This is a genomic window from Serratia bockelmannii, assembly GCF_051803255.1.
Classification (GTDB): Bacteria; Pseudomonadota; Gammaproteobacteria; order Enterobacterales; family Enterobacteriaceae; genus Serratia; species Serratia bockelmannii.
The window spans coordinates 5,120,423-5,216,793 of sequence record NZ_CP196512.1 but is presented as its reverse complement, the minus strand read 5'-3'; the positions used below and the strand labels follow the sequence as shown (position 1 = coordinate 5,216,793).

General features: G+C 58.1%; 89 protein-coding genes, 1 tRNA gene and 3 rRNA genes (1 of these 93 cut by a window edge). 44 read left to right on the top strand and 49 right to left on the bottom strand.

Features of this window, described 5'->3' with window-relative positions; translation table 11 throughout:
- The first annotated feature begins 682 nt into the window (after nt 1-682).
- The 9 genes from rpmH to ACSJLU_RS24690 all read left to right on the top strand — a co-directional run bounded on the left by rpmH (nt 683) and on the right by ACSJLU_RS24690 (nt 8,626).
- Nucleotides 683-823, top strand: coding sequence for a 50S ribosomal protein L34 (gene rpmH / locus ACSJLU_RS24730; RefSeq protein WP_000831330.1), 141 nt, complete (start codon nt 683-685; stop codon nt 821-823).
- Nucleotides 824-840: 17 nt separating this feature from the next.
- Complete coding sequence (gene rnpA, locus ACSJLU_RS24725; protein WP_004933883.1) at nt 841-1,200, top strand: ribonuclease P protein component; 360 nt, start codon at nt 841-843, stop codon at nt 1,198-1,200.
- Nucleotides 1,164-1,421: a membrane protein insertion efficiency factor YidD gene (gene yidD / locus ACSJLU_RS24720; protein WP_004933881.1), complete on the top strand. Its 258-nt coding sequence runs from the start codon at nt 1,164-1,166 to the stop codon at nt 1,419-1,421. Before rnpA ends, yidD begins: the two co-directional genes overlap by 37 nt.
- Before the next feature lie 2 nt (nt 1,422-1,423).
- Nucleotides 1,424-3,061 carry a membrane protein insertase YidC gene (gene yidC / locus ACSJLU_RS24715; protein WP_025304756.1) on the top strand — a complete coding sequence of 546 codons (1,638 nt, stop codon included), beginning with the start codon at nt 1,424-1,426 and terminating at the stop codon, nt 3,059-3,061.
- Nucleotides 3,062-3,157: 96 nt separating this feature from the next.
- On the top strand, nt 3,158-4,522 hold the full coding sequence (mnmE, locus tag ACSJLU_RS24710; protein ID WP_141999195.1) for a tRNA uridine-5-carboxymethylaminomethyl(34) synthesis GTPase MnmE: 1,365 nt from the start codon (nt 3,158-3,160) through the stop codon (nt 4,520-4,522).
- A gap of 111 nt (nt 4,523-4,633) precedes the next feature.
- A complete protein-coding gene (locus ACSJLU_RS24705) occupies nt 4,634-5,947 on the top strand; it encodes a lysine N(6)-hydroxylase/L-ornithine N(5)-oxygenase family protein (RefSeq protein WP_049204652.1) in 1,314 nt (437 codons plus the stop codon).
- 95 nt (nt 5,948-6,042) lie between these two features.
- Nucleotides 6,043-6,768 (top strand): 4'-phosphopantetheinyl transferase family protein, encoded by a 726-nt coding sequence (locus ACSJLU_RS24700; protein ID WP_060434921.1) that lies wholly within the window; start codon nt 6,043-6,045, stop codon nt 6,766-6,768.
- Nucleotides 6,769-6,929: 161 nt separating this feature from the next.
- Nucleotides 6,930-7,496, top strand: a complete 567-nt coding sequence (locus ACSJLU_RS24695; RefSeq protein ID WP_025304752.1) for an NADPH-dependent FMN reductase — start codon at nt 6,930-6,932, stop codon at nt 7,494-7,496.
- Between the two features lie 77 nt (nt 7,497-7,573).
- A complete protein-coding gene (locus ACSJLU_RS24690) occupies nt 7,574-8,626 on the top strand; it encodes a hypothetical protein (protein WP_025304751.1) in 1,053 nt (350 codons plus the stop codon).
- 34 nt (nt 8,627-8,660) lie between these two features.
- Here the strand turns inward: ACSJLU_RS24690 and ACSJLU_RS24685 are convergent, their stop codons facing one another.
- Nucleotides 8,661-9,998, bottom strand: coding sequence for an NCS2 family permease (locus ACSJLU_RS24685; protein WP_004933851.1), 1,338 nt, complete (start codon nt 9,996-9,998; stop codon nt 8,661-8,663).
- A gap of 232 nt (nt 9,999-10,230) precedes the next feature.
- Between ACSJLU_RS24685 and ACSJLU_RS24680 the strand changes: the two genes are divergently transcribed.
- Both ACSJLU_RS24680 and yieH read left to right on the top strand, forming a co-directional pair.
- The gene (locus ACSJLU_RS24680; protein WP_016929609.1) at nt 10,231-10,635 is read left to right on the top strand and encodes an NUDIX hydrolase; all 405 of its coding nucleotides are present in this window, start codon (nt 10,231-10,233) and stop codon (nt 10,633-10,635) included.
- Between the two features lie 46 nt (nt 10,636-10,681).
- Nucleotides 10,682-11,350, top strand: a complete 669-nt coding sequence (yieH, locus tag ACSJLU_RS24675; RefSeq protein ID WP_025304749.1) for a 6-phosphogluconate phosphatase — start codon at nt 10,682-10,684, stop codon at nt 11,348-11,350.
- Here the strand turns inward: yieH and ACSJLU_RS24670 are convergent.
- From ACSJLU_RS24670 to asnC, 23 genes are all read right to left on the bottom strand, one after another.
- Nucleotides 11,347-12,087, bottom strand: coding sequence for an amino acid ABC transporter permease (locus ACSJLU_RS24670; protein ID WP_004933841.1), 741 nt, complete (start codon nt 12,085-12,087; stop codon nt 11,347-11,349). The two genes, yieH and ACSJLU_RS24670, sit on opposite strands and share 4 nt — an antisense overlap.
- Before the next feature lies 1 nt (nt 12,088).
- Nucleotides 12,089-12,802, bottom strand: a complete 714-nt coding sequence (locus tag ACSJLU_RS24665; RefSeq protein WP_025304748.1) for an amino acid ABC transporter permease — start codon at nt 12,800-12,802, stop codon at nt 12,089-12,091.
- Nucleotides 12,803-12,883: 81 nt separating this feature from the next.
- Complete coding sequence (locus ACSJLU_RS24660) at nt 12,884-13,723, bottom strand: ABC transporter substrate-binding protein (RefSeq protein WP_380827230.1); 840 nt, start codon at nt 13,721-13,723, stop codon at nt 12,884-12,886.
- Nucleotides 13,724-13,891: 168 nt separating this feature from the next.
- On the bottom strand, nt 13,892-14,626 hold the full coding sequence (phoU, locus tag ACSJLU_RS24655; RefSeq protein ID WP_033636521.1) for a phosphate signaling complex protein PhoU: 735 nt from the start codon (nt 14,624-14,626) through the stop codon (nt 13,892-13,894).
- An 11-nt stretch (nt 14,627-14,637) separates the two neighbouring features.
- Nucleotides 14,638-15,408, bottom strand: coding sequence for a phosphate ABC transporter ATP-binding protein PstB (gene pstB / locus ACSJLU_RS24650; protein ID WP_016929614.1), 771 nt, complete (start codon nt 15,406-15,408; stop codon nt 14,638-14,640).
- A 54-nt stretch (nt 15,409-15,462) separates the two neighbouring features.
- Nucleotides 15,463-16,353 carry a phosphate ABC transporter permease PstA gene (gene pstA, locus ACSJLU_RS24645; RefSeq protein ID WP_025304746.1) on the bottom strand — a complete coding sequence of 297 codons (891 nt, stop codon included), beginning with the start codon at nt 16,351-16,353 and terminating at the stop codon, nt 15,463-15,465.
- A gap of 1 nt (nt 16,354) precedes the next feature.
- The gene (pstC, locus tag ACSJLU_RS24640) at nt 16,355-17,311 is read right to left on the bottom strand and encodes a phosphate ABC transporter permease PstC (RefSeq protein WP_016929615.1); all 957 of its coding nucleotides are present in this window, start codon (nt 17,309-17,311) and stop codon (nt 16,355-16,357) included.
- A gap of 91 nt (nt 17,312-17,402) precedes the next feature.
- Nucleotides 17,403-18,443: a phosphate ABC transporter substrate-binding protein PstS gene (gene pstS, locus ACSJLU_RS24635; protein WP_043140725.1), complete on the bottom strand. Its 1,041-nt coding sequence runs from the start codon at nt 18,441-18,443 to the stop codon at nt 17,403-17,405.
- Between the two features lie 336 nt (nt 18,444-18,779).
- Nucleotides 18,780-20,609 carry a glutamine--fructose-6-phosphate transaminase (isomerizing) gene (gene glmS, locus ACSJLU_RS24630; RefSeq protein WP_043140722.1) on the bottom strand — a complete coding sequence of 610 codons (1,830 nt, stop codon included), beginning with the start codon at nt 20,607-20,609 and terminating at the stop codon, nt 18,780-18,782.
- Between the two features lie 152 nt (nt 20,610-20,761).
- Nucleotides 20,762-22,135 carry a bifunctional UDP-N-acetylglucosamine diphosphorylase/glucosamine-1-phosphate N-acetyltransferase GlmU gene (glmU, locus tag ACSJLU_RS24625; protein WP_043140716.1) on the bottom strand — a complete coding sequence of 458 codons (1,374 nt, stop codon included), beginning with the start codon at nt 22,133-22,135 and terminating at the stop codon, nt 20,762-20,764.
- Between the two features lie 289 nt (nt 22,136-22,424).
- A complete protein-coding gene (locus tag ACSJLU_RS24620; RefSeq protein WP_004933814.1) occupies nt 22,425-22,844 on the bottom strand; it encodes a F0F1 ATP synthase subunit epsilon in 420 nt (139 codons plus the stop codon).
- A 20-nt stretch (nt 22,845-22,864) separates the two neighbouring features.
- A complete protein-coding gene (gene atpD, locus ACSJLU_RS24615) occupies nt 22,865-24,247 on the bottom strand; it encodes a F0F1 ATP synthase subunit beta (RefSeq protein ID WP_004933813.1) in 1,383 nt (460 codons plus the stop codon).
- A 32-nt stretch (nt 24,248-24,279) separates the two neighbouring features.
- The gene (atpG, locus tag ACSJLU_RS24610) at nt 24,280-25,143 is read right to left on the bottom strand and encodes a F0F1 ATP synthase subunit gamma (protein WP_004933811.1); all 864 of its coding nucleotides are present in this window, start codon (nt 25,141-25,143) and stop codon (nt 24,280-24,282) included.
- A gap of 59 nt (nt 25,144-25,202) precedes the next feature.
- Nucleotides 25,203-26,744: a F0F1 ATP synthase subunit alpha gene (gene atpA, locus ACSJLU_RS24605; RefSeq protein ID WP_025304742.1), complete on the bottom strand. Its 1,542-nt coding sequence runs from the start codon at nt 26,742-26,744 to the stop codon at nt 25,203-25,205.
- Between the two features lie 12 nt (nt 26,745-26,756).
- Nucleotides 26,757-27,290 (bottom strand): F0F1 ATP synthase subunit delta, encoded by a 534-nt coding sequence (gene atpH / locus ACSJLU_RS24600; protein WP_025304741.1) that lies wholly within the window; start codon nt 27,288-27,290, stop codon nt 26,757-26,759.
- A 14-nt stretch (nt 27,291-27,304) separates the two neighbouring features.
- Nucleotides 27,305-27,775 (bottom strand): F0F1 ATP synthase subunit B, encoded by a 471-nt coding sequence (atpF, locus tag ACSJLU_RS24595; RefSeq protein WP_004933804.1) that lies wholly within the window; start codon nt 27,773-27,775, stop codon nt 27,305-27,307.
- Between the two features lie 57 nt (nt 27,776-27,832).
- Nucleotides 27,833-28,072: a F0F1 ATP synthase subunit C gene (gene atpE, locus ACSJLU_RS24590; RefSeq protein ID WP_004093904.1), complete on the bottom strand. Its 240-nt coding sequence runs from the start codon at nt 28,070-28,072 to the stop codon at nt 27,833-27,835.
- A gap of 49 nt (nt 28,073-28,121) precedes the next feature.
- Nucleotides 28,122-28,898 carry a F0F1 ATP synthase subunit A gene (atpB, locus tag ACSJLU_RS24585; RefSeq protein WP_025304740.1) on the bottom strand — a complete coding sequence of 259 codons (777 nt, stop codon included), beginning with the start codon at nt 28,896-28,898 and terminating at the stop codon, nt 28,122-28,124.
- Between the two features lie 22 nt (nt 28,899-28,920).
- Nucleotides 28,921-29,304 carry a F0F1 ATP synthase subunit I gene (gene atpI / locus ACSJLU_RS24580; RefSeq protein ID WP_025304739.1) on the bottom strand — a complete coding sequence of 128 codons (384 nt, stop codon included), beginning with the start codon at nt 29,302-29,304 and terminating at the stop codon, nt 28,921-28,923.
- A gap of 640 nt (nt 29,305-29,944) precedes the next feature.
- Nucleotides 29,945-30,565, bottom strand: a complete 621-nt coding sequence (rsmG, locus tag ACSJLU_RS24575) for a 16S rRNA (guanine(527)-N(7))-methyltransferase RsmG (RefSeq protein ID WP_308370032.1) — start codon at nt 30,563-30,565, stop codon at nt 29,945-29,947.
- 138 nt (nt 30,566-30,703) lie between these two features.
- Nucleotides 30,704-32,593, bottom strand: a complete 1,890-nt coding sequence (gene mnmG / locus ACSJLU_RS24570) for a tRNA uridine-5-carboxymethylaminomethyl(34) synthesis enzyme MnmG (protein ID WP_060434926.1) — start codon at nt 32,591-32,593, stop codon at nt 30,704-30,706.
- Nucleotides 32,594-32,973: 380 nt separating this feature from the next.
- Nucleotides 32,974-33,414: an FMN-binding protein MioC gene (gene mioC, locus ACSJLU_RS24565; RefSeq protein WP_060434928.1), complete on the bottom strand. Its 441-nt coding sequence runs from the start codon at nt 33,412-33,414 to the stop codon at nt 32,974-32,976.
- A 100-nt stretch (nt 33,415-33,514) separates the two neighbouring features.
- The gene (gene asnC, locus ACSJLU_RS24560) at nt 33,515-33,976 is read right to left on the bottom strand and encodes a transcriptional regulator AsnC (protein ID WP_004933786.1); all 462 of its coding nucleotides are present in this window, start codon (nt 33,974-33,976) and stop codon (nt 33,515-33,517) included.
- A 155-nt stretch (nt 33,977-34,131) separates the two neighbouring features.
- Between asnC and asnA the strand changes: the two genes are divergently transcribed.
- Entirely contained in the window at nt 34,132-35,124 is a 993-nt protein-coding gene (asnA, locus tag ACSJLU_RS24555; RefSeq protein WP_049207099.1) for an aspartate--ammonia ligase, read from the top strand.
- Between the two features lie 4 nt (nt 35,125-35,128).
- Here asnA and viaA read toward each other — a convergent pair whose 3' ends face one another.
- Both viaA and ravA read right to left on the bottom strand, forming a co-directional pair.
- On the bottom strand, nt 35,129-36,592 hold the full coding sequence (gene viaA, locus ACSJLU_RS24550) for an ATPase RavA stimulator ViaA (protein WP_025304734.1): 1,464 nt from the start codon (nt 36,590-36,592) through the stop codon (nt 35,129-35,131).
- Between the two features lie 2 nt (nt 36,593-36,594).
- Nucleotides 36,595-38,103 (bottom strand): ATPase RavA, encoded by a 1,509-nt coding sequence (gene ravA, locus ACSJLU_RS24545; RefSeq protein WP_025304733.1) that lies wholly within the window; start codon nt 38,101-38,103, stop codon nt 36,595-36,597.
- A 283-nt stretch (nt 38,104-38,386) separates the two neighbouring features.
- On the opposite strand from ravA, the gene kup reads away from it, so the two are divergent.
- From kup to rbsR, 7 genes are all read left to right on the top strand, one after another.
- Nucleotides 38,387-40,255, top strand: a complete 1,869-nt coding sequence (kup, locus tag ACSJLU_RS24540) for a low affinity potassium transporter Kup (protein WP_015379467.1) — start codon at nt 38,387-38,389, stop codon at nt 40,253-40,255.
- A 171-nt stretch (nt 40,256-40,426) separates the two neighbouring features.
- Nucleotides 40,427-40,846 carry a D-ribose pyranase gene (gene rbsD / locus ACSJLU_RS24535; RefSeq protein ID WP_033645162.1) on the top strand — a complete coding sequence of 140 codons (420 nt, stop codon included), beginning with the start codon at nt 40,427-40,429 and terminating at the stop codon, nt 40,844-40,846.
- 7 nt (nt 40,847-40,853) lie between these two features.
- Nucleotides 40,854-42,359, top strand: a complete 1,506-nt coding sequence (rbsA, locus tag ACSJLU_RS24530) for a ribose ABC transporter ATP-binding protein RbsA (protein WP_025304731.1) — start codon at nt 40,854-40,856, stop codon at nt 42,357-42,359.
- A gap of 6 nt (nt 42,360-42,365) precedes the next feature.
- Nucleotides 42,366-43,334 carry a ribose ABC transporter permease gene (gene rbsC, locus ACSJLU_RS24525; protein ID WP_025304730.1) on the top strand — a complete coding sequence of 323 codons (969 nt, stop codon included), beginning with the start codon at nt 42,366-42,368 and terminating at the stop codon, nt 43,332-43,334.
- 24 nt (nt 43,335-43,358) lie between these two features.
- Entirely contained in the window at nt 43,359-44,246 is an 888-nt protein-coding gene (gene rbsB / locus ACSJLU_RS24520; RefSeq protein WP_025304729.1) for a ribose ABC transporter substrate-binding protein RbsB, read from the top strand.
- A 61-nt stretch (nt 44,247-44,307) separates the two neighbouring features.
- Nucleotides 44,308-45,234, top strand: coding sequence for a ribokinase (gene rbsK, locus ACSJLU_RS24515; protein WP_025304728.1), 927 nt, complete (start codon nt 44,308-44,310; stop codon nt 45,232-45,234).
- A 4-nt stretch (nt 45,235-45,238) separates the two neighbouring features.
- Complete coding sequence (gene rbsR, locus ACSJLU_RS24510; RefSeq protein WP_025304727.1) at nt 45,239-46,240, top strand: ribose operon transcriptional repressor RbsR; 1,002 nt, start codon at nt 45,239-45,241, stop codon at nt 46,238-46,240.
- On the opposite strand, the gene mdtD is transcribed toward rbsR, so the two are convergent.
- Complete coding sequence (mdtD, locus tag ACSJLU_RS24505; RefSeq protein WP_099816895.1) at nt 46,237-47,652, bottom strand: multidrug transporter subunit MdtD; 1,416 nt, start codon at nt 47,650-47,652, stop codon at nt 46,237-46,239. The genes rbsR and mdtD overlap by 4 nt on opposite strands.
- A gap of 67 nt (nt 47,653-47,719) precedes the next feature.
- Nucleotides 47,720-48,409 carry a FadR/GntR family transcriptional regulator gene (locus ACSJLU_RS24500; protein WP_033636503.1) on the bottom strand — a complete coding sequence of 230 codons (690 nt, stop codon included), beginning with the start codon at nt 48,407-48,409 and terminating at the stop codon, nt 47,720-47,722.
- A gap of 483 nt (nt 48,410-48,892) precedes the next feature.
- Between ACSJLU_RS24500 and ACSJLU_RS24495 the strand changes: the two genes are divergently transcribed.
- From ACSJLU_RS24495 to rrf, 4 genes are all read left to right on the top strand, one after another.
- Nucleotides 48,893-50,434 (top strand): 16S ribosomal RNA (locus tag ACSJLU_RS24495).
- Nucleotides 50,435-50,573: 139 nt separating this feature from the next.
- Nucleotides 50,574-50,649 (top strand) — tRNA-Glu (locus tag ACSJLU_RS24490).
- 234 nt (nt 50,650-50,883) lie between these two features.
- A 23S ribosomal RNA gene (locus tag ACSJLU_RS24485) occupies nt 50,884-53,791 on the top strand.
- Between the two features lie 99 nt (nt 53,792-53,890).
- Nucleotides 53,891-54,006: ribosomal RNA gene (gene rrf / locus ACSJLU_RS24480) — 5S ribosomal RNA — on the top strand.
- The 16S, 23S and 5S rRNA genes sit together here with 1 tRNA gene alongside, the layout of an rRNA operon.
- Nucleotides 54,007-54,078: 72 nt before the next feature.
- Here rrf and mobB read toward each other — a convergent pair.
- Together mobB and mobA are read right to left on the bottom strand one after the other, a co-directional pair.
- A complete protein-coding gene (gene mobB / locus ACSJLU_RS24475; protein ID WP_439041049.1) occupies nt 54,079-54,597 on the bottom strand; it encodes a molybdopterin-guanine dinucleotide biosynthesis protein MobB in 519 nt (172 codons plus the stop codon).
- Nucleotides 54,597-55,184 (bottom strand): molybdenum cofactor guanylyltransferase MobA, encoded by a 588-nt coding sequence (mobA, locus tag ACSJLU_RS24470; protein ID WP_025304724.1) that lies wholly within the window; start codon nt 55,182-55,184, stop codon nt 54,597-54,599. The genes mobB and mobA overlap by 1 nt, the downstream gene beginning before the upstream one ends.
- 148 nt (nt 55,185-55,332) lie before the next feature.
- Between mobA and ACSJLU_RS24465 the strand changes: the two genes are divergently transcribed.
- The 3 genes from ACSJLU_RS24465 (at nt 55,333) to dsbA (ending at nt 57,340) form a co-directional block, all read left to right on the top strand.
- The gene (locus ACSJLU_RS24465; RefSeq protein WP_004931268.1) at nt 55,333-55,602 is read left to right on the top strand and encodes a YihD family protein; all 270 of its coding nucleotides are present in this window, start codon (nt 55,333-55,335) and stop codon (nt 55,600-55,602) included.
- Between the two features lie 98 nt (nt 55,603-55,700).
- Nucleotides 55,701-56,687: a serine/threonine protein kinase gene (locus ACSJLU_RS24460; protein WP_049209084.1), complete on the top strand. Its 987-nt coding sequence runs from the start codon at nt 55,701-55,703 to the stop codon at nt 56,685-56,687.
- Nucleotides 56,688-56,716: 29 nt separating this feature from the next.
- Nucleotides 56,717-57,340 carry a thiol:disulfide interchange protein DsbA gene (dsbA, locus tag ACSJLU_RS24455; protein WP_025304721.1) on the top strand — a complete coding sequence of 208 codons (624 nt, stop codon included), beginning with the start codon at nt 56,717-56,719 and terminating at the stop codon, nt 57,338-57,340.
- A 43-nt stretch (nt 57,341-57,383) separates the two neighbouring features.
- Here dsbA and ACSJLU_RS24450 read toward each other — a convergent pair whose 3' ends face one another.
- A complete protein-coding gene (locus tag ACSJLU_RS24450) occupies nt 57,384-58,280 on the bottom strand; it encodes an acyltransferase (protein WP_025304720.1) in 897 nt (298 codons plus the stop codon).
- Between the two features lie 497 nt (nt 58,281-58,777).
- Here ACSJLU_RS24450 and polA point away from each other — a divergent pair, with 497 nt between their 5' ends.
- Nucleotides 58,778-61,576, top strand: a complete 2,799-nt coding sequence (gene polA / locus ACSJLU_RS24445; protein WP_038630023.1) for a DNA polymerase I — start codon at nt 58,778-58,780, stop codon at nt 61,574-61,576.
- A gap of 191 nt (nt 61,577-61,767) precedes the next feature.
- Entirely contained in the window at nt 61,768-61,815 is a 48-nt protein-coding gene (locus ACSJLU_RS24440; RefSeq protein ID WP_071892919.1) for a spot 42 RNA, inhibition of DNA synthesis, read from the top strand.
- A 278-nt stretch (nt 61,816-62,093) separates the two neighbouring features.
- Here the strand turns inward: ACSJLU_RS24440 and yihA are convergent, their stop codons facing one another.
- Nucleotides 62,094-62,738, bottom strand: coding sequence for a ribosome biogenesis GTP-binding protein YihA/YsxC (gene yihA, locus ACSJLU_RS24435; protein ID WP_025304719.1), 645 nt, complete (start codon nt 62,736-62,738; stop codon nt 62,094-62,096).
- Between the two features lie 734 nt (nt 62,739-63,472).
- On the opposite strand from yihA, the gene yihI reads away from it, so the two are divergent.
- Nucleotides 63,473-64,012 (top strand): Der GTPase-activating protein YihI, encoded by a 540-nt coding sequence (gene yihI / locus ACSJLU_RS24430; protein ID WP_072008264.1) that lies wholly within the window; start codon nt 63,473-63,475, stop codon nt 64,010-64,012.
- Between the two features lie 182 nt (nt 64,013-64,194).
- Nucleotides 64,195-65,568 carry an oxygen-independent coproporphyrinogen III oxidase gene (gene hemN / locus ACSJLU_RS24425; RefSeq protein WP_049209085.1) on the top strand — a complete coding sequence of 458 codons (1,374 nt, stop codon included), beginning with the start codon at nt 64,195-64,197 and terminating at the stop codon, nt 65,566-65,568.
- 34 nt (nt 65,569-65,602) lie between these two features.
- Here the strand turns inward: hemN and ACSJLU_RS24420 are convergent, their stop codons facing one another.
- From ACSJLU_RS24420 to glnA, 4 genes are all read right to left on the bottom strand, one after another.
- The gene (locus ACSJLU_RS24420; RefSeq protein ID WP_015379453.1) at nt 65,603-65,725 is read right to left on the bottom strand and encodes a YshB family small membrane protein; all 123 of its coding nucleotides are present in this window, start codon (nt 65,723-65,725) and stop codon (nt 65,603-65,605) included.
- Between the two features lie 113 nt (nt 65,726-65,838).
- Nucleotides 65,839-67,251 carry a nitrogen regulation protein NR(I) gene (gene glnG / locus ACSJLU_RS24415; RefSeq protein WP_025304716.1) on the bottom strand — a complete coding sequence of 471 codons (1,413 nt, stop codon included), beginning with the start codon at nt 67,249-67,251 and terminating at the stop codon, nt 65,839-65,841.
- 8 nt (nt 67,252-67,259) lie between these two features.
- Entirely contained in the window at nt 67,260-68,309 is a 1,050-nt protein-coding gene (gene glnL, locus ACSJLU_RS24410) for a nitrogen regulation protein NR(II) (protein WP_004931246.1), read from the bottom strand.
- Between the two features lie 193 nt (nt 68,310-68,502).
- A complete protein-coding gene (gene glnA, locus ACSJLU_RS24405) occupies nt 68,503-69,912 on the bottom strand; it encodes a glutamate--ammonia ligase (protein ID WP_025304715.1) in 1,410 nt (469 codons plus the stop codon).
- A 370-nt stretch (nt 69,913-70,282) separates the two neighbouring features.
- Here glnA and typA point away from each other — a divergent pair, with 370 nt between their 5' ends.
- From typA to fabY, 5 genes are all read left to right on the top strand, one after another.
- Nucleotides 70,283-72,106: a ribosome-dependent GTPase TypA gene (gene typA / locus ACSJLU_RS24400; RefSeq protein WP_004931243.1), complete on the top strand. Its 1,824-nt coding sequence runs from the start codon at nt 70,283-70,285 to the stop codon at nt 72,104-72,106.
- Between the two features lie 165 nt (nt 72,107-72,271).
- Nucleotides 72,272-72,862, top strand: coding sequence for a glucose-1-phosphatase (gene yihX / locus ACSJLU_RS24395; RefSeq protein WP_025304714.1), 591 nt, complete (start codon nt 72,272-72,274; stop codon nt 72,860-72,862).
- Between the two features lie 51 nt (nt 72,863-72,913).
- Nucleotides 72,914-73,807 (top strand): virulence factor BrkB family protein, encoded by an 894-nt coding sequence (locus tag ACSJLU_RS24390; protein ID WP_025304713.1) that lies wholly within the window; start codon nt 72,914-72,916, stop codon nt 73,805-73,807.
- The gene (gene dtd, locus ACSJLU_RS24385; protein WP_342096793.1) at nt 73,804-74,241 is read left to right on the top strand and encodes a D-aminoacyl-tRNA deacylase; all 438 of its coding nucleotides are present in this window, start codon (nt 73,804-73,806) and stop codon (nt 74,239-74,241) included. Before ACSJLU_RS24390 ends, dtd begins: the two co-directional genes overlap by 4 nt.
- 21 nt (nt 74,242-74,262) lie before the next feature.
- The gene (fabY, locus tag ACSJLU_RS24380) at nt 74,263-75,210 is read left to right on the top strand and encodes a fatty acid biosynthesis protein FabY (protein WP_025304711.1); all 948 of its coding nucleotides are present in this window, start codon (nt 74,263-74,265) and stop codon (nt 75,208-75,210) included.
- A gap of 38 nt (nt 75,211-75,248) precedes the next feature.
- On the opposite strand, the gene ACSJLU_RS24375 is transcribed toward fabY, so the two are convergent.
- Nucleotides 75,249-76,910: an AsmA family protein gene (locus ACSJLU_RS24375; RefSeq protein WP_439041048.1), complete on the bottom strand. Its 1,662-nt coding sequence runs from the start codon at nt 76,908-76,910 to the stop codon at nt 75,249-75,251.
- 128 nt (nt 76,911-77,038) lie between these two features.
- Nucleotides 77,039-78,439 carry a nucleobase:cation symporter-2 family protein gene (locus ACSJLU_RS24370; RefSeq protein ID WP_025304709.1) on the bottom strand — a complete coding sequence of 467 codons (1,401 nt, stop codon included), beginning with the start codon at nt 78,437-78,439 and terminating at the stop codon, nt 77,039-77,041.
- A gap of 240 nt (nt 78,440-78,679) precedes the next feature.
- Here ACSJLU_RS24370 and gltS point away from each other — a divergent pair, with 240 nt between their 5' ends.
- Nucleotides 78,680-79,891: a sodium/glutamate symporter gene (gene gltS / locus ACSJLU_RS24365; RefSeq protein WP_025304708.1), complete on the top strand. Its 1,212-nt coding sequence runs from the start codon at nt 78,680-78,682 to the stop codon at nt 79,889-79,891.
- 42 nt (nt 79,892-79,933) lie between these two features.
- Here the strand turns inward: gltS and recG are convergent, their stop codons facing one another.
- The 6 genes from recG to ACSJLU_RS24335 all read right to left on the bottom strand — a co-directional run bounded on the left by recG (nt 79,934) and on the right by ACSJLU_RS24335 (nt 86,625).
- Nucleotides 79,934-82,015, bottom strand: coding sequence for an ATP-dependent DNA helicase RecG (recG, locus tag ACSJLU_RS24360; RefSeq protein ID WP_164068501.1), 2,082 nt, complete (start codon nt 82,013-82,015; stop codon nt 79,934-79,936).
- The gene (gene trmH / locus ACSJLU_RS24355; protein WP_033639122.1) at nt 82,012-82,707 is read right to left on the bottom strand and encodes a tRNA (guanosine(18)-2'-O)-methyltransferase TrmH; all 696 of its coding nucleotides are present in this window, start codon (nt 82,705-82,707) and stop codon (nt 82,012-82,014) included. The genes recG and trmH overlap by 4 nt, the downstream gene beginning before the upstream one ends.
- Nucleotides 82,708-82,712: 5 nt before the next feature.
- On the bottom strand, nt 82,713-84,824 hold the full coding sequence (gene spoT / locus ACSJLU_RS24350; protein ID WP_004931224.1) for a bifunctional GTP diphosphokinase/guanosine-3',5'-bis pyrophosphate 3'-pyrophosphohydrolase: 2,112 nt from the start codon (nt 84,822-84,824) through the stop codon (nt 82,713-82,715).
- Nucleotides 84,825-84,842: 18 nt separating this feature from the next.
- The gene (gene rpoZ, locus ACSJLU_RS24345) at nt 84,843-85,118 is read right to left on the bottom strand and encodes a DNA-directed RNA polymerase subunit omega (RefSeq protein WP_004931221.1); all 276 of its coding nucleotides are present in this window, start codon (nt 85,116-85,118) and stop codon (nt 84,843-84,845) included.
- 54 nt (nt 85,119-85,172) lie between these two features.
- Nucleotides 85,173-85,796 (bottom strand): guanylate kinase, encoded by a 624-nt coding sequence (gmk, locus tag ACSJLU_RS24340; protein WP_060435251.1) that lies wholly within the window; start codon nt 85,794-85,796, stop codon nt 85,173-85,175.
- A 211-nt stretch (nt 85,797-86,007) separates the two neighbouring features.
- Nucleotides 86,008-86,625: a trimeric intracellular cation channel family protein gene (locus tag ACSJLU_RS24335; protein ID WP_025304704.1), complete on the bottom strand. Its 618-nt coding sequence runs from the start codon at nt 86,623-86,625 to the stop codon at nt 86,008-86,010.
- A gap of 253 nt (nt 86,626-86,878) precedes the next feature.
- Between ACSJLU_RS24335 and ACSJLU_RS24330 the strand changes: the two genes are divergently transcribed.
- Entirely contained in the window at nt 86,879-87,313 is a 435-nt protein-coding gene (locus ACSJLU_RS24330) for a DUF3574 domain-containing protein (protein ID WP_142591868.1), read from the top strand.
- A gap of 34 nt (nt 87,314-87,347) precedes the next feature.
- Here the strand turns inward: ACSJLU_RS24330 and ACSJLU_RS24325 are convergent, their stop codons facing one another.
- Nucleotides 87,348-88,532, bottom strand: coding sequence for a nucleoside transporter C-terminal domain-containing protein (locus ACSJLU_RS24325; protein WP_197813083.1), 1,185 nt, complete (start codon nt 88,530-88,532; stop codon nt 87,348-87,350).
- 362 nt (nt 88,533-88,894) lie between these two features.
- Between ACSJLU_RS24325 and ACSJLU_RS24320 the strand changes: the two genes are divergently transcribed.
- Nucleotides 88,895-89,284, top strand: a complete 390-nt coding sequence (locus tag ACSJLU_RS24320; RefSeq protein WP_099817566.1) for a hypothetical protein — start codon at nt 88,895-88,897, stop codon at nt 89,282-89,284.
- A gap of 55 nt (nt 89,285-89,339) precedes the next feature.
- Here ACSJLU_RS24320 and ACSJLU_RS24315 read toward each other — a convergent pair whose 3' ends face one another.
- Nucleotides 89,340-90,203, bottom strand: a complete 864-nt coding sequence (locus ACSJLU_RS24315; RefSeq protein ID WP_025304701.1) for a YicC/YloC family endoribonuclease — start codon at nt 90,201-90,203, stop codon at nt 89,340-89,342.
- A gap of 126 nt (nt 90,204-90,329) precedes the next feature.
- Between ACSJLU_RS24315 and rph the strand changes: the two genes are divergently transcribed.
- Both rph and pyrE read left to right on the top strand, forming a co-directional pair.
- Nucleotides 90,330-91,046 (top strand): ribonuclease PH, encoded by a 717-nt coding sequence (rph, locus tag ACSJLU_RS24310; protein WP_025160305.1) that lies wholly within the window; start codon nt 90,330-90,332, stop codon nt 91,044-91,046.
- 96 nt (nt 91,047-91,142) lie between these two features.
- Complete coding sequence (gene pyrE / locus ACSJLU_RS24305; protein ID WP_049205345.1) at nt 91,143-91,784, top strand: orotate phosphoribosyltransferase; 642 nt, start codon at nt 91,143-91,145, stop codon at nt 91,782-91,784.
- Nucleotides 91,785-91,815: 31 nt separating this feature from the next.
- Here the strand turns inward: pyrE and slmA are convergent, their stop codons facing one another.
- The 3 genes from slmA to coaBC form a co-directional block, all read right to left on the bottom strand.
- Complete coding sequence (slmA, locus tag ACSJLU_RS24300; protein WP_025304700.1) at nt 91,816-92,412, bottom strand: nucleoid occlusion factor SlmA; 597 nt, start codon at nt 92,410-92,412, stop codon at nt 91,816-91,818.
- A 251-nt stretch (nt 92,413-92,663) separates the two neighbouring features.
- Nucleotides 92,664-93,122, bottom strand: coding sequence for a dUTP diphosphatase (gene dut / locus ACSJLU_RS24295; RefSeq protein WP_016929680.1), 459 nt, complete (start codon nt 93,120-93,122; stop codon nt 92,664-92,666).
- Entirely contained in the window at nt 93,100-94,317 is a 1,218-nt protein-coding gene (gene coaBC / locus ACSJLU_RS24290) for a bifunctional phosphopantothenoylcysteine decarboxylase/phosphopantothenate--cysteine ligase CoaBC (RefSeq protein ID WP_038630299.1), read from the bottom strand. The genes dut and coaBC overlap by 23 nt, the downstream gene beginning before the upstream one ends.
- Before the next feature lie 183 nt (nt 94,318-94,500).
- On the opposite strand from coaBC, the gene radC reads away from it, so the two are divergent.
- The 4 genes from radC to mutM all read left to right on the top strand — a co-directional run.
- Complete coding sequence (radC, locus tag ACSJLU_RS24285; protein ID WP_025304698.1) at nt 94,501-95,184, top strand: RadC family protein; 684 nt, start codon at nt 94,501-94,503, stop codon at nt 95,182-95,184.
- Nucleotides 95,185-95,446: 262 nt separating this feature from the next.
- Nucleotides 95,447-95,683, top strand: coding sequence for a 50S ribosomal protein L28 (gene rpmB / locus ACSJLU_RS24280; RefSeq protein WP_004931195.1), 237 nt, complete (start codon nt 95,447-95,449; stop codon nt 95,681-95,683).
- Between the two features lie 11 nt (nt 95,684-95,694).
- Nucleotides 95,695-95,862 carry a 50S ribosomal protein L33 gene (rpmG, locus tag ACSJLU_RS24275; RefSeq protein WP_002442576.1) on the top strand — a complete coding sequence of 56 codons (168 nt, stop codon included), beginning with the start codon at nt 95,695-95,697 and terminating at the stop codon, nt 95,860-95,862.
- Between the two features lie 81 nt (nt 95,863-95,943).
- On the top strand, nt 95,944-96,371 hold the 5' portion of the coding sequence (mutM, locus tag ACSJLU_RS24270) for a bifunctional DNA-formamidopyrimidine glycosylase/DNA-(apurinic or apyrimidinic site) lyase (RefSeq protein ID WP_025304697.1). 388 nt of this gene lie beyond the right edge of the window; only the first 428 of its 816 coding nucleotides appear in the window; its start codon is at nt 95,944-95,946; its stop codon lies off the right edge, out of view.

Here is a 96,371-nt window from a genome sequence, read left to right as displayed (position 1 = left end):
GGCGGACTCCACTCGAACAAGATCAATAAAGAAAAGAAACGGGCAACTTTTTTATAACTCATGATTTTTGACACATACCCGGCATCGGCTGTTTGCCTGTGGGGGATGCGAACCGCCTTTCACGGTTTGTGTCCCTCACGATCCCGGCATGAGGGATCGCGATCGGAATGACGGATCATAGCGCAATCCGAGCAAGAGATCCTCCCCTTCCTCACAGATTAGATCCATTTTATCCACAGGCCGCGGCCGGCGGCGATCTTTTCACCGCCAACACCGAATGACCGCGCAGATCCCGGCCGCTGCGCCGCGTTTTTTACATTGTCAACCGGTTATACCCTGTTATCCACGTCGGATCCTGGGATCGCGCGCAAAGGATCTCACGGGGATCCTTGCGATTTCACCCCGAGTCCGTATAATCTTCGCCCTACGTGTGATACCTGGTTCCTTATGGTGCGTCATTAGCCAGACAGGATTCTGCGGTGACCACGGGCCAAGACCGGATTTTGTTCCGTTATTGGCAGACAACCAGGTAGGCTGGCGCGATGCGAATTGACTCAGGACTGTACAATTATTACAATCCCGCTTCTTTATGTATTGCGATTGAGGCGTCGGTCATCTTCACGCCGAGTAGCCAAACGCGTTTACTGATCAGTAATTATTTTAAGTTTAGGTAGAAATCGCTATGAAACGCACTTTCCAACCGTCCGTATTGAAGCGCAACCGTAGCCACGGTTTCCGTGCTCGTATGGCCACCAAAAATGGTCGTCAAGTTCTGGCCCGCCGTCGTGCGAAAGGCCGTGCTCGTCTGACTGTTTCTAAGTAATAAAGCTAACCCGCTGAGTGGTTAAGCTCGCTTTTCCCAGGGAGTTACGTTTGTTAACTCCCACTCATTTCACTTTCGTCTTCCAGCAGCCACAACGGGCTGGCACGCCGCAAATCACCATCCTCGGCCGCCTGAACCAGCTGGGGCATCCCCGCATCGGTCTTACCGTCGCCAAAAAACACGTCAAACGCGCGCACGAGCGTAATCGGATCAAACGCCTAACCCGCGAAAGCTTCCGCTTGCGTCAGCACGAATTACCGGCGATGGATTTTGTCGTGGTGGCCAAAAAGGGGATAGCGGATTTGGATAACCGCGCGCTGACGGAAGCTTTGGATAAATTATGGCGTCGCCACTGTCGCCAGGCTCCCGCATCCTGATCGGGCTGGTGCGGGCCTATCAGCTCGTCATCAGTCCGCTGCTAGGGCCTCGTTGTCGCTTCCAGCCGACATGCTCTCATTACGCAATTGAGGCATTAAGCAGGTTTGGCATGATAAAAGGCAGTTGGTTAGCATTGAAACGCGTATTAAAATGCCACCCTTTGAACCCAGGTGGCGATGATCCGGTGCCGCCAAAAACCGACGATAACAGAGAACACTAACGATGGATTCGCAACGCAATCTTCTCCTCATCGCTCTGCTGTTCGTGTCTTTCATGATCTGGCAGGCATGGCAAACGGACAATGCTCCGCAGCCGGCCGCACAGACCACGCAACAGACTTCGAACGCAGTAGCCGGTGATGCCGCCAGCCAGGCCGTGCCAGCCAGTGGTCAGGGTAAGCTGATTACCGTGAACACCGACGTGCTGTCACTGACCATCAACACCCGTGGTGGCGATATCGAGCAGGCTAAACTGTTGGCCTACCCGGATACCCTGGGTTCATCGACTCCGTTCCAACTGCTGGAAACCACTCCGTCGTTCGTCTATCAGGCACAAAGCGGCCTGACCGGTAAAAACGGCCCGGACAACCCGGCCAACGGCGAGCGCCCGCTGTATCAGGCGGCGCAGGACAGCTACACCCTGCCGGAAGGCCAGGACGAGCTGCGCATCCCGCTGACCTACACCGATAAAGACGGCGCGATCTACACCAAGACCTTCGTGCTCAAACGCAATCACTATGCGGTCGGCGTGGATTACAGCATCGACAACAAAGGCGCGACGCCGCTGGAGCTGACCCTGTTCGGCCAGCTGAAGCAGACCACCGAATTGCCTAAGCACCGCGACACCGGCAGCAGCAACTTCGCGCTGCACACCTTCCGCGGCGCGGCGTACTCGTCCAGCGAGGACAAGTACCAGAAATACGCGTTCGACAAAGACGAAAACCTGAGCGTCACCACCAAAGACGGTTGGGTCGCCATGCTGCAGCAGTACTTCGCCACCGCGTGGGTACCGGCGACCAAAGGTGACAACACCTTCTACACCGCCAAACCGGGTGACAACCTGTCCACCATCGGCTTCAAATCTACCCCGGTCGTGGTGCAGCCTGGCGCTCAGCAGCAGCTGAACGCGACCCTGTGGGTCGGCCCGGAGCTGCAGGACCAGATGGCCCAGTTGGCGCCGCACCTGGACCTGACCGTGGATTACGGCTGGCTGTGGTTCATCTCCCAGCCGCTGTTCAAACTGCTGAAGTTCATCCACGGCTTTATCGGTAACTGGGGCTTCTCCATCATCATCATCACCTTCATCGTGCGCGGCATCATGTACCCGCTGACCAAGGCGCAGTACACCTCGATGGCGAAAATGCGCATGCTGCAGCCGAAGCTGCAGGCGATGCGCGAGCGCATCGGCGATGACAAACAGCGCATGAGCCAAGAGATGATGGCGCTGTACAAGTCGGAGAAAGTGAACCCGCTCGGCGGCTGCCTGCCGCTGATCATTCAGATGCCGATCTTCCTGGCGCTGTACTACATGCTGATGGGCTCGGTCGAGCTGCGCCACGCGCCGTTCGCCCTGTGGATCCATGACCTGTCGGCGCAAGACCCGTACTACATCCTGCCAATCCTGATGGGCGTGACGATGTTCTTCATTCAGAAGATGTCGCCAACCACCGTGACTGACCCGATGCAGCAGAAAATCATGACCTTCATGCCGGTGATCTTCACAGTGTTCTTCCTGTGGTTCCCGTCCGGTCTGGTGCTGTATTACATCGTCAGTAACCTGGTGACCATCCTGCAGCAGCAGCTGATTTACCGTGGTCTGGAAAAACGCGGTCTGCACAGCCGCGACAAGAAAAAAAGCTAAGCGTATTGTAGGGGTTCGGCGCGCCGACCCTTGCAGTCACCCCAAAGGCGGTCATTAGACCGCCTTTTTGCATCTTAATCGTCAGAGAGAACCGTTATGAGCACCACCGATACCATCGTTGCCCAAGCCACCCCGCCGGGACGCGGCGGCGTCGGCATTCTGCGCATTTCCGGAAGCAAGGCCAAAGACGTCGCCCAGGCGTTGCTCGGCAAGCTGCCGAAGCCGCGCTACGCTGACTATCTGCCGTTCCGCGACGCCACGGGCGCCACCCTCGATCAGGGCATCGCGCTGTGGTTCCCGGGGCCGAACTCCTTTACCGGCGAAGACGTGCTGGAACTGCAGGGCCACGGCGGGCCGGTGATCCTCGATCTGTTGCTCAAGCGCGTGCTGGCGCTCCCTGACGTGCGCATCGCACGGCCCGGCGAGTTCTCCGAGCGCGCATTTCTCAACGACAAACTCGATTTGGCGCAGGCCGAAGCGATTGCCGATTTGATCGACGCCAGCTCCGAGCAGGCGGCACGTTCGGCGATGAACTCGCTGCAAGGCGCGTTTTCCACCCGCATCCACCAGCTCGTGGAAGCGCTCACTCACCTGCGAATCTACGTGGAAGCGGCAATCGACTTCCCGGACGAAGAAATCGACTTCCTGTCCGACGGTAAAATCGAGGCGCAGCTCAACGACGTAATGGCGGATCTGGACAACGTGCGCGGCGAAGCGCGCCAGGGCAGCCTGCTGCGCGAAGGGATGAAGGTGGTGATCGCCGGGCGCCCCAACGCAGGTAAATCGAGCCTGCTCAATGCGTTGGCCGGGCGCGAGGCGGCGATCGTGACCGATATCGCCGGCACCACTCGCGACGTCTTGCGCGAACATATCCATATCGACGGCATGCCGCTGCACATCATCGACACCGCCGGCCTGCGCGACGCCAGCGACGAAGTGGAACGCATCGGCATCGAACGTGCGTGGAACGAGATTGAACAGGCCGACAGAGTGCTGTTTATGGTTGACGGCACCACCACCGCCGCCACCGAGCCGGCGGCGATCTGGCCGGAGTTTATGGCGCGCCTGCCAGGCACGCTACCTATCACCGTGGTGCGCAACAAGGCCGACATCACCGGTGAAGCGCTGGGTCTGACGGAAGTGAACAACCACTCACTTATTCGCCTGTCGGCCCGCACCGGCGAAGGCGTCGATGTGCTGCGCGATCATCTTAAACAGAGCATGGGCTTCACCAGCAATATGGAAGGCGGCTTCCTGGCGCGCCGTCGCCACCTGCAGGCACTGGAACTGGCGGCACAGCATCTGGTGCAGGGTAAAGAACAGTTAGTGAGCGCTTACGCGGGGGAGCTGCTGGCCGAGGAACTGCGCCAGGCGCAGCTGGCCCTAAGTGAAATCACCGGCGAATTCACCTCCGACGATCTGCTGGGCCGTATCTTCTCAAGCTTCTGTATCGGGAAATAATCGACTGCGAGCGCCGTATCCTACTCGGCGCCCGCATGTTACTTCTCCCGGCGGCATCAAAACTCACCTAAGCTTATCTCATCAATTTTGCTGCGTGAGAGATAAGCTTACATGAACGAACCTTTAGACTTGATCGGCGTGGGGTTGGGGCCTTTCAATCTCAGTCTGGCCGCTCTGGCCGCCGAAAGCGGCGCCGTCAATTATACCTTTCTCGATCGTAACGCCAGCTTCCGTTGGCATCCCGGTATGCTGCTACCCTCAGCTTATATGCAAACCTATGTACTTCAGGATCTGGTTACCGCCGTCAGCCCACGCAGCCAATTTTCATTTATTAATTACTTGGTCGAACAGAAAAAAATTTATCGTTTTTTAATCACCGAGCAGCAAATTATCAGCCGGGAAGAATTTTCCGACTACCTGAGTTGGGCCTGCGAAAGGTTAGACGGGCTACAGTTTTCACAGTCCGTAGAGCGTATTGATTTCGACGATGAAAAAGGTTTGTTCAAGGTATGTACCCACAACCAGACCCTGTGGGCGAAAAATATCTGTCTGGGTACCGGACATGACCCTTGGTTGCCGGAAGCATTTTACCCGGCGCTGGGTGAAAACTGCATGCATGCCGCCGAAATAGCCCTTCGCAATCCAGACTTCAGCGGCAAGCGGGTTATGGTGGTGGGCGGCGGCCAAAGCGGCGCCGATGTTTTTTTGAACGCGTTGCAGGGACACTGGGGCGAGCCGGCACAGCTGGATTGGCTCTCGCGTCGTCCCAATTTTCAGCCGCTGGACGAGTCTCCCTTCACCAACGAATATTTCACTCCTGAATACGTCGACTATTTCTATACGCTGCCGGCCGAGATCCGCGCACGTGAAATCAAAACACAGAAATTGCCGGCAGACGGCATCAGCAATCATACGCTGCGAACCTTGTACCGTGAGCTTTATATGCGTTTTGACGTGATGCGCCAGGCACGCAATGTGCGTTTACTGCCCCATCGTACTCTACTGACCGTCGAATCAATGGATGAGGCTTTTCATCTGCGCACGCTTCACGGTCTGGAAAATCGCCGGGAAAGTTTCAGGGCTGATATCGTCATTCTCGCCACCGGCTATCGCGCCTCTCTGCCCGCGTACCTGAAACCCTTGGTGCCGCGCATCCCGCTCGATTCGAAGCAGCATCTACCGCTGCTGCCGAATTTTAATCTTGAATGGCTCGGGCCTGAGCAAAATCGAATTTATGCGGTAAATGCCGGGATACACAGCCACGGCAGCGCAGAAGGCGGACTGAGCCTGATGGCCTGGCGTTCAGCGCGCATCCTCAATCACTTGCTGGGCAAGCCATACTTTGATTTGGCACCGAACGCATCAATGATCCAATGGTGGAGCGATGCCGCGTCGGACGATACCTCTTCCATCGTTAATAAATAGGATAATCCGCATAGTGTTTTTTGATGATAAATCCTCAACTTAGTCTTAATCTAACACCCCTGCGTTCTTAGCGACCCTCTGTCATGGAGTGAACAATGGCGTGTCATTTTGCCCGATGGACCCCGGCCTCCGCTGTCCTGGATACCCAGAGACTCTCCGACGAAGTGATAGCCGCCACCCGCACCTTTTCCGTTAAGCGCCGCACGCGCTACCTGCAAGGGCGCATTCTGCTCGCCGAAATGATGTTCTACCTGTACGGCTTGCCGACGCTCCCCCTTATAGCCACCACGCCGACCGGCCGCCCCTGTTTCGCCGATCATCAGCTGCCCGATTTTAGCCTCGCCTACGCCAGCAACACCGTGGGTGTACTGCTTAGCGACGAGGGCAAGGTCGGACTGGATATCGAAGTGATGCGGGCGCGCGGCACCCGGCAAAGCGCGCTGCAACACGCGCATCAGACACCGGCAGAAAGTGCCTGGATCGGTGCGCAGGACGATCGGCTGGAGGCAGAAACTCAGCTGTGGAGCATCCGGCAAAGCGTGCTGAAAATTTCCGGCCTCGGTAACAGCGGCCAGTCTACGCTGCGTCTGCATCCCTTCTCCGGCCACCTGCGCTCCAGTGCCACGCCGGACGTTCAGGTAATGAGCGACGCCGACGAATACCTGAGCTGGGCCTGCGCCGGCAGCCCTGGGCTGGATCGCCTGCTGTGCTGGCGCTACGAAGAGCGCGGTGGACTGCACAAAGACGGGGAAATCTCACCGCGCAGCCCGGCGGCGTCCTCGCGCTTCGTTAAACTGACGGGCCTGAAGACGCCCGGTTAACGCGGCGCAAAGCGGATAACGCTGTCTTTACCGCTCGAGTCGCTGGATTAAATTGTAAAGACAGCTAAATGTTGAGCAATCGCCTATTCTCGACCCGCGCTTTAGCCTACTATTCGCCCATGTTGTACGCTGAATCTGCTCATTCGAAAGGGAGAATCATCATGTCAGACCAAGCCTTAAAAATCGTCACTCTGCTTGGCAGCCTGCGTAAAGGCTCTTACAACGCCATGGTGGCCCGCGCCCTGCCAGGGCTGGCTCCGCAGGGCGTCACCATTGAAGCGCTACCTTCCATCCGCGATATCCCACTGTACGACGCCGACATGCAACAGGGTGAAGGCTTCCCTGCCGCTGTCGAGGCGATCGCCGAACAGATCCGCCAGGCCGACGGCGTGATCATCGTCACCCCTGAATATAACTATTCCGTGCCCGGCGGGTTGAAGAACGCCATCGACTGGCTGTCTCGCTTGCCGAATCAGCCGCTGGCCGGCAAGCCGGTCGCCATTCAAACCAGCTCGATGGGGCCGATCGGCGGCGCGCGCTGCCAATACCATCTGCGCCAGATCCTGGTATTCCTCGATGCGATGGTAATGAACAAGCCTGAGTTTATGGGCGGCGTGATCCAGAGCAAGGTCGATGAACAGGCCGGTGAACTGAGCGATCAGGGAACGCTGGACTTCCTGACCGGCCAGCTGTCCGCGTTCAGCGATTTTATTCGCCGCGTGGAGTGACCGTCTCGCGGCGCCCACCGGGCGCCGCAACAGGACATGAAGTCCGTCAATTCATTGAAAATTAAAGCCATAGCATCATGTATTTTTTCATTTTAGCGTTATTTTTTGTTTCCATCACCAGTCCCGCTTTCGCCGCAGACATGCGTTATCCCGCCGGTGAAGAACCGCTGGAGCTGCCGGCACACAGTGCGCTCAACGCCCAGCTGTCGCGATCCGCGCAAAACCAGGAAGACAAAAAGCTGGGCGCCATGTCGCTGTACCTGACACTGATGCGCGAAGACGGCCGCAATGTCTGGGCGCCCTACCAGTTGGCGGTGTCGTCGGCAGAGAAAGGGCAAACCGAGCTGGCGGAACGCTACCTGCAGCTGAGCGCCGACCGCGGCCTGTGGTACTACTACAACCTGCTGGAGGACGACGCCTTCAACAGCATTCAACATTCCGCCACCTACCAATCCATTTTGGCCGCCACCAAAGCGCGCTATCTGCAGCACGCTCGCCGCTATGAAGGCAAAGCCAGCTACGCGATGCCGGACGGCGAAGCACCGCCCGAAGGCTGGCCAACGGTGATCTTCCTGCATACCTACGGCAAAGCCGCCGCTATCAGCCCCGAAGAACGGCTGCTGTTCGGCGAAATGGGCGTAGCCTACATCGAGATCAACGGCACGCAGATGCTGTCGGAAAACAGCTTCCGCTGGTCGAATTACAGCGATGAGAGCACCCAAACCGCCATTCAGCGTACGCTGCAACAGCTGGCTCCGCAGCTAAAGCTGAATACCCAACGGATTTACCTCAGCGCCCGCGGCCAGGGTGCACTGCACGCCGCCAACCTGATCGCGAAGTACCCGCAGTTTTACGCCGGCGCGCTCCTGATCGCCCCCAACGGGGAGATCAAGCCGGCCCAGCAGTCGCTGGCGGCGCAAAAGAAAATCGTGATGGCGTATTACGATCGGCAGAACTTCAGCGAGCAGGCGCTGGCGTTGCACTTCGCCAATCTGTTTGGAGAGGATAACCAGGTAGAGACGCTGCACTTCGCCCAGGGCGAGGATGCCGCCGGCAGTTGGCAGGCGCGCTTCAGGCGGCCGTTGCAGTGGGTGTTGGACCAGGCGCCGGACGCGACGCCGGGAGTCTAGCGTTCAGGGCCGACAGACGTCGGCCCTTTGGCTGTCAATGGCCGTCGACAAAGACGATTTTCAGTACGAACAGCAGCGCCACCACCACCACGCACGGGCTGATTTCACGCCAGCGGCCGGTGCCGAGCTTCATCACGCAGTAGGAGATAAAGCCGAGCGCGATACCTTCGGTGATCGAGAAACTGAACGGCATCATCACCGCGGTGACAAATGCCGGTACCGCTTCGGTCAGATCGTCCCACTTCACCCGCGCCAGGCTGGAGGTCATCAGTACACCGACATAGATCAGCGCGCCGGCGGCAGCGTAAGCCGGCACCATACCCGCCAACGGCGACAGGAAGATCACCAGCAGGAACAGCAGGCCAGTGACCACCGCCGTCAAACCGGTGCGGCCGCCGACGGCGACGCCGGACGAGCTTTCGATGTAAGCGGTCACGGAAGAGGTACCCGCCAGCGAACCGGCCACTGAGCTGATGCTGTCAACGTACAACGCCTGCTTCATACGCGGGAATTTGCCCTGGTTGTCGGTCAGGCCGGCTTTATCGGTAACGCCGATCAGGGTGCCGGAAGAGTCGAACAGGTTCACCAGCATAAACGAGAAGATAACCCCGGCCAGCCCGATGTTCAGTGCGCCGGCCACGTCGACCTGGCCCACCACCGAGGTGATACTCGGCGGCAGGGAGAACAGGCCACCGTATTTCACGTCGCCCAGCATCCAGCCGATCAGGGTGGTGACCACGATCGACACCAGCACCGCCGCGTGGAAGTTACGCGAAGAGAGCACGGCGATGATGAAGAAGCCGAGCGCCCCCAGCAGCACGTTGTGCGAGGTCAGGCTGCCGATGGTCACCAGCGTGTCCGGGTTAGCCACTACGATTCCGGCGTTTTTCAGCCCCATCATGCCGATGAACAGACCGATGCCGCTGGTAATGCCGACCCGCAGGCTGACCGGAATGTTAGCGATCATCCAATAGCGAATGCGGAAAATGGTCAGCAACAGCAGGCCGACCGCCCCCCAGAAGATGGCGCCCATCCCCACCTGCCAGGAGATGCCCATCGCGCCGACCACCACGAAGGCGAAGAAGGCGTTCAGGCCCATCGCCGGCGCCAGCGCCACCGGCAGGTTCGCCAGCAGGCCCATAAAGATGCTGCCGAAGGCGGCGATCAAACAGGTGGTGACAAATACCGCCTGGGTATCCATGCCCGCCGCGCCCAAAATTTGCGGGTTAACGAACACGATATACACCATGGTGAGAAAGGTGGTGATACCGGCAATCGTTTCCGTACGCGCCGTCGTGCCATGTTGCTTGAGTTTAAACACGCGCCCAAGCAAGCCTTGCTCAGCGTCAAGGCCAGATACTGGTTTGGTCATTATCAGAATTCCGAAAATGGGAATGGACAGTCGCCGGCTATCCTATAACAAAAAGTGGGGCTTTTGATGTCGGTCACAGGTTTTTTTCGCCGTCTTTACGGCTAAACGCGTCAACGGCTTGTATTTACAGGCATTCATCCCCCTTGCCGCCCGCTGCGTTGCCGTTTGCCGGCACGGCCGATAAAATGGCCTATCGCCCCTCTATCCCTATCCGTTAAAAACAGGAGCCCGCATGTCTTCGACCTTTATCGATAAGCTGGCGTTGATCGCGCTGAAAGATGACAAAGTGGCGCTGGTGCGCTCACACAATAAGACGCTGTTTTATATGCCGGGCGGAAAGCGCGAAGCGGGCGAAACCGACGAACAGGCGCTGTGCCGCGAAATCGACGAAGAGCTGACCGTTGCGCTGCTGTCGCAATCCATCGCGTTTTACGGCGAATTCACCGGCCCGGCGGACGGCAAGCAGGACGGCACCCAGGTACGCATTCGCTGCTACCAGGCCGACTTTACCGGGCAGCTGCAGCCGGCCGCCGAAATCGCCGAGCTGAAGTGGTGCGACAGTCGCGATCTGCCGCAGTGCTCACACGTCGCCGCGCTGATTTTGCACGATCTCAAGGCGCGTAACCTGATCAAGTGATCGCTGAGCGGCCTCAGCGGCGTTAACCCGAAGGAACCTGTCCCGCATGAATCAGATTGACTGCATTTTGTTCGACTGCGATGGCACGCTGGTAGACAGCGAAGTGCTGTGCAGCAAAGCCTATGTGCACATGTTCGCCCACTACGGCATTCATCTGTCGCTGGAAGAGGTATTCAAGAAATACAAAGGGGTGAAGCTGTACGAGATCATCGATCGGGTCAACGCCGAGCAGGGCACTGACCTGGCCAAAGAGACACTGGAGCCGCTGTATCGGCAGGAAGTGGCGCGGTTGTTCGACAGCGAACTGCAACAGATTGCCGGCGCCCGCGAGCTGCTGGCGCAGATAACGGTGCCTGTCTGCACCGTCTCCAACGGGCCGGTCAGCAAGATGCAGCATTCGCTCGGCCTAACCGGCATGCTGCCTTATTTTGATGACCGGTTATTCAGCGGCTATGACATTCAGCGCTGGAAGCCGGATCCGGCGATCGTGTTTCACGCCGCCGAACAGATGCAGGTGCCGGTGACGCGCTGCATCCTGGTGGACGATTCGCCCGCCGGCGCGCAGGCCGGCATCCATGCCGGCATCCCGGTCTTTTACTTCTGCGCCGATCCGCATAACCCGCCGATTGACCACCCGCTGGTGACCACGTTTGACGACCTGGCCCAACTGCCCGCGCTGTGGCGCGAACGAGGCTGGCGGCTCACGGCCGATTAACTGGCCGGCAACGGCGGCTTGTTGCGCCACCAGCGCCAGGACCGTTTCAGCGCGCGGGTTTGCGCGCCGAAGCGGCGGTTGACCGCGTTGGCCAACAGATCGAGCGCCAGGCAGAACACGAAATAAACCAGCGCCACAAACAGGAACACTTCCATCGGATAGACCATGCTGCGGTTGTTGACCTGGGTCGCCAGGAAGGTCAATTCGCCAACGCCGACGATATAAGCCAACGAGGTGTCTTTGATCAGAGAAATCCACTGGTTGATGAACGACGGCACCATCATGCGCAGCGCCTGCGGCAGCACGATCATGCGCAGCGTCTGCCAGCGCGTCAGCCCCAGAGAAAGCCCGGCCTGCCACTGGCCGGGGCCGATCGCGGCGATGCCGGCCTTCACCGCATGGGCCAGATAGGCCGAGGCGATCAACGCCAGCGCGCACACCACGGTGGTGATTTCCGGGATCTCGACGCCAAACACCATCGGCAGCAGGAAATAGGTCCAGAAGATCAGCATGATGACCGGAATGGCGCGGAAAAAGCCCAACACCGCCGCCAGCAGCCCGGCGGCGACACCGCGTGACATCGCCAGCGCCACGCCGAGTAAGGTGCCGAGCACCGCCGAGGCCACTCCGGCCATCAGGCTGATCGCCAACGTCAGCGCCGCGCCGCCCAGCGGCCCGTCCGGCCAGGTGCCCCACAGCAGGTAACCCAGGTTGTCGTGAATCACGCTGAAATCCATCTCAATGTCCTCCCAGCGGTTTACGCTGTTGTCGCCACATGCCCCAACCTTCCAGCAGCGCGATGATGGCGATATACAGCACCGTCGCCACGCCGAACGCCTGGAAGGTGCGCAGGGTTTCGGTTTCGACCTGACGCGAGGCGTAAGAGAGTTCGGCAACGCCGATCGCCATGGTCAGCGACGAGTTCTTGATCACGTTCATGTATTGCCCCAGCAGCGGCGGCAGCGCGATTTTCAGCGCCTGCGGCAACACCACGTAGCGCATCGCCTGCCAGCCGGTCAGTCCCAGCGCCTGAGCGGCATATTTCTGCCCGCCGGCGACGCCGCGAATGCCGGAGCGGATCTCTTCGGCGATAAAGGCGGTGGAGTAGAGCGTCAGGCCAAAGAAACCGGCGAGAAACTCGAACGACGGCCACTCAAGCGGGCCGACCTGATGTGAGCTGTTCAGCCACTGCATGGCGGCGGACGGCAGGATCTGCCCGGCGGCGAAGTACCAGAAGAACAGCTGCACCAGCAGCGGCGTATTGCGAAACAGCGAGCTGTACCCCATCGCCAGCCAACGCAACGGCCGCAGGCTGCTGTCGCGCATCGCCGCCAGCACAAAGCCCAGCAACGTGGCCGCCAGGCCCGCGCAGGCGGAAAGCCACAGCGTCAGCAGAAAGCCATGCCACAGCCAGCTCAGGTATTGCGGCGCCAGCAGCCAGTCCAGGTTCATGTTCAATCCTTGTCTTGCAGAATGCATCAGGGGCGCAGCAAGCTGCGCCCCTCCGTGCCTATCTCACCGCAAGCGGTTAAGTCAGGCTTTTGGTTGCTGATCCAAAGGCGCGATTTTGAAATCGCCGCGCGGTTGAGCGGATTGGGTTTCCGGCCCGAACCAGCGATCGTAAATCTTAACCGCTTCGCCGTCTTTTTCCAGCTTGATCAGCGTCTCGTTCACCGCGGCGGTCAGGCGATCTTCACCCTTGGGAATGCCGACGCCCTGATACTCTTTGGTCAGGCTGAACGGCGAAATTTCAAACTCCGCCTTTTGCGCCGCCGGCAGGTTGCCGAGCAGGCCGACCAGCTTGGCGTCGTCCTGAGTGATCGCCTGCACGTTGCCGTTGCGCAGTGCCACAAATGCCAGCGGGGTATCATCGTAGGAGATCACTTTCGCCGTCGGGAAACGCTCGCGCAGGGTGATTTCCTGCACCGTGCCCTTATCCGCGCCGATGCGCAGCTTCTTGATGTCTTCCGGCGTTTTCAACACGCCTTTGCGGGCGATGAATTTCTGGCCAGTGGCGAAGTACGGCACGCTGAAGTTCACTTCCTTGGCGCGCTCGTCGGTAATGGTGAAGTTGGCGGCAATCAGGTCAACCTTCTTCGACACCAGCAGCGGAATGCGGTTGGCCGGGTTGGTGGCGCGCAGCTCCACTTTCACCCCCAGCGCTTTGCCGATCGCGTCGGCGACATCCACATCGTAGCCCACCAGCTTCTTGCTCTGCGGATCGATGTAGCCGAACGGCGGGTTGCTGTCGAACACCGCGATGCGCATCACGCCGGCTTGCTTGATATCGTCAAGTTTGTCCGCGTGCGCGGCACCGGCGGCGAGGCCGGTCAGACTGGCTAACAACGTTAAGGCCAAAGCGCGATGTTTCATAGAAAGCTCCTAAGTGGTTGATGTCCTGCTGGCGGATAAGCTAGCAAGCGCCACATAGGTCAGGAAATAATATAAAAAGCTATATTTATAACCTTTTTATCTTTACGCGTTTAAGATGGAATAAAGGCGCGGGAAACCGCGCCTTTGAAGGATATTACCCGGAAAGGGTTAGTCGGCTTTGTCGTCTTTACCGCCCGGGGAGAGCAGCTTTTCCAGGGCATCGCCACCCAAATGACGGAAATCCTGCCCTTTGACGAAATAGAAGATAAATTCGCAGATGTTCTGGCAGCGGTCGCCGATACGCTCGATAGAACGGGCGCAGAACAGCGCGGTCAGCACGCTCGGAATGGTGCGCGAATCTTCCATCATGTAGGTCATCAGCTGACGCACGATGCCTTCGTATTCCTGGTCGACTTTTTTATCTTCCCGGTAAATACGGATCGCCTCGTCCAGATCCATGCGCGCGAAGGCGTCCAGCACGTCGTGCAGCATCTGCACGGTGTGGCGCCCCAGCGACTCCAGGCTGACCAGCAGCGGCTGGTGCTGGTGCGAGAACTTCTCCAGCGCGGTGCGGCAGATCTTGTCCGCCACGTCGCCGATGCGCTCCAGCTCGGAAATGGTTTTGATGATCGCCATCACCAGACGCAGATCGCTGGCGGTCGGCTGGCGCTTGGCGATAATGCGCACGCAAGCTTCATCGATCGCCACTTCCATCATGTTGACCTTGGCGTCGCCTTCGATCACGCGCTTGGCCAGCTCGCCATCCTGATTGTGCATCGCGGTGATGGCGTCGGTCAGCTGCTGCTCCACCAGCCCGCCCATGGTCAGCACCTGGGTGCGGATATGCTCGAGCTCTGCGTTGAACTGGCCGGAAATGTGTTTGTTTAAATTCAGGTTATCCATGATGCTTCCTATCAACCATAACGGCCAGTGATGTAGTCTTCAGTCTGCTTTTTCTGCGGCGCAGTGAACAGGTTATCAGTATCACTGAACTCGATCAGCTCGCCCAGATACATAAATGCGGTAGAGTCGGAGCAGCGCGCCGCCTGCTGCATGTTGTGCGTCACGATCACCACGGTGTAATCAGCCTTCAGCTCGCTGATCAGCTCTTCAATCTTGCCGGTGGAGATCGGATCCAGCGCCGAGCAAGGCTCATCCAGCAACAACACTTCCGGACGAATGGCGATGCCGCGGGCGATGCACAGACGCTGCTGCTGGCCGCCGGAGAGGCTGTAGCCGCTCTGGTGCAGCTTGTCCTTGGTTTCATTCCACAGCGCCGCTTTGGTCAGCGCCCACTGTACGCGCTCGTCCATATCGGCACGCGACAGCTTTTCAAACAGGCGAACGCCGAAGGCGATGTTGTCATAAATCGACATCGGGAACGGCGTCGGCTTCTGGAACACCATGCCGACCTTGGCGCGCAGCAGTGCGATATCCGAGTTGTCGGTCAGGATGTTCTGGCCGTCCAGCAGGATGCCGCCTTCCGCACGCTGTTCCGGGTACAGCTGGTACATCTTGTTGAAGGTGCGCAGCAGGGTAGATTTGCCGCAGCCGGACGGGCCGATAAACGCGGTGACCTTGTTCTTGGCGATATCCAGCGTGATGTTCTTCAGCGCATGGAATTTGCCATAGTAGAAGTTCAGATCGCGTACCTGAATTTTGCTGCTGGAAGCGTCAGTAACCATACTCATCAAGACTTCTCTCTTTTCATCAGCGCCGCCAAAGCGGCGCTCAAAATTTTATGAATGCTTTTTCTTGGCGAAAACCACGCGCGCCAGGATATTCAGTAACAGTACGCACAGGGTGATCAACAGCACCCCGGCCCAGGCCAGCTGTTGCCATTCGGCGAACGGGCTCATGGCGAATTTGAAGATGGTCACCGGCAGGTTGGCGATCGGCTGCATCAGGTCGGTGCTCCAGAACTGGTTCGACAGCGAAGTGAACAGCAGCGGTGCGGTTTCCCCCGCGATGCGTGCAATCGCCAGCAGCACGCCGGTGATGATGCCGGACACCGACGCCTTCAGCGTGATGGCGGAAATCATGCGCCATTTCGGCGTACCCAGGGCATAAGCGGCCTCGCGCAGCGTATCCGGTACCAGTTTCAGCATGTTCTCGGTGGTACGAATGACGATCGGCACCTGCAGCAGCGCCAGCGCCACGATGCCGGCCCAGCCGGAGAAGTGTTCCATCTTCGCCACCACGATGGTGTAAACGAACAGGCCCACCACGATCGACGGTGCGGACAAAAGAATGTCGTTGATAAAGCGGATCACTTCCGCCAGCCAGGATTTACGGCCGTATTCCGCCAGGTAGATGCCGGCCATGATGCCCAGCGGCGTACCGAAAAGGGTCGCCCACAGGATCAACAGGCCGCTGCCGGCGATAGCGTTGGCCAGGCCGCCGCCTGCGGTATTCGGCGGCGGGGTCATCTCGGTGAACAGCGCCAGCGACATGCCGTCGAAGCCTTTGGTGACGGTGGCGATCAGGATCCAGATCAGCCAGAACAACCCGAACGCCATGGTCGCCATCGACAGGAACAGCGCGAGGCGGTTTTTCTGCCGGCGCCAGGCCTGCATTTTGCGGCGGCTTTCCGCCAGAACGACTGCGTTTTGCATATCCATCGTCGCCATGTTAACGCCCCTCATTCTTGGCCAGACGCATGATCATCAGTTTCGACAGCGCCAGCACGATAAAGGTGATAACAAACAGAATCAGGCCCAGCTCCATCAACGCGGCAGTGTGCACGCCGGACTCAGCTTCGGCGAATTCGTTGGCCAGCGCCGAGGTGATGCTGTTGCCCGGCATATACAGCGAAGCGCTGTCGAGCTGGTAGGTGTTGCCGATGATAAAGGTCACCGCCATGGTTTCCCCCAGCGCACGGCCCAGGCCCAGCATCACGCCGCCGATGACGCCGTTTTTGGTGAACGGCAGCACGATGCGCCAGATGACTTCCCAAGTGGTGCAGCCGATGCCGTAGGCCGACTCTTTCATCATTACCGGCGTCTGTTCGAACACGTCGCGCATCACCGCAGCGATGTAAGGAATGATCATGATCGCCAGGATCACCCCGGCGGCCAGGATACCGATGCCGAAGGCCGGGCCGGAGAACAGCTCGCCGACGATAGGAATGCCCGACAGCACGTCGCCCACTGGCGTCTGGAAGTATTCGGCGAACAGCGGGGCGAACACAAACAGGCCCCACATGCCGTAGACGATGCTTGGGATGGCCGCCAGCAGCTCAATGGCGATGCCCAGCGGCCGCTTCAACCAGTTCGGCGCCAGTTCGGTCAGGAACAGCGCGATGCCGAAACTCACCGGCACGGCGATGATCAGCGCGATGAGCGAGGTGACCACGGTACCGTAGATCGGCACCAGCGCGCCGAACTGCTCCGCCGGTGCGTCCCACTCTTTGGTCCACAGGAAGGCGAAGCCGAATTTCTGCATGCTTGGCCAGGAGGCGAAGATCAGCGAAACGATGATGCCGCCCAGCAACAATAGGGTAATCAGCGCAGCCAGTCTCACCAGCGCGCTGAAAATGATGTCACCGTTTTTGCCCGGTGCTTTGATGGTCGGCTTGTACTCAGCCATAGATTACTCTCTGTTTGAACCCTGGCAGCCCCAACCGGGATCGGAGCCTGAAGAACTGTGTGGGGCGCGGCGAACCCGCGCCCCTGCGTTGTTAGTACAGCGCTTTACCTGAACTGTCTTTTACGTTGGTTTTCCAGGCCGCGCGCACCTGCTCAACCACTTCTGTCGGCAGGGTGGCGTAATCCAGCTCGTTCGCCTGCTTGGCGCCGGTTTTATAAGCCCAGTCGAAGAACTTCAGCACTTCGGCACCCTGAGCAGGGTTTTTCTGCTCTTTGTGCACCAAAATGAAGGTGGTGGAGGTGATTGGCCACACGTTGTCGCCTTTCTGGTCAGTCAGATCCTGAGCGAAGGTCTTGCTCCAATCCACGCCTTTGGCCGCGTTGCTGAAGCTCTCTTCGGTCGGGCTAACCGGTTTGCCGTCGGCGGATACCAGCTTGGTGTAAGCCAGGTTGTTCTGTTTGGCGTAAGCGTATTCTACGTAGCCGATAGAGCCAGGCAGACGCTGAACGAAGGCGGCGATGCCGTCGTTGCCTTTGCCGCCCAGACCGGTCGGCCAGTTAACGGTAGAACCGGCGCCAATCTTCTCTTTCCACTGCGCGTTGGCCTTGGACAGGTAGCTGGTAAACACGAACGAGGTGCCGGAACCGTCGGCGCGGCGCACCACGGCGATGTTCTGGTCAGGCAGTTTCACGCCTGGGTTCAGCTTGGTGATAGCCGGATCGTTCCACTTTTTGACGTTGCCCAGGTAGATATCACCCAGGGTTTTACCGTCCAGCGTCAGTTCGCCGGATTTAATGCCCGGGATATTCACCGCCAGTACCACGCCGCCGATCACGGTCGGGAACTGGAACAGGCCATCGGCCGCCAGTTTGTCGTCAGACAGCGGAGCATCGGAAGCGCCAAAGTCAACGGTGTTGGCCACGATTTGCTTCACGCCGCCAGAGGAGCCGATGCCCTGATAGTTAACTTTGTTGCCGGTTTCTTTCTGATAAGAATCTGCCCACTTGGCGTAAACCGGAGCGGGGAATGTCGCACCTGCACCGGTCAGGCTGGCAGCAGCGAACGCGGACACGGCGGTCAGGGAGAAGGTCGCTGCCACAATACTGGCGACGGTGGTACGCATCAGTTTCATAATCCCTCCTAATGGGATACTTAAAATCGACTTCGAGTCGTTTTAATCAGAGTAAGTATTGCTGCAGGAGGGAAAATAGGACAGTTTGGTGACAGAAAAATGTACGCAATATGACAGTTATATTACAGTGCGTTTGATGGGTATTGTTTTATCTATAAATCAAAAAGTTAGTTGTGAAACAGCACATTTGCCAAGCAATAAAAAAACCGTTTTGGCGCGGCCTATCCGCTTGAATATGACAACGTTTATCGCCGAATCGGTCGCGCTGTCATCTTTAAGGCCGCTCATGAAAAAAGCCGGCGCGAAGGCCGGCTTTTGCAGTTTACCTGCGGCAAATTACTCTACGGTGACAGACTTCGCCAGGTTGCGTGGCTGGTCAACGTCGGTGCCTTTGATCAGCGCCACGTGGTAAGACAGCAGCTGCAACGGCACGGTGTAGAAGATCGGCGCGACGATTTCCTCGACGTGCGGCAGAGGAATGATGGTCATGCCTTCGCTGCTGACAAAGCCGGCGTCCTGATCGGCGAACACGTACAGCTGGCCGCCGCGCGCGCGCACTTCTTCAATGTTGGACTTCAGCTTTTCCAGCAGTTCGTTGTTTGGCGCCACCACGATCACCGGCATATCGGCGTCGATCAGCGCCAGCGGGCCGTGTTTCAACTCGCCCGCCGCATAAGCTTCGGCGTGAATATAGGAGATCTCTTTCAGCTTCAGCGCCCCTTCCATGGCGATCGGATACTGATCGCCGCGGCCGAGGAACAGCGCATGGTGCTTGTCGGAGAAGCCTTCCGCCAGCGCTTCGATCTCTTTATCCATCGACAGCATCTGCTCGATACGCGCCGGCAGCGCCTGCAGGCCGTGCACGATCTCCTGCTCCACGCTTTCCGCCATGCCTTTCAGGCGGCCCAGGCGCGCCACCAGCATCAACAGCACGGTGAGCTGCGTGGTGAAGGCTTTGGTCGAGGCTACGCCGATTTCCGTGCCCGCTTTGGTCATCAACGCCAGATCGGATTCACGCACCAGCGAAGAGCCCGCAACGTTACAAACGGCCAGCGAACCAAGATAACCCAGCTCTTTGGACAGGCGCAGCGCCGCTAACGTGTCGGCGGTTTCGCCGGACTGCGACAGGGTGATGATCAGGCTACCCGGACGCACCGCCGATTTGCGGTAACGGAATTCGGACGCGATCTCGACGTCGCACGGCACGCCGGCCAACGCTTCAAACCAGTAGCGCGCCACCATCCCGGAGTGGTAAGAAGTCCCACAGGCGATGATCTGCACGTGTTGCACCTTGGCCAGCAGCTCGTCGGCGTGCGGGCCCAGCTCGCTCAGGTTGATTTGGCCATGGCTGAAACGCCCTTCCAGGGTGTTTTTCAGCGCCAGCGGCTGTTCGTAGATCTCTTTTTGCATGTAGTGACGGTAAGCGCCCTTGTCGCCGGCGTCATACTGCACCTGGGATTCGATCTCAGGACGCTCGATGGCGTTGCCCTGCTTGTCGAAGATGTTGACGGTGCGGCGAGTCACTTCCACCACGTCGCCTTCTTCCAGGAAGATGAAGCGGCGGGTGACCGGCAGCAGCGCCAGCTGATCGGAGGCGATGAAGTTTTCCCCAACGCCGCGGCCGATAACCAGCGGGCTGCCGGAGCGCGCCGCGACCAATACGCTCGGATCGCGGCTGTCCATCACCACGGTGCCGTAAGCGCCGCGCAGCTGTGGGATCACGCGCTGAACCACTTCCAGCAGCGTACCGCCCTGCAACTGTTCCCAGTGCACCAGGTGCGCGATCACTTCGGTGTCGGTTTCGGAGCTGAAACGGTAACCACGTTCGATCAGCAGCTCGCGCAGCGGTTCGTGGTTTTCGATGATGCCGTTATGCACCACGGTAATGTAGTCGGAAACATGCGGGTGCGCGTTCGCTTCGGTCGGTTCACCGTGCGTTGCCCAGCGGGTGTGAGCGATGCCGGTACCGCCGTGCAGATCGGTTTGCTCCGCCGCTTCGGCCAGTTTTTGTACCTTGCCTACGCGACGCAGGCGACTGACGTTGCCTTTTTCATCGACCACCGCCAGACCGGCGGAGTCATAACCGCGGTACTCAAGACGACGTAAACCTTCCAACAGGATTTCTGCGATATCACGTTGCGCTACTGCGCCTACAATTCCACACATCAGTTATATTCCTAATGAACGCCCTTCATGGGCGCTTTCGATGCCTTGACCTGATTTTTGCCGGTTTTTACCGTGCGTCCCCCGAGCCTGTAGATGGTGGGGGTTATTATGTTTTGTATTGGGCTCGTGAACAGAGCCCAACGCAAAACACACTATGACTTCTTCTTCACCGGACGTTGCCAGCCCTGAATGTGCACCTGCTTGACGCGGCTCAGCACCAATTCGTTCTCGGCAATATCGCGCGTCACCGTGGTGCCTGCGGCGATGGTGGAGCCTTTGCCGACCGATACCGGCGCCACCAGCTGAGTATCGGAACCGACGAACACCCCATCGCCGATCAGCGTCTTGTGCTTGTTGGCGCCATCGTAGTTACAGGTGATGGTGCCGGCGCCGATATTCACGTCATCGCCGATTTCGGCATCGCCCAGGTAGCTGAGGTGGCCGGCCTTGGAGCCTTTGCCCAGACGCGCCTTTTTCATTTCCACGAAGTTGCCGACGTGGGCCCCTGCCGCCAGCTCCGCGCCTGGGCGCAGGCGGGCAAATGGCCCCACGGTGCAGCCGACTTCCAGCACGCTGTCTTCCAGCACGCTGTAAGGACTGATCTCGCAATCATCACCGATTACGCAGTTTTTCAGCACGCAGCCGGCGCCGATTTTCACCCGATCGCCCAACTTGACGTGACCTTCGATAATCACATTCGCATCAATAGTGATGTCGCGGCCGTGAACAAGTTCCCCGCGCAAATCGAAACGCGCCGGATCCAGCAGCATCACGCCGGCCAACAGCAGCTTTTCAGACTGTTCCGACTGGAATACGCGTTCCAGGGTCGCCAGTTGCAGGCGGTTGTTCACACCTTCCACTTCACTCAGGCGCGACGGGTGTACAGCCTCGATTTTCTTGCCGTCGGCATGGGCCAACGCAATGATATCGGTGATGTAAAACTCGCCCTGTGCGTTGTCGTTGTTCAGCATCCCCAGCCAGCGCTTCAGATCGCGCCCGTTCGCCACCAGGATGCCGGTATTGATCTCATTAATCTGACGCTGTGCCTCGCTGGCGTCCTTGTGTTCAACGATGCCCACCACGTTGCCCTGCTCGCGCACGATGCGGCCGTAACCGCTCGGATCGTCCAGTTTCACCGTCAGCAGACCGATGCCGCCCTGCGGCTTGGCCGCAATCAGGCGTTGCAGCGTATCCACGGAAATCAAAGGCACGTCACCGTACAGCATCAGCACGTCTTCATCGTCGGCAAAATGCGGCGCCGCCTGCTGCATTGCATGGCCGGTGCCCAATTGCTCCGCCTGCAGCACCCAGTTCAGCGCGCCGTCCGTCAGCGTGCTTTTCAACAAATCGCCGCCGTGGCCGTATACCAGGTGAACATGTTGCGCGCCCAGTTTCATCGCGGCATCAATGACGTGCTGCACCATCGGCTTACCGGCCAACGGATGCAACACTTTGGGAAGATCGGAATACATGCGCGTACCCTTGCCCGCGGCGAGGATGACCACGCTCATTGCGCTGTTCGACATAAGCAACCTGATAACTCCATTTTGATAGACGAAAGTAAAACCGTTTAGCGACGATATTACTACATATTTCTCATCACGAACCCGGCGCAGGCCGCGCGCCTCTTGGCCTGCCGCCATCATGGCCGATTCGGCTTCAGGACGAAAAAACTGTCGGCGTTCGGCGACGTTTCTTTCCCGATATCAGGGGTTATACACCACACCGCCCGCCGGGCTGAAATGCTTATTTTAAAGTAAAAAAAAGCGACCCTATAGGCCGCTTTCTTAAAGTTGGGTGCAGAGCACCCAAACATTACATCGCTTTTCTGGTGAGCTCGATAACGCGCAGTTTTGCGATCGCTTTCGCCAGTTCAGCGGATGCCTGAGCATAGTCGACATCGCCATGAGAGCTGCGAATGTGTTCTTCAGCTTTACGCTTAGCTTCCAACGCTCTCGCTTCGTCGAGGTCAGTACCACGGATAGCAGTGTCCGCCAGCACGGTAACCACGCTCGGCTGCACCTCGAGGATGCCGCCGGACAGGTAGATGAACTCTTCTTCACCGTGCTGCTTAACAATACGCACCATGCCAGGCTTGATGGCAGTCAGCAGCGGCGCATGGCCAGGGAAGATCCCCAGTTCACCTTCGCTGCCTGTCACCTGGATCTTCTGCACCAGGCCGGAAAACATCTGTTTTTCCGCGCTGACTACATCCAGATGGTAAGTCATAGCCATATCACCCTCCTCTCAAGGCGTTACAGTTTCTTGGCTTTTTCCACTGCTTCTTCAATGGTGCCAACCATGTAGAACGCCTGCTCCGGCAGGTGGTCATAGTCGCCGTCCATAATGCCTTTGAAACCACGGATGGTGTCTTTCAGCGATACGAACTTGCCCGGAGAACCGGTGAAGACTTCTGCCACGAAGAACGGCTGAGACAGGAAGCGTTGGATCTTACGCGCACGGGATACGACCAGTTTGTCTTCTTCAGACAGCTCGTCCATACCCAGGATCGCGATGATATCTTTCAGTTCCTGGTAGCGTTGCAGAATGGACTGCACGCCACGCGCTACGTCGTAGTGCTCCTGGCCAACAACCAGCGGATCCAGCTGACGGCTGGTAGAATCCAGCGGGTCAACGGCCGGGTAGATACCCAGAGAAGCAATGTTACGGCTCAGTACCACGGTTGCGTCCAAGTGCGCAAAGGTGGTGGCTGGAGACGGGTCAGTCAAGTCATCCGCAGGAACGTAAACGGCCTGTACGGAAGTGATGGAACCGGTCTTGGTCGAGGTGATACGTTCTTGCAGAACGCCCATCTCTTCCGCCAGCGTTGGCTGATAACCTACCGCGGATGGCATACGGCCCAGAAGTGCGGACACTTCGGTACCGGCCAGGGTGTAACGGTAGATGTTGTCAACGAACAGCAGAACGTCACGGCCTTCGTCACGGAATTTCTCCGCCATGGTCAGACCGGTCAGCGCAACGCGCAGACGGTTACCTGGTGGCTCGTTCATCTGGCCGTAAACCAGGGATACTTTGTCCAGAACGTTGGAGTCGGTCATTTCGTGGTAGAAGTCGTTACCCTCACGAGTACGCTCGCCCACGCCCGCAAACACGGAATAACCGGAGTGCTCGATCGCGATGTTACGGATCAGCTCCATCATGTTTACGGTTTTACCTACGCCCGCACCGCCGAACAGACCAACTTTACCGCCCTTGGCGAACGGACAAATCAGGTCCATTACCTTGATACCGGTTTCCAGCAGTTCCTGGGAGCTGGACAGCTCTTCGTAGCTTGGCGCCGCGCGGTGAATCGCCCAACGCTCTTCTTCGCCGATGTCGCCTTTCATGTCGATCGGTTGGCCCAATACGTTCATGATACGGCCCAGGGTAGCTTTACCCACCGGCACTTCAATCGGGTGGTCCAGGTTGTTCACTTTCAGACCGCGACGCAGACCGTCGGAGGTCCCCATTGCGATACAGCGAACCACGCCACCGCCCAGCTGTTGCTGAACTTCCAACACCAGTTTTTCGGTGCCGTTTTCTACCTCAAGGGCATCGTACACTTTTGGTACGGCATCCTGAGGGAACTCGACGTCCACCACGGCGCCGATTACCTGGATAATCTTTCCAGTAGCCATCTTGAATCCTCTACGTAATTCGTAAACCTAGCTTAAACCGCGGAGGCTCCCGAAACGATCTCGGTGAGTTCCTGAGTGATGCTGGCCTGACGCGCCTTGTTGTATACCAACTGCAGCTCTTTGATCAGGCTACCGCCGTTATCGGTTGCGGCTTTCATCGCGACCATTCGTGCGGCCTGCTCGCTGGCCAGGTTTTCCACGACGCCCTGATAAACCTGCGACTCCACATAGCGGCGCAGCAAGGTATCAAGCAGCACTTTTGGATCGGGTTCATACAGGTAATCCCAAGGCGTTTTCTTCAGCTCTTCGTCATCGGCTGGCGGTAACGGCAGCAGCTGAAGCACCTGTGGCTCTTGGGACATCGTATTAACAAATTTGTTGCTGACAATGTACAGCTTGTCCAAACGACCTTCGTCGTAGGCCTGCAGCATCACTTTCACCGGCCCGATCAGATCCGACAGGGAAGGTTTGTCCCCCATGCCGGTCACCTGGGCAACCACGTTGCCGCCCACGGAACCAAAGAAAGAGGCCGCTTTAGAGCCAATCAGCGCCAAATCGGTTTCGACGCCTTTTTCGGACCAGGCTTTCATCTCCGCCAGCAGCTTTTTGAACAGGTTGATGTTCAAGCCGCCGCAGAGACCACGGTCAGTAGACACCACCAGATACCCGACGCGCTTAACGTCACGCTCATCCAGGTACGGGTGCTTGTACTCCAGATTCCCTAACGCAAGGTGACCAATCACTTTGCGCATGGTCTCTGCATAAGGACGGCTGGCCGCCATGCGATCCTGCGATTTACGCATTTTGGAGGCGGCGACCATTTCCATCGCTTTAGTGATCTTTTGCGTGTTTTGCACGCTAGCGATCTTACTACGTATCTCTTTTGCGCCGGCCATCTCTGCTTCTCCTCAGTGCCAGACGGCCTGCTGTCTTTCAACAGCAGGACCGTTCGGCGTTACCAGGACTGGGTTTTCTTGAAGGTCTCGAGGACGTCTTTCAACTTGCCCTCGATCTCATCATTGAAGTTGCCAGTTTGGTTGATGTGGTTCAGCAGTTCGGCGTGCTCGCGGTCCGCATAGGCGACCAGCGCGGCTTCGAAGCTCACCACTTTGGCGACTTCGACGTCGTTCAGGTAACCGCGTTCTGCGGCAAACAGCACCAGAGACTGTTGTGCAACCGACATCGGCGCATACTGTTTCTGTTTCAGCAGCTCGGTCACTTTCTGACCGTGGCTCAGCTGTTTGCGGGTAGCGTCGTCCAGATCGGAGGCGAACTGGGAGAACGCAGCCAGCTCACGATACTGTGCCAGCGCGGTACGGATACCACCGGACAGTTTCTTCATGATCTTGGTCTGCGCGGCGCCACCAACACGGGATACGGAGATACCCGGGTTAACTGCCGGACGAATACCGGAGTTGAACAGGTTGGATTCCAGGAAGATCTGACCATCGGTAATCGAGATTACGTTGGTCGGAACGAACGCGGAAACGTCACCCGCCTGGGTTTCAATGATCGGCAGAGCGGTCAGTGAACCGGTTTGGCCTTTAACTTCACCTTTGGTGAAGGCTTCAACGTATTCGGCGTTAACGCGCGCTGCACGCTCCAGCAAGCGGGAGTGCAGGTAGAATACGTCGCCTGGGTAAGCTTCACGACCTGGCGGACGACGAAGCAGCAGGGAAATCTGGCGGTAAGCAACGGCCTGTTTGGACAGGTCATCGTACACGATCAGCGCATCTTCACCGCGGTCACGGAAGTATTCGCCCATTGCGCAACCGGCGTATGGCGCCAGGTATTGCAGTGCAGCGGATTCGGAAGCGGTCGCCACAACCACAATGGTGTTGGCCAGTGCGCCGTGCTCTTCCAGTTTGCGCACCACGTTAGCGATGGTGGACGCTTTCTGGCCGATAGCCACGTAAACGCATTTGATGCCGGAGTCGCGTTGGTTGATGATCGCATCGATCGCCAGCGCGGTTTTACCGGTCTGACGGTCACCGATCACCAGCTCACGCTGGCCACGGCCGATTGGAATCATGGCGTCAACGGATTTGTAGCCAGTTTGAACCGGCTGATCAACGGACTGACGCTCGATAACGCCTGGCGCGATAGCTTCTACCGGAGAGAAGCCGTCGTTTTCAATCGGGCCTTTGCCGTCGATAGGTGCGCCCAGGGTGTTAACTACGCGGCCCAGCAGACCACGACCGACTGGAACTTCCAGGATACGGCCAGTACATTTAACCTTCATGCCTTCGGCCAGATCCGAGTACGGACCCATGACCACGGCACCGACGGAGTCGCGCTCCAGGTTCAATGCGATTGCGTAACGGTTGCCAGGCAGCGCGATCATTTCGCCCTGCATAACTTCGGCCAGGCCGTGTACGCGGATGATCCCGTCGCTGACGGAAACGATAGTACCTTCATTGTGAGCTTCGCTCACTACATTGAACTGAGCAATGCGCTGCTTGATCAGTTCGCTGATTTCGGTGGAATTCAGTTGCATGCTCCAGTCCCCTTAAGACTGCAAGACGTCTGTCAGGCGTTCAAGACGACCGCGAACGCTGCCATCAATCACCATATCGCCGGCGCGAACAACGATGCCGGCCAGTACAGACTTGTCAATTTTGCAATTCAGCTTAACTTTGCGTGACAGACGTTTTTCCATCGCAGCGGCGATTTTCGCCTGCTGTTCGTCGCTCAGCGCGCTCGCAGAGAGCACTTCGACTTCGACGGTGGATTCCAGCGAGGCGCGCAGTTCGATGAACTGCTGCAGCACGGCAGGAAGAACCAGTAAACGTCCATTTTCGGCCATTACACGGATAAAGTTCTGGCCATGTTCGTCGAGCCGATCGCCACAAACCGCGATGAACGTCTTGGACAGCGTTTCTGGCGCAACCGCGCCAGACAGCAGTTCAGAAATCTGTTCATTGCGAGTGACTTCAGCCGTAAACGCCAGCATCTCCTGCCAGCGCTCTACGCTTTGGTGCTCAACGGCAAAGTCAAAAGCTGCTTTGGCGTAGGGGCGAGCTACAGTTACAAATTCAGACATCAGCCCCTCCCTCCTTACAGTTCAGCGACCAGTTTATCAACGATGTCGCTGTTAGCAGCTTCATCCACGGAACGTTCGATGATCTTCTCGGCGCCGGCAATTGCCAGCATCGCGACTTGCTTACGCAACTCTTCACGAGCGCGCTTACGTTCGGCTTCGATCTCAGCCTGAGCCTGCGCCACGATTTTGTTACGTTCCTGCTCGGCTTCGGCTTTCGCTTCATCCATGATCTGAGCTTTGCGTTTGTTCGCTTGCTCGATGATCACCTGAGCTTCTGCTTTAGCAGTTTTCAGCTGGTCGGTCGCATTGGCTTGCGCTAAGTCCAGATCTTTTTTGGCACGCTCTGCAGAAGCGAGGCCGTCAGCGATTTCTTTCTGACGTTTCTCGATGGCAGCCATGATCGGCGGCCATACGTACTTCATGCAGAACCAGACAAACAGAACGAACGCGATGGCCTGGCCGAGGATTGTTGCGTTAAGATTCACAGCACAATGCCTCTTTAAAAGTTAATAGTTTGGTTACGTCGTAGAGGGTTACTCTACTTACGCGACGGCGAACATCACGTACAGACCCAGACCTACAGCGATCATCGGGATGGCGTCGACCAGACCCATAACGATAAAGAACTGTGTACGCAGCAGAGGAATCAGGTCAGGCTGACGAGCAGCGCCTTCCAAGAATTTACCACCCAGGATGCCGATACCGATCGCAGCACCGATTGCCGCTAAACCCATCATCACAGCGGCAGCCATGTACAGCAGATCCATACTCAGGTTTTCCATGACAGTCTCCAGTTTGTTTCAGTTTAAAAGTGCAAGTGTTTTAAGAAAATCAGTGCTCTTCAGACGCCATCGACAGATAGACGATCGTCAGAACCATGAAAATAAAGGCTTGAAGCGTAATGATCAGGATGTGGAAGATAGCCCAAGGCAAGCTCAGGACCCACTGTGACCACCACGGCAACAGGCCGGCAATCAGGATGAAGATCAACTCACCCGCATACATGTTGCCGAACAGTCGCAGACCCAGTGAAACAGGTTTGGACAGCAGGCTGACACCTTCAAGAATCAGGTTGATAGGAATGAATACAGGGTGGTTGAACGGCTGCATGGTCAACTCTTTAACGAACCCGCCAACGCCTTTCATTTTGATGCTATAGAACAGAATCAGGATAAACACGCCCAGCGCCATAGACAGCGTGACGTTCACGTCAGCGGTAGGCACCACGCGCAGCGCAGGCAGACCGAGATGCGCCCCGATGAACGGCAGGAAGTCTACCGGAATCAGGTCCATCAGGTTCATCAGGAACACCCAGACGAACACGGTCAGCGCCAACGGCGCAATCACCTTGCTCTTGCCGTGGTACATGTCGCGCACGCTGCTGTCGACGAAACCAACCACCAGCTCCACGGCGGTTTGCAGTTTACCCGGCACGCCGCTGGTGGCGTTTTTAGCCACTTTGCGGAAAATCACCAGGAACAAAACCCCGAGGACGACGGAGAAAAACATCGAGTCGAGGTTAATCGACCAAAACCCAGTCCCGACCTGAAGCTGCGTCAGGTGGTGACCGATATACTCCTGTGGACTGTTGTATCCCTCTGCAGACATGATGCCTCTACCCTTTATTTAGTTAATTTCGGTAACTGTTAATCACGGCCGGTGCCACTATCTGCACCACTAACACCGCTAAATAGGTCAGGCCAAGCGGTATAAACTCCGCCTTGAACACCCCCAGCGCCACGATCAGCAAAACGATGGTGATCACGACCTTTAGCCCCTCGCCGATGGCGAACGACCAGGCAACCCTACCGGGCGCCGGCGTTTGCGCCTGATGGCGCAAGGCAAACAGCATAAACATTGCACTCGGCAACCAGGCGGCGAGACCGCCTGCCAGCGCCGAAGCGCTCCATTCCGGGCTTTTCAGCCAGAAAGCAACGCTGATCAGAACAAAAGTCATTAACTGCAAAAACAGCAGTTTGCGTGCGACTTTCCCGCTGTAAAGGGACACAGACATGACGTTTGTTCTCTCCGTACCCCAGAGGGGGTATGCTGAGTGACGTATACAACTGTTTTTGCTGTCCTGAGTCAAGCAGCAAAAAACGAGCAAATTATACGGGGCATACCAACGAATTCAATCGATAAGTAGCGAAAAGGTGAACAATTATTTAAATTTCCCTATTCCAGCCTATTTTCACAAGAAAACGGTCGGAATAATAGGGCGCATTTAATTGTCTGATTATTCCAGCGTTGCGTTTAGAAACGCGAGGCCGATCACAGTAATGTCCCTTCCTGATTTATAGCCGATGGTCAACCAAACCGTCTTTAGCAATTTGAGCGATCAAAAGATTATATAAATCAAAACATTATCAGTTAACTGTTCAAAAACAATCCGTATACCCGATGAAAACCTTTTATTGACAAGCAGCAGGGCAATATTCCAACAGCCAATTAACATTAGCAGCAAACGCCAATCTTTCGCACATGATTGCTAACGTGACTATTTCTAAATGCAATTACTCTATTGTCGCTAATTAGCCGCGTTTTTTGTGTTAATAGAAAGTAAATTAACTAAAAAAAGCGACCAACTAATTAGCCTGCTTACCTTTCTGCTGAGTACTGCCTTTTAATTCACGCTTGTTTGATCAAAAGCAAACTCAGTTTGCCTTAAGAATCACCAGATGGCGTTCGCCTTCCAGTTCAGGCACCTGCAACCGCACGATGGACTCCAGGCTTACGCCAGCCGGCAGCTGCGTCAGCTCTTCATCCGGGCGCACGCCTTTCAACGCGTAAAAACGCCCCTGCCCTTTCACCGGCAGATGATGACACCAGGACAGCATATCCTGCAGCGAAGCGAACGCGCGGCTGATCACACCATCGAACGGTGGCTCGGCCGGAAACGCTTCGACGCGGCTCTGCACCGGCTCGATATTGTTCAGGCCCAGCTCATGCTGCACCTGGCGCAGGAAGCGCACGCGCTTGCCCAGGCTGTCCAGCAGCGTGAAATGCGCGTCCGGGCGCACGATCGCCAGCGGAATGCCCGGCAAGCCGGGGCCGGTGCCGACATCGATGAAACGCGAGCCCTGCAGATGCGGATTGACCACGATGCTGTCGAGGATGTGGCGCACCAGCATTTGCTGCGGGTCGCGCACCGACGTGAGGTTATAAGCCTTGTTCCACTTATCCAGCATGCCAACATAACCCAGCAGCTGCTGTTTTTGCTGATCGGGCAGCTCAATGCCTGCCGCCGCAAGCAGCGAGTCTAATTTTTTTTGCACAACGGATCCTCTGGCAGGCGCTGAACGACCAGCGGATGGTTAGCTGGCGCAATGAGGCGACTATGATAATTCAGGGCGCAAGTGATGTCAGCGGCCGTTTGGCTACGGGATGAACAAACGGCCGCCTGGATGCGAGATTTATGCGCTGCGGCGCAGCAGTCCCTGCTTTTTCAGCCAGATCAGCAAAATCGAGATCGCCGCCGGCGTAATGCCGGAGATGCGCGAAGCCTGGCCGATGGAGTTCGGTTTGTGATCGTTCAACTTGGCGATCACCTCGTTCGACAGTCCCGAAACCTGACGGTAGTCGAGATCCAACGGCAGCAAGGTATTCTCGTTGCGCTGCTGTTTTTCGATCTCTTCCTGCTGACGAGCGATGTAGCCTTCGTATTTGACCTGGATCTCGACCTGTTCAGCGGCTTGCACGTCGTCCAGCGGTGGCGCGAAGGCGTCGGTGCCGGTCAACTGCGCGTAATCCATCTCCGGGCGGCGCAGCAGCTCTTCGCCGTTCGCTTCACGCGACAGCGGCGCTTTCAGCAGCGCATTGACCTGTTCGACGTTCTCGGCGTGCGGGTGCATCCAGATGTCGCGCAGGCGCTGGCGTTCGCGTTCGATTCGCTCCAGCTTCTCGCTGTAACGTGCCCAACGCACGTCGTCCACCAGACCCAGCTCGCGGCCTTTTTCCGTCAGGCGGAGATCGGCGTTGTCTTCGCGCAGCATCAGACGATACTCGGCGCGTGAGGTAAACATGCGGTACGGCTCTTTTGTGCCGAGGGTGCTGAGATCGTCCACCAGCACGCCCAGGTAAGCCTGATCGCGACGTGGCGCCCAGCCTTCCTGTTCGTCGGCGAAGCGCCCGGCGTTCAAACCGGCCAGCAGGCCCTGCGCAGCGGCTTCTTCATACCCGGTGGTGCCGTTGATCTGACCGGCGAAGAACAGCCCCTGAATGAATTTGCTTTCCAAAGTAGGCTTCAGATCGCGTGGATCGAAGAAATCGTACTCGATGGCATAACCAGGGCGAATAATACGCGCGTTCTGCATCCCTTCCATCGAACGGACGATCTGCATCTGCACGTCGAACGGCAGGCTGGTGGAAATCCCGTTAGGGTAAATCTCGTTGCTGGTCAGGCCTTCCGGCTCGAGGAAGATCTGGTGCGCGTTGCGATCGGCAAAGCGCATGACCTTGTCTTCGATCGACGGGCAATAACGTGGGCCGATCCCTTCGATGATCCCGGCATACATCGGGCTGCGATCGAGGTTATTGCGGATCACGTCATGGGTTTTTTCATTGGTGTGGGTGATGTAGCACGCCATTTGTTCCGGGTGTTGGCTGGCATCGCCCAGGAACGAGAATACCGGCACCGGCGTATCGCCGTGTTGTGGCGCCAGTACGCTGAAATCGATAGTGCGGGCGTCGATGCGCGGTGGCGTACCGGTTTTCAAGCGGTTAACGCGCAGCGGCAGTTCTCGCAAACGTTGCGACAGCGAGATCGAAGGTGGATCCCCGGCGCGACCACCGCTGTAGTTTTCCAGACCGATATGGATCTTGCCGTCCAGGAAGGTGCCTACGGTCAATACCACCGCCTTGGCGCGGAATTTCAGGCCCATTTGGGTGACGGCGCCGACTACGCGATCGTTTTCGACGATCAGATCCTCAACCGGCTGTTGGAAGATCATCAGGTTGGGCTGGTTCTCCAACGCGGTACGGATCGCCTGGCGATACAGTACGCGATCCGCCTGAGCGCGTGTGGCACGAACGGCTGGGCCTTTGCTGGCGTTTAGTATCCTAAACTGGATGCCAGCGTGGTCGATCGCCGTTGCCATCAGGCCACCGAGTGCATCAATTTCCTTAACCAGATGCCCTTTACCAATACCGCCAATCGCCGGGTTACAGGACATCTGTCCCAGCGTATCGATATTGTGTGTCAATAATAAAGTCTGACGTCCCATGCGTGCCGCGGCCATGGCGGCCTCGGTACCTGCATGGCCACCACCGATGATGATGACGTCAAATTGATCTGGATAAAACATGGAACTGCACCTCGCCGTATTGCGAACGATCGTATTTGCCCTGGGGTCGGGGATTCTACTCAAGTTTAGACGATCGACCAAGTGGTCAGGATCATCGGTAATTAAAAGAAGATCTTTTTTATTTAAAGATCTCTTTATTAGATCTCTTATTAGGATCGCGATCCTCTGTGGATAAGTGACTATTCACGATGAAGATCAGCGGATTAAGGAGGATCGTTTGCTGTGAATGATCGGTGATCCCGACGCAGATAAGCTGGGATCTAAAAGGCTTGTTATGCACAGGACAAAAAGCGCACTACGGTTGTTATTGGGATAACTACGGCTTTTACCCTGCTTTTAAGCTTAGTTATCCACAATCGTTCGCGCGATCTTTAGACGAATTAGAGTAAATTAATCCAGGTTTTTACCCATTCCTCGGCCGGATCCTCGGGAATTTCATGCTCGGTCACGTCGATCTCGAGACGATCGCCGATCCTTTTAGCGCCTCTGGCGATCAACAGATCGTCGATCTGTTTGATCGCGCCGCAGAAGGTGTCGTATTCCGAACTGCCCAAACCGACGGCGCCGAACTGCACCTCGGAAAGATCCGGCTGCTGATCTGCGATCTGTTCCAACAGCGGCTGAAGGTTATCCGGCAGTTCGCCGGCGCCGTGCGTGGAAGAGACCACCAGCCAGCGGCCGGTCAACGGCAGTTCATCCAGTTCAGGGCCGTGCAGCATCTCGGTAGAGAAACCCGCGTCTTCCAGCTTTTCAGCCAAATGTTCAGCCACGTATTCGGCGCTGCCAAGCGTACTGCCACTGATCAGAGTAATGTCTGCCATGAACCAACGATCCCAACCTTCTCACTCAAAGTGGCTGCATTGTACGCTGTGAATCGGCTGGGATCTACCTGTGGATAATGTGGGTATGCAATTTGGCGGGTTACGGCACGATGGTGCGCATAATGGGGTTCTGCAGCGAGATCAGCGTTTCGGTAGACTGGATCTCGTCGATGGTCTGGATCTTGTTGATAAGTACCTGTTGCAACGCGTCGATCGATCGGCACATTACCTTAATAAAGACGCTGTAGTGGCCGGTGGTGTAATAGGCTTCTACCACTTCTTCCAGGCTTTCCAGCTTCTTCAGGGCCGAAGGGTAGTCCTTGGCGCTCTTTAATATGATGCCGATAAAGCAGCACACGTCGTAGCCCAGTTGTTTGGGGCTGACGTCGATGCGCGCGCCGGTGATGATCCCGGCCTGTTTCATCTTCTCCACCCGCACATGAATGGTGCCGGGGCTGACGGCGAAGTTTTTCGCCAGTTCGGCGTACGGTGTGCGCGCATTGTCCATCAGGGCGTTGAGGATGCCGCGATCGAGATTATCGATCTGATAAATTTCCGCCATTTAATCCCCCATTAATTAACGATTGTTGAATTCTGTCCGGGTAAAAATGAACGATTAAAAGTGAAAAGGCAATATTGATTAATGGATATTGAATTGACGTGTCATTTTGTTGCTTAATCGATGTCAACAGAGACAGGTTTACAAGAGATACGGCAATGAAAAAACAGTTCATCCAAAAACAACAACAAATCAGCCAGGTCAAATCCTTCTTCTCCCGCCAGCTGGAGCAACAGCTCGGCCTGATCGAAGTGCAAGCGCCGATCCTTAGCCGTCTGGGCGACGGCACGCAGGATAACCTTTCCGGCAGCGAGAAAGCGGTGCAGGTTAAGGTCAAAACTCTGCCTGACGCCACCTTCGAAGTGGTGCATTCGCTGGCGAAATGGAAACGCAAAACCCTGGGCAGCTACGATTTCGGCGCCGGCGAGGGCCTGTATACCCATATGAAGGCGCTGCGCCCGGATGAAGACCGCCTGACGCCAATCCACTCGGTGTACGTCGATCAGTGGGACTGGGAGCGGGTGATGGGCGACGGTGAGCGCGGTCTGGACTACCTGAAAAGCACCGTGCGCAGCATTTACGCCGCGATCAAGGCGACGGAAGCGGAAGTCAGCCGTGAGCATGGCCTGACCCCGTTTCTGCCGGAACAGATCCACTTCGTGCACAGCGAAACCCTGCTGCAGCGCTATCCGGATCTGGACGCCAAAGGGCGTGAGCGGGCGATCGCCAAAGAGCTGGGCGCGGTGTTCCTGATCGGCATCGGCGGCAAGCTGTCGCACGGCAAATCGCACGATGTGCGGGCGCCGGATTATGATGACTGGACCACGCCGACGGCGGATGGCCTGGCGGGCCTGAACGGCGATATCGTGGTGTGGAACCCGGTGCTGCAGGACGCTTTCGAGCTGTCTTCCATGGGCATCCGCGTCGACGCCGCGGCGCTGAAACATCAGCTGGCGCTGACCGGCGACGAAGAGCGCATGAAGCTGGAATGGCACCAGTCGCTGCTGCGCGGCGATATGCCGCAGACCATCGGCGGCGGAATCGGTCAGTCGCGTTTGGTGATGCTGCTGTTGCAGCTGTCGCATATCGGCCAGGTGCAGTGCGGCGTGTGGTCGCCGGAAGTGCGCGGGGCGGTCGAAGGCCTGCTCTAACCGCCTAGCGCCGCCATCGGCGCATTAAACGGCTTTTCAGCCCGGTATCAAAGCGCCAGATATGATCGAAGATGCGCATGATGCCGGGTTTGCCGTAGGCGGACATCGCCACCGCATGGAAACGCTGCTGGTGGCTTTGCTGCTGTTGTTTCACCTTCTTTATTACCTCCTCCGGCAACCGCTGGGCGATAAAATCGGAAATGATCACCGCATCGGCGTCGAACCAGCCGCTCTCCGCCATTTTGGTGACGGTGGCGTTCAAGCAGGCCGCCAGATCGGTGCCGCCGCGAAACTGCTGACCGAGAAAACGCACGGCCTGCTCGATGCCGCTGGCGGCGGTGAGTTCGTAATGCACGATCTGGTTGGCGAACAGCATGATGTAGCAGCGGCGGTTGTCCGCCAGCGCAATGCGCAGCAGCGCCAGACAGAACGCCTTGGCGCACTGTTCGTTGAAGCCGCCCATCGATCCTGAGGTGTCCACGCAGACGATAAACGGCCCGCGTGGTTGCTGATCCTGCTGCTGGTGGGTGACCTGACGGATCAGAACCTGTTCCTGCCAGACGTCGCCCTGCAGGCGGTAGCTCAGCAGTCGCTTTTCCAGCAGGCGGCGATAAAACTCGAACTCCAGCTCTTCAATCCCCAGCGTCGCCAGCTCCGGCGGCAGCAGGCGCAGGATGTCGTCGCTCTGATGAATGCCATTTACTTCTTCCGGCAGCGTGGCCGGCACCTGCACCATGACCCTGAACGGTTCCGGCTGCGCGTCTTGTTGCTGCACCGCCTTGGCCTGGTAGCTGCGGCCCAGCTGCTGTGCCAGCTTTTTCAGCTCCGGCTGCTGCTGCAAAAAGTTGCCGTACTCCACCAGCCGTTGGTAATCGCCGCGCTGCAGCTGGCCTTTGCTCATATCCCACAGCCTGCCGGCGGCGGTGTCGTTTTCCGACAGCAGCGGCTCCAGCGCGCCGCTCAGCGCCAGACGCTCCTGCAGTTCCGCCATCAGCTGCTCGCGCTCTTGTTCCAGCAGCTGGTGGTGCAGCATGGTGGCCTGCAGCGTCAGGCTGATGCGCCAGCGCTGCAGGAACAGGGTTTGGAAGCTGTCGTCCAGCGGGTGGTTGGGCAGATCGGCGGCGTCCACCAGCGCGCGTGCCTGTTCATAAAACGGCGAGACCAGCTGACGCAGAAGCTCCATCGTGTCATTGAGGTTGTGATAGAACTGGGTGTTGTTCTCCAGCTGGCACTGCTGGTAGCGGTAAAACTCCTGCGCCAGCGCCGGCGGCACCATAGCCTCCTGCAGACGCTCCTTGAGCTGCAGTTTCCAGCGTGGCAGATCGCGATCCAGCGCCCGGCGAAGGGCCGGAAACTTTTTAAAGAACACCGACAGCTGCGGCGCCGCCAGCATGCCGACGATCATCTCCTCGATCATCTCGCCTTCGGTGATCGCCAGAAGCAGATCGAGCGTCTCCAGACTGAGCATGGTTACTGGCCGCGCATTTGCTGCTGTTGCTGTTTAACCTGTTCCGCCACTTGCAGCAGACTGGCTTCGATCTTGGCCAGGCCAGCGGCAGGCGTGAACAGACAGGGCTGATGTTGGCTGAAGGCGCGGCGCTGCTCCGCCAGGCGCTGGGCCAACGCGTCCATTTCATCCAGCAGCGCCTGCGGCGTGGCGGTGGCCTGTTTGCCCGGCAGCGCCAGCAGCGAAGGCTGGCGGCTGACGTCCAGCACCGTCAGGTGCAGTTGGTCATCGACGTCCAAATCGATCGGCTGCGCGAAGCCAATGCCGTTCAGCTTGGCGCGCACGTCGCCGCCTTTTTGCAGCCAGTTATCCAGCACGCTGCTCTCAATGCTCAGATGGTTGACCTGAATGTCATGCAGCTGCAGTGGTTTTTGCAGCAGCAGGGTGAGGGTGCCGCCGGCGAACGGCGTGGCCGGCGCATATTGCGGTTTGCGGCTGAACATGCCGCCCTTTTTCACCAGGCTGATGGCCTGCCGATCGCTTTGCTGCTGCTGGTCCTGCAGCCAGCGGGTATGGATCTGTTGCAACTGGATCAGCATCGACTGCTGCTGATAGGCCGACTCGGTCAGCAGCTGATCGATCTGCTGTTGCAGCAGCTTCAGCGAGGTGAGATCGTGCCACAGGCAGTCTTTCAATAGCATCAGGTCGAGCGGGGCGATGGCATCGCGCCCGCTGAAGAAGGCGCAGGCCTGCAGCAGACGCAGGGCTTTTTTCCAGCGCCGATCGGAGACGTATGGCGCCTGCTCCAGCGCGTCCAGCCGCTGACGCAGCTGGAAAATCAGCTCAAAGCAGGCTTCCGGCAGCGCCACCTTGTCGATCTGCGGCTGCCACTGCAGAAACTCTTCGTCGCTGATGCTCAGCGCCGCCGGCACCGGGTTTTGGCTTTCGCTCTGGCGGTTGACCAGCAGCGAGCGGAAATTCTGTTTATCCTGCACCTTGTCCAGCCACAGGCGGATAAGCATACGGTCATATAAGGCTTCGAGGCTGTTGTCCGCTTCGGGCAGTTCGTTGGAGGCGGTGACCAGCAGGCGCAGCGGGATCGGTTCTTCGCTGTTGCCGTTGCGAAAGCGCCGTTCGTTGATCGCCGTCAGCAGGGTGTTGAGGATCGCCGGGCCGGCCTTCCAGATCTCGTCCAGAAACACGATCTCCGCTTCCGGCAGATAGCCGGCGGTCAGGCGCTGATAGCGCCCTTCGTCTTTCAGCGCCTGAATCGAGAGCGGGCCGAAGACCTCTTCCGGCGTGGAAAAGCGCGTCATCAGGTATTCAAAGGAGCGGGCGTTGCGGAAGGCAAACTTCAGCCGGCGCGCGATCAGGCTCTTGGCGATGCCGGGCGGGCCGAGCAAGAATACGCTTTCGCCGCTCAGCGCCGCCAGCAGGCACAGGCGGATTGCCTCTTGCCGCTCATAGAGGCCGCTCTCCAGCGCGCTGCTGAGGCGGGAAATTCGTTCTGCCAGAAGGGATGATGGCGTCATATAATCGTCGTATTGTCCGAGAGTTAGCCAATCTTGGTCGATAATTCGATGATAAACCACCATTATTTTTAATGGTATAGCTTATTGATTAGTAAAATTTTTCTCAGTTGAGTCGGATATCCGGTTCACATTTTGTTTATTTTTCGGCTCTGATATAAGGGTAGGCAAGCCGTATAAATGGTGCATACTGTGCGGCTTTCTGGTGGGCGTGACGGATCTTTGAGCCCGTATTTTGCCTGATGCGGATGCATCGCTAACGGATGTTCTGATAAAGAAACGAATTATGAGCGCAGAGCATAAGCAGTCCCTATCGGCGGTAACCCTGGCTGCCATCGGCGTGGTCTACGGTGATATCGGCACCAGTCCTCTCTATACGTTGAGAGAGTGTTTCTCCGGCCATTACGGCTTCGATGTTCGTCCAGACGTGGTTTTCGGCTTCCTGTCGCTGATTTTCTGGATGCTGATCGTGATCGTTTCCCTCAAATATCTCACCTACGTGATGCGTGCGGACAACGCCGGCGAGGGCGGTATTCTGACGCTGATGTCGCTGGCCGGGCGCAACACCTCGGCGCGCACCACCGCGGTGCTGGTGATACTGGGCCTGATCGGCGGCAGCTTCTTCTATGGCGAGGTGGTGATCACCCCGGCGATCTCGGTGATGTCGGCGATAGAAGGATTGGAAATCGCCGCGCCTGCGCTCGACGCCTATATCGTCCCGCTCTCCATTCTGGTGCTGACGCTGCTGTTCGTTATCCAAAAACACGGCACCGGCAGCGTCGGCAAGCTGTTCGCCCCGGTAATGCTGCTGTGGTTCATCGTGTTGGCGGTGCTGGGCGCGCGCAGCATCATTTCGAACCCGGAAGTGCTGCAGGCGCTGAACCCCAAATGGGCGCTCAACTTCTTCATGGAATATAAGAAGGTGTCGTTCTTCGCGCTGGGGGCAGTGGTGCTGTCCATCACCGGCGTCGAGGCGCTGTATGCCGATATGGGGCACTTCGGCAAGTTCCCGATCCGCCTGGCCTGGTTCACCGTGGTGCTGCCTTCGCTGGTGCTCAATTACTTCGGCCAGGGGGCGCTGCTGCTGAAAAACCCTGAGGCGATCAAAAACCCGTTCTTCCTGCTGGCGCCCGACTGGGCGCTGATCCCGCTGCTGATTTTGGCGACTCTGGCGACGGTTATCGCTTCGCAGGCGGTGATTTCCGGCGTCTTCTCGCTGACCCGCCAGGCGGTGCGCCTGGGGTATTTGTCGCCGATGCGCATCATTCACACCTCGGAAATGGAATCTGGCCAGATCTACATTCCGGTGATCAACTGGACGCTGTACATCTCGGTGGTGCTGGTGATCATCGGGTTCGAGCACTCCAGCAACCTGGCGGCGGCTTATGGCATCGCCGTCACCGGCACCATGGTGCTGACCAGCATTCTGGTCACTTCGGTGGCGATTAATAACTGGCACTGGAACCGCTTCCTGGCGATCGGCATCGTAACCATCTTGCTGATCATCGACGTGCCGATGTTCTCCGCCAACGCCCTGAAGCTGTTCTCCGGCGGCTGGCTGCCGCTGACCCTGGCGCTGGTAATGTTCATCATTATGACTACCTGGAAGAGCGAGCGTTTCCGCTTGCTGCGCCGCCTGCATGAACACGGCAACTCGCTGGAGGCGATGATCGCCTCGCTGGAGAAATCGCCGCCGGTGCGGGTGCCGGGTACCGCGGTGTTCCTGTCGCGCGCCACCAACGTCATTCCTTTTGCGCTGCTGCACAACCTGAAGCACAACAAGGTGCTGCATGAACGCGTGGTGCTGCTGACGCTGCGCACCGAGGATGCGCCTTACGTGCACAACGTGCGCCGGGTGACCATCGAACAGCTGTCGCCGACCTTCTGGCGGGTGGTGGCCAGTTACGGCTGGCGGGAAACGCCGAACGTCGAGGAGGTGTTCCACCGCTGCGGGCTGGAAGGGTTGCCGTGCCGCATGTCGGAGACGTCGTTCTTCATGTCCCATGAATCGCTGATCCTCACCAAGCGGCCGTGGTATCTCTACCTGCGCGGCAAGCTGTTCGTCGCCCTGAGCCGCAACGCGCTGCGCGCGCCGGATCAGTTTGAGATCCCGCCGAACCGGGTCATCGAACTCGGCACGCAGGTCGAGATCTAACCCGCCGAATAAGGGGCTCAGCATGGCTGAGCCCCTTTTGTTTGTGCATTGTCCGGGCGTTAACGAAACGTTTCGATAGCGATCACACTTCTGCATTGTCCCGGTTGCCTTCCCCTGCCGTTTTTTTAAACTCCTCCAGAGAGCGAAACGTTTCGCTAGCGGAGTGAGAAGATGAAAAAAGGCGTATTACTGAATTCCGACGTGTCTGCCGTGATTGCCCGGCTGGGGCACACCGATCAGCTCACCTTGTGCGATGCGGGTTTGCCGATACCGGCGGCGACGCAGCGCATCGATCTGGCGCTGACGCAGGGCGTGCCGACCTTCATGCAGGTGTTCGCGGCGGTCACGCAAGAGATGCAGGTAGAAAGCGCCATCCTGGCGGAAGAAATCGTGAAACAAAATCCGTCGCTCCACGAGGCATTGTTGGCTGAACTGACCGCACTGGGCCAACGCCAGGGCAATACCATCGGCGTGCGTTATATCAGCCATCAGGCGTTTAAAGCGCAAACCGAGCACAGCCGGGCGGTGATCCGCAGTGGGGAGTGTTCGCCTTACGCGAACGTGATCCTGTGCGCAGGCGTAACTTTCTGAGGCGTTTATGCAACCTTTACTGCAACTGAAAGGGATTGATAAAGCCTTTCCCGGCGTGAAGGCGCTTTCCGGCGCCGCTCTCAGCGTTTATCCCGGCAAGGTGATGGCGCTGGTGGGGGAAAACGGCGCCGGAAAGTCCACCATGATGAAAGTGCTGACCGGCATCTACCAGAAAGACGCCGGCAGTCAGTATTTTCTCGGTAAAGAGGTGGTATTCAACGGGCCTAAGGATTCGCAGGAAGCGGGCATCGGCATTATCCATCAGGAGCTGAACCTGATCCCGCAGCTGACGATTGCGGAAAACATCTTCCTCGGCCGCGAGTTCGTCAACCGTTTCGGCCGCATTGACTGGAAGCGCATGTACGCCGAGGCCGATCGCTTGTTGGCGCGCCTCAACCTGCGCTACAGCAGCCACCGGCTGGTGGGGGAGCTGTCGATCGGCGATCAGCAGATGGTGGAGATCGCCAAGGTACTGAGCTTCGAATCGAAAGTGATCATCATGGACGAACCGACCGATGCGCTGACCGACACCGAAACCGCCTCGCTGTTCAAGGTGATCAACGAGCTGAAGGCCGAAGGGCGCGGCATCGTTTATATCTCGCACCGCCTGAAAGAGATTTTTGAAATCTGCGACGACGTGACCGTGTTCCGCGACGGGCAGTTCATCGCTGAGCGGCCGGTGAGCGAGCTGCAGGAAGATTCGCTGATAGAGATGATGGTCGGCCGCAAGCTGGAAGAACAATACCCGCGCCTTGATTTGCCGCGCGGGGAAAAGCGGCTGGACGTCAGCCACCTTTCCGGACCCGGCGTTGAAGACGTCAGCTTTACGCTGTACCGCGGCGAGATCCTCGGCGTGGCCGGGCTGATGGGCGCCGGGCGCACTGAATTGATGAAGATCCTGTACGGCGCCGCGCCGCGTAAGGCCGGCACCGTCAGCCTGGACGGCCGCGACGTGGTCACCCACTCGCCGCAGGACGGGTTGGCGAACGGCATCGTCTATATCTCGGAAGACCGCAAGCGTGACGGCCTGGTGCTGGGCATGTCGGTGAAGGAAAACATGTCGCTGACCGCGCTGCGCTACTTCAGCCGCGCCGACGGCAGCCTGAAACAGGCCGACGAGCGGCAGGCGGTGGGGGATTTCATCCGCCTGTTCAATATCAAAACGCCGTCGATGGAGCAGCCGATCGGCCTGCTTTCCGGCGGCAACCAGCAAAAAGTGGCGATCGCCCGTGGTTTGATGACCCGGCCGAAAGTGCTGATCCTCGATGAGCCGACGCGCGGTGTCGACGTCGGCGCCAAAAAAGAGATCTATCAGTTAATCAACCAGTTCAAGCAGGAAGGGCTGAGCATCATTCTGGTGTCTTCGGAAATGCCGGAGGTGATGGGCATGAGCGATCGCATTCTGGTGATGCACGAAGGGCATCTCAGCGGCGAGTTCCCGATTGAACAGGCCACCCAGGAAGCGTTGATGGCGGCAGCCGTCGGCAAGCAATACGGCGTAAAGCAGGAGTAATCAGATATGAGTTCCCAGACTATCGCAGCCAAGCGCTGGTTCAGTAAAGAGTGGCTGTTAGAGCAGAAGTCGTTGATTGCGCTGCTGGTGCTGATCGCCGTGGTCTCTTCCATGAGCCCGAACTTCTTCACCCTGAACAACCTGTTCAATATTCTGCAGCAGACTTCGGTGAACGCCATCATGGCGGTGGGGATGACGCTGGTGATCCTCACGTCCGGCATCGATCTATCGGTAGGATCGCTGTTGGCCCTGACCGGCGCGGTGGCGGCGTCGATCGTCGGCTTTGAGGTCAACGCGCTGGTGGCGGTGGCGGCGGCATTGGCGCTGGGCGCTGCGATTGGCGCCTGCACCGGGGTGATCGTCGCCAAAGGCAAGGTGCAGGCCTTTATCGCCACGCTGGTGATGATGCTGCTGCTGCGCGGCGTCACCATGGTGTACACCAACGGCAGCCCGGTCAATACCGGTTTCACCGACGTGGCCGACACCTTCGGCTGGTTCGGCATCGGCCGTCCGCTGGGCGTGCCTACGCCGATCTGGATCATGGCGATCGTGTTCATCGCCGCCTGGTATATGCTGCACCATACGCGCCTGGGCCGCTATATTTATGCCCTGGGCGGCAACGAAGCGGCGACCCGCCTGTCCGGCATCAGCGTCGATAAAGTGAAGATTATCGTCTACTCGCTGTGCGGCCTGCTGGCGGCGCTGGCCGGGGTGATCGAAGTGGCGCGCCTGTCGTCGGCGCAGCCGACCGCCGGCACCGGCTATGAGCTGGACGCCATCGCCGCCGTGGTGCTGGGCGGCACCAGCCTGGCCGGCGGCAAGGGGCGCATCGTCGGCACGCTGATCGGGGCGCTGATCCTCGGCTTCCTGAACAACGGCCTGAATTTATTGGGTGTTTCTTCCTACTACCAAATGATCGTGAAGGCAGTGGTGATACTGCTGGCGGTTCTGGTAGATAACAAAAGCAACAAGTAACCTCCCCCTACAGGAATCACGATGATGAAAATGAAAAAACTGGCAACCTTAGCTTCCGCCATCGCGCTGAGCGCCACCCTGAGCGCCAATGCCATGGCCAAAGACACCATCGCGCTGGTGGTGTCCACCCTCAACAACCCGTTCTTCGTCTCGATGAAGGATGGGGCGCAGCAAGAGGCCAACAAGCTGGGCTACAACCTGGTGGTGCTGGATTCCCAGAACAACCCGGCGAAAGAGCTGGCCAACGTGCAGGATCTGATGGTGCGGGCGCCCAAGCTGCTGTTGATCAACCCGACCGACTCCGATGCGGTGGGTAACGCCATCAAGATGGCCAACCAGGCTAAGATCCCGGTCATCACGCTGGACCGCGTGGCGAGCAAGGGTGACGTGGTGAGCCACATCGCTTCGGATAACCGCGTGGGCGGCAAAATGGCCGGTGATTTCATCGCCAAGAAAGCGGGCGCCGATGCCAAGGTGATTCAGCTGGAAGGCATCGCCGGCACCTCTGCCGCGCGTGAACGCGGTGAAGGCTTCAAGCAGTCGCTGGATCAGAATAAATTCAAACTGTTGGCCAGTCAGCCGGCCGATTTCGATCGCACCAAGGGCCTGAACGTGATGCAGAACCTGCTGACCGCGCACCCGGATGTGCAGGCGGTGTTCGCCCAGAACGATGAAATGGCGCTGGGTGCGCTGCGCGCGCTGCAAACCGCCGGTAAAACCGACGTGATCGTGGTAGGCTTCGACGGCACCGCTGACGGCGTGAAAGCGGTCGAAGGCGGCAAGCTGGCGGCGACGGTGGCGCAGCGTCCCGATCAGATCGGCGTGATCGGCGTGGAAACCGCCGATAAAGTGCTGAAAGGCGAAAAAGTGCCGGCGACCATCCCGGTCGATTTGAAACTGGTCACTCAGTAAGTCATACCAGCGCCATCGGAACGGGGCGTTTACGATGGCGCGCAATTCAGGAATCAATGCGATGGAAACAGGTAAGCTGGTGGTTCTTGGCAGCATCAATGCCGACCATATCCTCAATATTGAACAGTTCCCCCACCCGGGCGAAACGGTGATCGGGAAACAGTATAAGGTGGCGTTTGGCGGCAAGGGCGCGAATCAGGCGGTGGCGGCCGGGCGCAGCGGGGCGAAGATCGCCTTTATCGCCTGCGTGGGCGCCGACGATATCGGCGAACGTGTCCGCCGGCAGCTGGCGAGCGATTGCATTGATACCCAGCCGATTGAAGCCATCGCCGACACCACCACCGGCGTGGCGCTGATCTTCGTCAACGCCGAAGGCGAGAACGTGATCGGCATCGATGCCGGCGCCAACGCCGCGGTAACGCCGGATTACCTGGCGCGCTACCAACAAAAAGTGATCGACGCCGATGCCCTGCTGATGCAGCTCGAGTCGCCGCTGGAGACGGTGATCGCCGCCGCCCGCCTGGCGAAACAACATCAAACGCAGGTGATCCTCAACCCGGCTCCGGCGCGCGAGCTACCTGACGAGCTGCTGGGCATGATCGATATGATCACCCCGAATGAAACCGAAGCCCAGCGCCTGACCGGCATCGCCGTGGACAACGAAACGGATGCGGCGCGTGCGGCGCAGGCGCTGCACGACAAGGGCATCGCGACGGTGATCATCACCCTCGGCAGCCGCGGCGTGTGGCTGAGCGAAAACGGCAACGGCAAACGGGTGCCTGGTTTCAAGGTGCAAGCGGTGGATACCATCGCCGCCGGCGATACCTTTAACGGTGCGCTGGTGACCGCCCTGTTGGAAGGCAAGATCATGGCTGATGCGGTGCGTTTCGCCCATGCGGCGGCGGCGATCGCCGTGACCCGCCCCGGCGCGCAACCTTCGGTGCCCTGGCGTGAAGAGATCGACGCCTTCTTGCAGCAGCAGGGGTGATCCTTTGGCCACCATGAAAGATGTCGCCCGCCTGGCGGGCGTTTCAACCTCTACCGTGTCGCATGTGGTCAACAATAATCGTTTTGTCAGCGACAGCGTGCGCGACAAGGTCATGGCGGCCGTGGAACAGCTGAACTATGCGCCTTCTGCGCTGGCGCGCAGCCTGAAGCTCAATCAGACGCGCACTATCGGCATGCTGGTGACCGCCAGCAACAACCCGTTTTATGCCGAAGTGGTGCGCGGCGTGGAGCGCAGCTGCTATGAACGTGGCTACAGTTTAATCCTGTGCAATACCGAAGAAGACGCCGCGCGCATGAACCGCAGCATGGAGACGCTGCTGCAAAAGCGCGTCGACGGTTTGTTGTTGATGTGCACCGAAAACCACCGGCCATCGCAAGATGCCCTGAGCCGCTACCCGTCATTGCCGATCGTGATGATGGACTGGGCGCCGTTCGAGGGCGCCAACGACATTATTCAGGATAACTCGCTGCTGGGCGGCGAGATGGCGACCGATCATTTGATCGCCCGCGGCTACCGCAAGATTGCCTGCATTGCTGGCCCGGAGGATAAAACCACCGCTCGTCACCGACTGGAAGGCTATCGCAACGCAATGCGTCGCGCCGGATTGCCGGTTTCGCCAGGGTATGAAGTGCATTGCGATTTTGAGTTTGAGGGCGGGGTAAACGCCATGCGCCAACTGCTGGCGCTGGACGAGCCGCCGCATGCGGTGTTCGCTGGCAACGACGCGGTGGCGGTAGGCGTTTATCAGGCGCTGTATCAGGCCGGGCTTTCCGTGCCGCAGGATATGGCGGTGATGGGCTACGATGACATTGAGTTGGCCCGTTATCTGGCGCCGCCGCTGAGCACCATTCATCAGCCGAAGGATTCGCTGGGCGAACTGGCGATCGATGCGCTGATCAACCGCCTGCAAAACCCGGAGCGCGCGCCCCAGGTGCTGGTGCTGACGCCCGAGCTGGTGGAACGCGCCTCGGTGGGCCGCCGTTAGCTCGCCACCTTCGCTTCTTTCTTGCTTTCCTGGCCGCTGATCAAATTGCGGCCATCTTTCCTTCTCAGCAACATAAACACCAGCGCCGACGCCACGGTGACGATCCCCATGGTGATAAAGGTGTAATGGAAGTGGTCGATCATGGTGCCTAACGACAGGGATTCGTAAAAACGCAGCACCGCTGCGCTGATCGCCACGCCGAAGCTGATGGACAGCTGCTGGGTGACCGCCAGGACGCTGTTGCCGGCGCTGGCGTTGGCGTCGTTCAAATCCGCCAGGCTGATGGTGTTCATGGCGGTAAACTGGGTGGACATCGCCATGCCCAGCACGAACAGCGGCAGGATCATTAGCCACAGCGGCATGCCCGGGCTTTGCAGGGCGAACTGGGCGATCAGCACTCCGATGATAACGGTAATGCCGACCAGCGTTTTACGGTAGCCGAACCAGCGCAGCACCTGAGTGACGGTGGATTTCGCCATCAGCGAGCCGATGGCGGTTGGCGCCATCATGCAACCGGCGACGATCGCCGTATAGCCGAATCCCACCTGCAGCATGAGCGGCATTAAAAATGGCACGCAGCCGGTGCCCAGCCTGGAGGCGACGTTGCCAGCGATACCGACCGAGAAGGTACGGGTTTTGAACAGGTCGAGACCGATCAGCGGCTGAGGGTGACGGCGGGCGTGCGCGATGTAGCCGAACAGCATCACAAAGCCGCTGAGCAGAATACCCAGCGAAACGTAGCTTGCCAGTACCCGCTCGCCAAACAGCTCCAGCCCGGTGGAGATCAGCACCAGGCTCAGGCCGAACAGCATGAAGCCAAGAAAATCGAAGCGGCGTTTGGGCGTAGTGAAGTCCGGCATGTATTTGCGCGCATAGAAGATGCCGAGCAGGCCGATAGGGATATTGATCAGGAAAATCCAGTGCCAGGTGGCGTAGGTGACCAGCCACCCGCCCAGCAGCGGCCCCAGAATCGGCCCGACCAGGCCGGGCATGGTGACGAAGTTCAGCACCGGCAGCAGTTCGCTGCGCGGGTAGGCGCGCAGCAGCGCCAACCGCGCGACCGGCATCATCATCGCGCCGCCGATGCCCTGCAGCACGCGAGAGGCGACCAGCGCGCTCAACGTGGGGGAGAGGGCGCACAGCAGCGAGCCGAGGGTGAATAGCGTGACGGCGAAGATGAACACGCGCCGGGTGCCGAAGCGGTCCGCCAGCCAGCCGCTGACCGGGATCAGCATTGCCACCGTCAGCGTGTAGCTGATGACGGCCGATTGCATCGCCAGCGGCGATCGCCCCAGGCTTTGGGCGATCGCCGGTAGCGCCGTGTTGAGGATGGTGGCGTCCAGCGCCTGCATAAAGAACGCCATTGCGGCGATCCACGGTAGCCCTGCCATACTGCGCGCGGATTGGGTCATGGTCGGTCCTGGTTAAATGGTCGTCTGTCCCTCGTCTCTTTCTTCTATATATAAGCGGGGAGCGTGTCTAGTCTTTCTCTTTCAACAGCACCTGGCAGGCGACGAGGGCACCGGCGCTGTCTCCGGCGAGTATCGCATCGACGATAGCCTGATGATGGCGCAGCTTAATGACTTCATTGCCGGTGATGGCACGGAAGTAGCTTTGGTACACCGAGCTGAACAGGTTGGCGAACGAGGTCAGGAACGGGTTGCCGCTGGCCTCATAGATAAGCTGGTGGAATTGGGTATCGACCTGGATCCAACGCTCGCGATCAAACTGGGTATGCAGCGCGCGCATTTCCGCCATCAGTTCCGCCAGCAGCTTGGTTTGCTGCGGGCTGGCGTGGTTTGCCGCCAACGCGCAGGCCTGTGGCTCCAGCGAGGTGCGCAAGATAAGGAAGTGTTGCATCACCTGATCGAAGTTTTCCCGCGTCATCCACCAGGTCAGTAAATCCTGATCGAGGAAATTCCATTGGCTCTGCGGCATCACGCGGGTGCCGATGCGCGGGCGCGGTAGCAACATGCCTTTGGCGGCTAACATCTTTACCGCTTCGCGTACTGCGGTGCGGCTGACGCCGAATTGCTCGCCCAGTTCCATTTCACCGGGCAGGATGCTGCCGGCCTGATAATCGCCCGCCAGAATTTGTTGGCCGAGTTTCTCTGCAAGCAGATAAGAAAGATTGCGTTGGGCGGCCTGTTGTTGTGCATTTAACGGCATGGCTGCGGGTCCTTACTGACATCGTTATTTCTATTTTACTCCAGCGATCGCCAGCTTTTATGGCTGTTTGCCTGAAAAAGTGACATAAATTCGTCGCTTTTTCGCCCTTTTGCCGAAAAAAACCGCGCTTGAAAAGTTTTTTGCATTTAGGGGTTGCGGCCCGCCGAGAACTCCCTATAATGCGCCTCCACTGACCGGGAACAACGACTGACAAGCCGCCGGGTCAGCGAGAGGAAAGCGAAATAAACGCTTGACTCTCCGGGTGAAAAGCGTAATATACGCCACCTCGAGTTAGCAAGCGAAAGCGCCTAACTCACTGCTCTTTAACAATTTATCAGACAATCTGTGTGGGCACTCCACAAGACGATATCCAGCATCTTCGGATGCAAAAAAATATCAAGTCTTGAAGAGTGACTAACTGAAGTAAAATTCATGCAGTAAATCTTTGAGCATCGCTTCTCGAGTGGAAGCAAATCAAGCTTTTAATTGAAGAGTTTGATCATGGCTCAGATTGAACGCTGGCGGCAGGCTTAACACATGCAAGTCGAGCGGTAGCACAAGGGAGCTTGCTCCCTGGGTGACGAGCGGCGGACGGGTGAGTAATGTCTGGGAAACTGCCTGATGGAGGGGGATAACTACTGGAAACGGTAGCTAATACCGCATAACGTCGCAAGACCAAAGAGGGGGACCTTCGGGCCTCTTGCCATCAGATGTGCCCAGATGGGATTAGCTAGTAGGTGGGGTAATGGCTCACCTAGGCGACGATCCCTAGCTGGTCTGAGAGGATGACCAGCCACACTGGAACTGAGACACGGTCCAGACTCCTACGGGAGGCAGCAGTGGGGAATATTGCACAATGGGCGCAAGCCTGATGCAGCCATGCCGCGTGTGTGAAGAAGGCCTTCGGGTTGTAAAGCACTTTCAGCGAGGAGGAAGGTGGTGAGCTTAATACGCTCATCAATTGACGTTACTCGCAGAAGAAGCACCGGCTAACTCCGTGCCAGCAGCCGCGGTAATACGGAGGGTGCAAGCGTTAATCGGAATTACTGGGCGTAAAGCGCACGCAGGCGGTTTGTTAAGTCAGATGTGAAATCCCCGGGCTCAACCTGGGAACTGCATTTGAAACTGGCAAGCTAGAGTCTCGTAGAGGGGGGTAGAATTCCAGGTGTAGCGGTGAAATGCGTAGAGATCTGGAGGAATACCGGTGGCGAAGGCGGCCCCCTGGACGAAGACTGACGCTCAGGTGCGAAAGCGTGGGGAGCAAACAGGATTAGATACCCTGGTAGTCCACGCTGTAAACGATGTCGATTTGGAGGTTGTGCCCTTGAGGCGTGGCTTCCGGAGCTAACGCGTTAAATCGACCGCCTGGGGAGTACGGCCGCAAGGTTAAAACTCAAATGAATTGACGGGGGCCCGCACAAGCGGTGGAGCATGTGGTTTAATTCGATGCAACGCGAAGAACCTTACCTACTCTTGACATCCAGAGAACTTTCCAGAGATGGATTGGTGCCTTCGGGAACTCTGAGACAGGTGCTGCATGGCTGTCGTCAGCTCGTGTTGTGAAATGTTGGGTTAAGTCCCGCAACGAGCGCAACCCTTATCCTTTGTTGCCAGCGGTTCGGCCGGGAACTCAAAGGAGACTGCCAGTGATAAACTGGAGGAAGGTGGGGATGACGTCAAGTCATCATGGCCCTTACGAGTAGGGCTACACACGTGCTACAATGGCATATACAAAGAGAAGCGACCTCGCGAGAGCAAGCGGACCTCATAAAGTATGTCGTAGTCCGGATTGGAGTCTGCAACTCGACTCCATGAAGTCGGAATCGCTAGTAATCGTAGATCAGAATGCTACGGTGAATACGTTCCCGGGCCTTGTACACACCGCCCGTCACACCATGGGAGTGGGTTGCAAAAGAAGTAGGTAGCTTAACCTTCGGGAGGGCGCTTACCACTTTGTGATTCATGACTGGGGTGAAGTCGTAACAAGGTAACCGTAGGGGAACCTGCGGTTGGATCACCTCCTTACCTAAAGATATTAGTTCGAGTGGCGTGCTCACACAGATTGTCTGATGAAAAGTAACGAGCAAAGCGCTACCTGTTGATGCCATGAGTCATTCATGCTGATACGAACCGATTAAGTTATTCAGTTTAATCGGATTTTCGTGTCCCCATCGTCTAGAGGCCTAGGACACTGCCCTTTCACGGCTGTAACAGGGGTTCGAATCCCCTTGGGGACGCCATTCCGATAATGAGTGAAAGACATTATCACCGGTTAGCGATAACCGAAAAAATCTTAAAGATGACTTGCGAGTCATGTTTAAGATATTGCTCTTTAACAATCTGGAACAAGCTGAAAATTGAAACATGACGGCTGAAATTTATCCCTCCGTAGATGTACTGGGATGAAGAGTAACCTGTCATAGAGTCTCTCAAATGTTTGCAGCACGAACGATGGAAACATCTTCGGGTTGTGAGGTTAAGTGACTAAGCGTACACGGTGGATGCCTAGGCAGTCAGAGGCGATGAAGGGCGTGCTAATCTGCGAAAAGCGTCGGTAAGGTGATATGAACCGTTATAACCGGCGATACCCGAATGGGGAAACCCAGTGTGTTTCGACACACTATCATGTCATGAATACATAGTGGCATGAGGCGAACCGGGGGAACTGAAACATCTAAGTACCCCGAGGAAAAGAAATCAACCGAGATTCCCCCAGTAGCGGCGAGCGAACGGGGAGGAGCCCAGAACCTGAATCGGCTTGTGTGTTAGTGGAAGCGTCTGGAAAGTCGCGCAGCAAAGGGTGATAGCCCCGTACACTAAAATGCACAGGTCGTGAGTTCGATGAGTAGGGCGGGACACGTGACATCCTGTCTGAATATGGGGGGACCATCCTCCAAGGCTAAATACTCCTGACTGACCGATAGTGAACCAGTACCGTGAGGGAAAGGCGAAAAGAACCCCGGCGAGGGGAGTGAAATAGAACCTGAAACCGTGTACGTACAAGCAGTGGGAGCACCTTCGTGGTGTGACTGCGTACCTTTTGTATAATGGGTCAGCGACTTATATTTTGTAGCAAGGTTAACCGTATAGGGGAGCCGTAGGGAAACCGAGTCTTAACTGGGCGATTAGTTGCAAGGTATAGACCCGAAACCCGGTGATCTAGCCATGGGCAGGTTGAAGGTTGGGTAACACTAACTGGAGGACCGAACCGACTAATGTTGAAAAATTAGCGGATGACTTGTGGCTGGGGGTGAAAGGCCAATCAAACCGGGAGATAGCTGGTTCTCCCCGAAAGCTATTTAGGTAGCGCCTCGTGAACTCATCTTCGGGGGTAGAGCACTGTTTCGGCTAGGGGGCCATCCCGGCTTACCAAACCGATGCAAACTCCGAATACCGAAGAATGTTATCACGGGAGACACACGGCGGGTGCTAACGTCCGTCGTGAAGAGGGAAACAACCCAGACCGCCAGCTAAGGTCCCAAAGTCATGGTTAAGTGGGAAACGATGTGGGAAGGCATAGACAGCCAGGATGTTGGCTTAGAAGCAGCCATCATTTAAAGAAAGCGTAATAGCTCACTGGTCGAGTCGGCCTGCGCGGAAGATGTAACGGGGCTAAACCATGCACCGAAGCTGCGGCAGCGACGCTTAGGCGTTGTTGGGTAGGGGAGCGTTCTGTAAGCCGTTGAAGGTGGCCTGTGAGGGTTGCTGGAGGTATCAGAAGTGCGAATGCTGACATAAGTAACGATAAAGCGGGTGAAAAGCCCGCTCGCCGGAAGACCAAGGGTTCCTGTCCAACGTTAATCGGGGCAGGGTGAGTCGACCCCTAAGGCGAGGCTGAAAAGCGTAGTCGATGGGAAACAGGTTAATATTCCTGTACTTGGTGTTACTGCGAAGGGGGGACGGAGAAGGCTAGGCTAGCCGGGCGACGGTTGTCCCGGTTTAAGCGTGTAGGGGGTGTGACCTGGTAAATCCGGTTGCATACTAACCCTGAGGCGTGATGACGATGCACTACGGTGCAGAAGTAGTTGATGCCCTGCTTCCAGGAAAAGCCTCTAAGCTCCAGGTAACATCAAATCGTACCCCAAACCGACACAGGTGGTCAGGTAGAGAATACCAAGGCGCTTGAGAGAACTCGGGTGAAGGAACTAGGCAAAATGGTGCCGTAACTTCGGGAGAAGGCACGCTGGCATGTAGGTGAAGTCCCTCGCGGATGGAGCTGAAGCCAGTCGAAGATACCAGCTGGCTGCAACTGTTTAATAAAAACACAGCACTGTGCAAACACGAAAGTGGACGTATACGGTGTGACGCCTGCCCGGTGCTGGAAGGTTAATTGATGGGGTCAGCCGCAAGGCGAAGCTCTTGATCGAAGCCCCAGTAAACGGCGGCCGTAACTATAACGGTCCTAAGGTAGCGAAATTCCTTGTCGGGTAAGTTCCGACCTGCACGAATGGCGTAATGATGGCCAGGCTGTCTCCACCCGAGACTCAGTGAAATTGAACTCGCTGTGAAGATGCAGTGTACCCGCGGCAAGACGGAAAGACCCCGTGAACCTTTACTATAGCTTGACACTGAACATTGAGCCTTGATGTGTAGGATAGGTGGGAGGCTTTGAAGCGTGGACGCCAGTCTGCGTGGAGCCATCCTTGAAATACCACCCTTTAATGTTTGATGTTCTAACTCGGCCCCATAATCTGGGGTGAGGACAGTGTCTGGTGGGTAGTTTGACTGGGGCGGTCTCCTCCCAAAGAGTAACGGAGGAGCACGAAGGTTAGCTAATCACGGTCGGACATCGTGAGGTTAGTGCAAAGGCATAAGCTAGCTTGACTGCGAGAGTGACGGCTCGAGCAGGTACGAAAGTAGGTCTTAGTGATCCGGTGGTTCTGAATGGAAGGGCCATCGCTCAACGGATAAAAGGTACTCCGGGGATAACAGGCTGATACCGCCCAAGAGTTCATATCGACGGCGGTGTTTGGCACCTCGATGTCGGCTCATCACATCCTGGGGCTGAAGTAGGTCCCAAGGGTATGGCTGTTCGCCATTTAAAGTGGTACGCGAGCTGGGTTTAGAACGTCGTGAGACAGTTCGGTCCCTATCTGCCGTGGGCGTTGGAAGATTGAGAGGGGTTGCTCCTAGTACGAGAGGACCGGAGTGAACGCACCACTGGTGTTCGGGTTGTCATGCCAATGGCATTGCCCGGTAGCTAAGTGCGGAAAAGATAAGCGCTGAAAGCATCTAAGCGCGAAACTTGCCTCAAGATGAGTCTTCCCTGGGCCTTTAAGGCCCCTGAAGGAACGTTTAAGACTAAGACGTTGATAGGCTGGGTGTGTAAGTGCAGCGATGCATTGAGCTAACCAGTACTAATGATCCGTGAGGCTTAACCTTACAACACCGAAGGTGTTTTTAGAGAGATTTTCAGCGAAGTTCCGAGATTGGTTCTGATGGCTTCATGGAAGTGAGGCGGTTGGAATGAAACAGAATTTGCCTGGCGGCAATAGCGCGGTGGTCCCACCTGACCCCATGCCGAACTCAGAAGTGAAACGCCGTAGCGCCGATGGTAGTGTGGGGTCTCCCCATGCGAGAGTAGGACACTGCCAGGCATCAAATAAAGCCGAAAGCCCTGAACTGACGTTCAGGGCTTTTTGCTGTGCGTAAAACGTAAAAAAGCGCAGCTACGCTGCGCCTTTCAACCACTCGACAATAAAATCGGCGATGCTTTCCGGCTGATTGAGATCCAACGGCTTAGCCGTGATGGATAGCGGTCGGTCGCTGGCTACCGCCACGACAAACTGATCCAGCATGTCTTCTAGCGGCCTACCGATCTCGGCCCGATAAAGCAGGATCTTGCTGACCGGCTCATATTTGAACCCTTCCACCAGAATCAAGTCGACCTTATCGGCATCAAAACGCTCTGCCAGGTAGCGTAGATCCAAAGGTTGTTGCTCCGGCGTTTCGGTCATCAATGCCCAGCGGCGATCGCTGGCGACCAACGTTTGGTCGGCACCCGCTTTGCGCAGCTCATAGCTGTCTTTACCCGGTGTATCCACATCCATATCGTGGTGCGTATGCTTTATCAGCCCAACCCGCACCTGGCGCTGTTTCAGCAGCGGGATCAGCTGTTTGAGCAAGGTGGTTTTTCCCGTTCCGCTATAGGCACCGATGGCCAGCAAAGGGGGCAATGAACGATTCATTACTTTAGCTCTCGTGCTTGCTGCCAATTCCGGCAGTCTTCCGGCGTATTCAGGTTATGAAATGCCGCTTGTTGTCCGCAGAACGCCACGCGTTGTGCCCCAATTTGATGCAGGAACAGCATCAGCTTGCGTTCACCTCGGGCCAGATAGTCAGCCAGCTGCGGTGCTATTTGGCTATGCAATAACGCCAGCGTAGGGTGATCTCGTTCACCATCGCTGGCAAAGGCCGCCTGCGCCGCGCCTTTTTGCCGCCAGAGTTGTGCGACTAAGTCGGCGGGAAAGTCGGGGACATCACAGGGGACAAAGACCACCCATTCGCTGTGAGCCTGTGTGAGCCCGGCGAGCATCCCGGCCAACGGCCCGGCGAAGTCGGGCGTCAGATCGCCAATCACCGGCAAACCGCTCGCCTGGTAACGTGCCTGATTGCGATTGGCGCTGATGGCGACGGAGGCCACCTGCGGGCGTAACCGAGCCAATACGTGTTGATAGAGTGCGATCCCGCCAATCGACACTAGGCCTTTGTCTTCACCGCCCATGCGCGTGGCCCGTCCGCCGGCCAAAATGACGCCGCTGATTTCTTTATGCATCTCGTTTATCCCGCCTTGTCGATGCGCTGATTGTAGCGCTAAAGCCAGCGCGACATCAGGATTTACCTTTATTGACAAGCCGGTTCTTTCACTGCGTGGGTAAGCCTGTTACTTTGTGAGTTTATTCATGCTATTGGACGATATTGAGATGAAAACGCATCGCGTAAACGAGTTGATCGAGCTGTTGCACCCGGCCTGGCAGGAAGATCCCGATCTCAATTTGATGCAGTTTTTGCAAAAGCTGGCGAAGGAAGCGGGCTTCCAGGGCGAGTTGTCCGAATTGAGCGATGATATTCTTATTTACCACCTGAAAATGCGCGGTAGCGCCGGCACGGATCAGATCCCGGGTCTGAAGAAAGATTACGAAGAAGATTTTAAAACGGCGCTGTTGCGCGCTCGCGGCGTTATCAAGGACTGATCCTCGTGCGGTGCGAGAAAGCATAGCGCGTGAAATGCGTCATTAATGCTACTATTTCTCATTCCCGGCACCATGCTGTCAGCGATCAAACGAACGTTATGAATAACTCTGCTTTTAATTTCGACACCCTGTCGCCCGATTTGATTATGGACGCGCTAGAAGGGATTGGCCTGCGCGTTGATTCCGGCCTGACGGCGCTGAACAGCTATGAGAACCGCGTCTATCAGTTTATGGACGAAGATCGCCGACGCTACGTGGTGAAGTTTTACCGTCCGGAGCGCTGGAGTGCCGCACAAATCGGTGAGGAACATCAGTTCGCTCTGGATCTGGCCGGCGCGGAGATCCCGGCGGTGGCGCCGCTGGCGCTGCAAGGCACTACGCTGCATATGCACGGCGGTTTTTTCTTTACGCTGTTCCCTAGCGTGGGGGGCCGGCAATACGAGATAGACAATCTGGATCAGTTGGAATGGGTAGGCCGTTTTCTGGGGCGTATCCATCAGGTCGGCGGTGAGCGCTTGTTTGCTGAGCGGCCGACCATGGGGATTGAAGAGTATCTTATTGCCCCGCGTCAGGCGCTGGCCGATTGCGAGCTGTTGCCGGCAGCGCAGCGTGAAGCGTTCCTGCAGGCGACGGATAACCTGATTGCGGCGATCAAGCCGCACTGGCATCTGAACTGGCAGCCGCGTCGTTTGCACGGCGATTGCCATCCGGGCAATATTCTGTGGCGCGACGGCCCGCTGTTTGTCGATCTTGATGACGCGCGCAACGGCCCGGCGGTGCAGGATTTGTGGATGCTGCTGCACGGTGAACGTCGCGATCAACTGATGCAGCTGGATGTCTTGCTGGAGGCGTACGGCGAATTTGCCGAGTTCGATCAGCGCGAGCTGGCGTTGATTGAACCCCTGCGGGCGATGCGCATGGTGTATTACCTGGCCTGGGTCGCTCGCCGTTGGCAGGATCCGGCCTTCCCTAAGAGTTTTCCGTGGATGGCGGAGTCTGATTTCTGGTTGTCTCAGACTGCGGCCTTCACCGAACAGGTTAAGCTGTTGCAGGAGCCTCCTCTGCAGCTGACGCCAATGTATTGAAGCTTTAACACAATGGAGAGTTTAGTCTTATGAAAAAAATATGGTTGGCGCTCGTTGGCATGGTGATGGCATTCAGTGCCTCGGCGGCACAGTTTAGCGATGGCACTCAGTATGTGACCTTGGACAAGCCGGTGACCGGCGAGCCGCAGGTACTGGAGTTCTTCTCCTTCTACTGCCCGCACTGCTACCAATTTGAGCAGGTCTATCACGTGTCCGAAAACGTGAAAAAGGCGCTGCCTGCCGGCACCAAAATGACCAAGTACCACGTGGAGTTCTTGGGGCCACTGGGCAAACAGCTGACTCAGGCGTGGGCGGTGGCGATGGCGCTGGGCGTGGAAGATAAAGTAAGCCCGCTGATGTTTGAAGCGGTGCAGAAAACCCAGACCGTGCAAACGCCGGACGATATCCGTAACGTCTTCGTAAAAGCGGGCGTGACCGCCGCAGATTATGACGCAGCTTGGAACAGCTTCGTGGTGAAATCTCTGGTGGTTCAACAGGAGAAAGCCGCGGAAGATCTGCAGCTGCGCGGCGTGCCGGCGGTATTTGTGAACGGCAAATACATGGTTAAAAACGATGGCCTGGATACCAGCTCGATGGACGCTTACGTGAAGCAGTTCGCCGACGTGGTTAAATTCCTCAGCCAGCAGAAATAAGCCTGATTCAACATGAAAAACGCCGGCATTGCCGGCGTTTTTTTTATCCATATTGCCGCTTCAATTTATCCAGCAACCGGTCTTTTTCCTGCCACAGCGTATTCAGCCATAGCTGGAAGCGCCGCTTGAACAGCTTGTCGTTGAAGTAGTCCCCGTGCAGGGTTTCATCGATCGGCAACGTCTCAATTCTTACTACGATACGCGTCAGACGACCGCACAGCATGTCCAGAAAAGGCCGTTGGTTATTTTCCGGATAGAGCAGGGTAACGTTCAACACTTTGTCGAACTGATTGCCCAGCGCGCTAAGGGTAAACGCGATGCCGGCGGCTTTGGGCGCCAGCAAATTGCGGTAGGGTGAATTGCTTTTAATTTTCTTGGCTTCGGTGAAGCGCGAACCTTCGACGAAATTGACGATGGTGGTTGGGCGCTGGCGGAATTTTTCGCAGGAACGGCGCGTCGTTTCGATATCCTTGCCGCGTTTCTCCGGGTGCTTGAGCAAATAGGCACGGGAGTAACGTTTCATGAATGGCATATCCAGCGCCCAGCAGGCCAGGCCGACGAAAGGTACCCAGGCGAGCTGTTGCTTGAGGAAATACTTATTCATTGGAATATGATTTCTGAACAGCACGCACAACACGACAATGTCTGACCAACTTTCGTGATTGCTGATCAGCAGATACCAGTTTTTACGATCCAGCCCTTCCAGCCCTTCAATATCCCAACGCAATTGCCCGTTAATACGCAATAACAGCGCCAGCCCCTGACACCAACACCACATCATGAAATCGGCGAAAGCCGAGATATATCGCCAGACGGCGGGAATGGGCACCAGGAGTTTCACGATGCCGGCCAACGTGATGGGGATGGAACACAACACCGTCACCAGAATGGTGAGTATGACGGAAATGATAAAGATAACAGGCGTTAACAATCTTGGCATGGTTATGGGCTGACGGTTGTTGGGAACATCGTTGCATGCCAAAGCGCATGAACAAAAGCCTATTTTAACAGAGATCGTCGGGGTAAAGCGCCGCTAAAAATCACTGTTTTTCGTCTCATCGGATAACCATTTGCTGAGTTTTTGTGCAACTTTCCCAGCTTGTGCTAGGGTAATTGAGGCGCCGAATTTGATTAATAGTGCGATTAAAATCCGGCGAAAGTTATATCCACAAATTCAATAAAAGCCAGTAATAAAGCGTCGCCGGAATTCGTTCTTTTAACGCGGTGATTTAAATAGGAATTTTATTCGCCGTTATAACGATAATCACAGCGTTATAATTCGGTCTCTTTTCTATGCACAAAGTTATCCACAGGTAAGATCTTGCGGATCCTCGCGCACCATCACATCATTTTCGTCCGCAATGCACGCTAAGGTTCGTCTCCGGCGGCCAGCTATGGCATGCTTACCCCTATGTCCGATCACGATAAAGAAACGCTATGGCCCAGATTGCAGAAAACCCACTAATCCTGGTTGACGGTTCCTCCTACCTCTACCGCGCTTATCACGCCTTCCCGCCGCTGACCAACTCGGCGGGCGAGCCAACCGGCGCGATGTATGGCGTGCTGAATATGCTGCGCAGCCTGCTGCTGCAGTATCAACCGAGCCACGTTGCCGTGGTGTTTGATGCTAAAGGGAAGACCTTCCGCGACGATCTGTTCGCTGAATACAAGTCACACCGGCCACCGATGCCGGACGATTTGCGTGCGCAGATCGAGCCGCTGCACAGCATGGTCAAGGCGATGGGCCTGCCGCTGCTGGTGACGCCCGGCGTTGAGGCGGACGACGTCATCGGTACGCTGGCGCTGGAGGCCGAAAAGGCCGGCCACGCGGTGCTGATCAGCACCGGCGACAAAGACATGGCGCAGTTGGTGACGCCGAACGTCACCCTGATCAATACCATGAACAACACGATCCTCGGCCCGCAGGAAGTGTGCGATAAATATGGTATTCCGCCGGAGCTGATCATCGACTTCCTGGCGTTGATGGGCGATTCATCGGACAACATTCCCGGCGTGCCGGGCGTGGGCGAGAAAACCGCCCAGGCGTTGCTGCAGGGGATCGGTGGGCTGGATGCGCTGTACGGCAATCTGGAGAATATCGCCACGCTGAGCTTCCGCGGCGCCAAAACCATGGCGGCCAAGCTGGAACAGAACAAAGAGGTCGCGTATCTCTCCTATAAGCTGGCGACGATCAAAACCGACGTCGAGTTGGATCTGACCTGTGCGGACCTGACGGTCTCCGCGCCGGATGTCGACACGTTGCAACAGCTGTTCAAACAGTACGAGTTCAAACGCTGGCTGGCGGACGTGGAGGCCGGCGTCTGGCTGGAAAACAAGAAAGGCGCGGGCGCGAAAGCTGCCGGCGCCGCCAAATCGGCCATCGCTGCGGAAACGCCGAAAGCGCTGGCGGAGGCCAAGCTGTCTCAGGACGGTTATGTCACCATCCTGGACGAAACGACCTTTACCGATTGGCTGGCGCGGCTGAAAAAGGCCGACGTATTTGCCTTCGATACCGAAACCGATGGCCTGGATACGCTGACCGCCAACCTGATCGGCCTGTCCTTCGCGATCGCGCCGGGTGAAGCGGCTTATTTGCCGGTGGCACACGATTATCTGGATGCACCGCCACAGCTGGATCGCACCTACGTGCTGGAAGCGCTCAAGCCGCTGCTGGAGGACGAGAAGGCGCTCAAGGTCGGGCAAAACCTGAAGTTCGACATGAGCCTGCTGGCGCGCTACGGCATCGAGATGCGCGGTATCGCCTATGACACCATGTTGGAGTCCTATGTGCTGGACAGCGTCGGTGGCCGTCATGATATGGACAGCCTGGCCGATCGTTATCTGGGCCACAAAACCATCACCTTCGAAGAGATCGCCGGCAAGGGTAAAAACCAGCTGACGTTCAACCAGATCGCGCTGGAGCAGGCGGCGCCTTACGCCGCCGAAGACGCGGATGTCACGCTGCAGCTGCACCTGGCGATGTGGCCGCAGCTGAAACAGAGCGCGGAGCTGCTGACGGTATTCAATGAGATTGAAATGCCGCTGCTGCCGGTGCTGTCGCATATCGAACGCACCGGGGTGCTGATCGATCCGGCCATTTTGTCGGCCCACTCTCAGGAGCTGGCCAAGCGTTTGGCGGAACTGGAGGTGCAGGCCCATGAGCTGGCGGAAGAGCCGTTCAACCTGGCGTCGACCAAGCAGCTGCAGGCTATCTTGTACGAAAAACAAAAGCTGCCGGTGCTTAAGAAAACCCCGGGCGGGGCGCCGTCCACTAACGAAGAGGTGCTGGCCGAGCTGGCGCTGGACTACCCGCTGCCGAAGGTGATCCTGGAATACCGCGGCCTGGCGAAGCTGAAGACCACCTATACCGACAAGCTGCCGCTGATGATCAATCCGGTCAGCGGCCGGGTGCATACCTCGTACCATCAGGCGGTGACCGCTACCGGCCGTCTCTCCTCGAGCGATCCGAACCTGCAGAACATCCCGGTGCGCAACGATGAAGGGCGACGCATTCGCCAGGCCTTTATCGCGCCGGAAGGCTACCGCATCGTCGCGGCCGACTACTCGCAAATCGAGCTGCGCATCATGGCGCATTTGTCACAGGATGAAGGGCTGCTGAAGGCCTTCGCCGAAGGGAAAGACATTCACCGCGCCACGGCGTCGGAAGTTTTCGGCGTGCCGTTGGATAAAGTGACCGGCGAGCAGCGCCGCAGCGCCAAGGCGATTAACTTCGGCCTGATTTACGGCATGAGCGCCTTCGGCCTGGCGCGTCAGCTGGGGATCCCGCGTGGGGAAGCTCAGCGCTATATGGATCTCTACTTCGAGCGTTACCCAGGCGTGCTGGACTACATGGAGCGTACCCGCCAGCAGGCCTCAGAACAGGGCTATGTCAGCACGTTGGATGGTCGCCGTCTGTACCTGCCTGACGTCCGCTCCAGCAATGGCATGCGCCGCAAGGCGGCCGAGCGCGCCGCTATCAACGCCCCGATGCAGGGCACGGCAGCTGATATCATCAAGCGTGCGATGATTGAGGTCGACGCCTGGCTGCAAGGGCAGGAGAAGCCGTTGGTGCGCGCAATCATGCAGGTGCACGATGAATTGGTGTTTGAGGTGCACGAGTCGGTGCTCGAAGAAGCCAGCCAACGTATCCGCCAATTGATGGAAGGCAGTATGACCCTGGCGGTGCCGCTGAAGGTTGACGTGGGCGTCGGCATGAACTGGGATGAGGCGCACTGATCGTCGGGTTATCGCCGGATGCGCTAACTGGCGATAACCTAAGCACTTTTCGTAATTAAGCTACAAGATTCGGCGATAGTTTCCCCAACTTCGCCGTTCTTGCGCCGCAAATTGTGTAAGTAAACTACAAAAAATTCTTTTGCCCTGCGAAAAAATGATGTAGAGTTACAGGCGTAGGGTACAGAGGTAAGATGTTCTATCTTTCAGACCTTTTACTTCACGTAATCGGATTTGGCTGAATATTTAGCCGCCCCAGTCAGTATTGACTGGGGCGTTTTTTATTGTAAAAACAGCAGTAAACCATACGTTTTTCCTATCGCTCCGCACCGCTTTTCGTTCCTGCTTCCATCCTTTAGACTCGCGTAATCCGGCGAGATAAGCCAGCCCTGGCGATAAGTTTTTATGATGGCTTTATTTCAAAACTGTAATTAGATAACAAAAAATTTCGTCTGCGGCCGTTCGACGGGGATAAAAAAGCCGATGCGGTGAGGCATCGGCTCTGGCGTTAGGCCTGGGCTTATTCGCCGGTTTCGTCTTCCGGCAGCACTTCCGGCGGGATCTCGTTAAACCAGGTGTCCAGCTTCTGGCGCAGTTTGTCGACGCCGATCTTTTTCAGCGATGAGAAGGCTTCGACCTGGATATCCCCCATAAACGGCAGCACCGCTTCACGCACCATGTTGAGCTGCGCCTTGCGTGCGCCGGAGGCCAGCTTGTCGGCCTTGGTCAGCAGCACCAGCACCGGCGTGCCGACGTCGACCGCCCACTGGATCATCTGCTGGTCGAGATCTTTCAGCGGATGGCGAATATCCATCAGCACCACCAGGCCTTTCAGGCTGTTGCGCATCTGCAGATATTCACCCAGCGCGCGCTGCCATTTGCGCTTCATCTCTTCCGGCACTTCGGCGTAGCCATAGCCCGGCAGGTCGACCAGGCGGATGCCGTCTTCCACTTCGAACAGGTTGATCAGCTGGGTGCGCCCCGGCGTTTTACTGGTGCGCGCCAGGCTTTTTTGGTTGGTCAGCGTATTCAGCGCGCTGGATTTACCGGCGTTGGAACGGCCGGCAAAGGCGACTTCAATTCCTGCATCCCCCGGCAGATGGCGAATATCGGGTGCGCTGGTGACGAAATGGGTCACATGATAGTTGTAGTTCTTGCTGGTCAAAATTTTTCGTCTCCGTGAGGATGGCTAACTGGTTGGCGATTATAACTGCATCAGCGGTAAAAATGGCGTGTTTCTCCGTTTTTAAGCGGCGGGACGCGATAAAACGGCAGTTATGCCGCGTGTGCGTTGTGAGACATTTGCCATTCGAATCGCGGGTAATGTCGCTTTATTCGAAAGTGATATTTTTGTTTTTGTTTTAAAAACAAAGCGTTGTTTTTTCGTTGTAGGGAAATGTCGTTCAAATTGGCGTCAGGTGCCTTGAGCCTTCGCAACAATAACGTAAAGTAGTCGTTAACGCAGAGTTGCGCAGGATTAGGGAACATCCGGGAAGGATGACAAATCTCAGGGAATGCACAGGGCGTGCAATGAGTGCCAGGATGAACGCAAAAGGAAGTGACCCTTTCGCACCGGAACAGGCGGCAGGCACATCGGATGGTGAAGTATCGGCAGTTTGGATGCCCGCAGGAAGCGCGCTCGGGAAGAGCGGATGCGAATGGATTGCGCCATGGACGATTTTCCTTTCAGGATGAAGGACGTAGTGGCAGGGAATGCGGTTATAGCAGAAGGAAAAACCGGGATGTTGCATGTACGCAAGGAGCGCGTAACAGGAATACCCTTCGCAAGAAGGTGCGAAATAGGCGGCAGGTTTAACCTGCCGCCTTTTTTCTTTGTCCGCTTTCTGCTAGATTCCGCCGCAATTCTATACTGAATCTACATACCTAAGAGCACACGCTATGAACCAGCCATCAAAAGCACCTCGCGGCAGCGCGGCGAAGTCAAAAACGAAAAAGAAAAGCCGTATGGAGCTCGATCAGGAAGCGCGTGAGCGCAAACGCTTGAAAAAGCGCCGCGGCCTCGCTTCCGGTTCGCGCACCCAGGTCGAGTCCGGCAGCCAGAAGAACAAATCGGCGGCAGAAGCCAAAGATCCACGTATCGGCAGTAAAGTGCCGGTTGCGCTGGTGGTCGACGAAACCAAAGTGAAGGCCAAACCGCAGCCGAAGCCGAAGGCCGAAGCGAAACCACGCCTGTCGCCGGAAGAAGAGTTGGCGAAGCTGGAAAATGACGAGCGCCTGAACGCGCTGCTGGATCGCATCGACGACGGCGAAACGCTGAACGCGGAAGAGCAGACCTATGTCGATAAAACGCTGGATCGCATCGATGTGCTGATGGACGTGTTGGGTATCGAACTGGGTGAAGACGACGACGAAGAAGAAGAGAAGCAGGAAGATATTCTGAAGCTGCTGAAAGGCGGCAATCCGAAAGACGCCTTTTAACGCGCCATGTGGCTAATCCCGACAATAGCCCTACTCTTGATGTGTTATCTGCTGTGGTTATTCGGTAAACTATGGCGGCTGTCTAAGCGCAAAGCGCGTTTTCGCAGTGCTTCCGTGGCCAGACAGCGCAGACAACCGCCTCTCTCCCGGCCCGGTAGAAAAAGATATCGGAAGGAGTGAGCATGTCAGAGCAGACGATTGTCTGGGATTTGGCCCTGATCCAAAAATATAACTACTCAGGGCCGCGTTATACCTCATACCCCACGGCGCTGGAGTTTAACCAGTGCTACGACGAAGCGGCGTTTCAACGCGCCGCTGCGCGCTATCCTGAGCGACCGCTGTCGCTGTACGTGCATATCCCCTTCTGCCATAAGCTGTGCTACTTCTGCGGCTGCAACAAGCTGGTGACGCGCCAGACGCACAAGGCCGACGAATACCTGAACGTTTTGGCGCAAGAGATCGCCAGCCGTGCGCCGCTGTTCGCCGGCCGTAAAGTCGGCCAGATGCACTGGGGCGGCGGTACGCCGACCTACCTGGATAAAGCGCAAATCAGCCGGCTGGTGGCGTTGCTGCGCGAACACTTTGATTTCCTGCCCGATGCGGAGATGTCGATCGAGGTCGATCCGCGCGAGATAGAGCTGGATGTGCTCGATCATTTACGTGCAGAAGGCTTTAACCGTCTGAGCATGGGGGTGCAGGATTTCAACAAGCAGGTGCAGCAGCTGGTCAATCGCGAGCAGGACGAAGCCTTTATTTTCGCCCTGATTGAGCGGGCCAAAGCGCTGGGCTTCCGCTCGACCAATATCGATCTGATCTACGGCCTGCCGAAACAGACGCCGGAAAGCTTCGCTTTCACGCTGCAGCGGGTGGCTGAACTGAATCCCGATCGCCTCAGCGTGTTCAACTACGCGCATATGCCGAACTTGTTCGCCGCCCAGCGCAAAATCAAAGACGCCGATCTGCCGGGCGCGCAGCAGAAGCTGGATATCCTCCAGCAGAGCATCGCGTTCCTGACCGACGCCGGCTATCAGTTCATCGGCATGGATCACTTTGCCCGCCCGGACGACGAGCTGGCGATCGCGCAGCGCGAAGGCAAGCTGCACCGCAATTTCCAGGGCTACACCACTCAGGGCGACAGCGATCTGCTGGGGCTGGGCGTGTCGGCCATCAGCATGCTCGGCGACAGCTATGCGCAGAACCAGAAAGAGCTGAAGCGTTACTATGACAGCGTGCAGGCGCAGGGCAACGCGCTGTGGCGCGGGCTGGCGCTGACGGACGACGATTGCCTGCGGCGCGATCTGATCAAAACGCTGATCTGTAACTTCCGATTGGCGTATCAGCCGCTTGAACGGCAATACGGCATCGATTTCACCGCTTACTTCGCCGAAGACCTGCAGCTGCTGGCGCCGTTTGAACGCGATGGGCTGGTGGAGCGCGACGAGCAAGGCATTCGCGTCACGCCGCGCGGGCGCTTGCTGATCCGCAATATCTGCATGTGCTTCGATCGCTATCTGCGGCAACAGGCGCGCAGCCAGCAGTTCTCTCGGGTGATCTGAGGATGAAAAAACAGCCGCTGATGCGGCTGTTTTTTTAACTGAAGAAGTTAATCAGCGCGGCGCACAACACCGCGGCGACCGCCGCCTGCGGGGTGTGGCTGGCGGCAGAGCCCAGCTCCGCGCCCTGAGAAATGAACACGATGAATGAGTCCAGCATCGTCAACCTCCAGAGTGTGCGACACGATCATACTGCGCCCGCTCCGGCTGTAAAGCCTGAGGTTGGCGTTTTTTTGTGCGCCGGACTGCGTTTTTCATCATCCACCCACGCTCCTATTCCATGCCCAGCTCTTTGAGCTTGCGGGTCAGAGTATTACGCCCCCAGCCCAGCAGGCGTGCGGCTTCCTGTTTGTGCCCCTGGGTGTGGCGTAGGGCGGTGGTGAGCAGCGTACGCTCCATCTCCGGCTGCGCTTCCGACAGCAGGTTTTGATGACCGGAACGCAGCGCGCGATCGGCCCACTGAGCCAGCAGCGTGGCCCAGCTGTCCGGCAGGCTGTGGCTGGGGCTCTCCGGCGCGGCGGTTTCGAACAGTTCGCTCGGCAGATCCTGAATCAGCACCTCTTGCCCGGCGGCCATCACCGTCAGCCAGCGGCAGGTATTCTCCAGCTGGCGCACGTTGCCCGGCCAGGGCAGGCGGGTCAGCGCGGTTTCGGTTTCCGGATGCAGGTTCTTGGCCTCGACGCCTAACTCTTTGGCGGCGATCTGCAGGAAGTGGCGCGCCAGCCGCGGGATGTCTTCCCGGCGCTCGCGCAGCGGCGGCAGGTGTACGCGGATCACGTTCAGGCGATGGAACAGGTCTTCGCGGAACTTGCCTTCCTGTACCCGCAGCTCCAGGTTTTGGTGCGTGGCGGCGATAATGCGCACGTCGACCTTCACCGGCGCATAGCCGCCGACCCGGTAGAACTGGCCGTCCGCCAGCACCCGCAGCAGGCGCGTTTGCACGTCGAGCGGCATATCGCCGATCTCGTCGAGGAACAGCGTGCCGCCGTCGGCCTGTTCAAAGCGTCCCTGACGGATTTGGTTCGCACCGGTGAAGGCGCCTTTCTCGTGGCCAAACAGCTCCGACTCGATCAGGTCTTTGGGGATGGCAGCCATGTTCAGGGCGATGAACGGCGACTTGGCGCGCGGGCTGTGGCGGTGCAGCGCATGCGCCACCAGCTCTTTGCCGGTGCCGGATTCGCCGTTGATCAGCACGCTGATCGACGAACGCGAGAGCCGGCCGATGATGCGAAATACGTCCTGCATCGCCGGCGCTTCGCCGATGATGTCCGCCGCCGGATCGCTGGCCGGCTGGCTGCGCACCGGCTGCTGCTGCTCCTGATAATGGCTGATGGCGCGCTCGACCAGCGCCACTGCTTCGTCGATGTCGAACGGCTTCGGCAGGTAGTCGAAGGCCCCTTGCTGATAGGCGCTGACGGCGGCGTCCAAATCCGAATGCGCGGTCATGATGATCACCGGCAGCATTGGATGGCGCTGTTTGATCTGTTTGAGCAGCGCCAGACCGTCTATACCCGGCATGCGGATGTCGGATAGCAGCACGTCGGGGGTTTGCGTGGCCAAGGCTTCCAGCACGTCATTGCCGCCTTCGAAGGTGGCGCAGCTCAGGCCCGCGCCGGTGAGCGCGCGCTCAAGCACCCAGCGGATGGAGCTATCGTCATCGACGATCCAGACTATCCCTCGTTGCATAGCAAACCTCACTGACGAATGGGCAGGTAGACCGAGAATTCGGTATGACCTGGCCAACTGTTGAATTCAATTTTTCCGCAATGCTGATCGATCAGATTGCGGGCGATGGATAATCCCAGGCCGGTACCGCCTTCACGGCCGCTGACCATCGGGTAGAACAGCGTGTCCTGCAGCTGCGCCGGCACGCCGGGGCCGTCGTCTTCGACGTCGATACGTGCCGCCAGGCGGTAGCGGGTACCGTGCAACGTAATCTGAAACGCGGTGCGGGTGCGCAGCGTGATGGTGCCGCCCGCCTCGCCCAGCGCCTGCAGCGCATTGCGGGTGATGTTCAGCAGCACCTGTTCTATCTGATCCGGGTCATGAGCCATTTCCGGCAGACTCGGATCGTAGTCGCGCACCAGCGTGACGTTATCCGGCATTTCCAGGGACACCAGTTGGCAGACGCGCTCCGCGACCTGATGAATGCTCTGGGTAATATGCTGGCCGGGCCGCTGCGGCCCGAGCAGACGATCCACCAGATTACGCAGCCGATCGGCCTGCTCAATGATCACCTTGGTGTATTCGGTCAGCGCCGGATCGGGCAGCGCTTTGGCCAGCAGCTGCGCTGCGCCGCGCAGGCCGCCCAGCGGGTTTTTAATTTCGTGCGCCAAACCGCGCACCAGATCGCGGGCTGCCACCTGTTGGGCATGTTGCAGCTGTTCCTGGCTCAGGCGGCGCTGATTGTCCATCGGCGCCAGCTCGACCAGGATATAGCCTTCCGGCAGCGCCTGAGCGGTCAGGGAAAGGATATGCGCGCGGCCGTCGACCACCAGGGTCACTTCGTTGTCCGTGAAGCCCTGCCCGGCGCGCAGGCTTTCACGCATCAGAGAGACGTTCAGCGAAAAATAACCGAGCAAATCGGGCAGCGGCGTGCCGAACAGCTTGCGGGAGCTTTGCGCCAGCAGCTGCTGTGCCGCCGGGTTGGCGTAGTGAACCGCCAGAGAGTCATCCAACAGCAGGATGCTGTTGATGAGTGAATTGAGGATCTGCCCAGCATCGGGCAGCTTGCCAGTTGCCATACAGCAGACTCCTGCACCTTTTTAGTGCATCTATCCTACTCCATCCGGGATCGGCGCGGTATGGAATAGTTTTGCAGAAAATACGGTGGAGAAAAAAACCCATCCGAAGATGGGCTGAAAGTTTCCACGGCAACAAAAAAGCGATAACAAAAATATGGGCGCCGTCCGCCTGCGCAGACGGCGCGGGTAGGGCTTAGACGCTGTAGTACAGTTCGAACTCAACCGGGTGTGGCGTCATACGAACGCGGTCCATCTCTTCTTTGCGCAGTTCGATGTAGGCATCGATCGCATCGTCGGTGAACACGCCGCCGCGGGTCAGGAACTCGCGGTCTTCGTTCAGTGCGGCCATCGCCTCGTCCAGCGAGCCGGCCACTTTTGGGATCTCGGCTTCTTCTTCCGGCGGCAGGTCGTACAGGTTTTTGTCCATGGCGTCGCCAGGGTGGATCTTGTTGATGATGCCGTCCAGGCCGGCCATCAGCAGTGCGGCGAAGCACAGGTATGGGTTAGCCGCCGGATCCGGGAAGCGGGCTTCGATGCGGCGCGCTTTCGGGCTGGCGACCACCGGGATACGGATGGACGCGGAGCGGTTACGGGCGGAGTAGGCCAGCATCACCGGCGCTTCGTAGCCCGGTACCAGACGCTTGTACGAGTTGGTGGTCGGGTTGGCCAGCGCGTTGATCGCCTTGGCGTGCTTGATGATGCCGCCGATGTAGAACAGCGCGGTTTCAGACAGGCCGCCGTATTTGTCGCCGGCGAACAGGTTGGTGCCGTTCTTGGACAGCGACATGTGGCAGTGCATGCCGGAACCGTTGTCGCCGAACATAGGCTTCGGCATGAAGGTCGCGGTTTTACCGAAGGCGTGTGCCACGTTATGCACCACGTATTTGTAGATCTGAATTTCGTCGGCTTTTTTGGTCATGGTGTTGAAGCGGGTTGCCACTTCGTTCTGACCGGCGGTCGCCACTTCGTGGTGGTGCGCTTCAACCACCAGGCCCATCTCTTCCATGGTCAAACACATGGTGGAACGCAGATCCTGCGAAGAGTCGACCGGTGGAACCGGGAAGTAACCGCCTTTCACCGCCGGACGGTGGCCTTTGTTGCCGCCGTCGTATTTTGTGCCGGAGTTCCAGGCGCCTTCGATGTCGTCGATGGCCACGTGGGAACCGCGGATGCTGCTGCCGAAGCGAATGTCGTCGAACAGGAAGAATTCAGGCTCTGGCCCGAACAGGACGGTGTCCGCGATGCCGGAGGAGCGCAGGAAGTCTTCGGCGCGTTTGGAGATGGAGCGCGGGTCGCGATCGTAGCCTTGCATGGTGCCCGGCTCGAGAATGTCGCAGCGAATGATCAGCGTAGGTTCTTCGAAGAACGGATCCAGAACCGCCGTGCTGGCATCCGGCATCAGTACCATGTCAGATTCGTTGATGCCCTTCCAACCACCGATAGAGGAGCCGTCAAACATTTTGCCTTCTTCGAAGAAGTCGGCGTTTACCTGATGAGCCGGGATAGTCACGTGCTGTTCCTTACCCTTGGTGTCAGTGAAACGCAGGTCTACGAATTTCACTTCATGCTCATTCAGCATCGTCAAAACGTGTTCAGCGGACATACTTAACTCTCCCGGTTTATCATTGTCGTCGTCGTGGAACGAATCTGTGGAACTGGCTTTTTTTCGCCTTGAAAAGACTAAAGCGAAAAGCGTGCCAACTTTTTAAAAAGGCGTTCATCGCCTTTCTGCGCGGGTTTTACCCAGCCACAGTATGCACCATCAGCGATAAATTGCACTGTTATGGTGCAATCGGGGTGGGCGTGGGCACTGAAATGGTGCAAAAGTGCAACGATTGCGGCTTTTTGCACCGTGAAAGGGATCACAAACTGACCGGTACGCGGTTGTTTATAAGAGATGGTTGTGATCTTGTTTAGTCCCTCGCTTAATACGTGTACAATAGCGCGCTATTTCTAATGCCCGAGGCAAAGCTGTGATCGAAAATTTGCGTAACATCGCCATTATTGCCCACGTTGACCATGGTAAAACCACCCTGGTTGACAAGCTGCTGCAACAATCCGGTACTTTCGGAGAGCGTGCGGAAGCGACCGAACGCGTAATGGACTCCAACGATTTGGAGAAAGAGCGTGGGATTACCATCCTCGCAAAAAACACCGCCATTAATTGGAATGGTTACCGTATCAACATCGTGGATACCCCAGGACACGCCGACTTCGGCGGTGAGGTAGAGCGCGTGATGTCGATGGTTGACTCGGTGCTGCTGGTTGTGGATGCAATGGATGGCCCTATGCCGCAAACCCGCTTCGTGACCAAGAAGGCCTTCGCCAACGGTCTGAAGCCGATCGTGGTCATCAACAAGGTTGACCGCCCTGGCGCGCGCCCTGACTGGGTTGTGGATCAGGTGTTCGACCTGTTCGTGAACCTCGACGCGACTGACGAGCAGCTCGACTTCCCGATCATCTACGCTTCTGCGCTGAACGGCATCGCCGGCGTCGACCACACCGACATGGCGGAAGACATGACCCCGCTGTATCAGGCGATCGTCGACCATGTGTCTGCGCCGCAGGTTGAGCTGGAAGCGCCATTCCAGATGCAGATCTCCCAGTTGGACTACAACAACTACCTGGGCGTTATCGGCATCGGCCGCATCAAGCGCGGTAAAGTGAAGCCGAACCAGCAGGTCACCATCATCGACAGCGAAGGTAAAACTCGCAACGGTAAAGTGGGTAAAGTGCTGGGTCACCTGGGTCTGGAGCGTATCGACAGCACCCTGGCGGAAGCGGGCGATATCATCGCCATCACCGGCCTGGGCGAGCTGAACATCTCTGACACCATCTGCGACACCAATGCCGTAGAAGCGCTGCCGGCGCTGTCCGTCGACGAACCGACCGTCACCATGTTCTTCAACGTCAACACCTCGCCGTTCTGCGGTAAAGAAGGTAAGTACGTGACGTCGCGTCAGATCCTTGACCGTCTGAACAAAGAGCTGGTGCACAACGTAGCGCTGCGCGTTGAAGAAACCGACGATGCGGACGCCTTCCGCGTCTCCGGCCGTGGTGAACTGCACCTGTCGGTGCTGATCGAAAACATGCGCCGTGAAGGTTTCGAGCTGGCGGTTTCCCGTCCGAAAGTTATCTTCCGCGAAATCGATGGCCGCAAGCAGGAGCCATTCGAGAACGTGACGCTGGATATCGAAGAGCAGCATCAGGGTTCCGTGATGCAGGCGATGGGTGAGCGTAAAGCTGACCTGAAAAACATGGATCCGGACGGTAAGGGCCGCGTGCGTCTCGACTACGTGATCCCAAGCCGCGGTCTGATCGGCTTCCGTAACGAATTCATGACCATGACTTCGGGCACCGGTCTGCTGTACTCCACCTTCAGCCACTACGACGACGTGCGTCCGGGCGAAGTGGGCCAGCGTCAGAACGGCGTGCTGATCTCCAACGGCCAGGGCAAAGCGGTCGCGTTCGCGCTGTTCGGCCTGCAGGATCGCGGCAAGCTGTTCCTGGGCCACGGTGCGGAAGTGTATGAAGGCCAGATCATCGGTATTCACTCACGTTCCAACGACCTGACCGTAAACTGCCTGACCGGTAAGAAGCTGACCAACATGCGTGCTTCCGGTACTGACGAAGCGACTACCCTGGTTCCGGCCATCAAAATGACCCTGGAGCAAGCTCTGGAGTTCATCGATGACGACGAACTGGTAGAAGTGACGCCAACCTCGATCCGTATCCGTAAGCGTCACCTGACGGAAAACGATCGTAAGCGTGCCAGCCGCGGTCCTAAAGACGCTTAATCGCTGATTGAGTGTCCCCTGCTTAGGGCGCGGCTCTCGCGCCCTGAGTTTTTTCCTCTGTTGTTCCCCGTTTGTGCGGCGCGCTATGCGCTTTTCCGTTCGCTCCCTGTTCAGCTGTTCCTTTTCCCGCTACAGTGAAATCTCACCGGCCCATAGGAGAGGACTATGCTGTATATCTTTGATTTAGGTAATGTGATCGTCGATATCGATTTCAAGCGTGTGCTGGGTGTGTGGAGCAATTTGAGCGGCACGCCGTTGGCGGTGCTGTCCGATCGTTTCACCATGGGTGAGGTGTTCCAGCAGCATGAGCGCGGTGAAATCAGCGATGAAGACTTCGCCGGCAAACTGTGCGATGAAATGGGCATCGCGCTCAGCTTTGAGCAGTTCGCCACCGGTTGGCAGGCGGTATTCGTCGCGCTGCGCCCGGAGGTGATCGACATCATGCAGCGCCTGCGCAACGAAGGCCACCGGGTGGTGGTGCTGTCGAACACCAACCGTCTGCACTGCAACTACTGGCCGCAGCACTACCCTGAAGTGGCCGCCGCCGCCGATCATCTCTATTTGTCGCAAGATCTCGGCATGCGCAAACCGGAAGCCAACATCTACCAGCATGTGCTGGCCGCGGAAAACACCGCTGCCGCCGACGCGGTGTTCTTTGACGATCATCCGGCGAACGTCCTCGCCGCGCAGGCGCTGGGAATCAAGACGGTGCACGTCACCGATCGCGACGTGGTGCCGGCCTATTTTGCTCAATGAGTGCAGAGCGCGTTAAGCTTAAGGCGTATCAACGGACATCAAGGAGTGACCATGTCGTTTTTCCGCCGCAAGAAGCTGCCCTCTGCGATTAAGCCAAGCGTCACCTTCGGACGGCTGCTGTACCAACGCATCGACCACGATGGCCTGACGATGTTGGCGGGCCATCTCGCCTACGTTTCCCTGCTGTCGCTGGTGCCGCTGGTCACCGTGGTGTTCGCCCTGTTCGCCGCTTTCCCGATGTTTTCCGACATCAGCGAACAGCTGAAGAGCTTTATCTTTTCCAATTTCGTGCCGGCCGCCGGCAATGTGATCCAGAACTACCTGGAACAGTTCGTCGCCAATTCCAACAAGATGACCGCCGTCGGCACCTGCGGGCTGATCGTTACCGCGCTGCTGTTGATTTCCTCGGTGGACAGCGTGCTGAACACTATCTGGCGCAGCAAGAACAAGCGGCCGATCGTCTTCTCCTTTGCCGTGTACTGGATGGTGCTGACGCTGGGGCCGCTGCTGGTGGGCGCCAGCATGGCCATCAGTTCTTACCTGCTGTCGCTCAACTGGTTGGCGCAGACCGGCGTCAATGGCCTGGTGGATCAGGTGCTGCGCATCTTCCCGCTGATTTTGTCGTGCATCTCCTTCTGGCTGCTGTATTGCATCGTGCCGACGGTGCGCGTGCCGCCCAAAGATGCACTGATTGGCGCCGTGGTGGCCGGATTGCTGTTCGAACTGGGCAAGAAGGGATTCGCGCTGTACGTCACCATGTTCCCCTCCTATCAGCTGATTTACGGCGTGCTGGCGGTGATCCCGATTTTATTCCTGTGGGTCTATTGGAGCTGGTGTATCGTGTTACTCGGTGCGGAAATCACCGTGACCATCGGCGAATACCGCGACTACCGTCGGCAGAAGGCGGAGCAACAGGAACAAAAACCAGAAGGGCAGCAGGAATGATTGCGTTGATTCAACGGGTGTTAAACGCCAGCGTCACGGTGGGTGGCGAGACAGTAGGCAAGATTGGCCCCGGTTTGTTAGTGTTATTGGGCGTGGAGCAGGGCGATAACGAGCAAAAAGCGCAGCGCCTGTGCGAACGCGTGTTGGGATACCGCATTTTCGGCGACGAAAACGACAAGATGAATCTCAACGTCCAGCAGGCCGGGGGCAGCGTGCTGGTCGTTTCGCAGTTCACCCTGGCGGCGGACACCCAGAAGGGCATGCGGCCCAGCTTTTCGCGCGGCGCCGCGCCGCAGGAAGCCGATCGGTTGTATCAATATTTTGTAGGCCAATGCCGTGAACGCGGCGTAGAGACCCATACCGGCGAGTTCGCCGCCGACATGCAGGTGGCGCTGGTCAACGATGGTCCGGTGACATTCTGGCTACAGGTCTAAGCATTCGGAGAACAGGCGTCTATGTATCACCTACGAGTACCCGTAACAGAGCAAGAACTGAAGGAGTATTACCAGTTTCGCTGGGAAATGCTGCGCAAGCCGCTGCACCAGCCGGTGGGTTCGGAAAAGGATGCCTATGACGCCATGGCCCATCACCAAATGGTGGTGGACGAGGCCGGTAAAATTGTCGCCATCGGGCGGCTGTATATCAATGCCGACAACGAGGCGGCGATCCGTTTTCTAGCGGTAGACCCGACGTTGCAGGATAAAGGGTTGGGAACGCTGGTGGCGATAACGCTGGAGTCCGTCGCACGGCAGGAAGGCGTGAAGCGGGTGGTGTGCAGCGCCCGTGAAGACGCGGTGGATTTCTTCGCCAAGCTGGGCTTCGTCAATCAGGGCGAGATCACCGCGCCGCAAACCACCCCGATCCGTCACTTTTTAATGATCAAACCGGTGGCGACGCTGGACGATATCCTGCATCGCCCTGATTGGTGCGGCCAATTGCAGCAGGCCTGGTATGAACACATTCCGCTGAGCGAAAAGATGGGCGTGCGCATCAGCCAATACACCGGCCAGCGCTTCGTCACCACCATGCCGGAGATCGGCAACCAGAATCCGCACCACACGCTGTTCGCCGGCAGCCTGTTCTCGCTGGCGACGCTGACCGCCTGGGGGCTGATTTGGCTGCTGCTGCGCGAGCGCCATCTCGGCGGCACCATCATTCTGGCGGACGCGCACATTCGCTACAGCAAACCGATTACCGGCAGGCCGCGTGCGGTGGCGGATCTGGGCTCGCTGAGCGGCGATTTGGCGCGTCTGGCGCGCGGCCGCCGCGCGCGCGTGCACGCCGAAGTGCATCTGTTCGGCGACGAGGATAAGGGCGCGGTATTCGAAGGCACCTACATGGTGTTGCCGGCTGAGCCGGATGTGCCGCTGGATCAGGGTGGCTCTGAAGCGCTGGAAGAGTAGGGTGGCGGCCCTGCCCTGAGGGCGGGCCGCGCAGTGCATTACGGCAATTGTTGGTTCACCGCTTGGCCGTCGCCGGCGGTGGCCTGCAGATTGCCTTTCAATGAGGCCTTGAACGGCCCGTCGCTGTTCAGCAGCCCTTTCAACTGCAGCTCAAGGTTGCCGTCTCCCGTCAGCGGCACCGGCTGCCATCCCCATTGCTGCAAGGTGTTGATCGGTACCGAACGGCCGTGCAGCGTCAGCTGGAACGGCTTGCCCGGCAGCTGATCGACGGTCGCTTTGGCCTCCAGCAACCCATTGGGCATAAAGGCGCTGAGCTCGGTGACGGTGATCTGGTTGGCGTCGGCGTTCAGCGCCAGCGAAGGGCGCCGCACGTCGATTTTGTTGAAGGTGGCCTCGCTGCCGTTCAGGTTTAGCGAACCGGACCAAATGCCCCACTGGTGGTCGCGCGCCAGCAGCAGGTTGCTGCCGTAACCGTCCAGCGCGGTGATCTGGAACGGGAATGCCGGGTTGATATAGATGATCAGATTGCGGTTGGTGGTCAGCTTGGTGACGTACACCTCCGCCAGCCAGTCCGGCAGCGGTTTCAGCCACAGCTCGCGCCAGTCGATAGGCAGGGTGTACTCCAGCGCCGCCATGGCCACTTCATCCAGCTGCAGGCGTTTACCGGCGCGCAGCCAGTTGCCGGAGGTGCGCAGCAGCCCGCCTTCCCAGCGGGTGGTGAACTGCTGAATGGCGATGCCGGCGGAAGAGAGCCGCAGGGTGGCGATCGGATCGATCAGGTGGAAACCGCCGTTGACCACGTCGCCGGCGTTGAAGTTGAGCGAGCCGTCTTCACTGCGCCAGTCGCCTTTTTCGACGCTGACGTTTTGCAGCGACAGGTCGAGATCGTTAACCGCCCACGCCTTGCCTTCCAGGCGCGCATCGATCAGATCGAAACGCTTGAGGGTGACCGGCGGCAGAGCGGTGAAGCGCCGCATGAATTCCGCCAACGTCATCGGGGTCTGCATGCGCACGCCGCTCAGCCGCAGGCGATCCACCTGCCAGCTGCCGTCGGTGGCGCGGCTGGCCACGCCGGTCAGGTCGCCCTGCGCCAGATCGGCGCCGAAGTTGTTCAACAGCAACTGGCCCTGTTTTTGCTCCCCCTGCACTAACACCTTCGAGGCGGGGATGCCGTTCAGCGTCATCGAACCGGCGCTGAACTGGAACTGGTTGTTGTCCCCCAGCAGATGGCCGGCCAGCGGGCGCCACGGCGTGATGCCGGCAGTGACCTGCTGCGCGTTGAGCTGCCACTCGTTATCGTTGGACTGCAGCGCCATGTTGCTCAACTGCAGCACGTCGGCCTGTACAGGCAACGCCGCCGCCTGTGGCTGCACGTTCAGCGTGCCGTCGCGCAGCGTGACGCTGTGAAAATAGCGCGGCTCGGTGATTTGGCGCAGGCTGAGGCCGAGATCGACGCGTTTGGCAACCAGCGCCTGCGGCTGGCCGCTGCGCGCCAGCTGCACGTCTTCCAGACCGATCTGGTCCGGTTGGCTCCACGAATGGGTGATTTTTCCTATCGACAGGCGGTATTCGCTGTTGTCGCTGATCCAGGCACTCAAGCGGCCTGCCGCCCAGCGGGTTTGCCCGACCAGGTACAGCACCACCACCGCCAGCACGATCAGCAGCAGCAACGTCAGCAACAGCTTTCCGATAAATTTCATCGTCTACATCCGCATCGGTCAAAAAAGATACCCTGTTTATGCCGCAATTGGCCGGGCATCTCAAGGGCAATGGTCTGATAGACAATAAAAAACGGCCGCAAGCGGCCGTTTGAACGCCAATGGGCGGGTTACTTTTTCTCGTGTTCCTGCGGGAACACCAGGTTCAGCACGATGGCGGTAATGCCGCCGGCGGCGATGCCGGAAGAGAGTAGGGTTTTCAGCCAGTCCGGCGCGAACTGCAGGATCAGCGGCTGCTGGGAGACGCCCATGCCGACGGCCAGCGACAGCGCCATGATCATGATGGCGCGGCGGTTCAGGCGCTCGCGTGACACGATGCGCACGCCGGAGGCGGCGATGGTGCCGAACATCACGATGGTCGCACCGCCCAGTACCGGCTCGGGGATGTGCTGCACGAAGCCGGCTACCGCCGGGAACAGCCCCAGCGCGATCAGCATCAGCGCCACCACAAAGCCGACATAGCGGCTGGCGACGCCGGTCAGCTGGATCACGCCGTTGTTCTGGCCGAAGCAGGAGTTGGGGAAGGTATTGAACACCGCCGACAGCATCGAGTTCAGGCCGTTGGCCAGTACGCCCCCTTTTAGACGCTTCATGTACAGCGGCCCGCTGACCGGCTGTTCGGAGACATCAGAGGTGGCGGTGATGTCGCCGATGGTTTCCAGCGAGGTGACCATAAAGATCAGCATCAGCGGCAGCAGCAAGTTCCAGTCGAAGCCCAGGCCGTAATAGAGCGGCGTGGGAATAGTGATCGCCGCCGTGGGTGCCGCCGGAGCGTCGGCGGGCAGCATGTCCATCGCCCAGGCCAACAGATAGCCGACCGCCATGGCGATCACCAATGAAGCGACGCGCAGGTAAGGGTTGCGCTGGCGGTTCAGCAGGATGATGACCGCCAGCACCGCGCCGGCCAGCAGCAGGTTTTTCGGTGAGCCGAAGCTGTGATCGTTCATCGCGGCATAACCGCCGCCGATCGAGGTCAAACCGACCTGAATCAGCGACAGGCCAATGATCATCACCACGATGCCGGAAACCAGCGGGGTGATGATGCGGCGCGCCAGATGCAGCACGCGCGACAGCAAAATTTCGGTGCAAGAAGCGACCATCAGGGTGCCGAACAGCGCGGCCATCATGGTCGGCACGTCGGCGCCGCCGTTTTTCAGCGCCAGACCGCCCATGATCAGCGGCGAAACGAAGTTGAAGCTGGTGCCCTGAATCGACAGTAGCCCGGAACCCACCGGCCCCCAGGTTTTGATTTGCAGAATGGAAGCCAGGCCGGAGGCGAACAGCGACATGCTGATGATGTGCTGGGTATCCTGCGCCGGCAGGCCCAGCGCCTGGCAGATCAGCAGCGCCGGAGTGATCACCGCAACGAACATCGCCAACAGATGCTGGCCGGCGGCAAACAGCGTTTGCGGCAGCGGCGGGCGGTCTTCGAGGCGATAAATCAGTTCGCTGGCGCGGGATTCTGAGGCGGCTTGGCGTGTGGCATCAAGCTCGGAGGATGACATGCTCATGGTGTGGCGTTTCCAGATACGGCAAAGCAGGCATTTTAATGCGCCGCCCCGCAAAAGCAAACGGTTGCGCCTAAATATTATATTGTCAACTTTCCTGTTTATGTCGCATTTTCATTCATTTTTTCTTGTCATCTTAGCGTTTTTTACTTCTAATCCTGGACTCATCAAGTTTAAAAACTCAGTGGTTTTCTATAACTTATTATTTTTATTTGGATCTTTTCCCTTACATGGAGTACCTGGATGTTTCATCTTGATACTTATGGCACGTTAGTCGCCGCGACGCTGGTTTTGCTCCTCGGGGGCAAGTGCGTCAGAAGCATTCCTCTGCTGCGAAAATATACCATTCCTGCCCCCGTCGCCGGCGGTTTGCTGGTGGCCCTTCTGTTGTTAGCCCTGAAAAAGTTCGCCAACTGGGAAATCAGCTTTGACATGTCGCTGAAGGATCCGCTGATGCTGGCCTTTTTCGCCACTATCGGGCTGAATGCCAACCTGGCGCGGTTGCGCGCCGGCGGCAAGGCGCTGATGGTATTCCTGTTCGTGGTGCTGGGGCTGCTGTTGGTGCAGAACGCCATCGGCATCGGCATGGCGAAAATGCTGGGGTTGGATCCGTTGATGGGCCTGATCGCCGGGTCGATCACCCTGTCGGGCGGCCACGGCACCGGGGCGGCCTGGAGCAAGCTGTTCATCGAGCGCTACGGCTTTGAAAACGCGACGGAAGTCGCCATGGCCTGTGCCACCTTCGGCCTGGTGCTGGGCGGCCTGATCGGCGGCCCGGTGGCGCGCTATCTGGTCAAACACTCCTCTACGCCGGAAGGCACGCCGGAAGACAGCGTGCAGCCGAGCGGTTTCGAGAAGCCGGAAAGCGGCCGCCTGATCACCTCGCTGGTGATGATCGAAACCATCGCCATGATCGCCATCTGTCTGAGCCTGGGGCAGCTGATTGCCGGCTTGCTGAACGGTACGGTGTTTGAGCTGCCTAACTTCGTTTGCGTGCTGTTCGTCGGGGTGATCCTCAGCAACACGCTGGCCTTCACCGGTTTCTATACCGTGTTCGAACGGGCGGTATCGGTGCTGGGTAATGTCAGCCTGTCGCTGTTCCTGGCGATGGCGTTGATGAGCCTGCGCCTGTGGGAGCTGGCTTCGCTGGCGTTACCGATGCTGGCGATCCTGGCGGTGCAGACGCTGGTGATGGCGCTGTACGCGATCTTTGTTACCTACCGGGTGATGGGCAAGAACTACGACGCGGCGGTGCTGGCCGCCGGCCACTGTGGTTTCGGCATGGGCGCCACGCCGACGGCGATCGCCAACATGCAGGCGATCACCGATCGCTTCGGCCCGTCGCATCTGGCGTTTCTGGTGGTGCCGATGGTGGGAGCGTTCTTTATCGATATCGCCAACGCCATCGTTATCAAGCTGTATCTGCTGCTGCCGGTGTTCCCGGCGGTGGGGTAATATCGCGAGTCATCATGAGAAGGGCGCCTGCGGCGCCCTTTTTTATGCGTTGGAGTAGCGCGCCTTCTCCGGCAGCCAGCGTTCGATCAGCGCCTGGGCGTGTTCCGGGTAGTGCTGATGGAGATGGCGGGCGACGCGTTGCACTTCGGGGATCATCGCCTGGTCGCGCAACAGGTCCGCCACCTTGAATTCGGCGCTGCCGGTCTGGCGGGTGCCCAGCAGCTCGCCCGGGCCGCGGATCTCCAGATCGCGCTGGGCGATGACAAAGCCGTCGTTGCTGTCGCGCAGCACTTGCAGGCGCGTTTGCGCGGTTTTGCTCAGCGGCGTTTTGTACAGCAGCACGCAGTGTGAAGCCACCGCGCCGCGCCCTACGCGGCCGCGCAGCTGGTGCAGCTGCGCCAGGCCCAGCCGTTCCGGGTTTTCGATGATCATCAGGCTGGCGTTGGGCACGTCGACGCCGACCTCGATCACCGTGGTGGCGACCAACAGCTGCAGCTTGCCCTGTTTAAACGCCTGCATCACCGCCTGCTTTTCCTGCGCTTTCATGCGGCCGTGCACCAGCGCCACCTTCAGCTCCGGCAGCGCGGCTTTCAATTCTTCCCAGGTGGCTTCCGCCGCCTGCGCTTCCAGCAGCTCGGACTCTTCGATCAGCGTACATACCCAGTAAGCCTGCCGTCCTTCTTCCAGACAGGCGCTTTTCACCCGGTGAATGATGTCGGCGCGGCGGGTATCGGGAATGGCGACGGTGGTCACCGGCGTGCGGCCCGGCGGCAGCTCGTCGATGACCGAGGTATCGAGATCGGCATAGGCGGTCATCGCCAGCGTGCGCGGGATCGGCGTGGCGGTCATGATCAGCTGATGGGCGTGGAAGCCTTGCTCTTCGCCTTTCTCCCACAGCGCCAGCCGCTGATGCACCCCGAAGCGGTGCTGCTCATCAATGATCACCAGCGCCAGGCCGTTGAACTGCACCTGCTCCTGGAAGATGGCATGGGTACCGACCACCATCGATACCTGGCCGCTGGCGATGGCTTCCTGCTGCGCGATGCGCGCCTTGCCTTTCTGTTTGCCCGCCAGCCAGCCGACCTGCAGCCCCAGCGGTTCGAACCACTGGCGGAAGTTGTTGGCATGCTGTTCGGCCAGCAGCTCGGTCGGCGCCATCAGCGCCACCTGCTTGCCGTGCGCGATGGCGCGCAGCGCCGCCAGCGCCGCCACCAGCGTTTTGCCGGAACCGACGTCGCCCTGTACCAGCCGCATCATCGGGAAGTCTTTTTGCATGTCGGCTTCGATGTCGGCCACCACGCGCGTTTGCGCGCCGGTCGGCGAGAACGGCAACTGTGCGAGAAAACGGTTTTTCAGCCGATCGTCCGGCAGCAGCGGTTGCGCCTGATAACTCTGCGCGCCGGCGCGCACCGCCAGCATGCTGAGGTTATGCGCCAGCAGCTCTTCGAGGATCAGGCGTTTTTGCGCCGGGTGTTTGCCCAGTTCCAGATCCGCCAGCTGAATGTCCGGCGGCGGGCGATGCAGGGTGTGCAGCGCCTGCGGCAGGCTCATCAGGCCGCCGCTCAGCTCCGGCGGCAGCAGTTCGGCGATGGCGCAGGTATCCAGCAGCGCCAGCGCCTGGTCGGTCAGCTTGCGCAGCGTGGCCTGCCGCACCCCCTCGGTGGTGGGGTAGACCGGCGTCAGCGACTCCTGCAGCTCGACCTCGCTGGCTTCGCCCTGAATACGGTATTCCGGATGAATGATCTCCGCGCCGTGGTTGCCGCGTTTGATCTCGCCGTAGGCGGTCACGCGGCGGCCGGTGGCCAGGCTGTTCTTCATTGCGGCGTTGAAATTGAAGAACCGCATGGTGAGGATGCCGGTACCGTCGCTGATCTGGCAGGTCAGCATGCGACGGCGGCCGAAGCTGATGTCGCTGCGCAGCACTTCCCCTTCTACCGTGGCGTAGATGCCCGGCAGCAGATCGTTGATCGGGTAGAGGCGGGTACGGTCTTCGTAGCGCAGCGGCAGGTGCAGCAGCAGATCCTGAATGGTCTCGAGGCCAAGCTTGGCCAGTTTGCCCGCCTGGCTGGCGCCAACCCCGGAAAGCGTGGTGAGTGGGACAGCATCCAGCAGGCGGCCTTTCATTTGCGCACCGTCGCCTGCATGGCCGCCCACCATTCGGCGCTGGCGACCACCTGGCCCTGCTCGTCAATCTGCGGGCGTGGCAGCCCTTTGCGCTTGGCCACGTTGGCCAGCACCGGGTAGCCGCCTTCGAACAGCAGACGCTGCTGCTCTTCTTCATCCAACATGCTGTTGTCGCGGCGATACAGGCCGGCATTCTGCCGCTGGCGCTGCGCTTCATACAGGATCAGCGCCGAAGCCACGGAGACGTTGAGCGATTGCACCATGCCGATCATCGGAATGACGATGTCCTGGTCGGCGAGCGCCAGCGCTTCTTCGGTGATGCCGGTTTTTTCCTGGCCGAGCAGCACGCAGGTTGGCCGAGTGTAGTCCACTTCGCGGAAATCGACCGCGCGCGCAGACAGGTTGGTGGCCAGAATTTGCATGCCCTGCGCTTTCAGGTGACCGACCGCGTCGCCGATGGTGGGATGGGTTTTAACGCTGACCCAGCTGTTGCTGCCGGCGGCGGAGGAAACCAGGGTACGCATGCGGGTGGTGGGCCACACGGCGTGGACCTGATGCACGCCGACGGCGTCGGCGGTGCGGATAATGGCGGAGACGTTATGCGGCTTGTGCACTTGCTCCAGGCAGACCGTCAAATCCGGCTGCCGGGTCGCGAGCATTTCACAAATCCGCGCATAGCGTTCAGGACTCATAAGCGCTAGTTTCGGTTGCGGTTAACTTTGATCACATCCGGCATGATACGGATTTTACGCATAATGTTTGCCAAATGGATGCGATCGCGGGTGGTCAAGCGGATAAAGGCGCTATAAACCCGACCGTCTTTCTCTTCGGTGTTCAGGCTCTGAATATTGGACTCGGCCGCGTTGATCGCCGCCGTCAGGTTGGCCAGCGCGCCCTGGTGGTTGAACATATCCACCTTGATCTCGGCGATGAACTCCTGCTCGGTCTCTTTATCCCACTCGACCGCCATGAACTTCTCAGGCTCTTTCTGATAGCCGCGAATATTGCGGCAGGATTCATGGTGGATCACCAGCCCTTTGCCCGGGCTGACGTGAGCGATAATCGGATCGCCCGGAATCGGACGACAGCACTTGGCGAAGGTAATCAACACGCCGTCGGCGCCCTTGATGGCCAGGTTACGTACGCCGGATGAAGTGCCCAGGCTGGACTGATCGCCCTGCAGATTCTTCGCCACCACCACGCTCATGGCGTTGCCGAGGCCGATTTCCGCCAGCAGATCGTCCAGCGTCGCCAGCTTCATGCGGTCCAGCTCGTGCTGAATGTTTTCCTGCGGGATTTCGGCCAGCTTGCGGCTGCCGCCCAGCGCATGGTTGAGCAGACGGCGGCCGAGGCCAACGGAGTCGTCGCGCTTGAGGTTCTTCAGCATCTGGCGAATTTTGGCGCGCGCTTTCGAGCTGACCACGAAGTTCAGCCAGGCGGCGTTGGGCCGTGCGCCCGGTGCGGTGATGATCTCGACGGTCTGGCCGCTGGTCAGCGACTGCGACAGCGGGTACGGCTGACGATCGACGCGCGCGCCGACGCAGGCATGGCCGATATCGGTATGCACCGCATAGGCGAAGTCGACCGGCGTGGCGCCGGCGGGCAGCTCGACGATGCGGCCTTCCGGGGTGAAAACGTAAATCTCATCCGGGAACAGATCGGATTTGACGCTCTCGATAAATTCAAACGAACTGCCGGCGCTTTGCTGCAGCTCCAGCAGGCTTTGCATCCAGCGCTGGGCGCGGATCTGCGCCGTAGTACCGGTTTCGCCCTGTTCTCTTTCCTTGTAAGCCCAGTGCGCGGCCACCCCCATCTCAGCCATCTGATCCATGTCTTCGGTGCGGATCTGCACTTCGACCGGCACGCCGTGTGGGCCGATCAGCGAGGTATGCAGCGATTGATAGCCGTTGGCCTTGGGAATGGCGATGTAATCTTTCACCCGCCCCGGGCGCGGTTTGTACAGGCTGTGCACCTGGCCGAGTACGCGGTAGCAGGTATCGACCTCTTTCACGATCACCCGGAACGCGTAGATATCCATGATGGAATGGAAACGCTGTTCTTTGAGGTGCATCTTGAGGTAGATGGAGTAGAGGTGTTTTTCCCGCCCGCTGACTCGGCAGGCGATGCCGGCCTCGGTCAGCCGCCCTTCGATCTCGGAGAGGATTTTTTGAATCATCTCTTTGCGGTTGCCGCGTGCGGCTTTCACCACTTCCTTGATCACGCGATAGCGGTTCGGGTACAGCGCCTCGAAGCCCAGCTCTTCCAGCTCGGTCTTCAGGTGATGAATACCCAGACGGTGGGCGAGGGGGCTGTAGATTTCCAGGGTTTCACGCGCGATGCGCCGGCGTTTGTCGGGGCGCAGCGAACCGAGGGTGCGCATGTTGTGCGTACGGTCGGCCAGCTTGATCAGCACGACGCGGATATCCTGCACCATCGCCATGATCATCTTGCGGAAGTTTTCCGCCTGCGCTTCTTTCTTGTCCTGGAACTTCAGCTTGTCGAGCTTGGAGACGCCCTCAACCAGTTCGGCGACGCTCTTGCCGAACAGCTGTTCCATATCTTGATAGGTGGCTGGGGTGTCTTCGATGACGTCGTGCAGCAATGCCGCCATCAGCGTCTCGTGATCGAGACGCATTTCCGCCAGGATGCAGGCCACGGCGACCGGGTGAGTAATGTAAGGCTCACCGCTGGAACGTGTCTGGCCCTCGTGCGCGTCGCGCGCGACGAGGTATGCCTGTTTGAGGCGCTTAATCTGCTCCTCGGGCAGGTAACGTTGAATCAGCAGATTCAGGCTTTCAAACAGGTACAAGGCGGACTCGCAGTCTAATTAACGACGACCTTCAGCAATCGCGGTAACCGCTTGAATCTCTGCGGCTTCCTGCTCTTGCTGTTCCTGGCGCTCACGCACGTCGAGGATCTGGCTGGTGATCAGGCCTTCTTCGATTTCGCGCAGGGCAATAACGGTGTACTTGTCGTTCTCTTCCGGAACCAGTGCATCTTTGCCGCCGGTCTGGATCTGACGCGCCCGACGAGCAGCGACCAACACCAGGTCAAAACGGTTACCAATTTTCTCTACAGCGTCTTGAACAGTTACGCGTGCCATATTTGTGCTACTCCACAGGTGACGAAAAGACTGGGCATGATACTGAAACTGCCTTCAGTCTGCCAATAGTTTGCTGATTAAAGCGTCATGCCGCAGCAACTGGCGGCCCAAACGCAGGCGTTCGGCGCGAATGATGGTCTTCAGATCGGACAGCGCCAGATCGAAATCATCGTTCACGATCAGGTAATCGTACTCCGCGTAATGCGTCATTTCCGCCACGGCCTGAGCCATGCGCTTGGCGATCACCTCGTCGGAATCCTGACCGCGCCCGCGCAGGCGGCGGCCCAGTTCTTCCTTCGACGGCGGCAGAATGAAGATGCTGCGCGCCTGCGGCATTTTGGCGCGGATTTGCTGCGCACCCTGCCAGTCGATATCCAGAAACACGTCAACGCCGGTCGCCAACACTTGTTCGATGGCGGCGCGCGAGGTGCCGTAATAGTTGCCGAACACTTCGGCGTGCTCAAGAAACGCGTCCTGCTCGATCATCCGGCGGAATTCGTCTTTCGAGACGAAGAAATAATGCTCGCCGTGATTTTCACCCGGGCGACTGTCGCGCGTGGTGTGCGAAACCGAAACCTGCGTGTCGTACAGCGGTTGCGTCTTTAACAAAGCCTGAATCAGACTTGATTTACCTGCGCCACTGGGAGCAGAGACAATATAAAGCGTGCCTTGAGCCATGATGATGTTCGTTGATAACGGTTGATATGCCAATAACAGCGGATGTGTATTTTCTCCGCACAGTATACACGGCTAACGCGCCGGGTGCAGCGTTAGCTCGCATTTTGCCCGCCGCTTTGCGCGGAAAAAGCGGCGAATGAGCGAATTTGCGCGTCGAAGGGCAACATTTCTGCAGTTTTGGCCTCGGCGGCGGCGCGTTGCCGCCCCGGGATCAGTGATCCGGATGCTGGTAGTTGAACACCGGCAGGCCGAGGCGGAAGCGCAGGGCGATCAGACGCGCGCTCAGGCCGGCGACCAACGTGAGGATCACCACCAGATTATGCGGCAGGCTGAGGTGCTGCAGGCCGATATACAGCCAGGCGGCGCTGAAGGAGATGCCGGCATAGATCTCTTTCTGGAAAACCAGCGGGATGCGGTTGCAGAACATGTCGCGCAGCACCCCGCCGAAGACGCCGGTGATCACCGCGGCGATGGCGGCGATAATGGCGCTGTGCCCCATATCCAGCGCCACCTGCGCGCCGATGATGGAGAAGACGATCAGGCCGACGGCGTCGAGAACCAGGAACAGGCGGCGCAGATGGCGCATCAGAGGAGCCACCCAGGTGGTGACGATCGCCGCTATCGCGACGATGACGATGTATTCCGGGTGTTTGACCCAGCCCAATGGAAAATGCCCGAGCAACATATCGCGCACCGACCCGCCGCCGATTGCGGTGACCGAAGCGATGATGATCACGCCGAACATGTCCATTTGGCGGCGGCCGGCCGCCAGCGCGCCGGTCATGGCTTCGGCGGTGATGCCGATGATATAAAGGATGCTCAGTAACATAAGGGGTTCACAGCGTACTTGCCTCAGAATGATGGCCGGCAGGGTAATCGCCGCCGAGGACCCGCGCCACTGAGTTTTTTTCACCGATGGTGTTTCGGATTAATATAGCTAATCCAAACTCCGTTTTTATTGCCGATAACCAGCCTTTTTTAACATTTTGCTGTTGATAATAGCATTAGAAATTTCGCGCTGATTTCCATTGCTGACTATGCTTTTTGCAGCGAATCCTTCAACCGAGAAACCGAGACTGCAGATGAAAAACTCCTCGAAACTGGCCGCCGGCGCCGTGATGGCCGCCCTGCTGCTGAGCGGCTGCGTGGCGCCAGGCCACCAGGCTATGTCACCCGCTCCGGCTTGCCGTATCGGCGATCCGATGATGCAAACAACGCTCTACTTCGGCCTGAATCGCCCGGCGGGGCCGGCGATCACCGCCGCCGAGTGGCAAACCTTCGTCGATAACCAGGTGACGTCGCGTTTTAAAGACGGGCTGACGGTCTTTGATGCCAAAGGGCAGTGGCTGGGCCACGACGGCAAACTGGCGCGCGAGAACAGCAAGGCGCTGCTGCTGATCCATGCGCCGGACAAAGAGAGCGAGGCGAATATCGAGGCGCTGCGCAGCGGCTATAAGCAGCAGTTTGCGCAGGATTCGGTGATGCGGGTGGATGCGCCGGTGTGCGTGGCGTTTTAAAGCGAACTCCCGGCCCTGCGGCCGGGAGTGGGAATTACAGCACCAGGCCCGCGATGGCCGCCGACAACAGGCTCACCAGCGTCGAGCCGTAAACCAGCTTCAGGCCAAAACGGGACACCACGTTGCCTTGCTGCTCGTTCAGTCCTTTGATGGCGCCGGCGACGATGCCGATGGAGGCGAAGTTGGCGAACGACACCAGGAACACCGACAGAATGCCCAGCCCGCGCGGCGACAGCTCCACCGCGATCTTCTTCAGTTCAATCATCGCCACGAATTCGTTGGCTACCAGTTTGGTCGCCATGATGCTGCCCGCCTTCAGGGCCTCTTCCGCCGGGATGCCGATCAGCCAGGCCAGCGGATAGAACACGTAGCCGAGGATCTGCTGGAAGCTGATGCCGAGCACCGCAGAGAACAGCGCATTGACGGCGGAGATCAGCGCGATAAAGCCGATCAGCATCGCCGCGATGATCATCGCAATCTTGAAGCCGGCCAGAATGTACTCGCCCAACATTTCGAAGAAGCTCTGATCTTCATGCAGTTTGTTCAGCTTCAGCTCCGGCTCGTCTTCAACCTGATACGGGTTGATGATCGACAGGATGATGAAGGTGCTGAACATATTAAGGATCAACGCCGCCACCACGTATTGCGCGTCGATCATCGACATGTAGGCGCCGACGATGGAGAGCGAAACCGTCGACATGGCGGTCGCGGCCATGGTGTACATGCGGCGCGGTGAGATATCGCCGATGATGCCTTTATAGGCGATAAAGTTCTCCGACTGCCCCAGCACCAGCGTGCTGACGGCGTTGAACGATTCCAGCTTGCCCATGCCGTTGACCTTGGACAGCAGGGTGCCGACCAGGCGGATGATCAGCGGCAGGATGCGGAAATGCTGCAAAATGCCGATCAGGGCGGAAATAAAGATGATAGGGCACAAAACGCCGAGGAAGATGAACGCCAGACCATCCTTGCTCATGCCGCCGAACACGAACTCCGATCCTTGGGCAGCGTAGGCGAGCAGGGTGTCGAAGAAGCCGGCGACGTGTTTGATCACGCTGAGCCCGCTGGCGGAGTGCAGGAAGAAATAGGCCAGCGCGCCTTCGATCACCAACAGCTGGATGATATAGCGCAGGCGGATTTTCTTGCGATTATTGCTGACCAGCAGCGCCAGGGCGATGATCACCACCAGGGCCATAATAAATTGCAGAATTTGTGGCATAAACGGTCCGTACGGTTCACGGGCAGGAAAAAAACACATTTAGCCACAGCATCGCCATCCTTTCATTACCTTGCGTGATAATTAGAACAAAATACTTATGGCATGCGGGATATCTTGCCGATTGTCATCCGCACGCGCTGCTCGGCAGTTTTTCATAAGCCCCCGGTGAGCCGTCTCCCCAGAGGCCTGCCGGCTCGCAACTTGATGTAATCCCCGTTACTTATGTGCAAACGCCTGGAATCTGGTTCGCAATCGGCGATTTTTCATGGCGCAAAGCGTGGTTTTCTTGGCTGAGGAAGAGAAACATGTTTTGGAACAGGCGCCGTGACCGGCGCGCATTTTCTCGGACAAGGAGGCGAACGATGAATACCGGCACTTTGCTCAGGGCGCTGGCCAACGGCGTTAATCCCGACACCGGCGAGCTGTTGAAACCGGCTTCAGCGGCCTGCGCACCGGAGGCTATCCGGCTGCTGTTCGCGTTGGCCAACGAGTTCGACGGTGAGGCTGAACTGCAGAAAAAAGCCCGGTTGACGCCGGAGGAGAAACGGCAGAAGAATCTGGTCGAGGGCCGACCTGCCAATGCCTACTTCCCCTGGCCGGAAGAGGAAAAACTGCGGCTGCGCGAGAGCCATGCGGCCGGGGCGACGCTGGAAGCGCTGAGCGATGAGTTCGAGCGCTCAACCTGGAGCATTGCGGTGCAGCTGCAGAAAATGGGGTTGATCGGTGAGGAGCAGGTGGCCGCCTATCGCTGATTTGCAGCCATAAAAAAGCCCGCGTGGCGCGGGCTTGATGACATAAGGGGCAGGATCACTCGATATTCTGGATCTGCTCGCGCATTTGCTCGATCAGCACTTTCAGCTCGATGGCCGAAGCAGTGACGTCGGCATTGATCGACTTGGAGGCCAGGGTGTTCGATTCGCGGTTGAACTCCTGCATCATAAAGTCGAGGCGGCGGCCGACGGCTTCTTTCTTTTTCAGGATGTTGTGCGTCTCTTTCACGTGCGCTTCCAGACGGTCCAGCTCTTCGGCGACGTCGATACGCTGCGCCATCAGCACCAGCTCTTGCTCCAGGCGGGTGTTTTCCAGCTGTACCTGCGCCTCTTCCAGCTTGCTGACCAGGCGCTCGCGCTGCCATTGCAGGATGTTCGGCATCTGGGCGCGCACTTTGACCACTTCGGCGCTGACGCCGTCGAGGCGTTGTTCGATCAGCGTCTTCAGCGCGGCGCCTTCGCTCTCGCGTGCGACGATAAAGTCATCCAGCGCGCCGTCCAGCGCCTGCATCAGCTCGACGCTGATGGCGTCCAGATCCTGCTCCTGCGCGGACATCACGCCCGGCCAGCGCAGCACGTCGATCGGGTTGATTTCCCCTTCGTCGCTCTGCATTTTCACCCAGTTGGCGGCTTCGACCAGCTGTTTGGCCAGTTTTTCGTTCAGGATCAGCGAGCTTTGCGCGCTTGGATCCAGTTCGAAACGCAGGTTGCATTCGACTTTGCCGCGGGTCAGGCGGCCACGGATACGTTCACGGATCACCGGCTCCAGGCTGCGGAATTGCTCCGGCAGACGGATGTAGGTTTCTAAGTAGCGCTGGTTAACGGAACGCAGCTCCCAGGCTGCGCTGCCCCATTCACCCTTGATTTCACGCCGGGCGTAGGCGGTCATGCTGCGGATCATTGATGCGTACCCGTAATAGGAAAAGATGGGGCGATTATAGCGTCGCGACTGCGGGCAGGATAGGCATTACGTCACGAAGCCCGTATAATGCGCAGCCAATAGTTGATTTGAAGCCGGAGAGAGCCCATGCGTCCTGCAGGCAGAGCACCACAGCAAGTTCGCCCCCTGACACTGACCCGTCACTATACCAAACACGCTGAAGGCTCAGTGCTGGTTGAGTTTGGCGATACCAAAGTCTTGTGCACCGCCACGGTAGAAGAGGGCGTTCCGCGCTTCCTGAAAGGCCAGGGGCAAGGTTGGATCACCGCCGAGTACGGCATGCTGCCGCGCTCCACCCACAGCCGCAACGCACGTGAAGCCGCCAAAGGCAAACAAGGTGGCCGTACGCTGGAGATCCAGCGCCTGATCGCGCGCTCGCTGCGCGCCGCGGTGGATCTGAAAAAGCTCGGTGAATTCACCATCACCCTCGACTGCGACGTACTGCAGGCCGACGGCGGTACCCGCACCGCCTCCATCTCCGGCGCCTGCGTGGCGCTGGCCGATGCGCTGAACACCCTGGTGGCCAACGGCAAGCTGAAAGCCAACCCGATGAAGGGCATGGTAGCGGCGGTTTCCGTCGGCATCGTCAACGGCGAAGCGCTGTGCGATCTGGAGTATGTGGAAGATTCCGCGGCGGAAACCGACATGAACGTGGTGATGATGGAAGACGGCCGCATGATTGAAGTGCAGGGCACCGCCGAAGGCGAGCCGTTCAGCCACGATGAGCTGTTGGCGCTATTGGCGCTGGCCCGAGGGGGCATCGAAACCATCTTCCAGGCGCAGAAAGCGGCGCTGGCGGACTGATTTTTTAAGGCGACTGAGAAGTCGCCTTTTTTATGCCCGACGATCGGGCGGCAGTAATGACAAGACCCAAGCAGATTCAGACGAGGAGAAGCAGTAATGAAAGCCTATCAGCGCCAGTTTATCGAGTTCGCGCTTAACAAGCAGGTATTGAAATTCGGCGAGTTCACCCTGAAATCCGGCCGCACCAGCCCGTATTTCTTCAACGCCGGCCTGTTTAATACCGGGCGCGATCTTGCGCTGTTGGGGCGCTTCTACGCCGAAGCCCTGATGGACTCCGGCATCGATTTCGATCTGCTGTTTGGCCCGGCCTATAAAGGCATTCCTATCGCCACCACCACGGCGGTTGCGCTGGCGGAACACCATGAGCGCGACGTGCCTTACTGCTTTAACCGCAAGGAAGCCAAGACCCACGGCGAGGGTGGTTCGCTGGTCGGCAGCCCGCTGCAGGGGCGTGTGATGCTGGTGGATGATGTGATCACCGCCGGCACCGCGATCCGCGAGTCGATGGAAATCATCGGCGCCAGCGGCGCTTCGCTGGCGGGGGTACTGATCTCCCTCGACCGTCAGGAACGCGGCCGCGCGGATATCTCCGCCATTCAGGAAGTGGAACGCGACTATCACTGCAAGGTGATTTCGATCGTGACGCTGAAGGACCTGATCGCTTATCTGGAAGAGAAACCGGAAATGGCGGACCACCTGGCGGCGGTGCGCGCTTACCGCGAGCAGTTTGGGGTATAAATAAAAACGCCGGGCGTGCCCGGCGTTTTCGTTATTGCAGCTGTGCCGCCAATAGCGGCCAGCGGGCGTCGAATTCCTGCGTTGGACGATAGCGGAATTCCGAACGCACATAGCGCGACAACATGCCTTCGCAGAAGGCCAGCAGTTGGCTGGCCAACAGCGTTTCATCGACGATGAAGCCTTTGCCTTCGCGCAATTTGCGCTCTTTCAGCACCTGACGCAGCTGCGCCTCGATGCGTTCGAACAGCTGGTTGATGCGGCCCTGCAGGCGATCCTGTTCAAACATCAGCGCGTGGCCGGTCATGATGCGCGTCAGCCCCGGGTTGCGTTCCGCAAAGCCCAGAATCAGCAGTAAAATCAGGCGCAGACGATTAAACGTCTCTTTCTCGTCCTGCAAGATCAGGTTGATGCGGGTGATCAGGCTGTCTTCGATAAACTCGATCAGACTGTCGAACATCCGTGTCTTGCTGGGGAAATGCCGGTACAGCGCAGCTTCAGAAACACCCACGTTCGCGGCGAGCTTGGCGGTGGTAATGCGCTGGCTGCCGTCGCTGGATTCCAGCATCTGGGCTAACGCCTGCAATATTTCCTCGCGCCGATTCCTTTTCGTATTTTCTTTTTCTGCCATGTCTGATTAGACCCTTGCTAAAACTTAACTGACGGAAACCCGGGCACCGGCCGCTGCAGAGCAGGCTCTGTGCGGCTTATGTGATAGCTTTTTTACGATGCTGGGGTCAGCGGCCTTAACGGCCTTTTTCCGCGCTGCCTGGTGTGCGCTGCAATTGTCGCGGTAAAACCTTGCCGCAGAGACATCCTTCTCCCCGGAAAGGCAAGGTTCAGGCGACGTTTCCCTGCCGGCCATCGTGCATTGGGTGGCGCTTAGTGGCGCCCCGAGTGGCCGAAGCCGCCTTCGCCGCGCTCGCTACTGTCGAACTCTTCCACCAGGTTGAATTCGGCCTGCACCACCGGCACGAAGACCATCTGCGCGATGCGTTCGCCCGGCTCGATGGTGAAGTGCTTCTGGCCGCGGTTCCAAACGGACACCATCAGCTGGCCCTGGTAATCGGAGTCGATCAGGCCGACCAGGTTGCCCAGCACGACGCCGTGCTTATGGCCCAGGCCGGAGCGCGGCAGGATCACTGCCGCCAGGCCGGCGTCGGCGATGTGGATCGCGAGGCCGGTGGGCAGCAGCGTGGTTTCACCCGGCGCCAGCTCTACCGCGCTGTCCAGGCAGGCGCGCAGGTCGAGACCGGCGGAGCCCGGCGTGGCGTAGGTCGGTAGCGGGAAATCCTGACCGATACGCGGGTCGAGGATCTTAACGTCGATTTTTTTCATCATAACGGCTGACTATCTCGTCTATTAAACGTTGGCCAAGGAGTGCCTTGTCGCTCAGCGCCAGGCGCTTTTCTCCATCCTGCCAAAAAAGGTGCAGGGCATTGGTGTCGCTGTTGAACCCGTGCTCTGCAAGCGATACATCGTTAGCGCAAATCAAATCCAGCTTCTTACGCGCCAGTTTTTGCCGCGCGTATTCTTCCACATTCTGGGTTTCGGCGGCAAACCCCACGACAAACGGTCGATTTTTGGTCATCGCGGCCACGCCGGCGACGATATCGGGGTTTTTTACCATCTTGAGGACGATTTCATCACCCTGTTTTTTTATTTTTTCATCGGCGATCTGCTCGGGGCGGTAGTCGGCCACGGCGGCGCAGGAGATGAAAATCTGCTGCTGCGCCGCGCGCTGTTGCACCGCCTGCTCCATCTCCAGCGCGCTGGTGACGTCCACTCGGGTGACCGATGGCGGCGTCGGCAGGCTGACCGGCCCGGCGATCAGCGTCACCTGCGCGCCGCGGGCGGCGGCGGCGCGGGCGATGGCGAAGCCCATTTTGCCGGAGCTGTGATTGCTGATGAAACGTACCGGATCCAGCGCTTCACGCGTTGGGCCGGCGGTGATCATAACCTGCAAATGTTGCAGATCCTGCGGGGCGGAGAAATGCGCGTTCGCCAGGTCGACGATGTCCAGCGGATCCAGCATGCGGCCCGGGCCGACGTCGCCGCAGGCCTGGCTGCCGCTGTCCGGCCCCCAGAGCAGCATGCCGCGCGTCTGCAGCGTTTGCAGGTTGGCCTGCGTGGCGGCGGCGCGATACATCTGCTGGTTCATGGCGGGGGCGGCGGCGATAGGGGCGTCGGTCGCCAGGCAGACGGTAGTCAGCAGATCGTTGGCCATGCCGGCGGCGACGCGCGCCAGCAGATCGGCGGTCGCCGGCGCCAGAATCACCAGATCCGCCCACTTGCCCAGTTCGATGTGGCCCATGGCGGCTTCGGCGGCGGGATCCAACAGATCGTCGGACACCGGGTAGCCGGAAACGGCCTGCAGCGTCAGTGGCGTAATGAACGCCTTGGCGGCGTGGGTCATCACCACGCGCACTTCTGCACCCCTGTCGCGCAGGCGGCGCACCAGCTCTGGGCATTTGTAGGCGGCGATGCCGCCGCTGATGCCAAGCACAATATGTTTGCCGGAAAGTCCCGTCATCATCATTGTCCGATTGAAAGCCGAAAGATGCGCCATTTTAGCATATCCGCCGTTCAGGTGAGTGATTCCGCAATGGCTGCAGGGCGTTACATTGTGCTTTGCGAAACACTTCGCAATGTTATCAAACACCTGTCGAACGCGCCGGGCAGCACATGGCATGCTGTAGCCCTTTCAGGGAGGAACACGATGAGCAACCCGATTGTGGCGTGCTGGCCGGGCGCGCTGGCGCCGCGTGAAAAGCTGTTGATGCAGGGGGCGGCGGCGCTGTCCGACGCAGAGCTGTTGGCCATTTTCTTGCGCACCGGATTGCCCGGCGTGCACGTGATGCAGCTGGCGGAGCAGCTGCTGCGCCGGTTCGGCTCGCTTTATCACCTGATGTCGGCCGATCATCAGGCTTTTTGTAGCCAAAAAGGCCTGGGGGATGCCAGCTATACGCAGCTGCAGGCGATTGCCGAGCTGGCGCTGCGCTTCTTTTCCAGCCATTTGTCGCAGGAAAACGCCATGCTCAATCCGCGCGTCACCCAGCATTATCTGCAAAGCCTGCTGGCCCATCGTGAGCGAGAGGTCTTTTTGGTATTGTTTTTAGACAATCAGCACCGGGTTATTCGCCATCAGGAGATGTTTGCTGGTACCATCAGCAGCGTCGTCGTCTACCCGAGAGAAATTGTGCGTGAAGCGTTGAAGGCTAATGCCGCCGCGCTGATTCTCGCGCATAATCACCCCTCGGGTAAGGCTGAACCCAGTCATGCCGACCGTTTGATAACGGAACAGGTGGTGAAAGCCTGCCAGTTATTGGAGATCCGAGTGCTCGATCATTTGGTGATCGGTCGGGGTGAATGCGTCTCTTTTGCCGAGCGCGGATGGCTTTAAGCGATTTTTTCGCGATCCTTGTGGGATCTTTAGCTGTTCGGGACTTGAGCACTTACGCTTCAGAGCGTATACTACGCCACCTTTGAGAATCTTGGGTTTGGCGCAAGAGCCTATCTCAGCAGGTTTCTGACCTGATGTGTGGTTTCTACCTGATGACGAGAGTCTCCTCAGTATGAAGTTTGCTGAGATGGGCTCTAAAAGCCTGACGAGGCGGCCATACCCTATACGAAGCTCGAGCTGATTTGATTTTTGGAGAATAGACATGTCCCGAGTCTGCCAAGTTACTGGCAAGCGCCCGGTGAGCGGTAACAACCGTTCCCACGCAATGAACGCGACCAAACGCCGTTTTCTGCCTAACCTGCACTCACACCGTTTTTGGGTTGAGGCTGAGAAGCGCTTTGTAACTCTGCGTGTATCTGCTAAAGGTATGCGTGTTATCGATAAGAAGGGTATTGAGACGGTTCTGGCCGATCTGCGTGCCCGTGGTGAGAAGTATTAAGGAACTGAATCATGGCTAAAGGTGTTCGCGAGAAGATCAAGCTGGTTTCTTCTGCTGGTACTGGTCACTTCTATACCACCACGAAGAACAAGCGTACTAAGCCGGAAAAATTGGAACTGAAGAAATTCGATCCAGTTGTCCGTCAGCACGTAGTATACAAAGAAGCTAAAATTAAATAATTTTAGTGGATTAATGAAAAACCCGGCCTTGGCCGGGTTTTTTGTTTTATAAAGGGTAGAAAACGTCGGAGGGGAAGCCAGATGCCTGAATTACCGGAAGTTGAGACGAGCAGACGCGGTATAGAGCCTTATCTTGTTGGCCACAGCATTCAGTATGCGGTGGTGCGCAACGCGCGCCTGCGCTGGCCGGTTTCCGAGCAGATCCTGACGCTGAGCGATAGGCCGGTGCTCAGCGTGCAGCGCCGAGCCAAATACCTGCTGATCGAGCTGGAGAACGGTTGGATTATCGTGCACCTGGGCATGTCGGGCAGCCTGCGCATGCTGCGCGAGGAGAACGAAGATGAAGCGGGCAAACACGACCACGTCGATTTGGTGATCAGCAACGGCATGATCCTGCGCTATACCGATCCGCGCCGTTTCGGCGCCTGGCTGTGGTGCGAAGACCTGGCGACCAGCAGCGTGTTGGCGCATCTGGGGCCGGAACCGCTGAGTGAAGCGTTCAACGGCGA

Excerpts from the sequence above, each read along its gene's own strand:
- rpmH (WP_000831330.1), top strand. The coding sequence starts at position 683 with ATGAAACGCACTTTCCAACCGTCCGTATTGAAGCGCAACCGTAGCCAC.
- yidD (WP_004933881.1), top strand. The coding sequence starts at position 1,164 with ATGGCGTCGCCACTGTCGCCAGGCTCCCGCATCCTGATCGGGCTGGTG.
- yidC (WP_025304756.1), top strand. The coding sequence starts at position 1,424 with ATGGATTCGCAACGCAATCTTCTCCTCATCGCTCTGCTGTTCGTGTCT.
- mnmE (WP_141999195.1), top strand. The coding sequence starts at position 3,158 with ATGAGCACCACCGATACCATCGTTGCCCAAGCCACCCCGCCGGGACGC.
- ACSJLU_RS24705 (WP_049204652.1), top strand. The coding sequence starts at position 4,634 with ATGAACGAACCTTTAGACTTGATCGGCGTGGGGTTGGGGCCTTTCAAT.
- ACSJLU_RS24700 (WP_060434921.1), top strand. The coding sequence starts at position 6,043 with ATGGCGTGTCATTTTGCCCGATGGACCCCGGCCTCCGCTGTCCTGGAT.
- ACSJLU_RS24695 (WP_025304752.1), top strand. The coding sequence starts at position 6,930 with ATGTCAGACCAAGCCTTAAAAATCGTCACTCTGCTTGGCAGCCTGCGT.
- ACSJLU_RS24690 (WP_025304751.1), top strand. The coding sequence starts at position 7,574 with ATGTATTTTTTCATTTTAGCGTTATTTTTTGTTTCCATCACCAGTCCC.
- ACSJLU_RS24685 (WP_004933851.1), bottom strand. The coding sequence starts at position 9,998 with ATGACCAAACCAGTATCTGGCCTTGACGCTGAGCAAGGCTTGCTTGGG.
- ACSJLU_RS24680 (WP_016929609.1), top strand. The coding sequence starts at position 10,231 with ATGTCTTCGACCTTTATCGATAAGCTGGCGTTGATCGCGCTGAAAGAT.
- yieH (WP_025304749.1), top strand. The coding sequence starts at position 10,682 with ATGAATCAGATTGACTGCATTTTGTTCGACTGCGATGGCACGCTGGTA.
- ACSJLU_RS24670 (WP_004933841.1), bottom strand. The coding sequence starts at position 12,087 with ATGGATTTCAGCGTGATTCACGACAACCTGGGTTACCTGCTGTGGGGC.
- ACSJLU_RS24665 (WP_025304748.1), bottom strand. The coding sequence starts at position 12,802 with ATGAACCTGGACTGGCTGCTGGCGCCGCAATACCTGAGCTGGCTGTGG.
- ACSJLU_RS24660 (WP_380827230.1), bottom strand. The coding sequence starts at position 13,723 with ATGAAACATCGCGCTTTGGCCTTAACGTTGTTAGCCAGTCTGACCGGC.
- phoU (WP_033636521.1), bottom strand. The coding sequence starts at position 14,626 with ATGGATAACCTGAATTTAAACAAACACATTTCCGGCCAGTTCAACGCA.
- pstB (WP_016929614.1), bottom strand. The coding sequence starts at position 15,408 with ATGGTTACTGACGCTTCCAGCAGCAAAATTCAGGTACGCGATCTGAAC.
- pstA (WP_025304746.1), bottom strand. The coding sequence starts at position 16,353 with ATGGCGACGATGGATATGCAAAACGCAGTCGTTCTGGCGGAAAGCCGC.
- pstC (WP_016929615.1), bottom strand. The coding sequence starts at position 17,311 with ATGGCTGAGTACAAGCCGACCATCAAAGCACCGGGCAAAAACGGTGAC.
- pstS (WP_043140725.1), bottom strand. The coding sequence starts at position 18,443 with ATGAAACTGATGCGTACCACCGTCGCCAGTATTGTGGCAGCGACCTTC.
- glmS (WP_043140722.1), bottom strand. The coding sequence starts at position 20,609 with ATGTGTGGAATTGTAGGCGCAGTAGCGCAACGTGATATCGCAGAAATC.
- glmU (WP_043140716.1), bottom strand. The coding sequence starts at position 22,135 with ATGTCGAACAGCGCAATGAGCGTGGTCATCCTCGCCGCGGGCAAGGGT.
- ACSJLU_RS24620 (WP_004933814.1), bottom strand. The coding sequence starts at position 22,844 with ATGGCTATGACTTACCATCTGGATGTAGTCAGCGCGGAAAAACAGATG.
- atpD (WP_004933813.1), bottom strand. The coding sequence starts at position 24,247 with ATGGCTACTGGAAAGATTATCCAGGTAATCGGCGCCGTGGTGGACGTC.
- atpG (WP_004933811.1), bottom strand. The coding sequence starts at position 25,143 with ATGGCCGGCGCAAAAGAGATACGTAGTAAGATCGCTAGCGTGCAAAAC.
- atpA (WP_025304742.1), bottom strand. The coding sequence starts at position 26,744 with ATGCAACTGAATTCCACCGAAATCAGCGAACTGATCAAGCAGCGCATT.
- atpH (WP_025304741.1), bottom strand. The coding sequence starts at position 27,290 with ATGTCTGAATTTGTAACTGTAGCTCGCCCCTACGCCAAAGCAGCTTTT.
- atpE (WP_004093904.1), bottom strand. The coding sequence starts at position 28,072 with ATGGAAAACCTGAGTATGGATCTGCTGTACATGGCTGCCGCTGTGATG.
- atpB (WP_025304740.1), bottom strand. The coding sequence starts at position 28,898 with ATGTCTGCAGAGGGATACAACAGTCCACAGGAGTATATCGGTCACCAC.
- atpI (WP_025304739.1), bottom strand. The coding sequence starts at position 29,304 with ATGTCTGTGTCCCTTTACAGCGGGAAAGTCGCACGCAAACTGCTGTTT.
- mnmG (WP_060434926.1), bottom strand. The coding sequence starts at position 32,593 with ATGTTTTATCCAGATCAATTTGACGTCATCATCATCGGTGGTGGCCAT.
- mioC (WP_060434928.1), bottom strand. The coding sequence starts at position 33,414 with ATGGCAGACATTACTCTGATCAGTGGCAGTACGCTTGGCAGCGCCGAA.
- asnC (WP_004933786.1), bottom strand. The coding sequence starts at position 33,976 with ATGGCGGAAATTTATCAGATCGATAATCTCGATCGCGGCATCCTCAAC.
- asnA (WP_049207099.1), top strand. The coding sequence starts at position 34,132 with ATGAAAAAACAGTTCATCCAAAAACAACAACAAATCAGCCAGGTCAAA.
- viaA (WP_025304734.1), bottom strand. The coding sequence starts at position 36,592 with ATGCTCAGTCTGGAGACGCTCGATCTGCTTCTGGCGATCACCGAAGGC.
- ravA (WP_025304733.1), bottom strand. The coding sequence starts at position 38,103 with ATGACGCCATCATCCCTTCTGGCAGAACGAATTTCCCGCCTCAGCAGC.
- kup (WP_015379467.1), top strand. The coding sequence starts at position 38,387 with ATGAGCGCAGAGCATAAGCAGTCCCTATCGGCGGTAACCCTGGCTGCC.
- rbsD (WP_033645162.1), top strand. The coding sequence starts at position 40,427 with ATGAAAAAAGGCGTATTACTGAATTCCGACGTGTCTGCCGTGATTGCC.
- rbsA (WP_025304731.1), top strand. The coding sequence starts at position 40,854 with ATGCAACCTTTACTGCAACTGAAAGGGATTGATAAAGCCTTTCCCGGC.
- rbsC (WP_025304730.1), top strand. The coding sequence starts at position 42,366 with ATGAGTTCCCAGACTATCGCAGCCAAGCGCTGGTTCAGTAAAGAGTGG.
- rbsB (WP_025304729.1), top strand. The coding sequence starts at position 43,359 with ATGAAAATGAAAAAACTGGCAACCTTAGCTTCCGCCATCGCGCTGAGC.
- rbsK (WP_025304728.1), top strand. The coding sequence starts at position 44,308 with ATGGAAACAGGTAAGCTGGTGGTTCTTGGCAGCATCAATGCCGACCAT.
- mdtD (WP_099816895.1), bottom strand. The coding sequence starts at position 47,652 with ATGACCCAATCCGCGCGCAGTATGGCAGGGCTACCGTGGATCGCCGCA.
- ACSJLU_RS24500 (WP_033636503.1), bottom strand. The coding sequence starts at position 48,409 with ATGCCGTTAAATGCACAACAACAGGCCGCCCAACGCAATCTTTCTTAT.
- mobB (WP_439041049.1), bottom strand. The coding sequence starts at position 54,597 with ATGAATCGTTCATTGCCCCCTTTGCTGGCCATCGGTGCCTATAGCGGA.
- mobA (WP_025304724.1), bottom strand. The coding sequence starts at position 55,184 with ATGCATAAAGAAATCAGCGGCGTCATTTTGGCCGGCGGACGGGCCACG.
- ACSJLU_RS24465 (WP_004931268.1), top strand. The coding sequence starts at position 55,333 with ATGAAAACGCATCGCGTAAACGAGTTGATCGAGCTGTTGCACCCGGCC.
- ACSJLU_RS24460 (WP_049209084.1), top strand. The coding sequence starts at position 55,701 with ATGAATAACTCTGCTTTTAATTTCGACACCCTGTCGCCCGATTTGATT.
- dsbA (WP_025304721.1), top strand. The coding sequence starts at position 56,717 with ATGAAAAAAATATGGTTGGCGCTCGTTGGCATGGTGATGGCATTCAGT.
- ACSJLU_RS24450 (WP_025304720.1), bottom strand. The coding sequence starts at position 58,280 with ATGCCAAGATTGTTAACGCCTGTTATCTTTATCATTTCCGTCATACTC.
- polA (WP_038630023.1), top strand. The coding sequence starts at position 58,778 with ATGGCCCAGATTGCAGAAAACCCACTAATCCTGGTTGACGGTTCCTCC.
- yihI (WP_072008264.1), top strand. The coding sequence starts at position 63,473 with ATGAACCAGCCATCAAAAGCACCTCGCGGCAGCGCGGCGAAGTCAAAA.
- hemN (WP_049209085.1), top strand. The coding sequence starts at position 64,195 with ATGTCAGAGCAGACGATTGTCTGGGATTTGGCCCTGATCCAAAAATAT.
- ACSJLU_RS24420 (WP_015379453.1), bottom strand. The coding sequence starts at position 65,725 with ATGCTGGACTCATTCATCGTGTTCATTTCTCAGGGCGCGGAGCTGGGC.
- glnG (WP_025304716.1), bottom strand. The coding sequence starts at position 67,251 with ATGCAACGAGGGATAGTCTGGATCGTCGATGACGATAGCTCCATCCGC.
- glnL (WP_004931246.1), bottom strand. The coding sequence starts at position 68,309 with ATGGCAACTGGCAAGCTGCCCGATGCTGGGCAGATCCTCAATTCACTC.
- glnA (WP_025304715.1), bottom strand. The coding sequence starts at position 69,912 with ATGTCCGCTGAACACGTTTTGACGATGCTGAATGAGCATGAAGTGAAA.
- yihX (WP_025304714.1), top strand. The coding sequence starts at position 72,272 with ATGCTGTATATCTTTGATTTAGGTAATGTGATCGTCGATATCGATTTC.
- ACSJLU_RS24390 (WP_025304713.1), top strand. The coding sequence starts at position 72,914 with ATGTCGTTTTTCCGCCGCAAGAAGCTGCCCTCTGCGATTAAGCCAAGC.
- dtd (WP_342096793.1), top strand. The coding sequence starts at position 73,804 with ATGATTGCGTTGATTCAACGGGTGTTAAACGCCAGCGTCACGGTGGGT.
- fabY (WP_025304711.1), top strand. The coding sequence starts at position 74,263 with ATGTATCACCTACGAGTACCCGTAACAGAGCAAGAACTGAAGGAGTAT.
- ACSJLU_RS24375 (WP_439041048.1), bottom strand. The coding sequence starts at position 76,910 with ATGAAATTTATCGGAAAGCTGTTGCTGACGTTGCTGCTGCTGATCGTG.
- ACSJLU_RS24370 (WP_025304709.1), bottom strand. The coding sequence starts at position 78,439 with ATGAGCATGTCATCCTCCGAGCTTGATGCCACACGCCAAGCCGCCTCA.
- gltS (WP_025304708.1), top strand. The coding sequence starts at position 78,680 with ATGTTTCATCTTGATACTTATGGCACGTTAGTCGCCGCGACGCTGGTT.
- recG (WP_164068501.1), bottom strand. The coding sequence starts at position 82,015 with ATGAAAGGCCGCCTGCTGGATGCTGTCCCACTCACCACGCTTTCCGGG.
- trmH (WP_033639122.1), bottom strand. The coding sequence starts at position 82,707 with ATGAGTCCTGAACGCTATGCGCGGATTTGTGAAATGCTCGCGACCCGG.
- rpoZ (WP_004931221.1), bottom strand. The coding sequence starts at position 85,118 with ATGGCACGCGTAACTGTTCAAGACGCTGTAGAGAAAATTGGTAACCGT.
- gmk (WP_060435251.1), bottom strand. The coding sequence starts at position 85,796 with ATGGCTCAAGGCACGCTTTATATTGTCTCTGCTCCCAGTGGCGCAGGT.
- ACSJLU_RS24335 (WP_025304704.1), bottom strand. The coding sequence starts at position 86,625 with ATGTTACTGAGCATCCTTTATATCATCGGCATCACCGCCGAAGCCATG.
- ACSJLU_RS24330 (WP_142591868.1), top strand. The coding sequence starts at position 86,879 with ATGAAAAACTCCTCGAAACTGGCCGCCGGCGCCGTGATGGCCGCCCTG.
- ACSJLU_RS24325 (WP_197813083.1), bottom strand. The coding sequence starts at position 88,532 with ATGCCACAAATTCTGCAATTTATTATGGCCCTGGTGGTGATCATCGCC.
- ACSJLU_RS24320 (WP_099817566.1), top strand. The coding sequence starts at position 88,895 with ATGAATACCGGCACTTTGCTCAGGGCGCTGGCCAACGGCGTTAATCCC.
- ACSJLU_RS24315 (WP_025304701.1), bottom strand. The coding sequence starts at position 90,203 with ATGATCCGCAGCATGACCGCCTACGCCCGGCGTGAAATCAAGGGTGAA.
- rph (WP_025160305.1), top strand. The coding sequence starts at position 90,330 with ATGCGTCCTGCAGGCAGAGCACCACAGCAAGTTCGCCCCCTGACACTG.
- pyrE (WP_049205345.1), top strand. The coding sequence starts at position 91,143 with ATGAAAGCCTATCAGCGCCAGTTTATCGAGTTCGCGCTTAACAAGCAG.
- slmA (WP_025304700.1), bottom strand. The coding sequence starts at position 92,412 with ATGGCAGAAAAAGAAAATACGAAAAGGAATCGGCGCGAGGAAATATTG.
- dut (WP_016929680.1), bottom strand. The coding sequence starts at position 93,122 with ATGATGAAAAAAATCGACGTTAAGATCCTCGACCCGCGTATCGGTCAG.
- coaBC (WP_038630299.1), bottom strand. The coding sequence starts at position 94,317 with ATGATGACGGGACTTTCCGGCAAACATATTGTGCTTGGCATCAGCGGC.
- radC (WP_025304698.1), top strand. The coding sequence starts at position 94,501 with ATGAGCAACCCGATTGTGGCGTGCTGGCCGGGCGCGCTGGCGCCGCGT.
- rpmB (WP_004931195.1), top strand. The coding sequence starts at position 95,447 with ATGTCCCGAGTCTGCCAAGTTACTGGCAAGCGCCCGGTGAGCGGTAAC.
- rpmG (WP_002442576.1), top strand. The coding sequence starts at position 95,695 with ATGGCTAAAGGTGTTCGCGAGAAGATCAAGCTGGTTTCTTCTGCTGGT.